Source organism: Actinomycetospora sp. CA-101289 (assembly GCF_050955895.1).
Classification (GTDB): Bacteria; Actinomycetota; Actinomycetes; order Mycobacteriales; family Pseudonocardiaceae; genus Actinomycetospora.
Map to the genome: position 1 here is coordinate 3,817,609 of NZ_CP192093.1, position 108,906 is coordinate 3,926,514.

At 75.4% G+C, this 108,906-nt stretch carries 122 protein-coding genes and 3 pseudogenes (1 of these 125 only partly in view); 53 read left to right on the plus strand and 72 right to left on the minus strand.

The genetic code is table 11. From position 1 onward, the window contains the following. Positions 1 to 101: 101 nt before the first annotated feature. Entirely contained in the window at positions 102 to 1,109 is a 1,008-nt protein-coding gene (locus ACQPX6_RS19015; protein ID WP_433781997.1) for an iron-containing redox enzyme family protein, read from the plus strand. 29 nt (positions 1,110 to 1,138) lie between these two features. Here ACQPX6_RS19015 and ACQPX6_RS19020 read toward each other — a convergent pair. The 7 genes and pseudogenes from ACQPX6_RS19020 to ACQPX6_RS19050 all read right to left on the minus strand — a co-directional run. Next, a pseudogene (locus ACQPX6_RS19020) lies at positions 1,139 to 1,327 on the minus strand (CDGSH iron-sulfur domain-containing protein); the annotation flags it as partial. Positions 1,328 to 1,405: 78 nt separating this feature from the next. Then, a complete protein-coding gene (locus ACQPX6_RS19025; RefSeq protein ID WP_433781998.1) occupies positions 1,406 to 2,143 on the minus strand; it encodes an alpha/beta fold hydrolase in 738 nt (245 codons plus the stop codon). 73 nt (positions 2,144 to 2,216) lie between these two features. Beyond that, positions 2,217 to 3,359, minus strand: coding sequence for a galactokinase (galK, locus tag ACQPX6_RS19030; RefSeq protein WP_433781999.1), 1,143 nt, complete (start codon positions 3,357 to 3,359; stop codon positions 2,217 to 2,219). After that, complete coding sequence (locus ACQPX6_RS19035; protein WP_433782000.1) at positions 3,356 to 3,715, minus strand: VOC family protein; 360 nt, start codon at positions 3,713 to 3,715, stop codon at positions 3,356 to 3,358. The genes galK and ACQPX6_RS19035 overlap by 4 nt, the downstream gene beginning before the upstream one ends. A 19-nt stretch (positions 3,716 to 3,734) precedes the next feature. After that, entirely contained in the window at positions 3,735 to 4,079 is a 345-nt protein-coding gene (locus ACQPX6_RS19040; protein WP_433782001.1) for a PadR family transcriptional regulator, read from the minus strand. Between the two features lie 85 nt (positions 4,080 to 4,164). After that, the gene (locus ACQPX6_RS19045) at positions 4,165 to 5,364 is read right to left on the minus strand and encodes a glycosyltransferase (protein WP_433782002.1); all 1,200 of its coding nucleotides are present in this window, start codon (positions 5,362 to 5,364) and stop codon (positions 4,165 to 4,167) included. Beyond that, the gene (locus ACQPX6_RS19050) at positions 5,364 to 6,344 is read right to left on the minus strand and encodes a glucosyl-3-phosphoglycerate synthase (protein WP_433782003.1); all 981 of its coding nucleotides are present in this window, start codon (positions 6,342 to 6,344) and stop codon (positions 5,364 to 5,366) included. The genes ACQPX6_RS19045 and ACQPX6_RS19050 overlap by 1 nt, the downstream gene beginning before the upstream one ends. A gap of 43 nt (positions 6,345 to 6,387) precedes the next feature. On the opposite strand from ACQPX6_RS19050, the gene ACQPX6_RS19055 reads away from it, so the two are divergent. The 4 genes from ACQPX6_RS19055 to ACQPX6_RS19070 are packed head-to-tail and all read left to right on the plus strand — an operon-like array spanning position 6,388 to position 9,854. After that, complete coding sequence (locus tag ACQPX6_RS19055; RefSeq protein ID WP_433782004.1) at positions 6,388 to 7,362, plus strand: Gfo/Idh/MocA family protein; 975 nt, start codon at positions 6,388 to 6,390, stop codon at positions 7,360 to 7,362. Then, positions 7,355 to 8,440: a zinc-dependent alcohol dehydrogenase gene (locus tag ACQPX6_RS19060; protein WP_433782005.1), complete on the plus strand. Its 1,086-nt coding sequence runs from the start codon at positions 7,355 to 7,357 to the stop codon at positions 8,438 to 8,440. Before ACQPX6_RS19055 ends, ACQPX6_RS19060 begins: the two co-directional genes overlap by 8 nt. A 19-nt stretch (positions 8,441 to 8,459) precedes the next feature. Continuing rightward, entirely contained in the window at positions 8,460 to 8,942 is a 483-nt protein-coding gene (locus ACQPX6_RS19065; RefSeq protein WP_433782006.1) for a YbaK/EbsC family protein, read from the plus strand. Between the two features lie 12 nt (positions 8,943 to 8,954). Then, positions 8,955 to 9,854: an aminoglycoside phosphotransferase family protein gene (locus ACQPX6_RS19070; protein ID WP_433782007.1), complete on the plus strand. Its 900-nt coding sequence runs from the start codon at positions 8,955 to 8,957 to the stop codon at positions 9,852 to 9,854. Here ACQPX6_RS19070 and ACQPX6_RS19075 read toward each other — a convergent pair whose 3' ends face one another. The 3 genes from ACQPX6_RS19075 to ACQPX6_RS19085 form a co-directional block, all read right to left on the minus strand. Next, positions 9,855 to 10,334 (minus strand): DUF4396 domain-containing protein, encoded by a 480-nt coding sequence (locus tag ACQPX6_RS19075; RefSeq protein ID WP_433782008.1) that lies wholly within the window; start codon positions 10,332 to 10,334, stop codon positions 9,855 to 9,857. Positions 10,335 to 10,496: 162 nt separating this feature from the next. Further along, positions 10,497 to 11,474: an L-histidine N(alpha)-methyltransferase gene (locus tag ACQPX6_RS19080; RefSeq protein WP_433782009.1), complete on the minus strand. Its 978-nt coding sequence runs from the start codon at positions 11,472 to 11,474 to the stop codon at positions 10,497 to 10,499. Then, positions 11,471 to 12,217, minus strand: a complete 747-nt coding sequence (locus tag ACQPX6_RS19085) for a 2OG-Fe dioxygenase family protein (RefSeq protein ID WP_433782010.1) — start codon at positions 12,215 to 12,217, stop codon at positions 11,471 to 11,473. Before ACQPX6_RS19085 ends, ACQPX6_RS19080 begins: the two co-directional genes overlap by 4 nt. A gap of 152 nt (positions 12,218 to 12,369) precedes the next feature. On the opposite strand from ACQPX6_RS19085, the gene ACQPX6_RS19090 reads away from it, so the two are divergent. Beyond that, positions 12,370 to 12,546 carry a hypothetical protein gene (locus ACQPX6_RS19090; protein WP_433782011.1) on the plus strand — a complete coding sequence of 59 codons (177 nt, stop codon included), beginning with the start codon at positions 12,370 to 12,372 and terminating at the stop codon, positions 12,544 to 12,546. A 79-nt stretch (positions 12,547 to 12,625) separates the two neighbouring features. Here the strand turns inward: ACQPX6_RS19090 and ACQPX6_RS19095 are convergent, their stop codons facing one another. Beyond that, positions 12,626 to 14,401, minus strand: a complete 1,776-nt coding sequence (locus tag ACQPX6_RS19095; protein WP_433782012.1) for an ABC transporter ATP-binding protein — start codon at positions 14,399 to 14,401, stop codon at positions 12,626 to 12,628. A 79-nt stretch (positions 14,402 to 14,480) separates the two neighbouring features. On the opposite strand from ACQPX6_RS19095, the gene ACQPX6_RS19100 reads away from it, so the two are divergent. Continuing rightward, positions 14,481 to 14,909 (plus strand): MarR family winged helix-turn-helix transcriptional regulator, encoded by a 429-nt coding sequence (locus ACQPX6_RS19100; RefSeq protein WP_433782013.1) that lies wholly within the window; start codon positions 14,481 to 14,483, stop codon positions 14,907 to 14,909. A 27-nt stretch (positions 14,910 to 14,936) separates the two neighbouring features. On the opposite strand, the gene ACQPX6_RS19105 is transcribed toward ACQPX6_RS19100, so the two are convergent. From ACQPX6_RS19105 to ACQPX6_RS19145, 9 genes are all read right to left on the minus strand, one after another. Beyond that, positions 14,937 to 15,986 (minus strand): anti-sigma factor RsbA family regulatory protein, encoded by a 1,050-nt coding sequence (locus ACQPX6_RS19105; RefSeq protein WP_433782014.1) that lies wholly within the window; start codon positions 15,984 to 15,986, stop codon positions 14,937 to 14,939. Positions 15,987 to 16,115: 129 nt separating this feature from the next. After that, the gene (locus tag ACQPX6_RS19110) at positions 16,116 to 16,985 is read right to left on the minus strand and encodes an alpha/beta fold hydrolase (RefSeq protein WP_433782015.1); all 870 of its coding nucleotides are present in this window, start codon (positions 16,983 to 16,985) and stop codon (positions 16,116 to 16,118) included. 78 nt (positions 16,986 to 17,063) lie between these two features. Next, a complete protein-coding gene (locus tag ACQPX6_RS19115) occupies positions 17,064 to 18,089 on the minus strand; it encodes an LLM class flavin-dependent oxidoreductase (protein WP_433782016.1) in 1,026 nt (341 codons plus the stop codon). Then, positions 18,082 to 19,482 carry an MmgE/PrpD family protein gene (locus ACQPX6_RS19120; RefSeq protein ID WP_433782017.1) on the minus strand — a complete coding sequence of 467 codons (1,401 nt, stop codon included), beginning with the start codon at positions 19,480 to 19,482 and terminating at the stop codon, positions 18,082 to 18,084. The genes ACQPX6_RS19115 and ACQPX6_RS19120 overlap by 8 nt, the downstream gene beginning before the upstream one ends. Positions 19,483 to 19,605: 123 nt before the next feature. Next, positions 19,606 to 20,658: a pyrimidine utilization protein A gene (rutA, locus tag ACQPX6_RS19125; RefSeq protein ID WP_433782018.1), complete on the minus strand. Its 1,053-nt coding sequence runs from the start codon at positions 20,656 to 20,658 to the stop codon at positions 19,606 to 19,608. Between the two features lie 95 nt (positions 20,659 to 20,753). Next, positions 20,754 to 22,421, minus strand: a complete 1,668-nt coding sequence (locus ACQPX6_RS19130; protein WP_433782019.1) for an amidase — start codon at positions 22,419 to 22,421, stop codon at positions 20,754 to 20,756. Next, entirely contained in the window at positions 22,418 to 23,593 is a 1,176-nt protein-coding gene (locus ACQPX6_RS19135; RefSeq protein WP_433782020.1) for an acyl-CoA dehydrogenase family protein, read from the minus strand. Before ACQPX6_RS19135 ends, ACQPX6_RS19130 begins: the two co-directional genes overlap by 4 nt. A 10-nt stretch (positions 23,594 to 23,603) precedes the next feature. Then, positions 23,604 to 24,806, minus strand: coding sequence for a CaiB/BaiF CoA transferase family protein (locus ACQPX6_RS19140; protein ID WP_433782021.1), 1,203 nt, complete (start codon positions 24,804 to 24,806; stop codon positions 23,604 to 23,606). Next, complete coding sequence (locus ACQPX6_RS19145; RefSeq protein ID WP_433782022.1) at positions 24,803 to 25,348, minus strand: MaoC family dehydratase; 546 nt, start codon at positions 25,346 to 25,348, stop codon at positions 24,803 to 24,805. Before ACQPX6_RS19145 ends, ACQPX6_RS19140 begins: the two co-directional genes overlap by 4 nt. 66 nt (positions 25,349 to 25,414) lie before the next feature. On the opposite strand from ACQPX6_RS19145, the gene ACQPX6_RS19150 reads away from it, so the two are divergent. After that, a complete protein-coding gene (locus ACQPX6_RS19150) occupies positions 25,415 to 26,170 on the plus strand; it encodes a FadR/GntR family transcriptional regulator (RefSeq protein ID WP_433782023.1) in 756 nt (251 codons plus the stop codon). Between the two features lie 4 nt (positions 26,171 to 26,174). On the opposite strand, the gene ACQPX6_RS19155 is transcribed toward ACQPX6_RS19150, so the two are convergent. Further along, entirely contained in the window at positions 26,175 to 26,654 is a 480-nt protein-coding gene (locus tag ACQPX6_RS19155) for a MarR family winged helix-turn-helix transcriptional regulator (RefSeq protein WP_433782024.1), read from the minus strand. Positions 26,655 to 26,717: 63 nt separating this feature from the next. Between ACQPX6_RS19155 and ACQPX6_RS19160 the strand changes: the two genes are divergently transcribed. The 3 genes from ACQPX6_RS19160 to ACQPX6_RS19170 are packed head-to-tail and all read left to right on the plus strand — an operon-like array spanning position 26,718 to position 28,593. Beyond that, the gene (locus tag ACQPX6_RS19160; RefSeq protein ID WP_433782025.1) at positions 26,718 to 27,122 is read left to right on the plus strand and encodes a DUF5313 family protein; all 405 of its coding nucleotides are present in this window, start codon (positions 26,718 to 26,720) and stop codon (positions 27,120 to 27,122) included. 35 nt (positions 27,123 to 27,157) lie between these two features. After that, a complete protein-coding gene (locus tag ACQPX6_RS19165; protein WP_433782026.1) occupies positions 27,158 to 28,114 on the plus strand; it encodes an NAD-dependent epimerase/dehydratase family protein in 957 nt (318 codons plus the stop codon). Positions 28,115 to 28,161: 47 nt separating this feature from the next. Continuing rightward, positions 28,162 to 28,593, plus strand: coding sequence for a DUF5709 domain-containing protein (locus ACQPX6_RS19170; RefSeq protein WP_433782027.1), 432 nt, complete (start codon positions 28,162 to 28,164; stop codon positions 28,591 to 28,593). Between the two features lie 6 nt (positions 28,594 to 28,599). On the opposite strand, the gene ACQPX6_RS19175 is transcribed toward ACQPX6_RS19170, so the two are convergent. Beyond that, on the minus strand, positions 28,600 to 29,553 hold the full coding sequence (locus ACQPX6_RS19175) for an NAD(P)/FAD-dependent oxidoreductase (protein ID WP_433782028.1): 954 nt from the start codon (positions 29,551 to 29,553) through the stop codon (positions 28,600 to 28,602). Continuing rightward, positions 29,550 to 30,245, minus strand: a complete 696-nt coding sequence (locus ACQPX6_RS19180; protein WP_433782029.1) for a polysaccharide deacetylase family protein — start codon at positions 30,243 to 30,245, stop codon at positions 29,550 to 29,552. The genes ACQPX6_RS19175 and ACQPX6_RS19180 overlap by 4 nt, the downstream gene beginning before the upstream one ends. Before the next feature lie 69 nt (positions 30,246 to 30,314). Between ACQPX6_RS19180 and ACQPX6_RS19185 the strand changes: the two genes are divergently transcribed. Together ACQPX6_RS19185 and ACQPX6_RS19190 are read left to right on the plus strand one after the other, a co-directional pair. Next, positions 30,315 to 30,581 (plus strand): hypothetical protein, encoded by a 267-nt coding sequence (locus ACQPX6_RS19185; protein ID WP_433782030.1) that lies wholly within the window; start codon positions 30,315 to 30,317, stop codon positions 30,579 to 30,581. A 43-nt stretch (positions 30,582 to 30,624) separates the two neighbouring features. Then, the gene (locus tag ACQPX6_RS19190) at positions 30,625 to 31,128 is read left to right on the plus strand and encodes a hypothetical protein (protein WP_433782031.1); all 504 of its coding nucleotides are present in this window, start codon (positions 30,625 to 30,627) and stop codon (positions 31,126 to 31,128) included. 25 nt (positions 31,129 to 31,153) lie between these two features. Here ACQPX6_RS19190 and ACQPX6_RS19195 read toward each other — a convergent pair whose 3' ends face one another. Together ACQPX6_RS19195 and ACQPX6_RS19200 are read right to left on the minus strand one after the other, a co-directional pair. Then, the gene (locus ACQPX6_RS19195; RefSeq protein ID WP_433782032.1) at positions 31,154 to 31,390 is read right to left on the minus strand and encodes a DUF6158 family protein; all 237 of its coding nucleotides are present in this window, start codon (positions 31,388 to 31,390) and stop codon (positions 31,154 to 31,156) included. 40 nt (positions 31,391 to 31,430) lie between these two features. Next, positions 31,431 to 32,228 carry an enoyl-CoA hydratase/isomerase family protein gene (locus ACQPX6_RS19200; protein ID WP_433782033.1) on the minus strand — a complete coding sequence of 266 codons (798 nt, stop codon included), beginning with the start codon at positions 32,226 to 32,228 and terminating at the stop codon, positions 31,431 to 31,433. 81 nt (positions 32,229 to 32,309) lie between these two features. Here ACQPX6_RS19200 and ACQPX6_RS19205 point away from each other — a divergent pair, with 81 nt between their 5' ends. Further along, positions 32,310 to 32,756 carry an SRPBCC family protein gene (locus ACQPX6_RS19205; RefSeq protein WP_433782034.1) on the plus strand — a complete coding sequence of 149 codons (447 nt, stop codon included), beginning with the start codon at positions 32,310 to 32,312 and terminating at the stop codon, positions 32,754 to 32,756. 3 nt (positions 32,757 to 32,759) lie between these two features. Here the strand turns inward: ACQPX6_RS19205 and ACQPX6_RS19210 are convergent, their stop codons facing one another. Both ACQPX6_RS19210 and ACQPX6_RS19215 read right to left on the minus strand, forming a co-directional pair. Then, entirely contained in the window at positions 32,760 to 33,056 is a 297-nt protein-coding gene (locus ACQPX6_RS19210; RefSeq protein WP_433782035.1) for a hypothetical protein, read from the minus strand. A gap of 62 nt (positions 33,057 to 33,118) precedes the next feature. After that, positions 33,119 to 33,424: pseudogene (locus tag ACQPX6_RS19215) on the minus strand (maleylpyruvate isomerase N-terminal domain-containing protein); the annotation flags it as partial. Here ACQPX6_RS19215 and ACQPX6_RS19220 point away from each other — a divergent pair. Beyond that, a complete protein-coding gene (locus ACQPX6_RS19220) occupies positions 33,410 to 33,748 on the plus strand; it encodes an MmcQ/YjbR family DNA-binding protein (protein ID WP_433782036.1) in 339 nt (112 codons plus the stop codon). The pseudogene ACQPX6_RS19215 and the gene ACQPX6_RS19220 sit on opposite strands and share 15 nt — an antisense overlap. Before the next feature lies 1 nt (position 33,749). On the opposite strand, the gene ACQPX6_RS19225 is transcribed toward ACQPX6_RS19220, so the two are convergent. The 3 genes from ACQPX6_RS19225 to ACQPX6_RS19235 form a co-directional block, all read right to left on the minus strand. Then, on the minus strand, positions 33,750 to 35,105 hold the full coding sequence (locus ACQPX6_RS19225) for a DUF222 domain-containing protein (RefSeq protein WP_433782037.1): 1,356 nt from the start codon (positions 35,103 to 35,105) through the stop codon (positions 33,750 to 33,752). Positions 35,106 to 35,261: 156 nt separating this feature from the next. Beyond that, positions 35,262 to 35,474 carry a DUF4236 domain-containing protein gene (locus ACQPX6_RS19230; protein WP_433782038.1) on the minus strand — a complete coding sequence of 71 codons (213 nt, stop codon included), beginning with the start codon at positions 35,472 to 35,474 and terminating at the stop codon, positions 35,262 to 35,264. A 77-nt stretch (positions 35,475 to 35,551) separates the two neighbouring features. Then, positions 35,552 to 35,929, minus strand: coding sequence for a DUF4406 domain-containing protein (locus ACQPX6_RS19235; protein WP_433782039.1), 378 nt, complete (start codon positions 35,927 to 35,929; stop codon positions 35,552 to 35,554). Between the two features lie 48 nt (positions 35,930 to 35,977). Between ACQPX6_RS19235 and ACQPX6_RS19240 the strand changes: the two genes are divergently transcribed. Further along, on the plus strand, positions 35,978 to 36,730 hold the full coding sequence (locus ACQPX6_RS19240; protein WP_433782040.1) for a DeoR/GlpR family DNA-binding transcription regulator: 753 nt from the start codon (positions 35,978 to 35,980) through the stop codon (positions 36,728 to 36,730). A gap of 2 nt (positions 36,731 to 36,732) precedes the next feature. On the opposite strand, the gene ACQPX6_RS19245 is transcribed toward ACQPX6_RS19240, so the two are convergent. Continuing rightward, positions 36,733 to 37,362, minus strand: coding sequence for an FMN-dependent NADH-azoreductase (locus ACQPX6_RS19245; RefSeq protein WP_433782041.1), 630 nt, complete (start codon positions 37,360 to 37,362; stop codon positions 36,733 to 36,735). 74 nt (positions 37,363 to 37,436) lie between these two features. Between ACQPX6_RS19245 and ACQPX6_RS19250 the strand changes: the two genes are divergently transcribed. Further along, positions 37,437 to 37,907 (plus strand): MarR family winged helix-turn-helix transcriptional regulator, encoded by a 471-nt coding sequence (locus tag ACQPX6_RS19250; protein ID WP_433782042.1) that lies wholly within the window; start codon positions 37,437 to 37,439, stop codon positions 37,905 to 37,907. Positions 37,908 to 37,917: 10 nt separating this feature from the next. Here ACQPX6_RS19250 and ACQPX6_RS19255 read toward each other — a convergent pair whose 3' ends face one another. Continuing rightward, the gene (locus ACQPX6_RS19255; RefSeq protein ID WP_433782043.1) at positions 37,918 to 38,751 is read right to left on the minus strand and encodes a methyltransferase domain-containing protein; all 834 of its coding nucleotides are present in this window, start codon (positions 38,749 to 38,751) and stop codon (positions 37,918 to 37,920) included. Positions 38,752 to 38,834: 83 nt separating this feature from the next. Between ACQPX6_RS19255 and ACQPX6_RS19260 the strand changes: the two genes are divergently transcribed. Continuing rightward, positions 38,835 to 39,152 (plus strand): hypothetical protein, encoded by a 318-nt coding sequence (locus tag ACQPX6_RS19260; RefSeq protein WP_433782044.1) that lies wholly within the window; start codon positions 38,835 to 38,837, stop codon positions 39,150 to 39,152. Between the two features lie 126 nt (positions 39,153 to 39,278). Here the strand turns inward: ACQPX6_RS19260 and ACQPX6_RS19265 are convergent, their stop codons facing one another. The 8 genes and pseudogenes from ACQPX6_RS19265 to ACQPX6_RS19300 form a co-directional block, all read right to left on the minus strand. Then, complete coding sequence (locus ACQPX6_RS19265; protein WP_433782045.1) at positions 39,279 to 39,482, minus strand: cold-shock protein; 204 nt, start codon at positions 39,480 to 39,482, stop codon at positions 39,279 to 39,281. A 228-nt stretch (positions 39,483 to 39,710) separates the two neighbouring features. Further along, positions 39,711 to 40,910 carry an MFS transporter gene (locus ACQPX6_RS19270; RefSeq protein ID WP_433782046.1) on the minus strand — a complete coding sequence of 400 codons (1,200 nt, stop codon included), beginning with the start codon at positions 40,908 to 40,910 and terminating at the stop codon, positions 39,711 to 39,713. Between the two features lie 60 nt (positions 40,911 to 40,970). Continuing rightward, complete coding sequence (locus ACQPX6_RS19275; RefSeq protein ID WP_433782047.1) at positions 40,971 to 41,561, minus strand: nitrile hydratase subunit alpha; 591 nt, start codon at positions 41,559 to 41,561, stop codon at positions 40,971 to 40,973. After that, on the minus strand, positions 41,558 to 41,845 hold the full coding sequence (locus ACQPX6_RS19280) for an SH3-like domain-containing protein (RefSeq protein WP_433782048.1): 288 nt from the start codon (positions 41,843 to 41,845) through the stop codon (positions 41,558 to 41,560). Before ACQPX6_RS19280 ends, ACQPX6_RS19275 begins: the two co-directional genes overlap by 4 nt. After that, positions 41,838 to 42,122, minus strand: a complete 285-nt coding sequence (locus ACQPX6_RS19285) for a hypothetical protein (RefSeq protein ID WP_433782049.1) — start codon at positions 42,120 to 42,122, stop codon at positions 41,838 to 41,840. Before ACQPX6_RS19285 ends, ACQPX6_RS19280 begins: the two co-directional genes overlap by 8 nt. Positions 42,123 to 42,132: 10 nt before the next feature. Beyond that, positions 42,133 to 42,372 (minus strand): hypothetical protein, encoded by a 240-nt coding sequence (locus ACQPX6_RS19290; protein ID WP_433788418.1) that lies wholly within the window; start codon positions 42,370 to 42,372, stop codon positions 42,133 to 42,135. Positions 42,373 to 42,393: 21 nt separating this feature from the next. Further along, a pseudogene (locus ACQPX6_RS19295) lies at positions 42,394 to 43,525 on the minus strand (pyridoxal phosphate-dependent decarboxylase family protein); the annotation flags it as partial. Continuing rightward, positions 43,507 to 44,274: a class I SAM-dependent methyltransferase gene (locus tag ACQPX6_RS19300; protein WP_433782050.1), complete on the minus strand. Its 768-nt coding sequence runs from the start codon at positions 44,272 to 44,274 to the stop codon at positions 43,507 to 43,509. The pseudogene ACQPX6_RS19295 and the gene ACQPX6_RS19300, both read right to left, overlap by 19 nt. Before the next feature lie 128 nt (positions 44,275 to 44,402). Here ACQPX6_RS19300 and ACQPX6_RS19305 point away from each other — a divergent pair, with 128 nt between their 5' ends. The 8 genes from ACQPX6_RS19305 (at position 44,403) to ACQPX6_RS19340 (ending at position 50,830) form a co-directional block, all read left to right on the plus strand. Beyond that, positions 44,403 to 44,573: a hypothetical protein gene (locus tag ACQPX6_RS19305; protein ID WP_433782051.1), complete on the plus strand. Its 171-nt coding sequence runs from the start codon at positions 44,403 to 44,405 to the stop codon at positions 44,571 to 44,573. Beyond that, entirely contained in the window at positions 44,570 to 45,247 is a 678-nt protein-coding gene (locus ACQPX6_RS19310) for a hypothetical protein (RefSeq protein ID WP_433782052.1), read from the plus strand. Before ACQPX6_RS19305 ends, ACQPX6_RS19310 begins: the two co-directional genes overlap by 4 nt. A gap of 120 nt (positions 45,248 to 45,367) precedes the next feature. After that, entirely contained in the window at positions 45,368 to 45,817 is a 450-nt protein-coding gene (locus ACQPX6_RS19315) for a DUF5994 family protein (RefSeq protein ID WP_433782053.1), read from the plus strand. A 39-nt stretch (positions 45,818 to 45,856) separates the two neighbouring features. Next, complete coding sequence (locus tag ACQPX6_RS19320) at positions 45,857 to 46,033, plus strand: RGCVC family protein (RefSeq protein WP_433782054.1); 177 nt, start codon at positions 45,857 to 45,859, stop codon at positions 46,031 to 46,033. A gap of 252 nt (positions 46,034 to 46,285) precedes the next feature. Further along, complete coding sequence (locus ACQPX6_RS19325; protein ID WP_433782055.1) at positions 46,286 to 47,314, plus strand: 3-oxoacyl-ACP synthase III; 1,029 nt, start codon at positions 46,286 to 46,288, stop codon at positions 47,312 to 47,314. Next, positions 47,311 to 48,201, plus strand: coding sequence for an alpha/beta fold hydrolase (locus ACQPX6_RS19330; RefSeq protein ID WP_433782056.1), 891 nt, complete (start codon positions 47,311 to 47,313; stop codon positions 48,199 to 48,201). Before ACQPX6_RS19325 ends, ACQPX6_RS19330 begins: the two co-directional genes overlap by 4 nt. Further along, a complete protein-coding gene (locus tag ACQPX6_RS19335) occupies positions 48,198 to 49,832 on the plus strand; it encodes a fatty acid CoA ligase family protein (RefSeq protein WP_433782057.1) in 1,635 nt (544 codons plus the stop codon). The genes ACQPX6_RS19330 and ACQPX6_RS19335 overlap by 4 nt, the downstream gene beginning before the upstream one ends. Continuing rightward, the gene (locus ACQPX6_RS19340; protein ID WP_433782058.1) at positions 49,829 to 50,830 is read left to right on the plus strand and encodes an NAD-dependent epimerase/dehydratase family protein; all 1,002 of its coding nucleotides are present in this window, start codon (positions 49,829 to 49,831) and stop codon (positions 50,828 to 50,830) included. Before ACQPX6_RS19335 ends, ACQPX6_RS19340 begins: the two co-directional genes overlap by 4 nt. On the opposite strand, the gene ACQPX6_RS19345 is transcribed toward ACQPX6_RS19340, so the two are convergent. Continuing rightward, the gene (locus tag ACQPX6_RS19345; RefSeq protein ID WP_433782059.1) at positions 50,810 to 51,760 is read right to left on the minus strand and encodes a LysR substrate-binding domain-containing protein; all 951 of its coding nucleotides are present in this window, start codon (positions 51,758 to 51,760) and stop codon (positions 50,810 to 50,812) included. The two genes, ACQPX6_RS19340 and ACQPX6_RS19345, sit on opposite strands and share 21 nt — an antisense overlap. Before the next feature lie 109 nt (positions 51,761 to 51,869). On the opposite strand from ACQPX6_RS19345, the gene ACQPX6_RS19350 reads away from it, so the two are divergent. Then, positions 51,870 to 54,233, plus strand: coding sequence for an arylsulfatase (locus ACQPX6_RS19350; protein ID WP_433782060.1), 2,364 nt, complete (start codon positions 51,870 to 51,872; stop codon positions 54,231 to 54,233). On the opposite strand, the gene ACQPX6_RS19355 is transcribed toward ACQPX6_RS19350, so the two are convergent. Together ACQPX6_RS19355 and ACQPX6_RS19360 are read right to left on the minus strand one after the other, a co-directional pair. After that, entirely contained in the window at positions 54,217 to 55,209 is a 993-nt protein-coding gene (locus tag ACQPX6_RS19355) for a formylglycine-generating enzyme family protein (RefSeq protein WP_433788303.1), read from the minus strand. The genes ACQPX6_RS19350 and ACQPX6_RS19355 overlap by 17 nt on opposite strands. Beyond that, positions 55,131 to 55,520, minus strand: a complete 390-nt coding sequence (locus ACQPX6_RS19360) for a rhodanese-like domain-containing protein (protein WP_433782061.1) — start codon at positions 55,518 to 55,520, stop codon at positions 55,131 to 55,133. The genes ACQPX6_RS19355 and ACQPX6_RS19360 overlap by 79 nt, the downstream gene beginning before the upstream one ends. 426 nt (positions 55,521 to 55,946) lie before the next feature. Here ACQPX6_RS19360 and ACQPX6_RS19365 point away from each other — a divergent pair, with 426 nt between their 5' ends. After that, a complete protein-coding gene (locus ACQPX6_RS19365) occupies positions 55,947 to 56,360 on the plus strand; it encodes an STAS domain-containing protein (RefSeq protein ID WP_433782062.1) in 414 nt (137 codons plus the stop codon). A gap of 335 nt (positions 56,361 to 56,695) precedes the next feature. Here the strand turns inward: ACQPX6_RS19365 and ACQPX6_RS19370 are convergent, their stop codons facing one another. From ACQPX6_RS19370 to ACQPX6_RS19380, 3 genes are all read right to left on the minus strand, one after another. Next, entirely contained in the window at positions 56,696 to 57,775 is a 1,080-nt protein-coding gene (locus tag ACQPX6_RS19370; protein WP_433781620.1) for an IS110 family transposase, read from the minus strand. 109 nt (positions 57,776 to 57,884) lie between these two features. Next, on the minus strand, positions 57,885 to 58,631 hold the full coding sequence (locus tag ACQPX6_RS19375) for a CDP-alcohol phosphatidyltransferase family protein (RefSeq protein WP_433782063.1): 747 nt from the start codon (positions 58,629 to 58,631) through the stop codon (positions 57,885 to 57,887). Between the two features lie 83 nt (positions 58,632 to 58,714). Next, positions 58,715 to 59,086 carry an STAS domain-containing protein gene (locus tag ACQPX6_RS19380; RefSeq protein ID WP_433782064.1) on the minus strand — a complete coding sequence of 124 codons (372 nt, stop codon included), beginning with the start codon at positions 59,084 to 59,086 and terminating at the stop codon, positions 58,715 to 58,717. A 306-nt stretch (positions 59,087 to 59,392) separates the two neighbouring features. On the opposite strand from ACQPX6_RS19380, the gene ACQPX6_RS19385 reads away from it, so the two are divergent. Beyond that, positions 59,393 to 60,412 carry a fatty acid desaturase family protein gene (locus tag ACQPX6_RS19385; protein ID WP_433782065.1) on the plus strand — a complete coding sequence of 340 codons (1,020 nt, stop codon included), beginning with the start codon at positions 59,393 to 59,395 and terminating at the stop codon, positions 60,410 to 60,412. Between the two features lie 52 nt (positions 60,413 to 60,464). Here ACQPX6_RS19385 and ACQPX6_RS19390 read toward each other — a convergent pair whose 3' ends face one another. Beyond that, positions 60,465 to 61,223 carry an MIP/aquaporin family protein gene (locus ACQPX6_RS19390; protein ID WP_433782066.1) on the minus strand — a complete coding sequence of 253 codons (759 nt, stop codon included), beginning with the start codon at positions 61,221 to 61,223 and terminating at the stop codon, positions 60,465 to 60,467. A 134-nt stretch (positions 61,224 to 61,357) separates the two neighbouring features. Between ACQPX6_RS19390 and ACQPX6_RS19395 the strand changes: the two genes are divergently transcribed. Beyond that, entirely contained in the window at positions 61,358 to 61,840 is a 483-nt protein-coding gene (locus tag ACQPX6_RS19395; protein WP_433782067.1) for a protein-tyrosine phosphatase family protein, read from the plus strand. Positions 61,841 to 61,855: 15 nt separating this feature from the next. On the opposite strand, the gene ACQPX6_RS19400 is transcribed toward ACQPX6_RS19395, so the two are convergent. Both ACQPX6_RS19400 and ACQPX6_RS19405 read right to left on the minus strand, forming a co-directional pair. After that, positions 61,856 to 62,824, minus strand: coding sequence for an aldo/keto reductase (locus ACQPX6_RS19400; protein ID WP_433782068.1), 969 nt, complete (start codon positions 62,822 to 62,824; stop codon positions 61,856 to 61,858). 17 nt (positions 62,825 to 62,841) lie between these two features. Beyond that, positions 62,842 to 65,289 carry a PEP/pyruvate-binding domain-containing protein gene (locus ACQPX6_RS19405; protein WP_433782069.1) on the minus strand — a complete coding sequence of 816 codons (2,448 nt, stop codon included), beginning with the start codon at positions 65,287 to 65,289 and terminating at the stop codon, positions 62,842 to 62,844. A gap of 77 nt (positions 65,290 to 65,366) precedes the next feature. Here ACQPX6_RS19405 and ACQPX6_RS19410 point away from each other — a divergent pair, with 77 nt between their 5' ends. The 4 genes from ACQPX6_RS19410 (at position 65,367) to ACQPX6_RS19425 (ending at position 70,108) form a co-directional block, all read left to right on the plus strand. Next, on the plus strand, positions 65,367 to 66,686 hold the full coding sequence (locus ACQPX6_RS19410; RefSeq protein WP_433782070.1) for a PP2C family protein-serine/threonine phosphatase: 1,320 nt from the start codon (positions 65,367 to 65,369) through the stop codon (positions 66,684 to 66,686). Positions 66,687 to 66,921: 235 nt separating this feature from the next. Then, the gene (locus ACQPX6_RS19415; protein ID WP_433782071.1) at positions 66,922 to 68,073 is read left to right on the plus strand and encodes an acyl-CoA dehydrogenase family protein; all 1,152 of its coding nucleotides are present in this window, start codon (positions 66,922 to 66,924) and stop codon (positions 68,071 to 68,073) included. Beyond that, positions 68,073 to 68,915 (plus strand): phosphate/phosphite/phosphonate ABC transporter substrate-binding protein, encoded by an 843-nt coding sequence (locus ACQPX6_RS19420; protein WP_433782072.1) that lies wholly within the window; start codon positions 68,073 to 68,075, stop codon positions 68,913 to 68,915. Before ACQPX6_RS19415 ends, ACQPX6_RS19420 begins: the two co-directional genes overlap by 1 nt. Next, positions 68,912 to 70,108 carry a ferritin-like domain-containing protein gene (locus tag ACQPX6_RS19425; RefSeq protein ID WP_433782073.1) on the plus strand — a complete coding sequence of 399 codons (1,197 nt, stop codon included), beginning with the start codon at positions 68,912 to 68,914 and terminating at the stop codon, positions 70,106 to 70,108. Before ACQPX6_RS19420 ends, ACQPX6_RS19425 begins: the two co-directional genes overlap by 4 nt. A 4-nt stretch (positions 70,109 to 70,112) precedes the next feature. On the opposite strand, the gene ACQPX6_RS19430 is transcribed toward ACQPX6_RS19425, so the two are convergent. After that, a complete protein-coding gene (locus ACQPX6_RS19430; RefSeq protein WP_433782074.1) occupies positions 70,113 to 70,256 on the minus strand; it encodes an alpha/beta fold hydrolase in 144 nt (47 codons plus the stop codon). Positions 70,257 to 70,653: 397 nt separating this feature from the next. Then, positions 70,654 to 71,487 (minus strand): endonuclease/exonuclease/phosphatase family protein, encoded by an 834-nt coding sequence (locus ACQPX6_RS19435; protein ID WP_433782075.1) that lies wholly within the window; start codon positions 71,485 to 71,487, stop codon positions 70,654 to 70,656. Positions 71,488 to 71,795: 308 nt separating this feature from the next. On the opposite strand from ACQPX6_RS19435, the gene ACQPX6_RS19440 reads away from it, so the two are divergent. Continuing rightward, positions 71,796 to 72,824, plus strand: a complete 1,029-nt coding sequence (locus ACQPX6_RS19440) for a beta-ketoacyl-ACP synthase 3 (protein ID WP_433782076.1) — start codon at positions 71,796 to 71,798, stop codon at positions 72,822 to 72,824. A gap of 289 nt (positions 72,825 to 73,113) precedes the next feature. Continuing rightward, entirely contained in the window at positions 73,114 to 74,466 is a 1,353-nt protein-coding gene (locus ACQPX6_RS19445) for an SGNH/GDSL hydrolase family protein (RefSeq protein WP_433782077.1), read from the plus strand. Positions 74,467 to 74,484: 18 nt separating this feature from the next. Here ACQPX6_RS19445 and ACQPX6_RS19450 read toward each other — a convergent pair whose 3' ends face one another. Together ACQPX6_RS19450 and ACQPX6_RS19455 are read right to left on the minus strand one after the other, a co-directional pair. Continuing rightward, on the minus strand, positions 74,485 to 75,183 hold the full coding sequence (locus ACQPX6_RS19450) for an NADPH-dependent F420 reductase (protein WP_433782078.1): 699 nt from the start codon (positions 75,181 to 75,183) through the stop codon (positions 74,485 to 74,487). Between the two features lie 7 nt (positions 75,184 to 75,190). Continuing rightward, entirely contained in the window at positions 75,191 to 75,622 is a 432-nt protein-coding gene (locus tag ACQPX6_RS19455; RefSeq protein WP_433782079.1) for an Lrp/AsnC family transcriptional regulator, read from the minus strand. 80 nt (positions 75,623 to 75,702) lie between these two features. On the opposite strand from ACQPX6_RS19455, the gene ACQPX6_RS19460 reads away from it, so the two are divergent. Further along, positions 75,703 to 76,401: an AzlC family ABC transporter permease gene (locus ACQPX6_RS19460; RefSeq protein ID WP_433782080.1), complete on the plus strand. Its 699-nt coding sequence runs from the start codon at positions 75,703 to 75,705 to the stop codon at positions 76,399 to 76,401. Then, entirely contained in the window at positions 76,394 to 76,723 is a 330-nt protein-coding gene (locus ACQPX6_RS19465; protein ID WP_433782081.1) for a branched-chain amino acid transporter permease, read from the plus strand. The genes ACQPX6_RS19460 and ACQPX6_RS19465 overlap by 8 nt, the downstream gene beginning before the upstream one ends. A gap of 15 nt (positions 76,724 to 76,738) precedes the next feature. On the opposite strand, the gene ACQPX6_RS19470 is transcribed toward ACQPX6_RS19465, so the two are convergent. Continuing rightward, a complete protein-coding gene (locus ACQPX6_RS19470; protein ID WP_433782082.1) occupies positions 76,739 to 77,077 on the minus strand; it encodes a bifunctional 3-phenylpropionate/cinnamic acid dioxygenase ferredoxin subunit in 339 nt (112 codons plus the stop codon). A 178-nt stretch (positions 77,078 to 77,255) separates the two neighbouring features. Here ACQPX6_RS19470 and ACQPX6_RS19475 point away from each other — a divergent pair, with 178 nt between their 5' ends. After that, positions 77,256 to 78,656, plus strand: coding sequence for an MFS transporter (locus tag ACQPX6_RS19475; RefSeq protein ID WP_433782083.1), 1,401 nt, complete (start codon positions 77,256 to 77,258; stop codon positions 78,654 to 78,656). 9 nt (positions 78,657 to 78,665) lie between these two features. On the opposite strand, the gene ACQPX6_RS19480 is transcribed toward ACQPX6_RS19475, so the two are convergent. Next, positions 78,666 to 79,859, minus strand: coding sequence for an NAD(P)/FAD-dependent oxidoreductase (locus ACQPX6_RS19480; protein ID WP_433782084.1), 1,194 nt, complete (start codon positions 79,857 to 79,859; stop codon positions 78,666 to 78,668). A gap of 301 nt (positions 79,860 to 80,160) precedes the next feature. On the opposite strand from ACQPX6_RS19480, the gene ACQPX6_RS19485 reads away from it, so the two are divergent. The 3 genes from ACQPX6_RS19485 to ACQPX6_RS19495 are packed head-to-tail and all read left to right on the plus strand — an operon-like array spanning position 80,161 to position 82,369. Further along, a complete protein-coding gene (locus tag ACQPX6_RS19485) occupies positions 80,161 to 81,306 on the plus strand; it encodes an aromatic ring-hydroxylating oxygenase subunit alpha (protein ID WP_433782085.1) in 1,146 nt (381 codons plus the stop codon). Between the two features lie 52 nt (positions 81,307 to 81,358). After that, a complete protein-coding gene (locus tag ACQPX6_RS19490) occupies positions 81,359 to 81,553 on the plus strand; it encodes a hypothetical protein (RefSeq protein ID WP_433782086.1) in 195 nt (64 codons plus the stop codon). A gap of 21 nt (positions 81,554 to 81,574) precedes the next feature. After that, entirely contained in the window at positions 81,575 to 82,369 is a 795-nt protein-coding gene (locus ACQPX6_RS19495; RefSeq protein WP_433782087.1) for an IclR family transcriptional regulator, read from the plus strand. A gap of 4 nt (positions 82,370 to 82,373) precedes the next feature. Here ACQPX6_RS19495 and purU read toward each other — a convergent pair whose 3' ends face one another. Then, complete coding sequence (gene purU / locus ACQPX6_RS19500; RefSeq protein WP_433782088.1) at positions 82,374 to 83,216, minus strand: formyltetrahydrofolate deformylase; 843 nt, start codon at positions 83,214 to 83,216, stop codon at positions 82,374 to 82,376. 10 nt (positions 83,217 to 83,226) lie between these two features. After that, positions 83,227 to 84,600 (minus strand): L-serine ammonia-lyase, encoded by a 1,374-nt coding sequence (locus tag ACQPX6_RS19505; RefSeq protein ID WP_433782089.1) that lies wholly within the window; start codon positions 84,598 to 84,600, stop codon positions 83,227 to 83,229. A 66-nt stretch (positions 84,601 to 84,666) separates the two neighbouring features. Between ACQPX6_RS19505 and ACQPX6_RS19510 the strand changes: the two genes are divergently transcribed. Beyond that, positions 84,667 to 85,332, plus strand: a complete 666-nt coding sequence (locus tag ACQPX6_RS19510) for a GntR family transcriptional regulator (RefSeq protein ID WP_433782090.1) — start codon at positions 84,667 to 84,669, stop codon at positions 85,330 to 85,332. Positions 85,333 to 85,349: 17 nt separating this feature from the next. Here ACQPX6_RS19510 and ACQPX6_RS19515 read toward each other — a convergent pair whose 3' ends face one another. The 8 genes from ACQPX6_RS19515 to ACQPX6_RS19550 all read right to left on the minus strand — a co-directional run bounded on the left by ACQPX6_RS19515 (position 85,350) and on the right by ACQPX6_RS19550 (position 94,900). Beyond that, positions 85,350 to 85,883, minus strand: coding sequence for a cyclodeaminase/cyclohydrolase family protein (locus ACQPX6_RS19515; RefSeq protein WP_433782091.1), 534 nt, complete (start codon positions 85,881 to 85,883; stop codon positions 85,350 to 85,352). A 38-nt stretch (positions 85,884 to 85,921) separates the two neighbouring features. Then, positions 85,922 to 88,390, minus strand: a complete 2,469-nt coding sequence (locus ACQPX6_RS19520; protein WP_433782092.1) for a GcvT family protein — start codon at positions 88,388 to 88,390, stop codon at positions 85,922 to 85,924. After that, complete coding sequence (locus ACQPX6_RS19525) at positions 88,387 to 89,010, minus strand: sarcosine oxidase subunit gamma (protein ID WP_433782093.1); 624 nt, start codon at positions 89,008 to 89,010, stop codon at positions 88,387 to 88,389. Before ACQPX6_RS19525 ends, ACQPX6_RS19520 begins: the two co-directional genes overlap by 4 nt. Continuing rightward, positions 89,003 to 91,771 carry an FAD-dependent oxidoreductase gene (locus tag ACQPX6_RS19530; protein ID WP_433782094.1) on the minus strand — a complete coding sequence of 923 codons (2,769 nt, stop codon included), beginning with the start codon at positions 91,769 to 91,771 and terminating at the stop codon, positions 89,003 to 89,005. Before ACQPX6_RS19530 ends, ACQPX6_RS19525 begins: the two co-directional genes overlap by 8 nt. Then, positions 91,768 to 92,067 (minus strand): sarcosine oxidase subunit delta, encoded by a 300-nt coding sequence (locus ACQPX6_RS19535; RefSeq protein WP_433782095.1) that lies wholly within the window; start codon positions 92,065 to 92,067, stop codon positions 91,768 to 91,770. Before ACQPX6_RS19535 ends, ACQPX6_RS19530 begins: the two co-directional genes overlap by 4 nt. A gap of 12 nt (positions 92,068 to 92,079) precedes the next feature. Next, complete coding sequence (locus ACQPX6_RS19540; RefSeq protein WP_433782096.1) at positions 92,080 to 93,321, minus strand: sarcosine oxidase subunit beta family protein; 1,242 nt, start codon at positions 93,319 to 93,321, stop codon at positions 92,080 to 92,082. Further along, positions 93,318 to 94,610, minus strand: a complete 1,293-nt coding sequence (glyA, locus tag ACQPX6_RS19545; protein WP_433782097.1) for a serine hydroxymethyltransferase — start codon at positions 94,608 to 94,610, stop codon at positions 93,318 to 93,320. The genes ACQPX6_RS19540 and glyA overlap by 4 nt, the downstream gene beginning before the upstream one ends. 68 nt (positions 94,611 to 94,678) lie before the next feature. After that, entirely contained in the window at positions 94,679 to 94,900 is a 222-nt protein-coding gene (locus ACQPX6_RS19550; RefSeq protein WP_433782098.1) for a hypothetical protein, read from the minus strand. Positions 94,901 to 95,054: 154 nt separating this feature from the next. Between ACQPX6_RS19550 and ACQPX6_RS19555 the strand changes: the two genes are divergently transcribed. Continuing rightward, positions 95,055 to 95,408 carry a hypothetical protein gene (locus ACQPX6_RS19555; protein ID WP_433782099.1) on the plus strand — a complete coding sequence of 118 codons (354 nt, stop codon included), beginning with the start codon at positions 95,055 to 95,057 and terminating at the stop codon, positions 95,406 to 95,408. A 131-nt stretch (positions 95,409 to 95,539) separates the two neighbouring features. Continuing rightward, the gene (locus ACQPX6_RS19560) at positions 95,540 to 96,280 is read left to right on the plus strand and encodes an ANTAR domain-containing protein (RefSeq protein ID WP_433782100.1); all 741 of its coding nucleotides are present in this window, start codon (positions 95,540 to 95,542) and stop codon (positions 96,278 to 96,280) included. A 9-nt stretch (positions 96,281 to 96,289) separates the two neighbouring features. Here ACQPX6_RS19560 and ACQPX6_RS19565 read toward each other — a convergent pair whose 3' ends face one another. Then, a complete protein-coding gene (locus ACQPX6_RS19565) occupies positions 96,290 to 96,601 on the minus strand; it encodes a DUF3040 domain-containing protein (RefSeq protein ID WP_433782101.1) in 312 nt (103 codons plus the stop codon). A gap of 68 nt (positions 96,602 to 96,669) precedes the next feature. Then, entirely contained in the window at positions 96,670 to 97,434 is a 765-nt protein-coding gene (locus tag ACQPX6_RS19570; RefSeq protein WP_433782102.1) for a CPBP family intramembrane glutamic endopeptidase, read from the minus strand. A gap of 321 nt (positions 97,435 to 97,755) precedes the next feature. Here ACQPX6_RS19570 and ACQPX6_RS19575 point away from each other — a divergent pair, with 321 nt between their 5' ends. From ACQPX6_RS19575 to ACQPX6_RS19585, 3 genes are all read left to right on the plus strand, one after another. Continuing rightward, a complete protein-coding gene (locus tag ACQPX6_RS19575) occupies positions 97,756 to 98,199 on the plus strand; it encodes an STAS domain-containing protein (protein WP_433782103.1) in 444 nt (147 codons plus the stop codon). 7 nt (positions 98,200 to 98,206) lie between these two features. After that, a complete protein-coding gene (locus ACQPX6_RS19580) occupies positions 98,207 to 98,440 on the plus strand; it encodes a hypothetical protein (protein ID WP_433782104.1) in 234 nt (77 codons plus the stop codon). Between the two features lie 92 nt (positions 98,441 to 98,532). After that, positions 98,533 to 99,516: a helix-turn-helix domain-containing protein gene (locus ACQPX6_RS19585; protein WP_433782105.1), complete on the plus strand. Its 984-nt coding sequence runs from the start codon at positions 98,533 to 98,535 to the stop codon at positions 99,514 to 99,516. Positions 99,517 to 99,565: 49 nt separating this feature from the next. On the opposite strand, the gene ACQPX6_RS19590 is transcribed toward ACQPX6_RS19585, so the two are convergent. From ACQPX6_RS19590 to ACQPX6_RS19610, 5 genes are read right to left on the minus strand one after another with little or no spacing between them, the layout of a single operon-like run. Beyond that, complete coding sequence (locus ACQPX6_RS19590; protein ID WP_433782106.1) at positions 99,566 to 100,360, minus strand: alpha/beta hydrolase; 795 nt, start codon at positions 100,358 to 100,360, stop codon at positions 99,566 to 99,568. Continuing rightward, a complete protein-coding gene (gene gap / locus ACQPX6_RS19595; RefSeq protein WP_433782107.1) occupies positions 100,357 to 101,445 on the minus strand; it encodes a type I glyceraldehyde-3-phosphate dehydrogenase in 1,089 nt (362 codons plus the stop codon). Before gap ends, ACQPX6_RS19590 begins: the two co-directional genes overlap by 4 nt. Continuing rightward, on the minus strand, positions 101,442 to 102,434 hold the full coding sequence (locus ACQPX6_RS19600) for an ROK family glucokinase (RefSeq protein WP_433782108.1): 993 nt from the start codon (positions 102,432 to 102,434) through the stop codon (positions 101,442 to 101,444). Before ACQPX6_RS19600 ends, gap begins: the two co-directional genes overlap by 4 nt. Next, on the minus strand, positions 102,431 to 102,817 hold the full coding sequence (locus ACQPX6_RS19605) for a WhiB family transcriptional regulator (RefSeq protein ID WP_433782109.1): 387 nt from the start codon (positions 102,815 to 102,817) through the stop codon (positions 102,431 to 102,433). Before ACQPX6_RS19605 ends, ACQPX6_RS19600 begins: the two co-directional genes overlap by 4 nt. 25 nt (positions 102,818 to 102,842) lie before the next feature. Next, positions 102,843 to 104,336 (minus strand): MFS transporter, encoded by a 1,494-nt coding sequence (locus ACQPX6_RS19610; RefSeq protein ID WP_433782110.1) that lies wholly within the window; start codon positions 104,334 to 104,336, stop codon positions 102,843 to 102,845. Positions 104,337 to 104,534: 198 nt separating this feature from the next. Between ACQPX6_RS19610 and ACQPX6_RS19615 the strand changes: the two genes are divergently transcribed. The 5 genes in view from ACQPX6_RS19615 to ACQPX6_RS19635 are tightly spaced (each overlapping or abutting the next) and all read left to right on the plus strand, a layout consistent with a single transcriptional unit that may run on beyond the window. After that, positions 104,535 to 105,920 carry an NAD(P)/FAD-dependent oxidoreductase gene (locus tag ACQPX6_RS19615; RefSeq protein ID WP_433782111.1) on the plus strand — a complete coding sequence of 462 codons (1,386 nt, stop codon included), beginning with the start codon at positions 104,535 to 104,537 and terminating at the stop codon, positions 105,918 to 105,920. Continuing rightward, complete coding sequence (locus ACQPX6_RS19620; RefSeq protein ID WP_433782112.1) at positions 105,917 to 106,159, plus strand: hypothetical protein; 243 nt, start codon at positions 105,917 to 105,919, stop codon at positions 106,157 to 106,159. The genes ACQPX6_RS19615 and ACQPX6_RS19620 overlap by 4 nt, the downstream gene beginning before the upstream one ends. After that, positions 106,156 to 107,592, plus strand: coding sequence for a sugar porter family MFS transporter (locus ACQPX6_RS19625; RefSeq protein ID WP_433782113.1), 1,437 nt, complete (start codon positions 106,156 to 106,158; stop codon positions 107,590 to 107,592). Before ACQPX6_RS19620 ends, ACQPX6_RS19625 begins: the two co-directional genes overlap by 4 nt. Continuing rightward, positions 107,579 to 108,472, plus strand: coding sequence for a patatin-like phospholipase family protein (locus ACQPX6_RS19630; RefSeq protein WP_433782114.1), 894 nt, complete (start codon positions 107,579 to 107,581; stop codon positions 108,470 to 108,472). Before ACQPX6_RS19625 ends, ACQPX6_RS19630 begins: the two co-directional genes overlap by 14 nt. After that, positions 108,469 to 108,906: the 5' portion of a macrolide family glycosyltransferase gene (locus ACQPX6_RS19635; RefSeq protein ID WP_433782115.1), read on the plus strand. Its footprint extends 747 nt past the window's final position; only the first 438 of its 1,185 coding nucleotides appear in the window; its start codon is at positions 108,469 to 108,471; its stop codon lies off the right edge, out of view. Before ACQPX6_RS19630 ends, ACQPX6_RS19635 begins: the two co-directional genes overlap by 4 nt.

The following is a 108,906-nucleotide window of genomic DNA, read 5'->3' on the forward strand; positions in this document are numbered from 1 at the left end:
GCCGATCAGGGGCGTCGCACATCTCACGTCGTCCGGGGGTCTCGGACGGCGGTCCTTCCGGGTACGCCCGCAGCTCGTCACACACCCGAGGAGCGACTCCCGTGCCCGTCCTGCCCCGCCCCCGCGGCCCGGTCTCGGCCGCCGTGCTCGACGTCCTCGCCGGCCGCGCCGCGGCCGCGGACCTCGCCGGCGTCGTCCCGGACCTCTCCGGGGTCGAGCCCCTCGGCGACGACCTCCAGCTGGCCCTCTACGCCTGCTACGAGTTGCACTACCGCTCGTTCGACGATGTCGCCGACGACCTCGAGTGGGACCCCGACCTGCTCGCCCTGCGCGCACGCCTCGAGGCACCGTTCCTCGAGGCCGTGCGCGCCCGGGTGGACGGCGGCGACGACGTCGAGGCCGCCGTCGAGGCCCTGCTCGTGGAGCCGACCGAGGGCTCGGGCCCGTCGTGGCACCTCGCCGCCGACGGCGAGCGCTGGCAGCTCGACGAGTACGTGGCCCTGCGCTCGCTCTACCACCTCAAGGAGGCCGACCCGCAGGCGTGGGTCATCCCGCGCCTCGACGGCGTCGCGGGCCGCGCGAAGGCCTCGCTGATGACCGTCGAGCACGACGAGTACGGCGCCGGGCGGCCCGAGCGTGTCCACGCGCGCATCTACGCCGAGATGATGGCGGGCCTCGGGCTCGACACCACCTACGGCGCCTACCTCGACGTCGCGCCCGCGCCCGTCCTCGCGACCGTCAACATCATGTCGCTGTTCGGGCTGCACCGGCGGTGGCGCGGCGCCTCGGTGGGCCAGTTCGCGCTCATCGAGATCACCTCGCCGCCCGGGGCCGCGCGCCTCGTGACCGCGATCGAGCGCCTCGGCCTGCCCGAGCGGGTCACCGAGTTCTACGCCGAGCACGTCGAGGCCGACGCGGTGCACGAGCAGCTCGTGCGCAAGGACCTGCTGGCGAGCCTGCTCGAGCGCGAGCCGGAGCTGGCCGCCGACGTCGTCCTCGGCCTGCAGGCGTCGACGGTGCTCGAGGACGCGCTGGCGGACTATGTCGTGGACTGCTGGTCGGCGGGCACGTCGGCGCTGGTGGCGGTGCCGGAGCGCTCGGCCGCCTGAGCGGTCGCAGTCCCCGTGGCCCCCGAGCGGCGCTCCTTGCGCCGGTGGCTGGTGTCGCAGAAGGGGTAGCGCTTGGTGCGCCGGCACGCGCACAGCGCCACCACCGGGCGCTCGCTGGTCACCCGCGTCCCGTCGGGCAGTTCCAGCTCCACCGGGCCCTCCACCAGCACCGGCCCGCCCTCGGTCAGCGTGACGCGGGTGGGTCGGGCTGCTGCCATGGCGGGCCTCCGGGAGTGCGCGGCGGGACGTGCCCGGCTACCCCGCCGGGAGCTCACGGCACACCGCACCGCACGGCGTCACACCCCAACGTCGTCCACCACGGTCCGGATCCAGCGGGCGACGTCCTCGGGGTGGGTCAGCGGCAGCATGTGCGCCCCGGCGGGCAGGGTGACGATCTCGACGTCGGGCCGGGTGCGGGCGAGCTCGCCCAGCCAGACCGCCGGGGCGAGGCGGTCGTGCGGCCCGCGCAGCACCAGGACCGGCACCGACGAGCCCGCGAGTGCGGCGCGCAGGTCGTGGTGGCGGGCCCGGCGCATCGTCGCGAGGAAGCCCGAGAGCCGGGTCGCCAGGTACTCGCGCACGATCTCCGGGACGCGCCGCGGGTCCTCGCGCGCCGCCGTGAGCACCCAGCGCCCGACCAGGCGCGGCCAGCGCACCGCCCGCGGGTCGGTGGTCGGGCCGACGAGGACGAGGCCGCGGACCAGCGCCGGGTGGCGGCGCGCGGTCTCGGCGACCATCTGGCAGCTCGCCGAGTGCCCGACCAGGACGACGGGCCCGCCGGCGACGAGGCCGAGCTCCTCGAGGCGCCGGGCGAGGCGGTCGCCCTCGGCGACGGGGTCGAGGGGCGCGCCGCGTCCCGGGAGCCCGGCCGCGGGCAGGGCGACCGCGGCCAGGGGCACGGGGGTGGGGCGAGGGTCACCGAGCCGGGCGGCGACCCCCCGCCAACCGTCCACGGTGAGCCCCAGCCCGGGCACCGCGACCGCGGTCGGGACGCCGGACGCGGGGAGGAGATCGGGAGCGCGGGGGGAGGGCACACGCCCCTGTACCCCGGGCCGCTCTCTCGGCCCGACCGTCGCACCACCGGCGTCGCCGGCAGCTCGGCGTCCCTCAGGGGTCCTCCCGGCGGGCCCCGCCCGCGGGGTGCACCGTGCGCGCCACGGGCTCGGGATGGCCGTCGGCGGCGGCGCGCCGGGCGACGGCCCCGGTGATCTCCCCGACGGCGTCGCCCGGGGCGAGCACGAGCACGCTGCCGCCGAAGCCGCCGCCGACCAGCCGGGCGCCGAGCGCGCCGTGCGCCAGCGCCGTCTCCACCACCGCGTCGAGCGCGGGCACCGAGACCTCGAAGTCGTCGCGCAGGGAGGCGTGCGACGCGGTGAGCTCGGGGCCGACGGCCGCGGGGTCGCCGGCGCGCAGCAGCGCGACCACCCGGTGCACGCGGCCCTCCTCGGTGACGACGTGGCGGGCGCGCTGCCGCAGCGTCCCGTCCAGGCGGGCCAGCATCTCCGGCGTCGCGTCGCGCAGGGCGCTGACGCCGAGCGCCTCGGCCGCCGCGACGCACGCCGCGCGGCGGTCGGCGTAGCCGCCGTCGGCGAGGTCGTGGCGCACCCCCGTGTCCACCACCAGCGTCTCCAGTCCCGCCGCCTCCAGCCCGAGCGCGACGTCCTCGGAGTGCAGGGTGCGGCAGTCCAGCAGCAGCGCCCCGCCCTCGCGGCACAGCAGCGACGCCGCCTGGTCCATGATCCCGACCGGCGCCCCGACCACGTCGTTCTCCGCGCGCCGCCCGGCCCGGGCGAGGGTGTGGCGGTCGAGCGCGGCGTCGGAGATCTCGCTGACCGCCAGCGCCACCGCGCACTCCAGCGCCGCCGACGACGAGAGCCCCGCGCCGAGCGGGACGTCGCCGGCCACGACGAGGTCCCAGCCCGCGCCGGGCAGCCCCGCCTCGCGCAGGGCCCACAGCGTGCCCAGCGCGTACGCCGACCAGCCCCGGGCCGTCGCCAGCGCGTCCAGCGTCGTCGTGACGGTGTCGCCGGGCTGCTGCGCCGAGCGCACGGTGACGACGTCGTCGGTGCGCCGGCCCGCGGCGACCCGGCAGCGGCGGTCGATCGCGAAGGGCAGCACGTGGCCCTCGTTGTGGTCGGTGTGCTCGCCGATGAGGTTGACCCGGCCCGGCGCCGAGAACACGCCCTCGGGCTCGCGGCCGACGGCGTCGCGGAAGGTCTGGCCCACGGCGGCCGCGCTCTCCGGGCTCACGCCGGCTCGAGGAACTCGAGCCGGTTGCCGAACGGGTCGTGGGCGTAGAACCGGCGGAAGCCCGGGAAGTCGCGGTCCCACGTGACGTCCTGCCCGGTGGCGGCGACGCGGCGAGCGACCTCGTCGAGGTCGTCGACGACGATCCCGGGGTGGGCCTTGCGCGCCGGCCGGAACCCGTCCTCCACGCCGAGGTGGACCTCCAGGCCGCCGCCGCGGAACCACGCGCCGCCCCGGGCCGCGAGCACCGGCGGCTTGTCGATCTCGGCCATGCCGAGCACGCCGACGAAGAACGCCCGCGCCGTCTCCTCCTCCCCCGCGGGCATGGCGAGCTGCACGTGGTGGAGGCCGATGAACACGGGGGTCAGTGTGCGCCCGTCACTCGCCGTCGGTGAGGTGGTGCAGCGAGGTGGCGAAGGCGTCGGCGGCCCGGACGCGGGCGGTCAGGGAGCGCGTGCCGGTGTCGGTGAGCCGGTAGCGGCGGGGGTCGCGGGACGAGCGGCTCACGAGCCGGTTGCGCGCGAGGCGGTGCAGCGTGGGCACGACCCGCGACAGCGGCAGGTCCAGCGCGTCGCCCACCCGGCGGCGCAGCACGTCCGCGATCTCGTCGTGGCGCAGCGGCCCGTCGGCCAGCGCCGCGAGGACCATCGCGTCGACCTGGCCGCGGTCACGGATGCGGGCGCGCGAGCCGGTCGCGGCGCGGCGGGGTGCCGTGGTGGTCATGGAGCACAGGATGGCCCCGCCCGACCGGCTCCCAAACGGCGCCGTGGGGCCCAGCCGACCAGCGCAGACAGCCCAGACCGAGCCCTCAGCCGGTGGACGGCTCCGCGACCGCCAGCAGCGGCGTCCGGCCGGGGTGCCCGGCCCGCGCCAGCACCTCGCGGTAGAGATCGAGGTAGCCGCGGGCCATCACCGCGGGGGTGAAGCGGTGCCGGGCCGCGGCGCGGCAGGCGGCGCGGTCGAGGCCGCGCTCGGCGCGGCCGGCGAGCAGGGCGGCGAGGGCGTCCTCGTCGTCGGGGGCGACGAGCCGCCCGGTGCGGCCCTCGTCGAGCAGCTCGGGCAGGCAGCCGCGCGCGTAGCCCACGACGGGTGTGCCGAGGGCCAGCGACTCGACGATGCCCGTGCCGCCGGGCTCCTCCCAGCGCAGCGGGCAGAGCTGCGCTGCCGCGGTCGCGACGAGCCGGTCGCGCTCGGCGCCGCGCAGCGACCCGACCCACCGGGCGCGGTCGCCGTCGAGCAGCGGGGCGACCTCGTCGAGGAACCAGGCGACGTCCGGGTGCTCGCGCGCCCGCGGGTCGGAGGCCAGCGCGGCGTCGAGCGCGGCCGCGTCGTGGTGGGGTCCGACGGGGCCGGCGAGCACCACCCGCCGACCTGTGCGGTGCGCGAGCCGCGCGGCGACGTCCTGTCCCTTGGCCGGGGTGAGGCGGGCGAGGACGACGAGGTGGTCGCCGGGCTCCGCCGCCGGCGGTGCCGTGTCGGCCAGGGGCGTGGCCAGGTGCACGTGCCCGAGCGAGTGCCGGCGCAGGGCGGGCGGCGCCCCGGCGAGCTGCGCGGCGGACACACCGTTGACGAACACCCGGCCCCGCCCGTCGAAGCGGCCGTAGAGCTCGGGGTGCTTGGCGAGGTCCCAGTGCAGCGTGTGCAGCACCGGCACGCCGGCGTCGGCGTAGGACACGAGGCCCCACGCCTCGAGGTGGGAGTGCACGAGGTCGACGTCGTCGCGGCGCCGCAGCTCCTGCAGGACGCCGTCGACGTGGGCGGCGGCGACGCCCATGACGCGGTTGTAGGGCGCGGCGATCGCGGCGAAGCGGGGCTCGGGCAACGGTGTGACCTGCTCGTCGACCTCGAGCCGGCTCGCCCCGACCGTCGCCAGCACCACCCGCACCCCGAGCCGGCGCAACTCGGGGACGAGCGTGGCCAGCACGGCCTCGATGCCCCCGTAGCCCTCGGGCGGCACGGGCAGCCAGGGCCCGGCGTCGACGAGGACAGTGAGCGGGCGCGCGCCCATCAGGCCACCGGCCGCGAGCGGGCGAGCACCTCGCGCAGCGGGGGGCGCTCGTCGACGGCGACGTCGGTCTCGACGACCTCGCGGTCGAGGCCGCCGGGCCCCGGGGCCGACGGGCGCCGGAACTGCACGAGCGTCGTCGCCGGGGGGACGCCGATGAGCACGCCCTGGCGCGCGAGCCGCGCCGAGGCCGCGAGCTGGATCTGGGCGGACATGCGCCCGAGCGCCTGCAGGTCGTGGTGGCGGTGGACCCGCACGCCGAGGTCGACCTGGGCCATCGCGTCGAGGCCCACCCGGTCGAGGACGTCGACCAGCATCGCGAGCTCCACGCCGTAGCCGGTGGCGAACGGGATGGCCTCGAGCAGGTCGCGGCGGGCGGCGAACTCGCCGGCCAGCGGCTGCACGAACCCCGCCAGCCGCGGCCAGGCGAGGTTGAGCAGCGGGCGGGCGACGAGCTCGCTGACCCGGCCGCCGCCGTCGACGTCGACGGTGCCGTCGCCGATCAGCGGGCGGTGGTAGAAGCCCTTGACGAAGGCGACGTCCTGGTCCTCGAGCAGCGGGCCCAGCAGCCCGGAGACGAAGCCGGGCGTGACGTCGCGCAGGTCGGCGTCGATCGCCGCGACGACGTCGCCCGAGCTCGCGGCGACGCCCTTCCACAGCGCCTCCCCCTTGCCGTGCGCGGGCCGCATCTCGGCGAGCACCGCGTCCTGGTGCACGACGGTGGCGCCGGCGGCCGACGCGACCGCGGCCGTGGCGTCGCGGGAGCGGGAGTCGACGACGAGGACCTCGTCCACGAGACCGGCCCGCTCGACGAGCGCCTCACGCACCACGGTGACGATCCCGCCGATCGTGGCCGCCTCGTCCCGGGCCGGGAGCACGACGCTGATCCGCCGTCCGCGCTTCTGCTCAACCATCCGGCTGAGCAGCCAATCTTCCGTTCGGCTGGTGCGGTGCGAGAGCCAGCGGCGGACCTCGGGGAGCATGCCGCGTGGTGCCCGAATCGCCCGACCGGGTACCAGCGCGCTCGTGATCGATACCGAGGTCAGGGTGGGGATCGTGGGCGCGGGCGGGGTCGCGCGCCGGCACGCGGGAGCGCTGGCCGCGATGCCGGACGTGGCGCTGGTCGGCGTCACCGATCCGGACCGCGAGCGCGCCGCGGACCTCGCGGGCACGGCCGGCACCACCCCCGCCGACGACGTCGACGACCTCCTCGCGCGGGGTCTCGACGCCGCCTGGGTGTGCGTGCCGCCGTTCGCGCACGGCGCCGTGGAGGAGCGCCTCGCCGCGGCCGGGGTGGCGCTGTTCGTCGAGAAGCCCCTGGGGCTCGACGTCGCGACCGCCGAGCGGGTGCAGGCCGCCGTGCACGCGGCCGGGGTGGCCACGTCGGTGGGCCACCACTGGCGGTCGTCCACCGTGGTGGCCCGGGCGCGCGAGGTCCTCGCCGGCCGCACCGTCCGGCTGGTCACCGCGACGTGGCTGGACAAGGTCCCGCCGGTGGCCTGGTGGGCGCACCGGGGATCGTCGGGCGGGCAGGTCGTCGAGCAGGCCGTGCACGTCCTCGACCTCGCCCGGCTGCTGGGCGGGGAGGTCACCGCGGTCCACGCCGTGGCCGACGCCGCGGCGCCCGCGGGCGGCGACGTCGACTCGGCCACGGCCGGCACGCTGCGCTTCGCCGGCGGGGCGGTGGGCACGCTCGCCGCGACCTGCCGGCTCGCGTGGAAGCACCGCGCGGGCCTCGAGGTCTACGCCGACGACCTGGCGATGAGCGTCACCGAGGAGCAGCTGACCGTCCGGGACGGTGAGGGCACCTGGACCGTCGAGGTCGACCCCGCCGAGGCCCGCACCGCCGCCGACCGCGCGTTCGTCGACCTCCTGCGCGGCCGGGAGCCGTCGGGGCCGGGGGCGGTCGTCGACCACGCCGAGGGCCTGCGCACCCACCGCCTCGCGTGCGCGCTGGCCGACTCGGTGGCCTCGGGCGAGCCGGTGGCGCTCGGTGGGTGATCTCCTCGTCGTCGACGGGCCCGGGCGGGTGCGCTTCGTGCCCGACCCGCCGGACGGCCCGGTGCCCGACGGCGGCTTCGACGTCGACACCCGCTTCTCCGGGCTCTCCGCGGGCACCGACCTGAGCTGGGTCAAGGGCACCAACGCCATGCTCACCAGCGCCTGGGACCCGGACCTCGGGCTCTTCGACGACGCCCGGCCCGGCGCCGGCTACCCCGTGCGCAAGGTGGGCTACATGCAGGTCGGCGAGGTCGTGGCCGCGGGGCCGTCGTCGGGGCGCCGGGTGGGCGAGCTCGTGGCGATGACCTACGGCCACCGCACGGCCCACCGCGCCGACCCGGCCACCGAGCGCGTCGTGCCGCTGCCCCCGGACCTCGACCCGGTGCTCGGGATCTACGCCGCCCACATGGGCCCGATCTGCGCCAACGGCGTCCTGCACGCCGCCGCCGAGGAGGGCGCGGCCGACCTGGACGCCGGCGTGCGCGACCGCACCGTGGCCGTGATCGGCGCCGGCGTGGTGGGCCTGCTGACCGGCCTGTTCGCCGCCGAGCTGGGCGCCGCCTCGGTGACCGTCCTCGACCCGACCCCCGGCCGGCGCGCCGTCGCCGAGGCGCTGGGCCTCTCCGCGCGCGACCCGGACGACCCGGGAACCGTCGCCGACCTCAAGCGCGCCTGGCGCCAAGGACCCGGCGACCACGGCGCCGACGTCGTGTTCCAGTGCCGCGGGCGGGCGTCCGCGCTGGCCACGGCGCTGCGGCTGCTGCGTCCGCAGGCCACCGTGATCGACCTGGCGTTCTACGCCGACGGCGCGGAGGCGGTCCGGCTCGGCGAGGAGTTCCACCACAACGGGCTCGGGGTGCGGTGCGCCCAGATCGGGCGGGTGCCGCGGGCCCTGCGCGGGACCTGGGACCGCGACCGGCTCTCGGCCGCCACCCTCGACCTGCTGGCCGCGCGCGGCGACGACCTCGTCGCCCACGTCGTCACCGACCGCGTCCCGCTGGCCGACGCGCCGGCCCACCTCGTCGCCCTCGCCGACGGCCGGCGCCACGCGGGAATCCAGACCGTGTTCACCGCCTGATCGCCTACCCTCCCGGCCCGTGGAGACGCAGACGGGACGGGACGCCGTGCGGCAGGCGCTCGACGCGGCCGGGGCGCCGCGGGAGATCCGCTCCTTCGACACCCCGGTGCCCTCGGCCGCCGCGGCCGCCGAGCAGCTCGGCTGCCCGGTCGGCGCGATCGCCAACAGCCTGGTCTTCACCGCCGGCGACGGGGTGGTGCTCGTGCTCGCCTCGGGCGCGCACCGCGTCGACCCCCGCCGCGTCGCCGACCACCTCGGCGTGGCCAGGCGCCGGGTCAAGCGCGCCGACCCCGAGACGGTGCTGCGCGCGACCGGCCAGCGCGTCGGTGGGGTGGCGCCGGTGGGGCACCCGGCGCCGCTGCCGTGCGTCGTGGACGTCGCCCTGGCCGGCCACGACACCGTGTGGGCCGGCGCGGGCGACGAGCACGCGATGTTCCCGACCACCGCCGACGAGCTCGTCGCCCTCACGGGCGGGACACTGCTCGAGGTCGCCGACGACTGACGGAGGTTGGCCGTGGACGTCGCGCCACCGTCGCGGGAGGTCATCCGCGCCCTGCTCCACGAGCAGTTCCCGCACTGGGCGAGCGAGCCGCTCGACCCGCACCCGCTCGGTGCCGGCTCCGACCACGTGATGAACCGGCTGGGCGACGACCTCGTCCTGCGCTTCCCGGTGCGGCGCAGCGCCGCGGACCGGCTGGGGTTCGAGCGGATGTGGCTGCGACTCGTCGCCTCGGTGCTGCCGGTGCGGGTGCCGACACCGCTGGCTTACGGCAGTCCGGGCTACGGCTACCCGTACCCGTGGTCGGTGGGCCGCTTCCTGCCCGGTGCCGACGCCACGACGGCGACGATCACCGACCACCACGCGTTCGCCCGCGACCTCGCGGCGGCCGTCGCGGCGCTGCGGACCCTCCCGACGCGCGAGGACGTCGTCCCGGAGGCGCTGCGCTCGCCGCGCGGGCGGCCGCTGTCCGATCGGGACGACGAGGTGCGCGCCGCCCTCGCCGACCTGCGCGCCGACCCCGTCGCGGGGATCGACCTCGACGCCGCGACCCGCGTGTGGGAGGACGCCCTCGCCGCCCCGGAGCACGAAGGGCCGCCGGCCTGGCTGCACGGCGATCTCCTGCCCGGCAACCTGCTGGTCCTCGACGGGCGGCTCCACGCGGTCATCGACTTCGACCTCCTCGGCGTCGGGGACCCGGCCGCCGACCTCCTGCCCGCGTGGGCCGTGCTGCCGGCGTCCGCGCGGGCGACCTACCGCGACGCGCTCGCACCCGAGGAGGCGGCCTGGCGCCGGGGCCGCGGGGCGGCGGTGGCCTTCGGGCTCGTCGCCCTGCCGTACCACCGCACCCGCACGCCGGCCCTGGCCCGCGTCGCCCACCGGACGATCACCGAGGTGGTCGCGGGCGCCGGGTGATCAGTGGCCGTGGTACGCGTGCACGACGGCGTGCCCGCGGCCCCGCCCGATCATCCAGCGGTTGACCGGCGTGGTGACGACGAACGCCACGAGCAGGGCGATCGCCAGCGCACCCCAGAACAGGGGGCTCGTCAGGCCGGCGTCCATCGCGCCGGGGACGGCGACCACGACGGCGTTGTCGACGATCTCCATGACCGCGATCGACACCGTGTCGGCGGCCAGCGCGACGCGCACCGCCTGCCGGAGGCCGACGCCCGCGCGCAACACCCCGCGCATGGTCAGCGCGTAGCCGAAGACGAACGCGAGCGCGACGGCGAGCACGACCGTGGCGAGTGTGGACAGGCCCAGCGCGGTGCCGATGACCATGCCCAGGACCTCGCCGATCGCGCAGCCGGTGAGGCAGTGCAGCGTCGCCTGCGCAGCGGTGGACCAGGGCACGGCCGCCCAGCCGGACGGGTGGTGGAGAGACGGCGTCGTCATGCGGCCCTTGATACCCCTGGGGGGTATCAAGCGCAAGCCCCTCTCCTCAGCTCGTCCGGGGCCTGCAGGCGGCGTGAGGCGCCGGTCGCGGTTCCGGCGAAGGGCGCCGACGGCCCGCCTATCCGTCCGGAGGGACCCTTCGCTCAGAACGCGGCCGGCCCCTCACCGCCGCTCGAACAGGAACAGCCCGTACTGCCAGACGGCGTCGATCCACTCGCGGTCGAGGTCGAACCCCGCCGCGTCGGCCTCGGCCACGAACTCCGGACGCCCGAACTTCACCGAGTAGCCGTGCACCAGCGAGTCGCCGCGCCGCAGGTCCAGGCTGTGGTCGAGTCCCCGGAACGTCACCGTTTGGTCCTCGGTGGCGAACAGGTGCCCGACGACCGCGGAGGTCTCCGGGTCCCAGCGCGCCCGCGGGTAGAACAGGTGCGGGCGGGCGTCGCCGTCGAAGGTCCGGTTGAAGTGGGCGAGCTGGTTGAGCCGGAACCGCGCCTGGGCCGTGGCGCCGGGCGGGTCGTTGTAGGCGGCCTCGAGGACGTCGCCGGGCTTGACCAGGTCGGCGGTGACCAGGAAGCGGTCGCCGGGCTCCAGGGTGGCGGCGACGTCGTCGAGCAGCGCCGCACGCTCGGCGGGCGTGGTGTTGCCGACCGCGCTGCCCAGCCACACGACGGTCAGCGGCCCCGGGCGGTGGGCGCGCAGGTGCGCCAGCGCCGCCTCGTAGCGGCCCCACAGCCCCTGGACGTCCAGCCCGTCGACCTCGGCGGGGAGCTCGGCGGCGCTGCGCTCGAGCATCTCGCGGGTGACGTCGATGGGCAGGTAGGTCGTGGGCCGCCGCCGCTGGCAGGCGCCGAGCAGCACGCGGGTCTTGGCCGCGCTGCCGCTGCCGAGCTCGGCGACGAACGGCCCGACGCGGTCGGCGACCTCGGCGGCGTGCCGCTCGAGCAGCGAGAACTCGGCGGGCAGCAGGTAGTACGACGGCAGGCGGGAGAGCTCGACCCACAGGTCGGCGCCGACGGCGTCGTAGCCGTACCAGGCGGGGATGCGCGGCGGCGTCTCGCCCAGGCACGCGAGCACCGAGGCGCGGTCGTCCCAGGCGGCGGCGTCCTCGATCGCCTCGACGGTCGTGACCGTGGCGGTCACCGGGCCTCCTCCGGCATGAACGTGACGACGAGGACGTCGCGGCGGGCGGGCGCCCGCGGGTCGACGGGGCGGATGGGGTCGACGCCGTGCCACGTGCGCCGGTCGTCGCCGACGAGCAGCGTCGCGGGCTCGGCGAGCGTCGTGGTGAGGATCTCGCGGCCGTCGGCGTCGACGACCTCGCTCGTCCCGCCCGTGGCGTTCTCCCGCCCGACGAGCAGCGACGACACCAGCGTCACGCCGTCCTGGTGGCGGCCCTCGGGCGTGGCGTCGCCGCGGCTGTCGGCCGAACCGAGCACGCGGAACGGGTGGACGTGCACCACCCAGCGCGGCGGGTCGTCGAGCACGCCTGCGATCCCGCCGAGCAGCTCCAGCAGGCCGTCGAGCACGGGGTCGGCGAGGAGCTCCTCGGTCAGGGGATCGAAGACGCGGCCCTCGTCGAGGAACAGCCGGTTGGAGTCGCCGGGCTGGCGGAACTCCTCGACCGGGGCCGGCTCGCGCCGGCCCTCCGGGGAGACGACGAAACGCCCGTAGCGCCGCAGCCGCTGCGTCCCCGACCGCGCTGCGTAGGGGTCGGGACGCAGGTCGTCCCAGTGCCCCGCGAACCCGGCCCACCCCTGGTCGTCGACCCCGAGCGACCGCATCACCTCGTCGCCGGGCACGACGCACGCGCCGTCCCGGCCGACCGCCTCGCGGGCGTGGGTGAGGGGTTCGACCCCCGTCCGTTGCTCACTCGTCGCACGCATGGCCTCTCGGCTACCCACCCGGACGTGCGGGGGTGCGCGGGGAATGTCCGGAGGCCTCTGGGCGTAGAGTGAGAGACGGCTCTGGATCGATCCCGTACCCGGGAGAGACCCCGCCGCCACCCGCACCTGCTCACCCCGAAGCGAAGGTCGCCGTGCCCGCACGCACCACCCCCGACACCGAGGTCGACACACTCGGCACCGAGATCGCGGAGCTCCGCCAGCTCCTCGACCGCCTGGACGGCCTCACCCACCAGGCGCGCACCCGCCTGCGGCGCATCGAACAGCACCGCAGCGGCGTCGACGCCCGCTGGCTCGACCGCTCCCACTAGTCCGTCTCCACCGGCCCGCCCCGTGTCCACGGGGCGGGCCGTTCGTGTGTCGGGCCGCGGCGTCCCAGGTGGTCGTGTCTCAGGCGGCGAGCGCGGCGTACCGGCCCTCGCGCCCGACCAGCTCGGCGTGCGTCCCGGTCTCGACGACGCGGCCGTGGTCGAGCACCGCGATGCCGTCGGCGTGGCGCACGGTCGAGAGCCGGTGCGCGATCGTCAGCGTCGTGCGGTGGCGCGCGAGGTCGTCGAGCGCGAGCTGCACGGCCCGCTCGGTGCCGGTGTCCAGCGCGCTGGTGGCCTCGTCGAGGACGAGCACGCGCGGGTCACGCAGCAGGGTGCGGGCGATGGCGAGGCGCTGCTTCTCGCCGCCGGAGAACCGGTGGCCGCGGGCGCCGACCATCGTGTCGTAGCCCTCGGACAGGCCGGCGACGACGTCGTGGATGCGCGCGGCCCGGGCGGCCGCCTCGATCTCGGTGTCGGTGGCGTCGGGCTTCGCCGCCCGCAGGTTCTCGCGCACGGTGGTGTGCAGCAGGTAGGTCTCCTGGCTGACGACGCCGACGATCCCGGCGAGGTCGGCCAGGCGCATGTCGCGCAGGTCGACGCCGTCGATGGTGATCCGGCCCGCGTCGGGGTCGTGCAGGCGCGCGACGAGCGCGCCCAGCGTCGTCTTGCCCGAGCCGGTCTCCCCCACCAGCGCGAGCGTCGTGCCGGCCGGGATCGCGAGGTCGACGCCGTCGAGCGCGGGGCGGTCGCCGCCGGGGTGGGTGAACGTGACGCCCTCGATGCGGACGTCGCCCCGGACGTCGTGCAGCTCGACCGGGTGCTCCGGGTCGGCGATCTCCACGACGAGGTCCTGGTACTCGAAGATGCGCGCGAACAGCGCCAGCGAGCTGGCCACCTGCACGCCGACGTCGAGAAGCCCCGAGAGCGGCCGGAAGACGCCGGCCTGCAGGGAGGTGAACGCGACGAGGGTGCCGATCGAGAGCGCGCCGACGGTCCAGGGCAGGCCCGCGCCGACGTAGATCAGCGCGGGGATGGCCGCGAAGACCACGCCCATGGTGGCCATGCGCCAGCGCCCGGCGAGCTGGGAGCGCAGCTCGAGCTCGGTGAGGCGCGCCGAGGACGCGGTGAAGCGCTCGACCAGCGCCGGACCGGTGCCCAGCGTGCGGTGCAGCGAGGCGGCGTCGACCGAGAGGCCCTCCTCGATGGTGACGTTGAGGTCGGCGAGCTCGCGCTGGCGTGCCGCGGTCAGTTCCCGGCGCATGCGCGCGACACGGCGGCTGACGAGCACCGCCGGCGGCAGGACGACCAGGGTGACCAGCGACAGCTGCCAGGACAGCGCGACCATGGCGACGGCGGTGGCGACGACCGTGGTCAGGTTGGCGGCGATCGACGTGGCGGTCGAGGTGACCACCGTCTGCATGCCGCCGATGTCGTTGGTGATGCGCGACTGCACCTCGCCGGTGCGGGTGCGCGTGAAGAACCCGAGCGACTGGCGCTGCAGGTGGGCGAAGACGTCGGTGCGCAGCCGGTGCATGACGCGCTGGCCGACGCCGGTGGAGATCCAGGTCTGGACGACGCCGAGCGCCGCGGTCACGGCGGCGACGGCGATCATCCCGCCGGCGAGCAGCACCAGCAGGCGCAGGTCGCGGTGCGGGAGGGCGTCGTCGATGACGGCGCGGAGCAGGAACGGCGAGGCCATCGCGACGATCGACGACGCGACGATGACCGCGACGACGACGGCCAGCGGGCGGCGGTCCTGGCGGAACAGGCGCGCGACGCGGCGCAGCGAGACCCGGCGGGCCAGTTCGGCGTCCTCGGCACGGGTCTCGCGGGAGATGTCGGGTGGGCGTGGCAAGAGGCGACTCCTCGGGAGGCAGGTTGATGAGGTTACCTCATCATGAGGCTGCAACAGCTTTTCCCGCTAGGCTGTTCCCGTGCACGGCGAGGACGACCCCGACGAGGACTCGCTGGCGACCGCGTTCTGGCTGGTCGCGCGCCGCCTGCGCCACCAGTCCCGCGAGGCCCTCGCGCCGTGGGGGGTGTCGCCGTCGCACCTGCGCGCGCTGGGCGTGCTCCTGCGCCACGGGCCGGCGCGCCCCGGCGAGCTCGCCGAGCACCTGCGGATCGCGCCCCGCTCGGCCACCGAGGTGGTCGACGCCCTCGCCGAGCGCGGTCTCGTCGAGCGCCGCCCCGACCCGGCCGACCGCCGCGCGACGCAGGTGGTGGTCACCGACGCGGGCGCCGAGCTCGGGCGCGCGGTGCGCGCCGCCCGGGCCGCGGAGGCCGACCGGGTGTTCGCCGAGCTCGACGACGCCGACCGCGCCGAGCTCGAGCGGATCCTCCGCCGCCTCGCCGCCGACTGAGTCCCGCGGGGCCCGGGCGCCGCGCCGTCAGAGGTACGCGTGCAGCCGGACCGTCGTCCCGAGGGACGGGTCGCTGTGCACCTGGACGAGGTCGCACAGCTGGTGGGCCAGGCGCAGGCCGTAGCCGCGGCCCTCGGCCGGCCCGCACCGGTGCCGGCCCACGAGGGGGTCGGCGATCCAGCCGCTGTCCTGCACCTCGCACACGACCGCGGCGGGCTCCGCCGCCTCCCACCCCGTGGCGGTGGCCGGGTCCCGCGTCCAGAGGGTGAGCAGGCCCGGCCGCCCCGTGTGCACGACCGTGTTCACGGCGACCTCGTACGCGGCGAGGCACAGGTCGGCGGTCCGGTCCTCGTCCAGACCGGCCCGCAGGGCGTGCTCGGCGACCGCCGTCCGCACCGCGCGCGGCCCGGCCGGCGCGCCGAAGACGAGCGTCTCGCCCACCTCGTCGGGCTCGGCCAGCAGCCCGCCGACGTGCTGCGCGAACAGCGTGGGGTCGGCGTACTGCGCGCTCGTCCGGGTGGCGCCCCGCTCGACGAGGACGGGGTGCGTCCGCGCCGCCTCGGCGACCGCCGCGGGGGCGAGCGCGGTCGTGTCGTACGGGCACAGGACCGTGGCGGGGCGCTCGGCCAGCGCCACGTTGATCAGCGCCTCGTGCTGCACCGCGGCCGCGTACTCCTGCGGGCTGCGGCCCGCCCAGATCGGCTCGCCGATGATGCGCACCCGGCCGTCTCCAGCGCGCTCGTCCACGAACGCCCGCAGGACGCCCGCGATGATGCGCCCGGGGTTGCGTCCCGCGACCGTCATGTCGTGCAGGACCACGTCGGAGGCGACCGGGCCGAGCGCCGCCCGGACGAGGTCGAGCTTGCTCGGCGGCGCCGCCATCATCACCGGCTCGCCGGCCTCCAGCCCCTCGCGCAGGAACGGGACCGTGCCGGCGAGGTAGGTCTCGTCGTCGGCGTAGAACAGCGCCGGGTGCACGAGGGCGCCCGCAGCCCCGAGGCGGTGCCGCCCGTGATCGCGTTCGCCGTCCACCGTGCGGGGCTCCGTGCTGTCGTCGTCCTGGGCGGGCGCCATCATGCCTGGTCAGGGCAGCACAGGACGCCGCTGGTGCGGTTCGCGCGCCGGGCGGTCCTGCTGCGGACGTTCCGCCACGGTCCCTGGTGCCGGTGCGCCGCGATCTTCCCCCGGACGCGCGCGACGCCCGGATCAGCGGCTCTCGAGCACCTCGCGCAGCGTCGCCGCGAACTCGTCGGGCTTGCCCGGCCAGCCGAACTCGCCGTCGAGGAACCCGCCGTGGTGGCTGGGGAAGACGACGGTCTGCTGGCCCAGCGCCTGCGCGGTGGCCTCGGACGTGCGGGCCGTGAAGGTGCCCGTGGTCTCCTCGGCGACGCCGATGACCACGCGGGTCGGGGCGGCGCGCAGCGCCTCGACGTCGAGGCGGTAGTCGGTGACCGCGTTCGACCGCGCCGAGAGCAGCGGGTCGTCGCGGGAGCCGTCGTCCTCGCCGGGCATGCCGAACATCGCGGGGTCGGGCGCCGGCTGGGCGAAGTACGCGTCGGTGAACTCGCCCTGCCACATGCCCAGCGCCATGAAGCCCGCCATGCCGTGGCCCCAGCCCTTGGCCTGGTAGGCCTCGCGGAACCCCTCGGCGGCCCGCCGCGTGGCCTCGGCGTCGGGCAGCACCCCGATGATCGGCGGCTCGTGGGCCACGAGCGTGACGACGTCCTCGGGGTGGGCGGTGACGAGCTGCAGGCCGGCGATCGCTCCCCCGCTGCTGCCGAACACCTCGACCGGTCCGGCGCCGAGCTCAGCGATCACCGCGTGCAGGTCCTCGGCCTGGGTGACCGGGTCGTTGTCGACGCGGCCGTCGCTGCGCGTGCTGCGCCCGAGGCCCCGGGGGTCGTAGGTGACGACGGTGCGGTCGGCGAAGCGCGCGGCGAGCGCCCGGAAGCCGCCGGCGTCCATCGGCTGGCCGATCATCAGCAGCGGCGGGCGCCCGTCGGCCGGGGGCAGCGGTCCGTGGACGTCGTAGGTGATCCGGGCGCCGGACGTCTCGAGCACGCGCGTGTCGGCCACGACTTCCCCCCTCAGGAACAGTACGAGAACACAACCAGAGAGTTGCAGCGTTGCACCGGATCCACCGCCGGTCAAGGCTCACGCCCGCAGCGCCGGCGCCACCTCGCGGGCCAGCAACTCGATGGACGCGCGGGCGTGCCCCACCGGCATGCCCGCCCAGTCGGTGCGCAGCACGAAGTGGTCGACGCCCAGCTCGTCGCGCCAGGGTCGCAGGGCCGCGACGCAGTCCTCCGGCGAGCCCACGACGAACCGGTCGCGCGCCAGGTCGTCGAAGCCCATCCGGAACGACTCCCGGTCGGGCATGACGCGGTCCTGGCCCCAGTCGGCGTAGACGTCGTACTTGGCCCCGAGGTGCGGCCGCGCGCGCTCCACGGCCTCCGCGCGGGTGGGCGCGCAGAACACCTCGCGCATCAGCGGCAGCGCGTCCGGCACCGGCGGGCGGCCGGCGGCGGCCCGCTCGTCGGCGAAGAGCGCGAGCTGGCGGCGGACCGTCGCCGCGGTCGCGTGCGGATTGATCATCCAGGTGTCGGCGAGCCGCGCCGCCCGGCGGACCGCGCCGTCGGAGTTGGCGGCCATCCAGATCGGCGGCCGGGGCCGCGCCGCGGGGCGCATCGTCGCGCGGACGCCGTCGAGGCGCGTCCAGGGCAGGTCGGCGGTGACGGCCTCGCCGGCCCAGAGCGCCTCGACGATGCGCAGGTTCTCGGTGAACCGGCGGACCTTCTCCCCCGGCGGCACGCCGAACGCGTCGTACTCCACCTGCCGGTAGCCCAGGCCCACCCCGAACACCGAGCGCCCGCGCGCGACGACGTCGAGCCCGGCGTAGGCCTCCGCGGTGTCGACGGGGTTGTGCAGCGCGAGCAGGTGGATGCCGGTGCCGACGACCATGTCGCCCGCCTCGGCGGCCAGGCGCGCCAGCCACGGCAGCGGCTGGATGTGCGCGAGCGACTCGGCGAGGTGGTGCTGGCCGGCGAAGACCGAGTCCAGCCCGAGGTCCCGCGCCGTGCGCACCAGCGAGAGCTGCTCGCCGAGCGCGACCACGGGGTCGCGGTCCGGCGGCTGCTGGTGGGTCAGGAAGACGCCGACCCGCACCCGCCCGTCACGCACGGCAGGCTTCGGCGAAGTCCCGCGCCGGGGTGTCGTCGCCGAGTCCGAGGACCGCCGCCCGCACCCGCCGCGCGGTCTCGTCGTCGGCCACCCGGCCGATGGTGTCGTGGAACTTGGCGACGATCTCGTCGTTGCCCAGCGGGCGCTCGTCGTGGCCCCGGTTGACCTGCTCGCGGTGCGACACCCGGCGCCCGTCGCGCAGCTCGAGCTCGACGAACCCGGAGTAGGCACGGGGGAACGCGCCCTCGTGGTCGGCGGTGACCTCCACCTTCCGCGCGAGGTCGAGGATCGCGCGGTCGCGCAGCGCGTCCTCCTCCAGCTCGGCCAGGGTGAAGCGGCCGCGGACCAGCGCGGCGGCCACGGTGTAGGGCAGCGAGAACTTGGCGTCGTACTCGTCGCGCGGCTCCCACTTGTTCGCCGGCGGCTCGCAGACGACCTTTCCGGGCACCGGGTGGATGGCCGCCCGCACCGCGACGACGTCCTCGGGCCGAATCCCGTGCTCCTCGCGCAGCAGCAGCGCGGCGTCGGCGAACGCGTGGTTGAAGTGGCAGATCGGGTAGGGCTTGACCGCGGTGCGCATGAGCTCCCAGCGGGTCCCGAGGCCCTCGCCGACCGCCTCGGGGTGCGCCTCGCGCCCGGACAGGTGCGTGGCGTAGAGCCCGAAGCGCCCCTCGTAGACCGCCCCCGGCCCGCTCCACCCGACGCCGGCGAAGCTCGCGGCGGTCAGGCCGGCCATCGCCGCCCAGCCCGGGTGCAGGCGCTTGGTCCACGCCCCGTCCTCGAGGAACTCCAGCAGCCCCGAGGCCATCGAGCCGACGATGCCCTGCGCCGCGGTGATCCCGCGGGCGTCGAGGCCGGCGAGCTTGCCCGCCGCCACCGCCGCGCCGAACGCCCCGGCCACCGCGGTGGGGTGGAAGCCGACGTCGTGGAAGCCCCCGGCGCCGCCGAGCCCCACCCGCGCGGACACCTCGACCCCGAGGACGTAGGCGGTCAGCAGGTCCCGGGTGGTCGCGCCCGCGGCGGTGGCCGCCGAGATCGCCGCCGGCAGGGCCGCCGCCGAGACGTGGGTGACCGCGGGGATGTGGGTGTCGTCGAAGTCCATGCCGTGCACGAGCACCCCGCCCAGCACCGCCGCGTCGCGCGCGGCGAGGCGGTCGGGCATCCCCAGCACCGGGTGGTCCCCCGCGCCCAGGCGGGCGAGCGCGTCGCGGGCCATCGCGGCGAAGGGGTACGCGGTGGAGGCGAAGGCGAGCCCGACCGCGTCGAGCACGAGGTGCCGGGCGCGGTCGAGCACCTCGTCGGGCACCGCGTCCGCGCCCGTCGCCGCGGCGAACTCCCCGACCTGTCCGGCGAGGGTGGCGAGCGCGGTCCGCGGCGGGCTGTCGGTGCTCACGGGATCTCCTCCGACGTCGGCGTCGCCAGGCAGGGCACCGCACCGGCGGGCGGCCGGGGGGATGGCCACCCGCCGGTGCGGGCGGGCCGGCGCCTGGGGGGCAGGACCGGCCCGGTCGTGCGGCTAGCCCAGGAGGGGCTTCACCTTGGTACCGAAGTCGTGGACGCCCTGCTCGAAGTCGTCGAACGTGAACATCAGCCCCTGGACGCCGGGCATCTTCGCGACCTCGTCGATCTGGCGGGCCACCGTCTCGTACGAGCCGACGAGCGTGGCCATGTTGAAGTTGACCGCGCCCTCGGGGAGGTTGATCGTCCGCGCGGTGCCCGAGCCGTCGGCGCTGGTGTCGGCGCTGCCCTCGTCGGCCATGTAGCCGAGCGCGCCGGCGTCGGCGCCCTCGTTGTAGGAGCGCCATTTCGCCTGCGCCTCCTCGTCGGTCTCGGCCATGATCGCCATGAACAGCGGCAGCGAGCGCACGTCGCGGCCGGTCTCCTTGGCGAACGACGCGAGCCGCTCGGTGGGCTGGCGGTAGACCTCGGGGTCGTTGACGCCCGGGGAGAGGATGAAGTTGTAGTCGCCGTACTCGGCGCAGAAGCGCATGCCGCGCTCGGACTGCCCGGCGCAGACGACGTCGACCTTCCCGGACGGCCGCGGCGAGAGCACGCAGTCGTCCATCTGGAAGTACTCCCCGTCGAGGTCGCAGCGCCCGGTGTCCCAGAGGTCGCGCAGGACCTTCACGTACTCGGTGGAGTAGTCGTAGCGGTAGCCGAAGTAGTCGTCGCCGGGCCAGAGGCCCATCTGCTCGTACTCGCCCTTGGCCCAGCCCGACACGATGTTGACCCCGAAGCGGCCCGGGGCGATCTGGTCGATGGTCGAGGCCATCCGCGCGACGAGGGCGGGCGGGAGCGTCAGCACCGCCGTCGACGCGTAGAGCTTGATCCGGTCGGTGACCGCGGCCAGGCCCGCCATCAGCGTGAACGACTCGAGGTTGTGGTCCCAGAACTCGGTCTTCCCGCCGAAGCCGCGCAGCTTGATCATCGAGAGCGCGAAGGCGAAGCCCTGGCGCTCGGCCTCCTGCACGACGTTCTTGTTGAGCTCCCACGTCGGCATGTACTGCGGGCTGTTCTCGGAGATGAGCCAGCCGTTGTTGCCGATCGGGATGAAGACACCGAAGTCCACGGGGAGTCGCCTTCCTGCGCGGGGAGGGGGAGCCGGCGGATCGCGACGACGACGGCGCCCGCTACATCAGCTGTGACGGAAGATACATCAGACGTTTAGGTGGGGGAAGGGCTCCGCCGGTGGTGGTCGGTGCGGTCCTGGACGACCCGCGCGACCGCCAGCAGCGTGGCCTCGTCGTGCGGGCGGCCGACGAACTGGACCGAGGTCGGGCAGCCGTCGGCGGCGAACCCGGACGGCAGCGCCAGCGCCGGCGCGCCCGTCAGGTTGGCGATCATGGTCGTCCGCGACTGCGCCGCATAGAGCGGGAACCGCTCGCCGTCGACGACCACGGTGGCGTCGGACCCGGTCTCGGGCAGCCACGGCGCCGTCGACGGGCAGGTCGGCGTGACCAGCAGGTCGACGTCGGCCAGGACGGCGTCGAGCTCGCGCTGGAGCTCGGCGCGGAACTGCAGTGCCCGCAGGTAGTCGACGGCCGGGGTGGTGATGCCCTGGCTGATCCGGCGCACGGTCACCGGGTCGTAGCGGTCCCAGCGGTCCCCGTGGTCGGGGTCGAGGCGGTGCAGGGTCGCGGCCTCGGCGAACACGATCTCGTAGCCGATCGCGAGGGCCGCAGCGCCGGAGGGCAGTTCCGCCGCGACCACGTCGGCGCCGGCCGCCGCGAGGTGCCCGACCACGGCGTCGACCCCGGCGCGCACGTCGGCGTCGCAGAACGCGGTGACCTCGCCGCCGAGGACCCCGACCCGGAGCCCGGCGAGGTCGCGGCGGTCCTCGGGCGCGAAGGGCGGCAGCTCGCCGGCGCGCGGGTCGGCGCCGTCGGGCCCGCGGAGCAGGGCGAACAGCCGCTCGGCGTCGGCGGCGCTGCGGGTCAGGGGCCCGACGGACTCCGCGGTCCAGGACAGCGGGAAGACCCCGGTGCGCGGGATCGCGCCCGCGGTGGGCTTGAGGCCGGTGAGCCCGCACCAGGCCGAGGGCAGGCGCACCGAGCCGCCGACGTCGGTGCCGAGCGCGAACGGCAGGGCGCGGGCGGCGACGGCGGCCGCCGACCCGGTGGACGAGCCGCCCGCCCACCGCCCGGCGTCCCACGGGTTGCGCACGGCCCCGAACCGTGGCGGCCGGGGCCCGCCGACCGCGAACTCCGTCGTCGCGTCCTTGCTGACCGGGATCGCGCCGGCCTCCTCGAGCCGGCGGACCACGGTCGCCGACGCCGCGGCGGGCGCGTCGCCGTGGCACCACGACCCGGCGGTGGTCGGCACACCCGCCACGTCGATGACGTCCTTGACCCCGAACGGGACGCCCTCGAGCGGGCGCGGCCGACCCTGCGCCCAGCGCCGGGTCGACTCCTCCGCGGCGCGGGTCGCGCGCTCGTCGAGGAAGCGGATCGTGCTGTTGAGCGCGGCGTGCGTGGTGCGCAGGCGCGCGAGGGCGTCGGCGACGGCCCGGTCCGGGGTGCTGCTCCCGGCGGCGAAGGCGACGAGCAGACCGCCGACGCCCTCGGGGTCACCGTCGTCGCTGGCTGCTCCCCCGCTCCCCCGCTCCCGGACCCGTACCGGCGTCCGGGGCCAGCGGTCGCCGTGCGCCGGGTCGGCGTCGCCGTCGAGGGGCACGGGGCGGGCCCGCAGCGCGGCGATCGCCGGCTCGGCCGCGACGACGGCCGCGCGCATCGCGCCGACCTGCTCGTCGTCCAGCACGTAGCCCAGCCGCGCGACCTCGCGGGCGAGGGCGGCGGGCTCGGCGACCTCGTCGGGCAAGGGGTCACCGCTCACCCGATGCTCGCCTTCCCCGCCAGCAGCGACTTGGCCACCACCGAGCGCAGCACGTCGTTGGTGCCCTCGCCGATCGACATCAGCGGCGCGTCGCGGTAGAGCCGCTCGACCTCGAACTCCGTCGAGTAGCCGTAGCCGCCGTGGATGCGCATGGCGTCGGTGGCGCACTGCAGCGCGGTCTCCGACGCGAAGATCTTCGCCATGCCCGACTCGGTGTCCATGCGCACGCCGTCGTCCATGCGCGAGGCGGCCCAGTACGTCATCAGCCGCGCGGCCTGGAGCTGCACCGCGATCTCGGCGAGGCGCAGCTGCACGGCCTGGAAGTCGCCGATGGTCTGCCCGAACGCCGTGCGGTCGCGGGCGTAGGACAGGGCCTCGTCGTAGGCGCGCTGCGCGATGCCCACCGAGCGCGCGGCGATGTTGATCCGCCCCGTCTCCAGCGACGACAGCGCCTGCTGCAGGCCGCGGCCCTCGACCCCGCCGAGCAGCGCGGACCCCGGGACGCGCACGTCGTCGAGCACCACCTCGCACGACTCGGTGCCCTTGTAGCCGAGCTTGCCCATGTCCTTGGTGACCTCGAGCCCGGGCGTGCCGGCGTCGATCAGCAGCATGCTCATGCCGCGGTGGGCCGGGCTGGCCTTCGGGTCGGTCTTGACCAGCACCGGCAGGACGTCGGCGTGGCGGGCGTTGGTGATCCACATCTTGGTGCCGCGGACCACGTAGCCCGCGTCGTCACCGGAGCCGTCGCGGGTCGCGGTGGTGGTGATGCCCTGCAGGTCGGTGCCCGCGCCGGGCTCGGTGAGCGCGATGCCCGTGCGCATCGCCCCGGTCGCGAGGTCGGGCAGGTAGCGGTCGCGCTGGGCGTCCGTGCCGTGGCGGGCGAGCATCCAGCAGGACACCGAGTGGCTGCCGAGGATGCCGGCGACGCCCATCCAGCCGCGCGCGATCTCCTCGAACGTCAGCGCGAACGACACCGTGTCGGCCTCGAGCCCGCCGTACGCCTCGGGCACCGCCAGGCCGAACAGGCCCATGCCCTTCATGCTCTCGACGATCTCGGTCGGGTACCGGCCCTCGTGCTCCCAGTCGCGGGCCACCGGGACGATCTCGCGGTCGACGAAGTCGCGCAGCGTGTCGCGGTAGAGCCGCTGCTCGTCGCTCAGGGTGAAGTCCACGGTGTCCTCCTCAGGAGCCGAAGGCGCCGGCGACGCGCAGGGCGTCCATGCGCTCCTGGTCGTAGCCGAGGCCGCGCAGGACCTCGTCGGTGTGCTCCCCCATCACCGGGCCACCACGGGGCGCCGGGGTGTCGTCGCCGGGCGGGCCGACGCGCACGGGTGAGCGCAGCGAGCGGACGGTGCCGAAGTCCGGGTGCTCGGTCTCGGCGATCAGCGCGCGGGCGACGGTGTGCGGGTCGTCCAGCGCGCCCGCGACCTCCTTGACCGGCCCGCACGGGATCGCCGCGGCGTAGAGCGGTGCGAGCCACGCGTCGACGGTGCGGGTGCGGAAAATCTCCTCGAGCAGCGGGACGAGGACGTCGCGATGCCGGTCGCGGTCGGTGAACGTCGCGAAGCGGGGGTCGTCGGCGATGTCGGCGCGCCCCATGACGGCGGTCAGCCGCTGCCAGAACTTCTCCTTGGCGCAGCCCACGACGAGCCAGCCGTCGGCGGCCTCGAACGCCTGGAACGGCACGAGGGACGGGTGCGCGGAGTGGTGGGTGCGCACGGGCTCGTAGCCGCCGGTGAGGTGCCAGGTGGCCGGGTAGGTCAGCAGGCTGATCGCGGTGTCGTAGAGCGAGAGGTCGCAGTCGGTGCCGACGCCGTCGCGGCGCGCGGCGTGGATGCCCGCGAGCAGCGCGATCGCCGCGACGAACCCGCCGCTGTAGTCCACCAGCGACAGGCCCGCCTTCTGCGGCGCGCCGCCGGGCTCCCCCGTCACCGACATCCAGCCGCCGAGGGCCTGGAGCACGTAGTCGTAGCCCGGCTCGCGCGAGCGGGGCCCCGTCATGCCGAAGCCGGTGAGCGAGCAGCAGACGATCTGCGGGTTGACGTGGGCGAGGTCGGCGTAGCGGATGCCGAGCTTCTCCGGGACGTCGCCGCGCAGGTTGGAGTAGACGGCGTCGGCGCTGCGCACGAGGTCGTGGAACACCTCGCGGCCCGCGTCGGTCCGGATGTCGAGGAGCACCGAGGACTTGTTCTTGTTGAACGACTGGAAGAACAGCGAGTCCTGGCCCTCGACGAACGGCGGGACGTAGCGCCCGACGTCGCCGCCCGAGTCCGGGTCCTCGAGCTTGATGACCTCGGCCCCGAGCTCCGCGAGGTGCATCGAACCGAACGGGCCCGCGCCGTACTGCTCGAGCGAGACGATGCGGATGTCCTCGAGCGGCCTCACCGGGGCGCTCCGGTACCGGCCTCGGTCTCCAGCGACAGCGGCGTCGCGGCCTGCGGGAACAGCGAGCGCGCGCGCTCGGCGCCGCGGCGGTGGACGTAGAACGTGCGCCGGAAGGTGAGCACCTCGACGGCGTCCTGGTTGAGCGTGCGGGTGCGGATGGTGACGATGCCGGCCTCGGGGCGGCTGCCCGAGGTGCGCGTGTCGAGCACCAGCGACTCCGACCAGATCGTGTCCCCGACGAACACCGGGGCGGTGAGCCGCAGGTCGTCGAGCCCGAGGTTGGCGAAGGCGTTCTGCGTGGTGTCGGTGACCGACTGACCCATGGCGATCGCGATCGTCAGCGGCGACGCGACGAGCCGGCGCCCGAACTCCGAGGCCTCCCCCGCCTGGGCGTTGAAGTGCGCCTGGTTGGTGTTCATCGTCAGCAGCGTGAACCAGGTGTTGTCGCTCTCGGAGATCGTGCGCCCGAGCGGGTGCTGGTAGACGTCGCCGACGGCGAAGTCCTCGTAGAACCGGCCCTGCCACCCCTGCCGCACCGTCACGGCTCGAACGTAAAGGTCAGACTTTTCGTGGACAAGGTGCTCCCGGTTGTTACGCTCGGCGGCGCCGTGGACGACCACCTCCAGCCCCCCGCGCCGACCGCCCGCCTGCGCGTGCAGCGGGTCCGCCCGGCCTACACGCAGGTCGCCGACGAGCTCCGCGCCCAGATCCTCGGCGGCGCGCTGCCCGCCGGCGAGCGGCTGCCGAACGAGGCCGAGCTCGGCACGGCGTTCGGGGTCAGCCGCAGCACGGTGCGCGAGGCGCTGCGCGTGCTCGCGAGCCAGCACCTCATCGAGACCACGCGCGGCGTGCGCGGCGGGTCGTTCGTGTCCGCGCCCGACCCCGCGCAGGTGGTCGAGGACGTCGGCAGCGCGCTGGGGGTGCTGGTGATGACCCCGCAGCTCGGCATCCACGACCTCCTCGAGGCCCGCTTGCTGCTCGAGCCGACCGCGGCGCGCCTCGCCGCGCAGCGCGCCGACGCCGAGACCGTCGCCGCCATCCGCGCCGCCGCCGTCGCGCCCCGCGACGAGCGCGACCCCAGCGGCTTCGTCGGCCACATCGACTTCCACACGACGATCCTCATGGCCACCGGCAACCTGATGATCACGATGATGGGTCAGCCGGTGAACGACGTCCTGCGCACCCGGCTGCACCGCGCCGGCGTCGAGCGCGGCGAGTGGGACAAGGTCGACGCCTGCCACCGCGACATCGCCGAGCACGTGGCCGCGGGCGACCCGGCGGCGGCCGAGGAGGCCATGCGCGACCACATCGTCACGCTGCGCGGGCTCTACGAACGAGACGGCCTGTGGACCGACGAGCCCTGATCCGTCAGCGCCCGTCCTGCTGGGCCTTGCGTGCCGCCTCGATGACCTCGGTGAGCGCGCCGTGCAGGTCCTGCAGCTCGCCCAGGTCCATCGCGAGGCGGTCGACGATCGCCGGCGGGATCCGCTCGGCCTGTGCGCGCAGCGCCGTACCCGCCGGGGTCAGCCGCACCGCGAGCGAGCGCTCGTCGTCGCGGGCGCGCTCGCGGGTGACGTAGCCGGCGGCCTCCAGGCGCTTGAGCAGCGGCGACAGGGTGCCGGGGTCGAGCTCGAGGCGGCGGCCGAGCTCGGTGACCGACAGCGGCGCCTGCTGCCAGAGGGCCAGCATCACGAGGTACTGCGGGTGGGTCAGGTGCATCGGCTCGAGCAGCGGCCTGTACACCGAGATGACCGTGCGGGCGGCCACCGCGAGCGCGAAGCAGACCTGGTTCTCGAGGGCGAGCGGGTCCACGAGGTCGGGTGCTGTGCCCTCGGCGCCCTCGGCCATCACGTGCCTCCTGTGTCGCAGGTCCTCTGGCACCACCCTACCGTTGGTGCACATACTGTTGGGGTGCAAAGCATTCGTCGACCGGACCCGCTGCGGTGGCTCTGGTACGCCTACGGCGGCGGGCTGCCCGCGCGGTTCGCGCCCTGGGTGCTCCACGACACCACCTGCCGCACGTGGTGGCTGCGCCACCTCCTGCGCGCGATCGTGCAGATCGCGCCGTTCTCGATCGCGATCATCGTGTTCGTCCCCGGGCCGCTGTGGCTGCGCCTCATGTGCGCGCTCGGCGGGGCGATCATGGGCCTGATCTTCTCGGTGGCCTACCTGCACGAGACGGCCGAGCACCGCCTGGTCAAGGCCGGCTACCCGCTGGGCACCGGTCCCGCGACCCGCGCCGAGCGCACCGCGGGCAAGGACGCCGCCGCCGCCGAGCGGTACGCGGCGCGATATAGGACACTCCCGACGTCCTGACCGTGTGGGCCGGCTGATCAAGGGCACCCGATCGGGTGACCGTCTCGCCCCTGCCCACGCCCGCCGACGACCCCGGCGCCGCCCTGCCCGACCGCCCGGTGCTCGTCACCGGCGCCTCCGGCTTCCTGGGGCGCCACCTCGTCCGGCGGCTGCAGCGCGTCGGCGCCGAGGTCCACGGGCTCACCCGCCCCGACGCGCCGGCGCGCACCGGCCCCGTCGCGTGGCACCGCGCCGACCTCGGTGACGCCGACGCGGTCCGTGCCGTGGTGCGCGAGGTCCGGCCGGCCGCGATCGTCCACCTGGCCAGCCAGGTGCGCGGCGACCGCGACGGCGACCTCGCGGTGTCGATGCTCGAGGCCAACACCCGCGCCGCGGTGACCGTGATGATCGCGGCCCGTGAGGCGCCGGGCTGCCGCGTGGTGCTCGCCGGCTCGATCGAGGAGCCGCGCGGCGACGAGCCGCCCGTCTCCCCCTACGCCGCGGCCAAGGCGGCGGCCACCGGGTACGCGCGCCTGTTCCACGCCCAGGACGACCTGCCGGTCACCGTGCTGCGCATCGCGATGGTCTACGGCCCCGACCAGCCCGACGCCCGCAAGCTCGTGCCGCACGTCTGCACGGCACTGGCCCGCGGCGTCGCGCCGTCGATCGGCAGTGGCACGCGCGGCGTCGACTGGGTGTACGTCGAGGACGTCGCCGAGGCCCTGGTGCTCGCCGCCGTGCAGCCCGACGCGCCCGGGCGGGTGCTCGACGTCGGGTCGGGGCGCGCGGTGACGATCGCCGAGGTGGTCGCGGAGCTCGCCGACCTCGCCGGTCACCACGGCCCGCTGGGGCTCGGGGCGCACGCGGACCGCCCCGACGAGCACGTGCACCTCGCCGACCCGGAGCCCGCCGCCGAGGTGCTGGGCTGGCGCGCCCACACCCCGCTGCGCGACGGTCTCGCGCGCACGCTGGCCTGGTACCGCGACCGGACCGAGGACGCCGCGGCAGGGTGACGTTCGCGGGGTGATGGGGAGGGAGGGGCGGGGCGCACACTGATCCCATGACCACCCCCACCGGCGACGACCCCGACGTCGACGACGACACCGTCTTCGAGCAGCTCGACGAGGCCGAGTCCCTCGACGACCCCGACCTCGCCGACCAGCTCGACGAGGGCGTCTCCCCCAACGAGCAGCCGTGGGGCACCGACGCCTGGGGCACCACGCCCGAGGAGGAGCGCACCGGCCAGCCGCTCGCGGGGCGTCTGCGCCGGGAGGACCGCGACGACACCGCCGGCGCCGACGACGGCGACGAGCTGGGCGACGCGAGCGACACCGACGGCGAGCTGTGGGACGACGAGGTCGGCGAGGGCCGCTCGGGCCGGCTGGTGCTGCGCGAGGGCGGCGAGGACTTCTTCGCCGACGACGTGGGCGTCGACGGCGCGGGCGCGAGCGCCGAGGAGGCCGCGATCCACCTGGTGGACGAGGACCGCTGACCCGGGTCAGCCGGCGAGGCTCGCCACGAGACCGGTGACCTCGTCGGCGACGCCCCAGGACACGGTGACCCCGACGCCGCCGTGGCCGTAGGCGTGCACGACGCCCCGGTCGTCGACCTCGGCGCGCGGCGTCGGGCGGACCGGGCGCCAGCCCACCTCGTGGCCCAGCACGCGGGCGTCGGCGAGGCGTGGTTCGACGGCGGTGGCGCGGGCGAGGATCTCCTCGGCCACCTCGGCGTCGGGGGTGTCGTCGTCCGGTGGGAGGGCGGCGCCGCCCACGACGATCCGGCCGGGGTGCGGGAAGACGTTGGTCCACCGCGGCGCGGCGGCGATCTCCATCGTGAACTCCTCGATGCATGCGTCGGTCAGCACCACGTGGACGCCGCGCACCCCGGTCACGGCCGGGTCGCCGGCGAGCTCGCCCGCCCGGCTGCCCGCCGCGTTGACCACGACCGGCCCCGTGCCGAGCTCGGCGAGGTCGGCGACGTGCCCCTGCTCGACGGCGACCCCGAGGCGCTCGGCCCGCTGCGCGAGGTGGGCGAGGTAGGTCGGCATGTCGGCGAACGGGAGCGTCACCGCCATCCCCGTGCGGAACCCCCGCAGCTCGTCCGGGCGCAGCGCGCGGAAGTCCGGGAGCACCCGGGCCCACGGAGGGATCTCGTCGGCGACGTCGACGTGGATGCGCCCGTGGCGGTGCCGGATGCCGCTGGCGGGGTCCTGCGCGAGCTCGTCGAAGACGGCGGTCGAGCGCTCCGTCCACGTCGTCAGCGGGTCGCCGGGACCCGCCCCGCTGATCCCCAGCATCGCGCCCGCGGCGACCGAGGTCGTCGCGTCGATCGGCCGGTCGGTGAGGACCCGGACGCGGTGGCCGGCCTCGGCGAGGCGGATCGCGCTCGTCAGGCCGATCACCCCCGCGCCCACCACGACGACGTCGGCACCCGGGTCGGTCTGCTCGGTCATGGTCCGACATCCTCGCCGGTCGCCCCGCGCGGCTTCTTGGAGGAATCGGAGATCCCGCGGACGAGCTCCGAGAGCGTGACCGCCGCGAGGCCGCGCCGGGCGGTCCGGGCCAGCAGGGCGTCGACGGTGCCGGCCACGGCCGGACGTCCCGGGCCCTCGTGCAGGACGACGATCGCCCCGCGCCGGGCCACCAGGGCGAGGCGCGCCGGTGTCCCCGCCGTGCCGGCTCCGGCACCGGCGATCCCGACGGCGCTGCCCAGCACGCAGCGCAGGCCCTCGGCCCCGGCGACCCCGAGGTGCGCGGCGGTGGGCCAGCCGGAGCCGGGGCGGAACCAGCGGACCGGGCCGTGCGCGGCGAGTGCGCGCTGCGTGGCGCGGAGCCGCTCGCGGAACGCCGGCACCGGCAGCGCCCAGGTCGGTTCGTCGCGCCAGGTGTGGTTGCCGAGCTCGTGCCCCTCGTCCGCGATGCGCGCCACGAGCTCGGGGTGGCGGGTGGCCTCCTCGCCGAGGAGGAAGAACGTGGCGCGGGCACCGTGGCGGGCGAGCACGTCGAGCAGCGCCGGCGTGGTCGCGGGGGACGGCCCGTCGTCGATCGTCAGCGCCCATCGGGGGGCGCGGGTCGCCACCGCGAAGAGGACCCGGCCGCCCAGGACCGAGCCGATCGCCTGCGCGAGGACCGGGGGCATCGACATGCCGTGACCCTCGCACCCCGTCGGCCGGGCGGAGGTGTCCGGCGCCCCCCGACGGGGCATCGAGCGCCCATGAGCGGAGCCGACCGGACCTGGCGGATCACGGTGGACGGGACCGAGCACGAGATCCGTGTCGCCTACAGCATGCTGACCGCCGGGATCACCGTGCACCACGACGGCGAGCTCGTCGCCCGCGACCGGTTGTTCATGTCGGCGAAGCGCTTCGACCTCGACCTCGGCAGCAGCCGCGCCACCGTGGAGGTCTACTACCCCGACGAGGACGACGTGGCGAGCCGGCTGTTCCTCGACGGCCAGGAGGTCGCGTCGCGGCCGGCGTGATCCGGGGCCTTGCGGACGGCCCCGGTCGGGCATCCCCGCGTCCATGACCATGGGGAGCACGAGCAGGGGACGCACGTTGGGCGCCGCGGCCCTCGCCGGGGCGGGCGCGGGCCTCGCCGGTGTGGCCGCGATGACGGCGCTGGAGAAGATCGAGCAGGCGGTGCTGGGCCGGCCGTCGTCCTACGTGCCGGCGCGCACGCTGAAGGCGGTCACCGGCGGGTCGCCGAGCGACGCCGAGCGCCCGCCGGCCTGGAACCACGCGATGCACTGGGGCACCGGCGCGCTCGTCGGCAGCATCCACGGGGTGTGGGCGGCGGTCGGCATGCGCGGCCCGCGCGCCTGGGCCGCGCACGCCGCCGTGCGCCTGGCCACCGACCAGACGCTGGAGAACGCCACCGGGGTCGGGGCGCCGCCGCACACCTGGCCGTGGCAGGAGCAGGCGGTCGACTTCCTCCACAAGGGCGTCTACTCGCTGGTCACCGGTCTGGTGTCCGAGCGCCTCGTGGCCCCGACGCTGGAGACCCACCGAGGCCGCACCAGCCACTGACTCTCGGTGCGGCGCCCGCGCGGCCTCACGTGTCGTGGCGGGCGCCGGACCGCGTGCGGGCCGGATCGACCTCGCGGTTCGGGTGGCGGCGCAGGTACTCGGCCTCCAGCTCCCGGGTCCGCCGGTCGTGCGCCGCGAGGGCGTCGTCGCTGCCGTGGCGGAACGTCTGGTGGCGGGTGTCGTGCAGGTGCTGCAGCTCGTCGAGCAGGGTCTCCTCGTCGAGCCCGTCCGCCTCGATGCCGTGTCCGTCTCCGTGGGTCATGGCCGTCACGTACCCGGTGACCCCGGTCGATCACCCGCGCTCACTCACCCCGGAACGTGGCCTTCCCGTGGCCCTGCTCGACGAACGACGCCATCGCGCCCCGCAGGTCGTCGGTGCCGAACAGGTCGCCGGCCACCCCCGCGGTCACCTCGTTCGCCGCCTCGAGCCCGTCCTCGGCGAGCCGCCGCAGGATCTCCTTCGTCGCCGCGTGCGCCCGCGTCGGACCGGCGGCGAGGCTCGCGGCCAGCTCGCGGGCCTTCTCGTCGAAGCCGTCCTCGGGCACGAGCCGGTCGACGACGCCCCAGCGCTCCAGCTCCTCGGCGCCGAACCGCCCGGCCGTCATCACCAGCAGCCGCGCCCGCCCCGCGCCCGCGCGCTCGGCGAGGCGCTGCGTGCCGCCCATCGCCGGGGTCAGGCCCACCGTGGCCTCGATCAGCCCGAACGACGCGGCGGGCGTCGCGACGATGAGGTCGCAGGCCAGCGCGACCTCGAACGCCCAGGTCAGCGTCAGCCCGTGCGCGGCGAACACCGTGGGGCACGGCAGGTGGTGCAGGCGGCGGCCGGTGTCGACGAGCTCGGCGAAGTAGGCGGTACCCCTCTCGACGTCCCCGGCCTGCGCCATCGGGTGGAACACCTGCTTGACGTCGACGCCGCCGCTGACCACCTTGCCCTCGGCGCGCACCAGCACCGCGCGCGGGCGGGCGCGCTCGAGCTCGGCGACCGCGTCGCGCAGGGCGCCGTGCAGCGCCTCGTCGTAGAGGTTCAGCGGCGGGTGGTCGATCGTCACGACGGCGAGGCCGGCCGCGTCCACGTCGACGGTCACGGGAGGAGTCGTCACCCGACCGATCCTGCCGCGCCCGCGGCGGTGGGCGCGCGCCGGAAAGCGGGTACGAGGATCCGTCGACCCAGGAGGTGACCCGTGAGCTCCCCCGAGAAGAGCATCGACGTGTCGGTCAGCGCCGACGCGGTGTGGGCAGTGCTGGCCGACGGCTGGCTCTACCCCCTGTGGGTCGTGGGTGCGACCCACATGCGCGCCGTGGACGACGACTGGCCGGCGGTCGGGTCGCAGCTGCACCACAGCGTCGGGGTGTGGCCGTTCCAGCTCTCGGACTCCACGACCGTGCTCGACGTCGCTCCCGGCCGGATGCTCACGCTGCAGGCCAAGGCGTGGCCGGCGGGCACCGCGCGCGTCGAGATCCGGCTCGAGCCGACCCCCGAGGGCTGCCGCATCCACATGGCCGAGGAGGCCGACCGCGGCATCGGGTGGCTGGTGCCGAGCGTCGTGCAGGCGCCCGGGATCCGGCTGCGCAACAGCGAGGCGCTCGCCCGCCTGCGCGACGTCGCCGAGCACCGCCACCACCGGTAACGGTCAGCCGACCCGGCGCCCCAGCCGCGCCAGCAGCTCGTCGCGCGACGCGGGACTCGCCGCGGCCACCGGCTCGCCGAACAGGCCCGGGCCGGTGAGCATGACCGGGTCGCCGCGCAGGTAGTCCAGCGCGCGGTCGACCCCGGCGGGGTCGAGGTCCTCGGCGAGCCCGGCGCCCCGCGCCAGGTCCCACTCGTGCACGGTGAGGTCGAGCAGCATCTGCTCGGCGTACTCGGCGACCGCGAGCGGCCCGAACGAGTGTGCACCGGGTCGGCGTGCGTCGCGGTCGCCGTCCAGCACGGCCGGGAGCCGGCGGCGGCGCGGCGCCAGGTGCCGATCGGGTCGTCCCGGAAGCGGTCGCCGGAGTACCGATCGCCGACCGCTTCCAACGGCTCGCCCGCCAGCACGTGCGGCGCCCAGAGGTGCTCGGAGCACAGGTGGGCGACGAGGTCGCGGACCGGCCAGTCGGTGCACGGCGTCGGGGCGTCCCAGGCGTGCGAGTCCACCGCCCGGACGCGGGCGGTGAAGCGGTCGATGGCGTCGGGCAGCAGCGCGCGGGCGTCGGCGGGGTGGGTCACGAGCAGGAGCCTGGCACGCCCCGCCACCGGCCTGAGCAGCGGCGGAGCGTCCCGACCGGCTGCTAGCGTCCTCGCGTGGCCGACGTGCACGACGTCCGCCGGTTCGCGCTCGGTCTCGCCGACGTCGAGGAGCGCGACTGCGACGGCTTCGACTTCCGGGTCCGCGGGCAGGGCTTCATCTGGTCCTACCCGGACCGCAGCGGCGGGCGCCGCGTCCTGCGCACCGACGTCGCCGTGCTGTTCGTCGGCGACGAGGCCGAGCGGCAGGCGCTGCTGCTCGGCGAGCCGGACCTCTTCTTCTCCACCCCGTCGTACGAGGGCCTGCCGCTGGTGCTGCTGCGGCTGCCCGAGGTGGACGTCGCCCGGCTCGGCGAGCTGGTCACCGACGCGTGGCGGATGCGCGTCGAGGGGTGAGTCAGGTGGGGACGCGTGGTCGTCCGCCGAGGCGTGGTGTCTGGTCGGGGTCGATCCAGGGTGGGGGTGTGAACCAGGGCAGGCCGTCGATCATCTCGAGCTGCCAGTGGTCGTGGTGGATGACGAGGTGGTGGTGCTGGCAGAGCAGCACCATGTTGTGCAGCTCGGTGTCGCCGCCGTCGAGCCAGTGGTGGATGTGGTGGGCGTGGCAGCGGCGGGGTGGTCGGGTGCAGCCGGGGAAGGCGCAGCCGCCGTCTCTGATGTTCAGCGCGCGGCGGATGGCGTCGGTGGCGGTGCGGGCCAGGCGCCCCACGTCGAGGGGTTCGGACTTCGACCCGAGAACCATGGGGATGATCTCGGCGTCGCAGGCCCAGCGGCGGACGGTGGCGGCGTCGGCGAGGTGCTCGGAGTCCAGCGTGCCGTGACCGACGGCCGCCTGGAGCCAGCGGTGATCCATCGTGATGGTCAGCAGCGGCCGCCCCATCGACCGCGGCGCCCGGCGCCGCAGCGCGGCCGGCGGCTCGGGCGTGCGCGGGGCGGGGATCAGCGCGTCCTCGACCTCCGGCTCGGAGTCGGCGGCCTCGGGCTGCGGCTCGGTGGGGTCTGCGGTGGTGTCGTCGTCGGCGAGGATGCCGCCGGCACCTTGCGCGCCGAGCACGAACTCGACCAGCGCTCCGGCCTGCCGGTTGCCCAGCGACCGGTCGTCGTCCGGCCCGGCCGGGGTGGAGGCGGCGTCGAAGCCCGCGCGGACGATCTCGGCGTTCACCGCCCCGCGGAAGGTGGCGGTCATCCGCAGCGTCCCGTCGCGCCGCGAGGAGATCAGCAGCTCATCGTCCCGCTCGTCGCGCGGGTCCGGGGCGGCCCCGTCGCGATCCAGATACGCCAGCATCCGCGCCGCCGCCTTCGCCAGCGCGTCGGGCGACAACTGGGTCGCCTTTTCGGCCAGCGTGGCCTCCGCCCACACCCAGTCCGCCGGATCGAGATCCTCGACCTTGTCCAACCGCGCCATGGTCCGCCGGATCACCGCCACATGACCCGACCCGATCTCCCCACCCGCGTAGACGGTGGCCGTACACGGCAGCCGCGGCGGCAAGGGCTCACCGGACAGGGCGAGCTGCGGAACGAGGTCCGCGGTCTCGTCGACCAGCCGGTCCGCGTCGCGCCGGTCGAGCCGGCCCAGATCCTGGAGCAGGCGCTCGGTGAACCGGTCCCCGGTCTGCTGCGCCACCCCGAGCCGCTGCAGGTCGGCGACGTCCTCCAACAACCGGTACTGCCCGCGGCGCAGGGCGACGTAGCGCTCCCGGACCCGGTCGAGCGCCTCCCGCTCGACCTGCCCCAGAACCCCACCTTCGCTCATGTGTTCGAAGCTAGACCACACCCCCGACAGTCCCACTGAGCTTCCGGGAGCAGGCCAGCCCCGACTGCCCATGGCTCGCCGAAGGGCGCCCGCCGCCCGTCCATCCGAGCGAAGGTGCCCTTCGCTCAGATCACCGCGACCCCGCCCCGACCACCGCTACGGTCGCGGCTCGCGGCCCTTGCTCTGCCAGTACCCGGGGCCGGGGGTGTCGACGGTGTGGCGCCCGCTCTTCGCGTTCCACGACCAGCGGCCGGCGCCGAGGCCCCAGCTGACGCCCTCCGGACCGAGGTGCAGCCGCACCGGGCCGAAGCGGTAGGTCTTGCGCAGGTGGTGGCGCGGGTGGACCCGGGGCAGCAGACGGAATCCCATGGGGAACCTCCTTCGTCGTCTCGACAACGGCTGCCCGGAGGCCGAGGTTCCCGAACGGGGCCGACCGGACGAATCGGTCAGGCCACCGGGACCTGCGCGGCGGGGATCTCGTCGAGCGAGGTGTAGACGGGCAGGCCGCGCTCGCGGGCGATCGCGACGTCCTGGTCGGCCCCGCGGGACTCCCCGGGCAGGCGGAGCACCGCGTCGGCGTGCTGGAGCAGGCGGTGGGCCGTCGGGTACATGACCTGCTCGGCGAGCGGGTCCGCGACGCCGCCGGCGCCTGCGCTCGCCAGCACGGGAAGGGCCACCCACTCGCCGATCATCGGCACGTGTCCCTTGGCGAAGATCGGCCACGCGGCCTCCTCGAGGCGGCGGAGGTTGCGGGCGAGGAGGGCGGGGTCGTCGCCGGTGCCGGAGCGGTAGGGGCCGGCGATGAGGATGAGGAGACTGTTCACGAACGAGGACGCTAGTATGGATGAACGCGCATAAACAAGGAGGACTACGTGCTGAGTGCACAGCGTCGCGATCTGTTGCTCGACCGGCTCCGCCGCGACGGCCGGGTCGTCGCCCGCGACGTCGCCGCCGAGCTGGGGGTCACCCACGACATGGTCCGGCGCGACCTCCGGGAGCTCGCGGCGGCCGGGCTCGTCCAGCGCGTGTACGGCGGCGCGCTGCCCGTCTCCCCCGCGGTGGCCGACTACGCCGCCCGCCGGTCGGTCGCCGAGGACAGCAAGCAGCGCGTCGCCGCGGCCGCGGCCGAACTGGTCGCCCCGGGTGCCGTCGTCGTGCTCGACGGCGGGACGACCGCGCTGGCGGTGGTCGGCGCGCTCCCCCGCGACCTGCGCGCCACCGTCGTCACCCACAGCCCGACGATCGCGGTCGCGCTCGCCGACCACCCGGGCGTCGAGGTCGAGATCCTCGGCGGCCGGCTCTTCCGGCACTCGATGGTGACGTGCGGCGCCGCGGCCGTGGAGGCCGTCGCGGGCGTGCGCGCCGACCTCTTCCTCCTCGGCGTCACCGGCGTCCACGCCGAGGCGGGGCTGACCACCGGCGACCGCGACGAGGCGGCGATGAAGCGCGCGCTGGCCGCCCACGCCGGCGACACCTGGGTGCTCGCCAGCTCGGAGAAGATCGGCGCGGCCTCGCCGTTCGCGGTGCTCCCCCTCGACGCCGTCAGCGGCGTGGTCACCGACGCCGCCGACGGCCCCGCCCTCGACGCCCTGGTGGAGGCCGGGGTGACGCTCGTGCGGGCGTGAGCTCAGAAGGTCGCCGCGACGTCGCGGGCCACGGCGTGGGCCTTGGTGCGCGCCTCGTCGGCGTCGCCCACCAGCGTCGGGTGGAAGCGGATCTCGCTGATGTCGTCGATGCCGGTCCACGTCAGCCAGTCCTCGAGGTAGGTGGACTGGAAGTCGCGCCCGAACGCCGGCCCGAGGGCCGGGCCCCAGACCGCGCTCGTGTAGACCGCGGCCGCCCGCTTGCCGCGGCCCGCCAGCAGGTGCGAGTAGCCCGTCACCGGGTCGACCCCGAACACCATCCCGGGCTGGGACACGACGTCGATGAACTGCTTGAGGACGTACGGGATGCCGCCGTTCCACATCGGGACGCTGAGCAGGAGGCGGTCGGCCGCGTCGTAGCGCTCGAAGGCCGCGCGGGCCGCCCGCCACGCGACGGCCTGCTCCCCCGCCGGCTCGGCGCCGCCGAACACGGTCATCTTGGCGCCGACCGCCGCGGGCCCGAACGACGGCAGCGTTCCGTCCCACAGGTCCCAGGTCTCGACGGTGTCGTCCGGGTGGTGCTCCCGGTACGTGTCCAGGAACGTCCCGGCGATCGCGAGCGACTCGCTGGCGGCGCCCCGGGGACTGGCGGCGAGGTGCAGCAGGTGGGCCATGATTCCTCCTCCAATAGGTGCGTACGCACGCAACATAATTAGGTGCGTGCGCACGCGTCAAGTACGGTCGCCCCGTGTCCCCCGCCGCTGCCGCCCCGCCGGACCCCGACGACCCCGGGGTGCGGGCCTGGTCATTGCTGCTGCGCACGCACGCCGCGCTCGTGCCCGTCGTGGGACGCGAGGTCGAGCGCGGCGCGCACCTGCCCCTGAGCTGGTACGACGTGCTCCTCGAGCTCAACGCGGCGCCGGAGCGACGCCTGCGCATCCAGGAGCTCGGGTCGCGCGTCGTGCTCTCCCGCTCGCGGATCAGCCGGCTCGTCGACGAGATGGCCGTCGAGGGCCTCGTCCGCCGCGACCCCGACGCGCAGGACCGGCGCGCGTCCTTCGCCGTCCTCACCGACGAGGGACGAGCCGGCCTGCGTCGCGCGGCGCCGATCTACCTCGACGCCGTCCGGCGCCACTTCACCGAGCACGTCCACCCCGACGAGCTCGCCGCGCTCCGCGACGCCCTCACCCGCGTGCTCGCCCCGCACGAGGGGCACTGACGCGGGTCCGTCAGCCCGGGACGGTCGCCGTGAACAGGTAGTAGCCGACGGCGCCGAACAGGTCGCCGCGGCGGTGCCGGTCCTCGACGATCGCGCGCCACCGCTCCCCCGCCGCGGCGTCGACCACGCCGTCGCGGGCGGCCGCAGCGCCGAGGCCGCCGAAGTACTGCGCCGCGAGCTCGATATCGAACACCACCATCCGGCTCGCGATCTCCACGTCGACCAGGCCGAGTCCGGCGAGCCGCGCGGTCAGGTCGCGCACGAGCCGCGCGTTCACCACCGCCGTGTCCGCCTCGTGGGCCAGGACGGCACGGGCCAGCGCCACGTCGGGGACGTTGACGGTGTTGGTGTCGAAGTCGGGCTCGATGATCGCGATCCGGCCGCCGGGACGCGTGGCCCGCACCATCTCGGCGAGCGCCCGGTCCGGGTGGTCGAGGTAGATCAGCACGCGTTCGGCGCGCGTCACGTCGGCGGTGTCGTCACCGACCGGCAGCCGCTGCGCGTCGCCCTGCTCGAAGACGACGTCCAGCCCGGCCGCGGTCGCGCGCCGGCGGCCCTCGTCGAGGAACTCGGCGGAGAGGTCGACCCCGGTCACCGTCCCGCCGGGCGCCACGAGCGGGGCGAGGCGCAGCGTCTCCAGCCCGAAGCCGCAGCCGACGTCGAGCACCCGGCGCCCCGGGCCCGTCGCGGTGCGCTCGACGGCCAGGGCCTTGAGCTCGCGCAGCAGCGGGAGCCGGTCGAACGCCTCGAGGGCGGCGACGTAGGTCGGCTCGACGGCGTGGTCGATGTCGGTGAAGTCGTGCAGCGAGATCGCCGGCTCGCCGGACGGGGACGGCTGCTCCACGGCGTCGATCGTGGCCGATCGGCGGGCGGGGGACCAGTAGTGGTCCGGACGCCCCTGTCGGCCGTGCCCCGTACGGTCGCGGCATGGACCCCGACGACGACGTGACGTCCGGCCTGCGCGAGGCGATCGAGGCGGCCCACGCGCCGCGGGCGCAGGTGCCCGCGCCCGAGTTCTCCGACGACGGGGGCGTGACGGTGTTCGACGAGTGGGGGCGTTCGGCCCGCCTCCAGCCGCTCGGGCAGCGGGTGCGCGTCACCCTCGTCGAGGGGGAGCACCTGGTCGCCGAGGGCGAGGTGGACAGCCCGGGACTCGTCGCGGGCATCGAGGCCCGCGGGTCGACCTACGAGGCCGTCGCCGCGTCACTCGACCTCGAGAACGGGCCCGGCCACAGGTCGGGATGAGAGGGGAAGGCTGTGGTCCCACGGGTATGAGGCGCGGGACCACAGCCCGGCAGACCGAGCGCGCACCCTGACGGCGGCGCTCCGGTCAAGCTCCTCCGTACGAAGCGGTGGAGATCAGTGCCGAGATCAGATGGCGCGCACCGAGTCCGCCTGGGGGCCCTTGGCGCCCTGGCTCGACTCGAAGCTGACCCGCTGGTTCTCCTCGAGCGAGCGGAAACCGCCGCCCTCGATGGCGGAGTAGTGGACGAAGATGTCCTTGCCCCCGTCATCAGGAGCGATGAAGCCGAAACCCTTTTCGGCGTTGAACCACTTGACCGTGCCGTCGGACATGCATCCTCATTCGTGTCGGGATCGAACGGGCCTTGGCCCGCCCCATGCAGTTGCCCGAACCCACGGCGACACGCGTCGGCGACGCGCTGTGCGAGCGGGGTCGATGTCACATGATCCACACAGCTCTGACACAGCGAGGAAGACGAGACGCAACTGACGTGACCGTAGCAGAGACACCGCGCCCCTCCCCCGGACGTACCCCGACGGAGGGCCGGGCGGACGAACGGTTCACCGGGCCGGCGCAGGCACGGCCGCGCGGTCGTCGACGGCCGCCCGGTGACGCAGCAGCAGGCGCCGCCCGACGAGCACGCCGGCGCCGGCGATGACCATGGCGATCGCGGCGACCACCCAGGCCGTGGCGAACGAGATGTGGGTGGCCAGGAGCCCGAAGCCGAGCGGGCCCAGGCAGCCACCCGCGTACACGCCGACCTGCACGATCGCCGTGGCTGCCGCCGGAGCCGCCGGGTTGAGGCGCACCACGGCGAACTGCAGCAGGCCTGGCCAGGACCACCCGAGCCCGAAGCCCAGGACGGTCCCGACGATCAGCGCGACCGATCCCGGGACGGCGAGCAGGACGACCCCGGCGCCGCCCAGGATCAGCGATCCGGCGACCACCGCGACGTGCCCACCGGAGCGCCGGTCGGCCAGCCAGCCGTGCAGCATCCGCACGAGCACCGCGACGACGCTGCCCAGCGTCAGCACGAGCCCGGCGAGCCCCGGCGCGACGCCCTGGTCGACCGCGGAGGCGACGAGGAAGATGCTCAGCCCGGTGGAGCTCGCCGCGCCGAGCCCCGCCGCGACGCCGATCACGGCCAGCGCCGTCGTCGCCCGGTCCGCGGTGCGGTCGGTGGCGCGGGACTCGGGGCCGGCGCCCCGCGGCGCCGCGGCCAGCGCCGCCAGCGCCAGCACGGCCGCGATCACGTAGGCCCAGCGCCACCCGACGGTCAGACCGACGGCGGGCACCGCGAGCCCCGCGAGGAGCGTCGCCAGCGGGACGCAGGCCTGCTTGACCCCGAACGAGAGCCCGAGGCGTTCCGCCGGCATCGCCCGGGCCAGCGTGAGGTTGGTGCTGAGCTGGCCCATGACGTTGGTCCACGCCCCGGCGAGCACGATCGCGACGACGGCGGCGTAGCTGCGGGCGACCACGGCGGTGAGCAGCATGGCGATCGCGGCGCCGACCAGCGCGATCCGGCTGGTGGTACGCGAACCGAGGCGCTCCACCAGCTTGCCGACGGGCAGCGACACCAGCGCCGACACGCCGAAGTAGGCGGAGACCACGAGGCCCAGCGCCGCCGGGTCGAACCCGAGCTCGTCGCCGACCTGCACTGAGAGCGCCCCGAGCAGGAACACCGGCAGCACCGTCGCGGTGGTGATCGCGACGGCGCCCGTGCCCACGCGCAGCGCCGACTGTCCCGACTGCTCCGTCATCGTGAGCAACGCTAAACGACTGTCGGGCGCCCGCGGGCCGGGCGCGACACACGCCACGGCTCAGACCAGGGCGGTACCGATCAGCCCCTTGCGCGTCACGAGCCCGGCGAGCGCCGCCTCGTCCAGGTCCTCGGTACCGGGCGGGCGCCGCGGCAGCACCATGTACCGCGACTCGGCGCTGGCGTCCCAGACGGTGATCCGCGTGGTGCCGGGCAGCTCGACCCCGAAGTCGCGCAGGACCGCGCGCGGCTCCCGGACGACGCGCGAGCGGTAGGCCTCGCTCTTGTACCAGCCCGGCGACGGCCCGAGCAGCGCGATCGGGTAGCAGGAGCACAGGGTGCACACGACGACGTGGTGCTCGTCCTCCTCGTTGGCGACCACGGTCAGCTGCTGCTCCTGGAGCCCGCCCGCCATCGAGTACCCGAGCTCGCCGATCGCGGTGTTCGCGTCGGCCAGCAGCTGCGCGCGGAACCCCGCGGCGAGCCAGGCCCGCGCGGCGATGGCCGCCCCGTGCGCGGGCGACCCGCCGGCGGCGAGGGCGTCGATGCGCTCGTCGATCTCGCCGGCCGCGAGCCAGCCGCGCTGCTCGAGCAGGGCCTCGACGTGGCGCACGCGCGCGGCCACCGGCGCGTCGTCGTGGGTGGCGCTCATCGTCGTGGCCCCTCCCCCACCGGCTCCAGGTAGTCCTCCCAGAGCTCGAGGACGACGGCGTGGTCGCCCGCGCCGAAGAGGTCGGTCGCGCGGAACCGCACGTGGTAGACGGCCCGCGGCGTCGAGGCGAGCCCGCGGGCGCGCTCGTCGGCCAGCGGGTGGTGTCCCGCCGTGCCGAGCACCTCGCCGTGCGCGCCGCGGGCGTAGCGGGGCAGGCGGGTGTGGTGCGGCGGGTCGGCGATGCGGGTGCGCACGCGGTCGCCCGGCGCGAAGCGGTCAGCCACCGGCGAGCTCCTCAGGTGTGGCGATCCCCTTCTCGGCGAGCAGCGACGTGATCGCCCGGAACCACTTCTCGTAGTACGAGGCCGCGAGGTACTCCTGCGGCGGGATGCGCTCGATCGCGTCGCGGAACTCGTCGAGGTCGTAGACGCCCCGGCGCAGCAGCGCGGCGTTGAGCGCGACGACGTGGGCCTCCCAGTCGGCGTGGAACACCGGCTCGTCGGGCTCCTCGACGACCGCGGGGAAGCCGACCATCCCGCCCACGTCGTTGATGCGGCTCACGAGGGCGTTCCTACCCCCGCCGGGCAGCCTCGACCAGGGCCAGCACGCGGTCCGTGGAGCGGGTGACGTCCTGCGGGGTCGTCGACCAGTTCGACACCGACAGGCGCAGGGCCGGGCGGCCGTCCCAGACGCTGGTGCCGATCCAGCAGGTGCCGTCGCGCTGGACGGCGGCCGCGAGATCGCGGGCGTCAGGACCGGCAGGGTGGCGCGGGCGGAACAGGACCTGGTTGAGCTCGACGGCGTTGAGCACCTCGATCCCCGGGTGCCGCCCGAGCTCGTCGGCGGCCTGGCGGGCCAGGGCGCAGCAGCGCTCGACGAGGTCGGCGACGCCCCGGCGGCCGAGGCTGCGCAGCGCCGCGTACACCGGCGTCGCCCGTGCCCGCCGGGAGCTCTCGGGGACCCGGCTCGAGGGGTCGAGCTCGGAGAACCCGATGTAGGCCGCCGATGTCGTCAGCGCGCCGGCCAGCGCCGTCCGGTCGCGGACGACGGCCATGCCGCAGTCGTAGGGGACGTTGAGCCACTTGTGCGCGTCGACCGCCCACGAGTCGGCGCGCGACGCCCGCGACGAGGTGCCGCCGGGCCGGCGCGGCGGCGGCCCACAGGCCGAAGGCGCCGTCGACGTGGAGCCAGGCGTCGTCCCGGTCCGCGAGGGCGTCGGCGATCGCGGCGAAGGGGTCGCTCGCCCCGGTGTCGACGTTGCCCGCCTGCGCGCACACGAGCACCGGGCCCGCGAGGTCGTCGAGCCGCGCCCGCAGCGCGTCGGCGCGCATCCGCCCCTGGTCGTCCGCCGGCACCCGCACCGCGCGGCGAGCGCCGAGGCCGAGCAGGCGCAGCGCCTGGAGCAGCGTCGCGTGCGCCTGCTCGCCGATCACCACGGTCGGCACGGGCGCGCCCGCGAGCCCGTCCTCCTCGCCGTCCCAGCCCTGACCGAGCAGCAGCGCGCGGCGAGCCGCCGCGAGGCACGACACGTTGGCCATCTGGGCGCCGGTGACGAACCCGACCGCCGCGTCGCCCGGCAGCCCGAGCAGGTCGAGCACCCACCGCCCGGCGATCTCCTCGACCACCGCGGCGGCCGGCGACATCACGTGGACGGCGGCGTTCTGGTCGGCGGCGGAGACCATCCAGTCCGCGCCCAGTGCCGCGGGCAGCGACCCGCCGGTGACGAAGCCGAAGTAGCGCGGGCCGGCGCTCGCCACCAGGCCGGGCTCGAGCGTGGTGGCGAGGTCGTCGAGCACCTGCGTCGCCGGGACGCCGTCCTCGGGGAGCTCGGCGTCGATCCGCACCGCGCCCGGAGCCACGGGCACGCCGACGGGCCGCTCCCCGAGCCCCGCGAGCCAGGCGCCGGCCCACCGCCGCGCCCGGTCCAGGACCTCGTCGAACGCGCTCAACGCGGCCGGACCCACCCCGTGACGAAGGCGAAGTGGTCGTCGAAGCGGATGACGGGGTCGTCGCGGTAGGCGTGGCGGAACTGCGCGATGCCCGCCTGGAGCTCGTCCTCGGAGAACTCGTCGAGCACCGAGAGGTACCGCGACTCGAGCAGGTGGACGTAGCGCTCGCGGTCGACGGTGGTGTGGAAGGTGCGGTGGCTGACCGACGTCCGCAGGCCGGCCTCGGCCAGCACGTCGACGATCTCCTGGGGCTCGGGCTGCAGCGCGCGGAACCGCTCGTGGGCCTCCTGGAACAGGGGGTGGCGCAGCGTCCGCGGCAGCATCACGACCAGCAGCCGCCCGTGGGGCGAGAGCAGCCCCACCAGCCCCCGGAGGGTGGCGCGCCGGTCGGCGAGGTGGTGGATCGACTCCTTGAGGACGATCGCGTCGAGCGGGACGTCGTCGGGCAGCGCGATGCGCCCGGAGGCGAGGTCCTCCGCGCCCGCGAGCAGCGGGCGGAGGCCGGGCAGGCGCGGGAGCTGGTCGAGCATCGCCGGCACGGGGTCGACGCACAGGATGGGGCGCTCCGGGCGGACCTCCTCGCAGAGCCGGCGCGTGTAGAGGCCGGTGCCGCAGCCGATGTCGGCGATGGCGTCCGAACCCCCGAGCCGCAGCGCGCCGACGATGGCCTGCGCGAACCCGCGGACGTACTCGGGGTCGTAGTTCCACTGGTCGTCGTAGTCGACGGCGACGCGCTCGTAGTGCTCGGCGATCCGATCGGTCATGACGGCTCCCTGGCGCGGGGCAGACGGGCAGACGGGCCGAGGGCCCGGGGCGGGGGCAGGGTGGCAGATCGGGAGCAGGTCGGGCGAGATCCTGGTGCCGGGACGGCCGACGTGGCAGCGTTCCCGGTGTGGACATCGGACCCGTCCGTCGACGCTTCACCGCCGAACCCGTCAGCTCGCCCGTGCCCGGCGAGAAGCCGTCGGTGCACGAGCCCTCCGCCGAGGAGCGCAGCGGGTCGGCGCCCGGGCCGACGCAGCGCGACGCCGCCACGAGCACCGGGACCCTGCGCGCCCCGTGAGCCTCCCGCTCGACCCGCCTCGCCGGGACCGGGCCCCGGAGCAGCTGCCCGTCAGCGACGCCCCCGACCTGCCGCACCCCGTGCTCGGCTGGCGCACGTGGCGGGTGGGCCGGCGGGCCCGTCAGCGGACCGACCTCGTCGCGCCCCTCGCGGGCGTCACCTGGCCGTCGCGGCAGCCGATGGTCGCGTCGTGCGGGTCGGCGCGGCACACGCCGCCCGGTGACGGCTGCGCCTGCGGTCTCTACGCGGTCGCCGAGCCGGGCGCGCTGCAGTGGGGCATCTCGGACCACGAGGTGCTCGGGGTCGTCGCGCTCTGGGGGCAGATCGTCGAGGGCGGGCGCGGCTGGCGCGCCTCGCACGCCTACCCCCGGTTCGTGCTCACCGGGCCGGCCATCGCCGGTGAGCAGCGCGCCGCGATCTCCCGGCGGTACGGCGTGCCCGTGCACCGCAGCGAGGTGCCCCCGCGCGACCTCGCCGCCCTCCTGGGCGCCGAGCCCGCGGTGGCCGACCGGCTCCGGCGCGGCGACGAGGCCGAGATCGAGGCGGTCCTGACCGAACGGATGCCGGGGTGGACGCAGCGCTGGCACGAGCGGCGCGCGCAGGCCGAGGCCGCTGCGGCCGCGGCGTCGCGGGGGCCGCGCGCCGTGCTCGCCGGGCTGTGGCGACGGGGCTGACGGCCCCGCCGGGGAGTATCGTCAGCTACACCGAGGATCTCCTGCACGACGGTGGACGAACCGTCGTCGTCGTCGGCGCAGTCCTCGCCCGGTCACCGCACCGGAGACGGGAGTGCCGGCATGAGCCCGGCTCCCTCCACCACCGATGTCGCCACCGTTCCTGCGGGCTCCGCCGACGGCGCGGCGCGCCTGCGCCTCAAGCCCGCCGCCCCGCCCTCGGGTGCCGTCGACGGCGGCTGGTGGCCGCGCTCGCGCGACCTGGCCGCCGAGCTGCCCGCACTGCTCGACGGGCTCGGCGACCGGTCCGGGCCGGTGGCGCGGGTCGCCTACCACCTCGACGGCTGGGATCCCGCGCCCCGGCGCCTGCCGAAGGGCGCCCGGCTCGAGGGGTTCCGCACGACCGACCCCCGCATCCTCACCGTCGCCGGCCGCGACGGGAAGCGGCTCGTCCTGCTCGTGGTGCCGTCCTCGACCGAGGACGCCCCCGCGGAGGCCGCCCTCGACGCGGCAGCGCACACGGGCGACGCGGGCGACACGCGCACCACCGCCGACCTGCTCGCCGGCTCCTGAGCCCACCGCCGGCGACCCCACCGCTCCACGGAGGACCCCATGAACACCCCCGCCCCGGCCACGACCGACGACGCCCAGGCCATGGACACCGACCCGTCGTGCACCGTCTGCCCGCACACCTGGTCGGAGCACGACGCGCTCGGCCGCCGCTTCTGCACCGCCACCCGCGACGTGGGGTGGTCGCGGGGCTGCATCTGCCCCGCCGGCACGACCTGACACGGCCTGACACGGCCCGACACCGCTCGGCGATCCCGAGAAATGTCGCGGACGGCCGGCGGCCGTACCGCGGGGTAGTGCCGTACGGTGCGCCGCCGCCGTTCCCGCGCGCCGAAGTCGGTCGCGTACGACCAACCGGCCCAACAATGGACGACCTGTTCCCGTTACCGCAGTTCGTGTGAACTGCGGTAGCGCTTCTGTTCTCCTTTTTTCGGTCTGGCGGGAATGGCGGACGGCACGCATTCTCGGGACATGAGAGCGGCACAGCGGTACGACGACGTGGTGATCACCGGACTGGCGCACGTCGACGCGCCGCACGTGGTCACGTCCACCGAGCTGGAGGACCGGCTCGCCGGGACGCTGGCGCGGCTGCGCATCACCCCCGGCCTGCTGGAGAAGCTGTCCGGCATCGCCGAGCGCCGCGTGTGGGACGAGGGCACGATGCCCAGCGAGGTCGCCGCCCAGGCTGGCGAGCGGGCCCTGGCGCGGAGCGGCGTGGCGCGCGACGACATCGGCGCGCTGATCAACACCTCGGTGAGCCGGGACCACCTCGAACCGTCGACGGCGAGCATCGTCCACGGCCGGATGGAACTGTCGCCGGAGGCCGTGAACTTCGACCTCGGCAACGCGTGCCTCGGATTCCTCAACGGCATGAACACCGTGTCCACCATGATCTCGGCCGGCGAGATCGACCACGGACTCGTGGTGGCCGGCGAGACCAGCCGATTCGCGATGGAATCGACGATCGCACGCCTCGCGGGCGACGACGCGACCCGCGCGATGTTCCACGAGCAGTTCGCCACCCTGACCGTCGGCTCGGGCGCCGTCGGCATGGTGCTCAGCCGCGCCGACGGCCCCGGCGGCCACCGCTACCTCGGCGGGCTCGGGCGCGCCAGCACCATGGGCAACGCCGAGCTCTGCGTGGGGCAGGCCGACGAGATGCGCACCGACTCGAAGGGCCTGCTCATGGCGGGCATGGAGCTCGCCGGGCGCGCCTGGAAGGACGCCGTCGCCGCGTTCGACTGGGACACCGAGAGCTACGACGTCTACTGCCTGCACCAGGTCAGCAAGGTGCACACCCGCGCGGTGTCCGCCCAGCTCGGGCTCGACCACGACCGCTTCCCGTCGCTCTACCCCCGCTTCGGCAACACCGGCCCGGCCGGCGTGCCCACCGTGCTGTCCAAGGCGGTGGACGACGGCACCGTCGTCGAGGGCTCACGCGTGATGCTCATGGGCGTCGGCAGCGGGATCAACGCCGCCGCCGCCGAGGTGATCTGGTGACCGCGCCCGTGCTGCCCGGCTTCGACGTCGAGCAGAAGACGGTCGAGATCGGCGGCCACACGATGGCCTACGTGGACGAGGGTTCCGGGCCGCCCGTCCTGCACGTCCACGGCAACCCGACCTGGTCGTTCTACTTCCGCTCGCTGCTCTCGACGCTGCCCGGCGACGGCTTCCGTGCGATCGCCCCCGACCACATCGGGATGGGCCGCTCGGAGAAGCCCGCCCTCGCCGACTACCCGCACACGCTGGGCCGCCGCGTCGCCGACCTCACCGCGTTCGTCGACGCCCTCGACCTTCGCGAGCCGATCTCGCTGGTGGTGCACGACTGGGGCGGACCGATCGGGCTCTCGTGGGCGGTGGAGAACCTCGACCGCGTCGACAAGGTCGTCGTGCTCAACACCGGCGCCTTCCCGCTGCCCGCCGACAAGCGCATCCCCTGGACGCTGGCGGCCGCCCGGCTGCCCGTCATCGGCGACGTCGCCGTGCGCCGCCTCAACGCGTTCTCCCTCGGGGCGCTCTCGCTGGGCAGCGGGCGCTGGCTGCTCGGCGCGGAGGCCCGCCGCGGTCTGCTCGCCCCCTACGACAGCCCCGCGCACCGCGTCGCCGTGCACGCGTTCGTCCAGGACATCCCCACCGGCCCGGACGACCCCGCCCAGCCGGTGCTCGAGCACCTCGCCGAGCGGCTGCCGCTGCTCGACACCCGCCCGGTGCAGGTGCACTGGGGGATGAAGGACCCGGTGTTCGACGGCACGATCCTGCGCCACCTCGAGGGCCGGCTGCCGCACGCCGAGGTGCACCGCTACGCCGACGCCGGGCACTACGTCCTCGAGGACGCCGCGGACCGGATCGTCCCGCGCGTCCGCGCGTTCCTGGCGGAGGGCCGGTGAGCACGGCCGCCCCCGCGACCACGCTCGACGGCATGCTCGCCGCGCACGCCGCGGAGCGTCCCGACGACCCGGCCCTCGTGCTGCCCGCCCCGGTGCTGTCGCTCGTCGGCCCCGCCACGCGCACGGTGACCTTCGGGGCGCTGCAGCGCCGGGTCGAGGCCGCCGCCGCGGGCCTGCTGGCCGCCGGCGTCGGGCCGGGCACGCGCACCGCGCTGCTCGTCCCGCCGACGGCCGACTTCTTCGTGCTGGCCTACGCCCTGCTGCGCGTCCGCGCGGTGCCCGTGGTCGTCGACCCCGGCATCGGCCTGGACCGGGTCCGCTCGTGCCTCGGCGAGGTCGCGCCGGAGGCGTTCGTCGGGGTCGCGAAGGCCCACGTCGCGCGCCGGGTGCTGGGCTGGTGCCCGAGCGCGTGGATCGCCGTCACCGCCGGCCCCGTCCCCGTGCCGGGGACGACGTCGCTGCGCCGCCTCGAGCGCGAGGGCGCCCGGGGTCCCATCCCCTCCCCGGGGCCGCGCCGCGACGGCACCCCCGCCGCCATCCTGTTCACCAGCGGCAGCACCGGACCGCCCAAGGGCGTCGAGCACCACGAGGACGGGCTGCTCGCGCAGGCCGGCCTCGTCCGCGACCTCTACGGGCTCGGCCCCGGCGACGTCAGCCTCGCCACCTTCCCGCCCTTCGCGCTGTTCGGCCCCGCGCTGGGCATGACGACCGTCGTGCCGCGCATGGACCCGACGCGGCCGGCGAAGGTCCTGCCGTCGCGGCTGGTCGCGGCCGCGCGGCGCACCGGAGCCACGGTCATGTTCGGCTCCCCCGCCGTGCTCGACCGGCTGGGCCGCGGCGCCCCCGCCGGGACGCACCTGCCGGCGCTGCGCCAGGTCATCTCGGCCGGCGCGCCCGTGCCTCGCGATACGCAGCGCCGGGTGCTCGCCCTGCTCGGGCCCGACGCGCAGGTCCACACGCCCTACGGCGCCACCGAGGCCCTGCCCGTCGCGTCCATCGGCAGCGACGAGCTGCTCGCCCTGCCCGAGGACGGCATCTGCGTCGGGCGCCCGGTGCCCGGCGTCGACGTGGCCCTGATGCGCGTCGCCGACGGGCCGGTGGACGCCCTCACCCCCGACCGGCACGTCGCGCCGGGCGAGATCGGCGAGGTGGTCGTGCGCGGCCCCGTCGTGAGCCCCGCCTACGCCGACCGCCCGGACGCCACCGCCGCGGCCAAGGTGACGTGGGACGGCGAGCTCGCGCACCGCACCGGCGACCTGGCGAGCACCGACGACGAGGGCCGGCTGTGGTTCGCCGGCCGCGTCGCGCACGTCGTCCACACCGCCGCCGGCCCGCTCCACAGCGTGCCGTGCGAGGTGGTGATCGACCGCCACCCGGCCGTGCGCCGCAGCGCCCTGGTCGGCGTCGGGCCCGACGGCGACCGCACACCCGTGGTCGTCGTGGAGATGCTCCCCGGCGCCCGGCTGACCGCCGCCGTCGTCGGGGAACTGCGCGCGCTCGCCGCCGCGGACCCCCGCACGCGCGCGATCACGACGTTCCTCGAGCACCGGTCGCTGCCCGTCGACCCGCGGCACAACTCGAAGATCGACCGCGAGGCGCTGGGCCACTGGGCCGCGCGGGAGCTGGCGTGAAGGCGCTGGTCACCGGGGGTGGCGGGTTCCTCGGCGGCGCCGTGGTCGACGCCCTGCTCGCCCGCGGCGACGACGTGGTGAGCCTGGCCCGCGGCGACTACCCGGCGCTGCGCGAGCGGGGCGTGGCGACGCTGCGCGGCGACCTCGCCGAACCGGCGAGCGCCCGCGCCGCCGTCGCCGGCGTCGACGTCGTCTTCCACGTCGCCGCGAAGGCCGGCGTCTGGGGCAGCACCGCGGACTTCCGGCGCAGCAACGTCGACGGCACCCGCGTGCTGCTCAACGCCTGCCGCGACGCCGGCGTCCGGCGGTTCGTCTTCACCAGCACGCCCAGCGTGGTGCACACCGGGCACGACATCGCCGGCGGCGACGAGTCGCTGCCCTACGCGACGCACTTCGACTCCGCCTACCCGGAGACGAAGGCCGAGGCCGAGCGGATGGTGCTCGCCGCGGACGGGCCCGAGCTGGCGACGGTGGCGCTGCGCCCCCACCTGGTGTGGGGCCCGGGCGACACCCAGCTCGTCCCGCGCATCCTCGACCGCGCCCGCCGCGGCCGGCTGCGCTTCGTCGGCGACGGCTCGGCGGTCATCGACACCACCTACGTCGACGACGCCGCCCGGGCCCACCTCGACGCCGCCGACCGGCTCGGTCCGGGCTCGGCGTGCGCCGGCCGGCCGTACTTCGTCACCTCCGGCGACCCGCGCCCGGTGCGCGAGCTGGTCAACGGGATCGTCGTCGCCGGCGGGCTGGAGCCCGTCGACGGCACGGTCCCGCTACCCGTGGCCGTCGCCGCCGGCGCCGCGGTGGAGACGGTGTGGCGGGTGCTGGAGCGGTTCGTGCCGGTCGGCGACCCGCCCATGACCCGCTTCCTCGCCCGCCAGCTCGCCACCGCGCACTGGTTCGACATCGGCGCCGCGCGCCGCGACCTGGGCTACGTGCCGCGGGTGCCGCTGGACGAGGGGTTCGCCCGGCTCGCGGCGTCACTGCGGGTCGGCACCTGACCCACCGCGCGCCGCCCCGACCGGGGCCAGCCCCGCCGCCCCCGCGGCGCGCGCGAACGCGTCGAGGACGGCCCGGGCGGTCGGCCGCTCACCGGTGTGGGGCAGGTGGGCGATCGAGATCGTGCGCGACAGGGGCCGCGCCAGCGGCACGACGGCGACCCCGCGGGGCGGGCAGAAGACCCGGCCGAGGTCGCTGACCAGCGCGACGCCGAGCCCGGCCGCGACCATGGCCAGCGCCGTGGCCGAGCTGTCGACGTGGTGGCGCACGCGCGGGTCGAAGCCCGCTCGCCGGCATGCGGTGCGCACCGCGCGGCCCCAGTAGGTGTGCGCGCCGGAGAGGATCCAGTCCTCGTCGGCCAGGGCCTCGAGGTGGGTGCCGGGGCCGTGGGCGGAGCCCTCGGGGACGGCGAGGTGGATCTCGTCCTGGCCCAGCGGGACGACCCGCAGGTCGGCCTTCCACGGCTCGGGGGCGTCGGGGTAGTCCAGCAGCAACGCCAGGTCGAGGTGGCCGTCGCGGACGTCGGTGACCACGCTCTCGCCGTCGCCCTCGACGCTGTCCAGCGTGATCCCGGGGTGGCGCGCGGCGAGGTCGGCGATCACCGCGGGCAGCACGCCGGCCCCCGCGGCGGGGAAGACGCCCACCGTGAGGTGCGCGGACAGGGTCTGCCGCGCGCCCTCCACCGCGGCGCACGCCCGGCGCTCGGCGGCGAGCAGGATCTCGGCGTGCTCGACGAGCACCCGCCCGACCTCGCTGAGCCGCACCCCGCGCCCCACCCGCTCGAGCACCGGGGCGCCGGCCTCGGCGCTCAGCGCCTCGAGCTGCTGGGACACCGCCGACGGTGAGTAGTGCAGGGTCGCCGCGGCCGCGTTGACCCCGCCCTGGCGCGCGACCTCCCGCAGCGTGCGCAGGCGCCGCAGGGAGAGCTCCATGAAGCGGAGCTTGACACCCGTGTCAACAAGTGTCCGCTGGACCTGAACGATCATCCCGGGCGAGACTGCATCGGTCGAGGTCGTCGCCAGGAGGGAACGTGGGGAGCGGATGAGCGAGTTCACCGGTGGCCGGTACGTGCTGCCCGAGCCGGAGCGGCCGGCGGGCGTGGTCACCGCAGTCGGGTTCGACGAGCAGACCGAGCCGTTCCCGCCGGTCCGCCCCACCGCCGCCCCCGCCGACGCCCCGAACGTCGTGGTGGTCGTCCTCGACGACCTCGGCTTCGGCACGTCCAGCGCCTTCGGCGGGCCCTGCCGGATGCCGACAGCCGACCGGCTCGCCCACGACGGGCTGCGCTACACCCGCTTCCACGTGACCGCGCTGTGCTCGCCGACCCGCCAGGCGCTGATGACCGGCCGCAACCACCACTCGGTGGGCATGGGCGGCACCACCGAGATGGCCACCTCGGCCCCGGGCTACACCGGCTTCCGCCCGCGCAGCGCGGCGACGATGGCCCGCACGCTGCAGGCCAACGGGTACTCGACCGCGGCGTTCGGCAAGTGGCACCAGACCCCGCCGTCGGAGATCAGCCCGGTCGGCCCGTTCGACCGCTGGCCCACCGGCGAGGGCTTCGACCACTTCTACGGCTTCATGGGCGCCGAGATGAACCACTGGTCGCCGCTGCTCTACGAGGGCACCCGGCCCGTCGAGCCCGCGCGCGGCCCCGGCTACCACCTCACCGAGGACCTCGTCGACCACGCCGTGGACTGGGTGCGCACCCAGCGGACGATGACGCCCGACCGCCCGTTCTTCACCTACCTGGCCTTCGGGGCCTCGCACGCGCCGCTGCACGTCGCGCCCGAGTGGCCGGAGCGCTACCGCGGCGCGTTCGACGACGGCTGGGACCGCCAGCGCGAGCGGACGCTCGCCCGGCAGCGGGAGCTGGGCGTCGTCCCCGAGCACACCGAGCTCGCGCCGTGGGCGCAGGACGTGCCCCACTGGGACGAGCTCGGCGACGACCAGCGGGCCCTGGGCGCGCGGTTCATGGAGACCTTCGCGGGGTTCACCGAGCACGCCGACACCCAGCTCGGGCGCTTCGTCGCCGCGCTGGAGGAGCTCGGCGAGCTCGACGACACGCTGTTCGTCTACCTGCTCGGCGACAACGGCGCCTCGGGCGAGGGCGGGCTCGAGGGCACGCTGGTCGAGCACCGTCTCGGGCACGGCATCGTCGACGACCCCGCGGAGATGATCACGCACCTCGACGGGCTGGGCGGGCCGGAGAGCTACCCCATCGCCCCGGTCGGCTGGGCCCTGGCGATGAACACCCCGTACCAGTGGACCAAGCAGGTGGCCTCGCACTTCGGGGGCACCCGCGACGGGCTGGTCGTGCACTGGCCGCGGGGCATCACCGACCGCGGCGGCCTGCGCCACCAGTTCCACCACGTCATCGACGTGCTCCCGACCGTCCTGGAGTGCGCCGGGCTCCCCCGGCCCACCAGCGTCGACGGCGTCGCGCAGCAGCCCATCGAGGGCGTGAGCATGCGCTACACGTTCGACGCCCCCGACGCGCCCGACCGGCGCCGCACCCAGTACTTCGAGATGTGCGGCAACCGCGGCGTGTACCACGAGGGTTGGACCGCGGTGACCCGCCACGGCGTCCCCTGGGAGATGGTCGGGACCGGCGGGAAGTCCTTCCGCGACGACGTCTGGGAGCTCTACGACACCCGCACCGACCCGAGCCAGGCGCACGACGTCGCCGCGGAGCATCCCGCGCGGCTCGCGGCCCTGCGGGAGCTGTTCCTCGTCGAGGCCGCGAAGCACCAGGTGTTCCCGCTCGACGACCGTGTGACCGAGCGGGAGAACCCGGAGGTCGCCGGCCGCCTCGACCTGCTCGGCGGGCGTCGCTCGGTGACCTTCCACGGCCGGACGCGGCGCCTGATCGAGGAGGCGACGCCGAACGTCAAGAACACCTCGCACACCGTGGTGGCCGACATCGAGGTCGGCGGGGAGGTCGGCGGGGAGGCCGGCGACGCGGAGGGCGTGGTCGTCGCCCAGGGCGGGCGCTTCGGGGGCTGGGCGCTCTACTGCCGCGAGGGGCGGGCCTGCTACGTCTACAACTTCTTCGGGCTGCGCGTGCACACCGTGCGCGCCGAGGAGCCGCTGACGCCCGGACGCCACGAGGTCCGGATGGACTTCTGCTACGACGGCGGCGGCCTCGGCCGGGGCGGCACGGCCGTGCTGTCGGTGGACGGCGCGAAGGTCGCCAGCGGCGTCGTCGACGCCACCGTCCCCTACTACTTCTCGTTCGACGAGACGTTCGACGTGGGCGTCGACCTGGGCACGCCGGTGAGCGACGACTACCCGGCCGTGGGCAACGAGTTCTCGGGCACGGTCCACACGGTGCGGATCGATCTGTGCGAGGACCCCGAGCCGGACGACGGGGGCCGGTTCCGGCGGGTCATGGCCTCGCAGTAGCCGCCGACGACGCGCACCGGAACCCGAGGTTGCCCGAGCTGGACTCGGGGGTGTTCGACGACCGTGCGGCGACCCGGTAGCGGTAGCAGTAGGAGTCGTGGCAGAGGTACGACCCGCCGCGCATGACCCGCGCGTCCCCCACCGCCGGGTCCTCCTCGGGGCCGGTCGGGTCGACGGCCTCGCCGCGGCGGTAGGTGTCCGGGGAGAACCGGTCGGAGCACCACTCCCAGACGTTGCCGACCATCTGCCACAGGCCGTAGGCGTTGGGGCGGTAGGACTTCACGGGCGCGGTGGTGAGGTGGCCGTCCTCGCCGGTGTTGTGCGTCGGGAAGCGGCCCTGCCAGACGTTCAGCGCCCAGCGGCCCCCGGGCCGCAGCTCGTCACCCCAGGGGAACCGCGCACCCTCGAGCCCGCCGCGCGCGGCGTACTCCCACTCCGCCTCGGTGGGCAGCCGCTTCCCGGCCCACGCGGCGTAGGCCTGCGCGTCGTGCCACGACACGTGGACGACGGGGTGGTTCGCGCGGTCGCCGACCGACGAGCCCGGTCCCTCGGGCCGCCGCCAGCAGGCGCCGCGCACGCCGAGCCACCAGCCCGCGCCGTCGACGCTGGTCAGGACGTCGGAGCGGTCGCCGGTGAACGCGAGGTGGAACACCGCCGACGACCCCCACCGCTCGGCGTCGGTGACGTGGCCGGTGTCCTTGACGAACGTCGCGAACGCCGCGTTGGTCACCGCGGTGGCGTCGAGCCCGAACGGCGACAGCGTCACCGGGTGGACCGGGTGCTCACCGTCGGCGGCGTAGCCCTCGCCGAGGTGGTCGCCCATGGCGAACCGCCCGCCGGGGATCGCGACCTGCCCCCGCGTGCGGCGGACGCCGGAGCGCCCGGTGGTGGTGCCGGTCAGTGCGAGTCCCCCGCGGTGACGGTCTCGCGGTGCGGACCGAAGGCGCGGTTGACGGGGCGGCCGGAGCGCCGCCAGGCGCGCACGCCGTCGCGCAGCGTGGCGACGTCGGTGAGACCCACCTCGGCGAGCAGGGCCGTCGCGGCCGCGGCCTCCTCGTCGGTGTCGGCCACGACGCAGACGCGCCGGGCCCGACCCGAGAACAGGGCGGCGAACAGGGCGTCGTCGCTGTCGCGCAGCCGCCGCACCAGCACGCTCGGGGTGGCCGACCAGCTGCCGGGGATGTGCGCCCCGGCGAACACCTCGGCGTCACGGGGGTCGAGCGCGATCAGTGCGCGGGTCTCGAGCCCACGAGCGAGCTCCGCGACGGTGATCGCCGGCACATCCACCTCCCGTCCCCGCTGGTCAAGCCTCCACCCGGGCACGATCCTAACCACGGACGGCGCTCGGACACGCCCACCGCGGGCGTGGAACACACCGGGTTGGGCCAACGGCCACCGGGGTGTGCGGCGGGTGGTCGCTCCTCCGCCACCGTGTGGGCGCTCCCGCGCCGGCGGGACCGTGGCGGAGTTGGTGGGCGCGCGGGCACCCGATACGGTTGGCCGCGACCGATCCGCGGCGGACGCTCCTGCGCCCGCGCGACGGTCTCCCCGGTGGGTCCAGACGCGGGCTCGCCCCGCGACCACGTCGTCGCGGGCCCCGGCACCGCCGGCCCCGCCCCGGCCGAACCGGCCCGCACCTCCTGGTCGAACCCCCGTGCGCCCCGGCGCACCCCGCCCGTGTGTCCCGGTCCAGGAAGGAACGAGCCCATCAGCGTGCGGCGCGCGGACCCGGACGACCCGGACGAGGACAGCGGCTTCCGGGTCGAGCTGCGCGATCTCCCCGGCGAGGAGGTCCTCGTGGTCGAGGGTCGCGGCGAGCTCGACCTCGCCACGAAGGACGAACTGCGCGAGGCGATCGCGGGCGTCCGCGGGACGCGCCGGCGCGCGGGCGTCCCCGTCGCGGCCGAGCACCGCATCGTCATCGACCTGAGCCGCGCGACCTACCTCGGCGCGACGATCATCGCCGCGCTCGTCGAGGAGGCCCGCAGCACGCCCGGCCCCGCCCGGCTGGTGGTCGGCGGGCACGGGCTCGTGAGCCGGGTCGCCGCGGTGCTCGAGCTCGGCGAGGTCTTCGAGATCGTGGACAGCCTCCCCGCCGCGCTCGCGGGGTCCGCCGACGCGGGCTGAGCCGGCCTCCTAGCTGATATGGAGGGCACTTCTGTCAAGTGGGCAGGGGTGATGGGCCCTCGATGCGGTGCATCGTGGCTGGTCAGGGCGTTGTGGGTCCGGCGGGGCCGGGTGGGGTGGAGGCGTGCCGGCTCGACGCGCGGTCAGGCTGATATGCGCGGGTTGGTTACCGCATGACCGGGTGTTCGTCGGGAGCGTTCCGCGGATCTAGGGGCGAGCGTCGCCCTGCTCGATGAGGGTCGGGCGGAGCTGCTCATAGCTAACTCGCGGGTCGCTCCTCGCGCTGCCTGCATCCGCACCCGGCACCCGCCGGGGCTTGTGGGGGCGGCCGCGTGTCAGGCGGCCGCGTGATGCTGGTGCTCGTCGAGCACCGCGAGGCTCCAGCACCAGCCGGCGAGCTCGCGGGCCACGGCCACCACCGACACCGTCGGGCGCTTGCGGCGCTGCTCGAGACGGCACCAGCGTTGGTGTAGGCGGCGGTTGCCGGCCTCGGCGCGCGCCCGCACCGCGGCGGGCTGACCGTCGGCGCGCCGGGCCCGTTCCCGGCTGGGGCGCAGCGGGCGACGGTGATGCCAGGCGGCTTCGACCAGCAACCGGCGGGCGTGCGCGTTGCCGGTCTTGGTGATCCCGCCCTGGACCCGCCGAGCTCCCGAGGAGAACTCCGAGGGCACCAGCCCGAGGTAGGAACCGATGGTCGAGCCGGTGAAGCGGTGCCAGTCGGCGACCTCGACGCAGAGCCCGACCGCGGTCAGCGTGGAGACCCCGCGCAAGCAGCGCAGCCGTCCCACCGGCCCGGCCAGCGACGTCGTCTGGGCCATCTCCTCGATCGCGGTGTCGAGCCGGTCGCGGCGGGCGTGCACGCTGAACACCGCATCGAGGGCTTCGTCGAAGGCCAGCTGCACCCCGCGCCGGTCGAAGCGCTGGCGGCGCAACCAGTCGGTGTGCTCGCCGGTCCACGCGCTGCGGTCCCACACGATGCCCTGGCGCAGCAGCAGCTTGGAGAGCCGATGCCGGGCACGCATCAGGTCTCCCCGCGCGTCTTCACGGGCCCGCACCAGATCCCGGGCGGCTTCCTCGGCCTCGCTGGGGACCCGCACCGCGGGCAGTTCCCCGATGCGCAGCAGCCGCGCCAGGCGCTCAGCGTCCCGACGATCGGTCTTGACCTTGTCCCCGGCCGGACGCTCGAGCTTCGAGGGCGCGACCACCTCGCAACGGACCCCGGCCGCGGCCAACGCCCGCGCGAGTCCGAAACCGGTCGGCCCGGCCTCATAGGTCACCGCCACCGGCCCCGGCAGCGCGAGAACCCAGGCCACGATCGCGGCGGTCTGCGGCGCCACCCGCTGGGTGCGGATCTCGCACGCCTCGTCATCGATCGCGCACCCCACGACCGAACGAGCATGAACGTCCAGACCCACCCACGTACGCTCTGCCAACACCCGGCGCCTCCCGTAATTGCGGCACCGTCACCGAGTGCGACGGCGACCCGCGCCAACTTACGAGCGAGGCGCCGGGCCTCCATACGGTCTAGGCCGGTTCCTCCCGCTCGCCCGGCTCGTCGGCGTGCTCGGCGTGCTCGCCGCTCTCGGCGGCCAGCGCCACGTTCCGCTTCCGCCCGTGTAGGCGACGCCGGACGTTGACCACCAGCTGCACGGCGGCGACGAGGGCCAGCACCGCCCACAGCGCGGCGCCGCCGGTGACCACGTACACGCCGACGGACGGGACGACCCCGGCCGCGGCCAGCGAGAGGCCCCCGATCAGCAGCCGGGCGGGGCGCTCGGCGATGGTCACGAGGCCGACCTCGGCCATGCCCTCCGCGGCCGCGCTCGCCCGCACGGACTCGTCGAGGACGGTGAGCACCGCGGCCGCCGCGCACACCGGTCCGGGGGCGCCCAGCGCCCACAGGGCGACGATCATGGCGAGGTCGCTGACCCGGTCGACGAGCTGGTCGAGGATCCGCCCCCAGGCGGTGGCGGAGTCGGTCAGCTCCGCGAGCGCGCCGTCGACGCCGTCGAGCAGCGCCACGACCACGACGAGGACCGCCGCGAGCAGCGCCCACCGGCCGCCCAGCCACGCGACACCGCTGATCGCGACCGCCCCGACGCCGCCGAGCACCGTCACGCGGCCCGGCGGGACACGCCGGCGGGCCAGCGGCGCGGCGAGGCGGTGCGCGACGCGCAGCCACAGGAGCGTCGCCGGGGAGGACCGGACGTCGTAGTCGCCGTGGGCCCGCGACCAGCGGTCGAGGTAGCCGTCGAGGTCGTCGAAGTCCACACGCCACCCCCGCTGCCCCGTCCGGCCGACGCCGACATCGTAGAGGGGGCGCCCGTCCGCCACCGGACGATGCGACGCCGGGCTCAGGAGGTCGCGACGCCCTCGCGGGCGCCGCGCCGGTCGCGGCGCGCGTCCCACACGAGCTGGCGGACCTGCTGGCGCACCCACCCGACGTCCTGCAGCGGGGCCTCGACGAGCAGGCCGAAGAACTGGCTCCAGCGGACGCCGTGGAGGACCACGCCCGGCCCCGCGTCGCCGGAGTACAGCGCCAGCAGCACCCTGAGGCCGTCGGCGTCGCAGGTGCGCACGGCGCCCACGTCCACCACGACCTCCGCGGCCGGCTCCGGGTCCCGGCGGCGGCAGTGCTCCAGGAGATCCGCGGCAGCCCGGGCGTCCAGGTCCCCGTCGAGCACGATCCGGGTGCTCCCCCGTCGCGTGGCGTCGTCCGTCTCCAAGCCCGCCCACCCCCACACAGACCGCGCCCACGCGCGGGCGCACCGGGGTCCGGGGTACGTCCACTACCGACCGGGATCACCGTAGCCCCGGACGGGCGCTCCTCCACGCCCCCGAACGGAGGTACCGGCAGGGGCACCGATCTCGCGCTCGGTGTTCCCCGCCCGGTCGTGGGACGATCGGGAGGTCGCGGCACCGCTTCGGTGCCCGGCGTCGTCTCTGCCCCGGACCCGGTGGACGTCCCGCACCTCGCGCCGAGGCCTCCCGTGCGGCCTCGGCGATCTCCCGGCACCCGAGAGGCACCGCCCGTGACCCGACCCGTCCCCCGCCGCACCGAGTTCGCCGAACTGACCCACACGCTGCGGGCCGCGGGCCTGCTCGAACGCCGTCGTGGCTGGTACGCCGCCCTCATCGCGGTCACCCTGGCGGTGCTCGCCGCGAGCGCGGTCGCGTTCGTCGCGATCGGCGACTCGTGGTGGGCGGTGGCCCTCGCGCCCGTGTTCGCGCTGGTCGCCGGGCAGTGCGGCTTCATCGGCCACGACGCGGGCCACCGCCAGATCTTCGACAGCTCGCGCGCGAACGACGCGGTGGGCTACGTGGCCGGCAACCTCGCGATCGGGCTCGGCTTCAACCGGTGGGTGGCCGACCACAACGCCCACCACGCCAACCCCAACCACGAGGACCGCGACCCCGACGTCCAGATCCCGGTGCTCGCCTTCAGCCCCGACCAGGCGGTCGGGCGGCGTGGGGTGGCCGGGTTCATCACCCGCCACCAGGCCTTCCTGTTCTTCCCGTTGCTGCTGCTCGAGGGGCTGAGCCTGCACCTCACCAGCGTTCGGGCCCTCGTCAGCGGCCGGATCCGCGCCCGCGGTCTCGAGGCCGGTCTGCTCGTCGTCCACGCGGTGCTCTACCTCGGCGCGGTGTTCCTCGTGCTCTCCCCCGGCCCGGCCGTCGTGTTCATCGCCGTGCAGCAGGGCCTCTTCGGCCTGTACCTGGGCGCGGTGTTCGCCCCGAACCACAAGGGCATGCCGATGGTGTCGGCGGCCGACCAGCTCGATCCGATCCGCAAGCAGGTGCTGACCTCGCGGAACATCCGCGGCAACCCCGTCGTCGATCACGCCATGGGCGGGCTGAACTACCAGATCGAGCACCACCTGTTCGCGCGGATGCCCCGGCCGAACCTGAGGCGCGCCCAGCCCCTCGTCGCCGCCTTCTGCGCCCGCCAGGGCATCTCCTACCTCGAGACCGGGCTGGTCGACTCCTACGCGCAGACCCTGCGCCACCTCCACGAGGTCCGCGGCGGACCGGTGCCTGCCCACACGGCGTGAGCCGGACGCGCGGCCGGGCCCGCGATCTCCCGAGGGCCCGGCCGGTCACGCCTCAGGGGTTGTCGGCCTTGCGGACGAAGCGGTCGTAGACCACCGCGGCCACGACGCCGCCGACGACCGGCCCGACGAGGTAGATCCACCAATCCGCGAACGAGCCCGAGACGATCATCGGGCCCAGCGCGCGCACCGGGTTGACCGCGCCGCCGGTGACCGGACCCGCCACGAACACCCCGACGGTCAGGGCCGCGCCGACCGCGATCGGGGCCACCGCGTCGGCGACCCGCTCGTCGGTGGCCACCGAGATGACCACGAAGACCAGCACGAACGTCACCACGGCCTCGACCACGAGCGCCTGCAGCGGACCGACGCCGGCCGCCGGGGCCGTCGCCGCCAGCGACGCGCGGTCGCGGCCGGGTGCCCCGAAGGCCACCCAGGTGCCGAGCGCCCCGACGACCGCCCCGGCGAGCTGCGCCACGAGGTAGGCCGGCACGTAGCGCCACGGGAACTTCCCCGTCACCGCCAGGCCCAGCGTCACCGCCGGGTTCACGTGCGCGCCCGACACGTGGCCGATCGCCGCCACCACCGCGAGCAGCGCCACCCCGAACGCCAGGGGCGTCGCCAGGGAGTCGTAGCCCGCACCCGCCACCGGCTGCGCCAGCGTCGCCGCCGTCGCGACCCCCGTCCCGGCGAACACCAGGATCGCCGTCCCGATCAGCTCGGCCGCGCCGGCGGCCGCCATGTTGGTCCCGACACTGCTGCCGTAGAGCCCCGCCGAGGCCCGCTCCCGGGTCTCGCGCTGCGAGGTGTCCATCCGTCCCCCCTGTGTCTCGTCCCGCTCCCGTCGCGGGCTGAGGGCGCGGCTACCCCGCCGCGAGCCGCACTACCCCGTTCGCCGACGATCACCCGACGCGCCGCGGCATCGGGGGTCCGGGCACAGTGACTTCCATGGCTCCCCAAAGCACGGCTCCCCGCGACACGGCTCCCCGGGACGCGGACGTCGACGGGTGGCGCGGGACGCTCGTCCTGCCCGGCCGGACCGTGGTGCGGGGACGCGGCGTGCAGTTCCCGCTGCCCGCCGGCCGCGAGCCCGACTTCGGGCTCTACCTCGGCGTCGAGTACCACCCGTCGTGGGAGCACGATCGCCTCGAGTGGCCCGACTTCGGCGTCCCCGCGGACCCGGCGGTCGCCGTGGCGGCGATCACGGCGCTGCACCGGCGGGCCCGCGCCGGCGAGCACGTCGAGACCGCGTGCCGGGCGGGCAAGGGGCGCACGGGCACCGTCATCGCCTGCCTGGCGATCCTCGACGGGCTCCCCGCCGACCACGCGGTGGCCTGGACCCGGCGCCACCACCACCACCGCGCGGTGGAGACCCCGTGGCAGCGGCGCTGGGTCCGGCGCTTCCCCGAGCTCCTGGGATCCTCGGGCTGAACGTCGGGCTGGCGCTCAGCGCTCGATGAGCCGCATCTGGTCGGCGGTGTGGTGCTCGCCCTCGGGCGCGGGGAGCTCGTCGAGACGGCGCAGCTGGTACGCGGTCAGTTCGACGGCGTCGGCGCCGACGTTCTCCTCGAGCCGCGCGACGCGCTTGGTGCCCGGGATCGGGGCGACGTCCGGGCCCTTCGACAGCACCCACGCGAGCGCGACCTGGGCCGCGGTGGCGCCGGCCTCCGCGGCGACCGCCTGCACCTCGTCAGCGAGGGCGAGGTTGCGGGCGAAGGCCTCGCCGACGAAGCGGGGGTTGCTCTTGCGCATGTCGTCGTCGGCGAAGTCCTCGACTGACCGGATCTGCCCGGTGAGGAAGCCCCGGCCCAGCGGCGAGTAGGGCACCAGCCCGATCCCGAGCCCGCGGAGCAGCGGCAGGATCTCCTCCTGGTCCCGGGTGAACAGCGAGTACTCCGACTGCAGCGCCGTGATCGGGTGGGTGGCGTGCGCCCGGCGGATCGTGTCGGTCCAGGCCTCGGAGAGCCCGATGTGGCGGACCTTGCCGGCCGCCACGAGGTCGGCGACGGCACCGATCGTCTCCTCGATCGGCGTCCCCGGGTCGACGCGGTGCTGGTAGTACAGGTCGATGTGGTCGACGCCGAGGCGGCGCAGCGACCCCTCGACGGCGGTCCGGACGCTCTCCGGAGCCGAGTCGGCGCCCTCGCGCCCGGTGTGCGAGATCAGGCCGAACTTCGTGGTCAGCACGACCTCGTCACGGCGGCCCCGGATCGCCCTGCCGATCAGCTCCTCGTTGACGTAGGGGCCGTAGACCTCGGCGGTGTCGATCAGGGTGACGCCGAGGTCGAGGGCGCGCTGGACGGTGCGGATCGACTCGTCGTCGTCGCTGCCGTGGCCGGTGTAGGCCATCGACATGCCCATCGCGCCGAGGCCGATGCAGCCCACCTCGAGGTCACCGAGCTTCGCGGTCTTCAATGATCAGCCTCTCGTCGTCACGCGTCGTCCCCCAGCACCCGCACCGTGCCCGCGTCGCCGTCGACGCGCACCCGGTCGCCGGTGTGGACCCGGTCGGTGGCCGAGCCCGTGCCCAGGACGGCGGGGATCCCGTACTCGCGGGCGACGATCGAGCTGTGGCTCAGGGGCCCGCCGATGTCGGTGACCACCGCCGCGGCGCGGGCGAACAGCGGCGTCCAGGCCGGGGTGGTCATGCGGGCGACCAGCACCTCGCCGGGCTGCATGGCCGCGAAGTCCTCCGGGCCCCGCAGCACCCGCGCCGTCGCGGTGACCGTGCCCGTCGAGCCCGGCACGCCGGTGAGCTCCTCGCCCGCCGGGGTGTCGGCGCCGGGCATGAACGGGCCGGCGATCGCGCTGAGCCACCGGCTGCGCGGCAGCATCTGCGGTGGCGACACGAGCGCGCGGCCGCGGCGCAGGGCCCGGCGCTCGGCGACCGGCGCGTCCACCGGCTCGCCGCGGATCGCGGCGCGCAGCTCGGCCTCGGTGAGCCAGAAGACGTCGTCGGGACCCACCGGGAGCCGCCCGCCGAGCTCGCGCAGCATCCGGTGCATCGGCGGCCACGCGAGCCCGACGTCGGCCAGCGCGTCCTCGCGCACCGGGCCCAGGGTGCGGGCGCGGGCCAGCAGCGCATCGAAGATCCGGCGGCGCACCGGGCCGAGTCGCGACCGGATCGCCCGCACGGCCGCGTCGCGCCCGGCGCGCAGGCGGTCGCCGCGCACGTCGGGGTCGGTGGCCTGGTCGGCCATCTGGAAGCGGATCGCGTCGAGCAGCGTGCTCGGGTCGTCGGCCGGGGTGGGCACCGCGAAGTCCAGGTCGAACACGGTGTGCCCGTAGCGGTCGAGGTGCTCCCGGAAGTCGCGGCGCCACCCCGGGTCGTCCATCCCGGTGGTCTTCGCCTCGACCGCCAGGGCGTGCAGCGAGCGCTCGGCCCGCAGCGGCTCGCTGTCCTCGCCGAGGAGCAGCACGTGCGCGGCGGGATCGCCGTCCCGTCGCACGAGGCGTGCGTAGAACTGGGCGAAGACGGTCTCGGCGGTCGCCGCGAGCGGGATCACCGACTGCACGGCGGTGTAGTACGTCGCGCCCGCCCGCAGCAGGGTGACGACGCCGTCGAGCAGCTCCTCGGCCGACAGCGCCGCGAGGTCCTTCGCCGCCCACGCCGCGACGGTCGCGACGTACTCCGGGTGGCCCCGCTCCCGCCAGCCGCGCACCCCGCCCCGGACCTCCGGGCGGCGCAGGCCGACGATCGCCACGGGCGTGCGCAGCGTCAGCGAGATCAGCGCGCGGGTGCGGTAGAAGTAGTACGCGTAGCCGTTGACCGTCGGGAAGGCGATGTCGCCCTCGGGCACCGGGCGACCCATGGCCTGCGCCAGCAGCTCCCGGATCGACCCCGTCACCGCGGGCCCGACGAGGTCGGCGAACAGCGGGGTGAGCGGGCTCGGCATCTGCTCGACGATGCTGGCGCGGAAGTAGACGCCGCCCGGGTACGGCACCGGCCAGGTCTGCGGCGGCGGAGCGGTGGGGGCGGGCAGCGCGGTGATCGGGCGGGACTGGACCAGCGCGAACCGGCCGCCCGCCCGCACCCACTCGATGTCCTGCGGCACCCCGAAGTGCTCCTCGGCGCGCACGCCCAGGCGCGCGAGCTGCCCCACCGCGCCCGCGTCGAGCACCGGCGCGCGCCGCCGGACCGCGGGCACGGGGACCTGGGTGGTGCCGCCGCCGGTGGACACGGTCATCTCGGCCTTGTCGGCCACGGTGCGCCCGACCTCGGCGAGCGTCGCCCGGTCGACGACGAGCTCGTCGGTGGCGGCGAGGCCGCCCACCACCGACTCCCCCAGCCCCCAGGCCGCGCTGACCACGACCCGGTCGCGCCGGCCCGTCGTCGGCTCCGCGGTGAACAGCACCCCGGAGGCCTCGGCGTCGACCATCTCCTGGATGACCACGGCGAGGCGCACGTCGTCGGGGGCGACACCCTGCCGGTCGCGGTAGTCGATCGCCCGCGCGCCCCACAGCGAGGCCCAGCACCGCACGACGGCGTCGAGCAGCGCGTCCTCGCCCCGGACGTCGAGGAAGGTCTCCTGCTGGCCCGCGAAGCTGGCGTCCGCGAGGTCCTCGGCGGTGGCCGACGAGCGGACCGCGACCGGGGGCGCGCCGAGGTCGGCGTAGGCGGCGCGGACCTCGGCGGCGACGGCGTCGGGCACCGGCGCGGACCGGAACGCGGCCTGCACCACCTCGGCGCCGCGGGCGGCCAGCGCGGGGACGTCCAGGCCCGCCGCCGCCACGAACGCGGCGTAGGCGTCGGTGGTCAGGACGACGCCCGGCGGCACCGGGAGCCCGGCGGCCACCAGCTCGCCGAGGTTGGCTCCCTTGCCCCCGGCGAGGGCGACGTCAGCGGCGCTGACCTGCGCGAACGTCCGCACGAAGTCCACGGGGGCCAGTATGCGCGCGCCCGCGCCGGGCGCCGGGCGGCATCGCCGGACGGTCCCCCCGACGTAGTGTCGCGGGCGTGACGACGGCGGGGCGGACCTGGGGCGACGTGTTCACCGCGCTCACCGACCGGTCGCACCTCGTCGTGGGCGAGGGGCTGTCGGCCATGGTCGACGAGGTCGTGGCGCCCCTGGGCCTGCGCGCCGACGTGTTCCTGGTCGACCTGGGCCAGCGGGTGCTGACCTCGCTGCGGCGCGACCCCCCGACGCCGCTGTCGGTCGACGGGACGCTCGCCGGCCGCGCCTTCCAGCACGGCGAGTTCGTCGCCGGGCTCGACCAGCAGGGCCGTCGCCTGCTGTGGATCCCCATGCTCGACGGCACCGAGCGCGCCGGCGTCCTGCGCCTCGAGCTCGACGCCGACGTCGTCGACGACCTGGAGTTCCGGCGGCGCTGCTGGACGCTGTCGGGGCTGATGGGCCACATCGCCATCGCCAAGCTGCCCTACAGCGACCGCGTCCGCCGCATCCGCGCGCCCCGCCCGCTGTCGGTGGCCGCCGAGCTGCTCTGGCAGCTGGTGCCGCCCCGGACCTTCGCCACCGAGAACGTCGTCGTCACCGCGCTGCTCGAGCCCTACGACCGGGTCGCGGGCGACGCCTACGACTACGCCGTCGACACCGACACCGCCTACGTCGCGGTGTTCGACGGCGTCGGGCACGACCTCGCCGCCGGCAGCGCCACCGCGCTGGCGGTCAGCGCGATCCGCAACGCCCGCCGGCGCGGGGTGGACGACCTCGTGGCGCTCGCCGCCGAGGCCGACGTCCAGATGCAGGCCGCGGGCACCCGGCCGCGGTTCGTCACCGCCGTCCTCGCCCGCCTCGACCTGCGCACCGGCGAGCTGCGCTACCTCGTCGCCGGCCACCCGCGCCCGCTGCTGCTGCGCCGCGGGCACCTCGTCGACGGGTTTCGCGCGGCACCCCGGCTGCCGCTGGGGCTCGGGCCGCACCTCACCGGCCAGCGGGAGGTGCCCGTCGAGGTGTCGGTGGAGTGGCTCGAGCCCGACGACCGCGTCGTCTTCTACACCGACGGGATCACCGAGGCCCGCGACCCCGACGGGGTGCTGTTCGGCGAGCGCCGCCTGGTCGACCTCAGCGAGCGCGCCGAGCTCGACGACGTCTCCGCGCCCGAGAGGCTGCGCCGCCTCGCCGCCGCCGTGCTCGACCACCAGGGCGGACTGCTCCAGGACGACGCGACGCTGCTGGTGCTCGACTGGTCGGCCACCGGGCACGAGCGCCTGCTGCCCTCGGTCGCCCGCGCCGCCTCCGCGGCCGCGTCCCCGACGCTGCGTCCCGAGCAGGTCTCGGCCACCACGGCCGGCGGCTTCCGGACGCCCGCTCCCTGAGGCGCTCCCCGCGGTTGTCCGGATCGCGCCCGGGCCACAGGATGGGCCCGGCTCCGCCACCGCGGGCCGCCCCGGACCGGGAGAGGAGGCCGTCGTGTTCCACCGTCGTTGAGCCGCCGTCCTGCCGCCCGGTCGGGCGGCGTCCGCACGGTCACGGCGGCCGACCGCGTCCACCTGAGGGCGCGCCCGGGTCCCGCCGTGATCGTCCCTGCGCGATCCGTGTGGAGGAGCCCCCGTGGCGATCACCGCTGTCCCCGCCCTGTCCGAGATCGTCGACGCCGTCGGCGCCGTCGTCGACGAGACCGTCGCCCCGGCCGCCGCCGAGGTCGACCGCACCGGCGCCTACCCGCGCACCGACGTCGAGGCGCTCGCCGCCGCCGGCGCGCTGAGCCTGCTCAGCGCCCCCGAGGTGGGCGGCGCCGGCGGCACCCTCGCCGACGTCGCCGCCGTCCTGGAGCGCATCGCCCGCGCCGACGCGTCCACCGCGATGGTGGTGCTGATGCACTACGCCGCGACCTCGGTGATCGAGCCGCACGGGCCCGAGGAGGTCCGCCGGGAGATCGCCGCCGGCCGCCACCTGTCCACCCTCGCGTTCTCCGAGCGCGGCTCCCGCAGCCACTTCTGGGCGCCGGTGAGCAGCGCGGCCGCGGTCGACGACGGCGTCCGCCTCGACGCGGCGAAGAGCTGGGTCACCTCGGCCGGCGAGGCCGACAGCTACGTCTGGTCCAGCCGCCCGGTGTCCGCCGAGGGGCCGATGACGCTGTGGCTCGTGCCCGGCGCGACGCCCGGCATCGCGGTCGCGGGCACGTTCGACGGCTTCGGCCTGCGCGGCAACGGCTCGTCGCCGATGACCGCCGACGGGGCCGTCGTCCCCGCGTCGGCGCGCCTCGCCGACGACGGCGCGGGCCTCGACGTGGCCCTCGGGTCCGCGCTGCCGACGTTCCTCGTCGGGAACGCCGCGGTGTCGCTGGGGCTCATGGAGGCGCTGGTGGAGGAGGCCGCGGGCCACCTCACGGCCTCCCGCCTCGAGCACCTCGGCCAGAGCCTCGCCGAGCAGGCGCCGACACGGCTCGCCTTCGCCGCCCTGCGCACCCGCGTCGACACCACCCGCGCGTTCCTCGCCGACACGCTCGCCGCACTCGGCTCGGGGCGCGCGGACGCGACGCTGCGGGTCCTGCAGGTCAAGGCGGTGGCCGCCGAGGCCGCCGCGGACGTCGCCGACGGGGTGATGCGCCTCTGCGGCGGCGCCGCGTTCCGCAAGGAGCTGGGCATCGAGCGCCGCTACCGCGACGCGGTGGCCGCGCGGGTGATGGCGCCGACCACCGACGCGCTGCACGACTTCGTCGGCCGGGCCACCCTCGGCCTGCCGCTGTTCGGGGGTGCCTGATGACGCTGCTCATGGGCGGGGTCGCCTACGACCCCAAGGTCGTCACCATCTGGGACGGGTTCCGCCGCTGGCTGCGCGCGCAGGGCCTCGACTTCGACTACGTCCTGTACTCCCACTACGAGCGCCAGGTCGACGACCTCGTCGCCGGGCACGTCCACGCCGCCTGGAACTCCCCGCTGGCGTGGATCCGCAGCGAGCGGCTCGCGGCCGCGCGGGGCCGCCGCGTCGAGTCCGCGATCATGCGCGACACCGACCAGGACCTGACCTCGGTGGTCGTGGTGCGCGCCGACTCCCCGGCCCGCACCGTCGCCGACCTCGCCGGCGCGACGGTGGCGGTGGGGGCGGTCGACTCGCCGCAGTCGACGCTCATCCCGCTGTCGTTCCTGCGGGGCGAGGGGCTCACCGACCTGCGCGTGCGCCGCTTCGACGTCGGCGTCGGCCTGCACGGCGACCACATCGGCGGCGAGCGGGACGCCGCGCGGGCGCTCGTCGCCGGCGAGGTCGACGCCGCCGCCATGATCGACGGCAACCACCTGCTGTTCGGCCAGGAGGGGACCCTGCCCGCCGGCGCGACGCGGGTGCTCGCCCAGACCCCGGTCTACGACCACTGCACGATGGCGATCGTCGACACCGCGCCCGCCGACGAGGCCGCGGAGTTCGTGCGGTTGCTGGCGTCGATGTCCTACGCCGACCCCGAGGTGCGCCCGCTGCTCGACCTCGAGGGCCTCAAGCAGTGGGTGCCGGGGCGCATCGGCGGCTTCGGGCCGCTGAACCGGGCGGTCGACGAGACGGGGTTCTACGACGCGGACGGCGCGGTGACCGCCGCGGAGTACCGACCTTGACGGGCCCGCTCGACCTCGCCTTCCTCGGGTTCGAGCAGGGCGCCCACCTGCTCGTCGCGCGCGCCCTGCGCGGCGTGCCGGTGGGCGGCCGGGTCGTCGTCACCGGCGGCGACCCGGCCCTGGGCGTGCACCTGCGCGCCTGGGCCCGGCGCCAGGGCCACGGCTTCGCCGTCCTCACCGACCGGGCGGCGAGCTGGGAGCTCGTGCGCGGCCCCGCCGAGCTCCAGCGTTGGCAGGGCGCCGAGCGGGCCGGCGGCCCCGGGGTCGACGGCATCGTCGAGCGCCCGCCGGCCCGCTGGGGCCTCGCCGCGCGGGGCGCGCTGGTCGAGCCCGGCGCCACCGAGCCCGGGTTCGACATCGACCGCCGCGAGGTGGTCTGGGCCGACCTCGCCCCGCGGCTCTACGCCCACGCCGCCGCCGCGCAGTGGGACCCGGCGACCGCCGTCGACTGGGCGGCCACCCCCGCCGACCCGGTGCCCGACGACGTCGAGGCGGCCGTCGTGCAGGTGATGACCTACCTCGTGGAGAACGAGCAGGCCGCGCTCGTCGTGCCCGCGGCGCTGCTCGCCCGCGTGCACCCGCACTTCCGCGAGGTCCAGCAGCTGCTCGCGGTGCAGGCGGCCGACGAGGCCCGGCACGTCGAGGTGTTCAGCCGCCGGGCGATGCTGCACGGCGGGCCGATGGGCACGTCGTCGGCCGGCGGGCGCTCGTCGCTGGCGACGCTGCTCGCCGAGCCCGACTTCTCGCTCGCCTCGTTCCTGCTCTCCGTGCTCGGCGAGGGCAGCTTCCTGGCGCTGCTGGGCTTCCTCGAGCAGCACGCCCCCGACCCGGTCACCGCCCGGATCACCCACCTCGCCCGGGTCGACGAGGCCCGCCACGTCGCGTTCGGCGTGGCGCACCTCGAGCACCAGAGCGCGCTCGACCCGACGCTCCGCGGCGCGCTGCGGGCGGCGATCGAGCGGCGGCACGACGCCCTGGTGGACACCGCGGGGCTCAACGCCGACGTCTTCGACGCCCTGGTCCTGCTGGCCGCGGGCGGCTGGACGCCGGAGGCGATCGCCCGCGGGCACGCCGCGGTGCAGCAGCTCCACCGGACCATGGACGACGGGCGCCGCCAGCGCCTGGCCCGGCTGGGTTTCCCGCCCGACGAGGCGGCCGAGCTCTCGGCGCTGCACACGCGGAACTTCATGTGAGGCGTCAGGCCGCGGCGACGAACCCGTCGATCACCGCGGCGAGCTCGGCGGGCCGGTCCACGGGGACCAGGGTGCGGCTGTCGGGGATCTCCACCAGCCGCCCGTCGGGGTAGAGGTCGGCGAGCCGCGGGCCGTGCGCCCGCGGCATGACCCGGTCCTCGGGGGCCCAGACCACGAGGACCGGGCGGTCGAACGCCGCCTGCCGCTCGCTCCAGGGGGAGCCCGGGCGGGTAGTTGTCGAACGCCTCGCAGGCCACGAGCACCAGCCGGGCGAGGCGGGCGTCGTCGCCGTGCACGGTCAGCAGCTGGGCGCCGCCCCAGTCGTTGCCGACCAGGGTCACGTCGTGGAGGTCGAGGGCGTCGAGGAACTCGCCGATCAGCCGGACCATCGCGGGCAGGGACAGTCGGCGTCCGGGTAGGTCGGGCGGCGGTGCGAGCCCAGGGGCAGCGTCGGGGTGAGGCAGCGGTGGCGCGGGGCGAGGCGCTCGACGACCGGCGGGCGAGGACGGCGAGCTTCGGCGGGCTCACGAGCAGGTGGACGGTGGTCACCGGCCCGCCCGCAGATCGACGACGACGCCGGCGTGGTCCGACGGCCACGGGCCCGCCTCCGGCGCCCGGTCGGCGAACAGCCCGACGCGCCCGACCGCGACGGGCACCGTGCCGCGCCCCAGCCCGAGCAGCACGTAGTCGACCCGCGACGGCGGTTCGCCGCGGGCGGCGACGTGGGGGTTCTCGGGTCGCCAGGTGGCGCCGTCGAGGCGGTCCGGCCCGGTCGCCCAGCGCCAGGTGTCGGCGAGGAGCAGGCCCGGCTCGGCCGGCGCGGTGAGGTGGCCCTCGAGCAGCCGCACCTCGTCCGACCCGGGCTCGGCGTTGAGGTCGCCGACGACCACCGGCGGCAGGTCGGTCTCCCCCGCCGTGGCGACGTGGTGCGCGACCCCCCGGACCTGGGGTACCCGCAGCGCCGAGGCGGTCAGGGCCGACGCCAGGTGGGTCACCACGACGCGCAGCGATCCCGCGGGCGTGTCGGCCACGGCGCTGAGCAGCACCTGCGCGGCCGGCCCGTCCCCGCACGGCAGGGTCTCGGCGTGGACGTCGCGCAGGGGCCACCGGCTGAGCACCGCGTTGCCCAGGCCCCAGGAGTCGTCGCCGAGGCGCCCGGTCCACGGCGACGCGTCGGGCACCCCGGCGAACGCGACGTGCCGGCCGAGCTCCTCGGCGAGCCCCGCGGCGAGGTGCTCGTCGCCAAGCGACCAGATCTCCTGCAGCCCGACGACGTCGGCGTCCAGCGCGCGCAGGGCCGCGAGGACCGCCGGGCGACGGGCGTCGGGGTCGCCGAAGCGCCACCACAGGTTCCAGGTGGCGACCCGCACGGCGGTCACCGGGCCGCCCGGGCGAACAGCCACCACAGCGCGCGCTGGAGGCCGTCGGGCAGGCCGGCGAGCTCGATCGCGGTCACGCCGTCACCTCCGGGTCTCGCTCCTGCGGGTCCACCCCCTCGACGACGCGGGGCACCCCAGCGTGACGGGATCGGGAGTGCCGTGGGTCACACCACGCATGGCCGACGGCCTGTGACCAGCGCCATCGCCGTACCGGATAGTAGGACTTCCGAGTAACCACGGACCGCCCGCACTGTGGAGGTCGGCGTCGTCGACCACGGCGTGACCGCACCACCGTGGAGGGTCCTGAAGTGCCCCGAATCCCGATCGCCGACCGCCCCACCACCGCGCGGGGGGCACGGCTGCTCGGGGCGGGGGCGTACCGGCCGCGGCGGGTCGTCGACAACGCCGAGGTCTGCGCGCCGATCGAGGGCGCCGACGCCGACTGGGTGTTCGCCCGCTCCGGCATCCGCACCCGCCGCTTCGCCGGCCCCGACGAGACCGTCGTGGCCATGTCCGCCGCTGCGGCCGGCGACGCCCTCACCGCCGCCGGGCTGACCGTCGCCGCCGTCGACGTCGTGCTCGTGGCGACGATGTCGGCCGACACCGCGTGCCCCCAGGTCGCGCCCCGCGTCGCCGCCGAGCTCGGCACGACCGCGCCGGCGTTCGACCTCGGCGCCGCGTGCTCGGGGTTCTGCTACGGGCTCGAGACCGCCGCCGCGCTGGTGGTCGCGGGCACCGCCCGCCACGTCCTGGTCGTCGGCGTCGAGCGCATGAGCGACCTGCTCGACCCCCGCGACCGCGGCACCGCCTTCCTGTTCGGCGACGGCGCGGGCGCGGTCGTCGTGGGCGCGGGCGAGTCGTCGGGCATCGGCCCCGTGGTGTGGGGCAGCGACGGCGCGCAGTCCGACCTGATCGTCCACTCCCCCGCCCCGCCCGACCCCGTGGACGGGCCGGCGGGCGAGGGCGTGCCCGGCCTGCGGATGCAGGGTCCCGCGGTGTTCCGCTGGGCGAGCACCGAGATCGCCCCGGTCGCCGGCAAGGCCCTCGCCGCCGCGGGGGTCGGCGTCGGTGACCTCGGCGCCTTCGTGCCGCACCAGGCCAACAACCGGATCACCGACGCCCTCGTGCGCGCGCTCGACATCCCCGACCACGTCGCGGTCGCCCGTGACGTCACCGGCACCGGCAACACCTCGGCGGCCTCGGTCCCCCTCGCCCTGCACGCGCTCCTGAGCGACGGCGACGCCCAGCCCGGCGACCTCGCCCTGCTCTGTGGCTTCGGTGCGGGCCTGACCTACGCGGCGCAGGTGGTCGAGCTGCCGCCGGTCTCGCCCCTCTGACCCCGGATCAGGCCAGCCCGGGAGCACGCCGGGTGCGCTGACCCGGTCACCCGCCGTGTCCGTTCCTGTGCGAGCCGCGAGCCCCTCGCCCAGCGGTAACCGATGCCGCGCCGCGCGCGATGCAGGCAGCGGTGATCCGCCACGGACCAGGGGGCAGACGACGGTGATGTCGAGCGACAGCACGGGTGGCGGTGCTCGGCGACGGCGCGGTGACGGCCACCTCCGGTACGCCCCGAGGCCACGGCGTCAGCTCACCTCCTTGTCCTCTGCGGCCTCCGTGCTGGCCGTCGTGCTCGCCGTCGTCGTCGCCCTGAGCCCGACGGCGACAGCCTCCGCCGCGCCGGACGCGAACGCTTCCGCGTGCACCGCAGGCAGCCGGGACGCCGCGGCAGAGATCGCCGACAGCACGGTCGTCACCGACCCCGTCGCCGCCGTGACCCACGACCTCTTCGGCGCCGCCACGATCAAGCTGCGGTACTCCGCCGAGGCGGGCTGCGTCTGGCCCTGGATCGGTGACGGCCCGCCGGTCGTGGGAGCCGAGGTCTGGATCGACCACAAACGGTTCGACCGACCCGACCTGCGTCCCGAGGTCGTGCTCGGAGGAACGCACGCGGTCCAGCTCGGCAACGGGAACACCTACGGCCCCGCGTATCCACTGCAGCCCGGCGTCGACGCCTACCGCGCCTGCGGCCGCAACGACGGCGAGCCGGTCTGCACGTTGTGGTTCGACGGAAACCGCCTGTTCGCCGACGACGGCGGGGCGGGACCGACGTTCGTCGCGCTCGGTGATTCCTTTTCCTCGGGGGAGGGCGCACCCACGGCAGGGGAAGGCTATGAGCCCCAGACGGACACGTCTTTCAACCTGTGCCACCGCTCGAGCAGCGCCTTCGGAGCACGGGTCGCCCGAGACCTCGGGGCGCCCTTCACGTCCGTCGCCTGCAGCGGCGCCACGACGGACGACTACTGGTCGCCACAGGACGAGCGTGAGGGGCAGCCGGCGCAGCGCGATCTGCTCAACGTCAATACGCAGACGGTGACGCTCTCGATGGGTGGCAACGACATCGGTTTCGCCGACGTCGCCGCCAACTGCGCCATCCAGAAGCAGCTCCGGCTGCCGATCACGTGGGACGACGGACCGGACGTGCAGTGGGCCGCGAACTGCATGGAGGAGATCGGGGGAGCCTCGGGACGCATCCACGGCCTCCTCGACGACACCAACCCGCACATGACCGTCACGGCCATGCTCCGCGACATCAAGGCGCGGGCGCCCGGGGCGCGCGTGCTGGTCATGGGATATCCCCGCATGTTCCCGGAGACCCTCTCCGACCAGTGCGCGACGGGCTTCCCCGGCGTCTCTTTCCAGCGCAAGGAGATGCGCGCCATGAACGACCTGGTGCGCGACCTCAACAACACTCTGAGACTCGGTGTGCAGCAGGCGAACACAGGCGCCCAGTTCGTGGACGTCACCACCGCGTTCACCGGGCACGACGGCTGCGCCGAGCCGGACGCGAACCGCTGGATCAACAGGGTCCACGACCTCCGCCAGGCGAGCACGCGGCACGAGAGCTTCCACCCAACGGTTGCCGGACAGGAGGCGTTCGCGGCGCGGGTGCTCGAGTGCCACCGTGACGGCCGGTGCTGATACGGCGCCGCCGTGCGATCAGGCCGCGCGGAACTCCGCAGGCCGCTCCGGCGGGGCCTCGGCCAGCGCCGCCCGCGCGCCCTCGGCGTCGAGGTCCTTCCCGTAGACCGGCGTGCCCGGCTGCTGGCGCCAGGACTCCTCGAGGGTCCCGCCGTCGACGGGGTCGAACCCCAGCTCGTCGACCAGCGCGAACACGGTGTCCTTGGCCGGGCCGTCCGCCCCCGCGACCGGGAGGGCGATGCGCCCGGCGGCGCCGCGCGGCACGCCGCGCTCGAGCAGGTGCTTCCACCAGATCCCGTTGAACACCTTGTACACCGGCGCACCCAGGAGCCCGGCGACCCACACGCTCTCGGGGGTGCCGTCCTCGATCGCCGCGATGCGGCCGTCGCGCTGCTGCGGGTAGTAGTTGTTCGTCTCGATCACCGGGGCGCCTGGGCGGGCCGCGGCGACGATGCCCGGCTCGAGGTCCGGGGTGTCCTTCTGCGGGATGCTCACGATCACGACGTCGGCGTCGACCGCGGCCTCGCGCGCCCACACGGCCGTCGCCCCGGTCTCCGCGGCGAGGTCGGCCAGCGTCTCGGGCGCCCGGGAGTTCGCGACACGGACCTCGTGACCGAGCGCCGTCAGGCGCCGCGTCAACGTGCCGCCGATCATGCCTGCACCGATGATCCCGATCCTCATGGTCGGGCAACCGCGCGCCGCGCGCGGCTGTTCCACCCGCCGCTCACTTGATCCGCTTCATCGTCAGGTGCGAGTCGATGCGGGCCAGGCCCGAGGCGGCGCCGAGCCGGTCGGTCACGAACGCCTCGTAGGCCTCGAGGTCGCGGACGGCGACCCGCACGAAGTAGTCGGGCAGCCCGAACATGCGCCGGAGCTCGACCACCTCGTCGAACGCGGCCACCTGCTCCTCGAAGGCGAGGAAGGCGTCGCGGTCCTTGCTGACGAGATCGACGTTGACCAGCACCTCGAAGCCGCGCCCGTCGACCGCGGGGTCGATCTCCGCGCGGTAGCCGGTGATCACCCCCTCGTCCTCGAGGCGGCGCACCCGGCGCAGGCACGGGGCCGGGGTGAGCCCCACGCGCTCGGCCAGGTCGACGTTCGAGACCCGGGCGTCGGCGCGCAGCACGTCGATGATGGCGCGATCGATAGGGTCCACGCACGAATCGTGCCACCGCTGCGCCCCGGACGACCGAGAACGCCATCGCGTGGCGCCGCGACCGCCCTAGCATTGCCGACGTGACGGAGAGGCCGGGCCGGAGCGACCTGCGGGCCGCCGTGGCGGACGTCGCCGGCATCGGGGCCGGGATGTTCCTGCTCGGCACCAGCCTCGGGCTGCTCGTGGTCGGGTCCGGCCTGGCCTGGTGGTGGGCACCGGTCCTCGGCGGCGTGGTCTTCGCCGGGTCGATGGAGTTCCTGCTCGTCGCCCTCGCGGTCGCCGGGACGCCCCTGGCCGCGATCGCGGTCACGACGCTGCTCGTCAACGGCCGCCACGTGTTCTACGGCCTGTCGTTCCCGCTGCACCGCATCCCGGGCCGGCTCGGCCGCGCCTACGCGGTGTTCGCGCTCATCGACGAGGCCTACGCCCTCGCCACCACCCGCCCGGACGTCGCGCTGTCCGGCCGCCGCATCCTGTGGAGCCAGGTCCTCCTGCAGGTCTGCTGGGTCAGCGGCAGCACCCTCGGCGCGCTCGCCGGCGACACGTTCTCGCTGCGGGTGCCGGCGCTGGACTTCGTGTTCACCGCGCTGTTCGTGGTGCTCGCGACCGAGGCCGTGGTCGCCGGTCGCGAGGCGACCGGCCCGCTGCTCGCCGTCGCCTGCGCGCTGGTCGCCCGGGTCGTCGCCCCGGGCGAGATGCTGCTGGTGGCGATGGGCCTGTTCGTCGCGGCGCTGCTGGTGCGGTACCGCCTCACACCCCGGGAGCCCGCCGGTGCCTAGCCCGCTCTACCTGGCCGCCGTCGTCGCGGTGGCGGCCACCATCACCCTCGCCCTGCGCGCCGCGCCCTTCGCGATGACCTCGACGCTGCGCGCGTCCCCGCTGGTGTCCTACCTCGGCCGCCACCTGCCGGCCGGCGTCATGATCATCCTGGTCGTCCACCTGCTGCGCGATCTCCCCGTCGACCGGCCCCTGCTCTCGCTGCGGGAGCTCGTGCCGGTGCTGGTGACGGTCGCGGTGCACCTGTGGCGCCGCGACGCGCTGCTCAGCATGGCGACCGGGACCGCGGTGTACGCCCTGGCCCTGGCCGTCGTGCCGGCCTGACCGGTCACCCGGCGGTCACTCGGCGGTGGCCAGCTCCCGGTCCCCGGCGCGCACCGACTCGTCGACGTAGACGACGCCCTCGGTGACGGTCACCTGGTGGGTCCGCACCGGCTTCTTGGCCGGCGGCCCGCTCGGCCGGCCCGTGCGCAGATCGAAGCACGCGGCGTGCAGCGGGCACTCGACCGCGCACCCCTCGAGCCAGCCGTCGGACAGCGACGCGTCCTGGTGGGTGCACGTGTCGTCGATGGCGAAGAGCTCGCCGTCGGCGTTGAAGACCGCGATGGCCGCCACCGAACCCTGGATCCGGACCGATGCCCCGACGGGGATGTCAGCGATCTCGCCCACGTAGATCATGCTTGCTCCTGTTGCGCTCTGCGCATCGAGTCTTGCTATCCGCAACACCAATCGTGAGGCTCGGAGATGCCCCCGTCAAGACGACGGGCCGAGAACGAGGCTTGACTCTTCGGCGTCGCGCCGTGTTACTGGTACGACACTGATATTTCATCCGTGTGCAGGAGTTTCGAGGTGACCAGTGCCGGGACGGGCCATCGAGGGCGAGCACACCCTGCGCCGGGCCACGGCCGCGGCGGCGATCGGCAACGTCGCGGAGTGGTACGACTTCGGGATCTACTCCTACCTGGCCGGAGCGGTGCTCAGCCGGGTGTTCTTCCCCGACGCCGGGCCGTGGGCCACCGTCTACACGCTCGGCGCCTTCGCCGCGGCGTTCGTCGTGCGCCCCCTGGGCGGTCTGTTCTTCGGCCCCCTGGGCGACCGCATCGGCCGCACCAAGGTCCTCTCGGCGACCGTGGTGCTGATGGCGACGGCCACCGTGCTGCTCGGGCTCATCCCCGACCACGGCGCGATCGGCGCCGCCGCCCCGGTCCTGGTGCTGGTCATGCGCCTGCTGCAGGGTTTCTCCGCCGGCGGCGAGTACACGGGCGCCCTGACCCTCGTCGCGGAGTACGCGCCGGACCGGCGGCGGGGCCTGTTCGGGAGCTGGCTGGAGTTCGGCACCCTCACCGGCTACACCCTCGGCGCGGCCGTCAGCGCGGCCGTCATCGGCCTGCTGCCCGACGAGGCCCTCCTGGCCTGGGGGTGGCGGCTGCCGTTCATGCTGGCGCTGCCCCTGGGCGTCGCCGGCATCTACCTGCGCCTGCGCCTCGAGGACACCCCCGCGTTCCGCCAGCTCATGGCGCGCTCCCCCGCGCTGGCGACGATGCCGCTGCGGCGGGCGCTCCACATCCTCGGGGTCCGCCACCGGCGCGCGCTGGTGGTGGCGGGCGGCCTCGTCCTCGCCTGGAACATCACCAACTACGTGCTGACCAACTACGTCCCCGTCTACCTCACCAGCACGCTCGCCGACCACGGCGGCACGGGCACCGGGGAGGCGACGTCGACGCTGCTGCAGGTCGTCGTGATGCTGGCGATGCTGCTCGTCGTCACGTCGCTCGGGCGCCTGTCCGACCGCGTCGGGCGCCGGCCGATCCTGATGGCCGGGAGCCTCTCGCTCATGGTGCTCGGGCTGCCCGCGGTGTGGCTCCTGCGCCAGGGCGTGCTCGGCCAGCTCGGCGGCCTCGCGCTCCTGGGCGCGAGCCTGGTGTGCTTCGCCGCGGTCGCCCCCTCGACGCTGCCGGCGATGTTCCCCACCGTCGTGCGCTACGGGGGACTCGCGCTCACCGTCAACGTCGCGATCTCCCTGTTCGCGGGCACGGCGCCGACCGTGATCGCCGCCGCCACGACGGCGACCGGCAACCTCGACTGGCCGGGCTACTACCTCGTCGCCGCCGGCGTCGTCGGCGTGGTGAGCGTCCTGTTCCTCACCGAGTCCGCGGGCCTCCCCCTGGCCGGGGCCGCCCCGCTGACCTCGAGCGCCGACCTCCCACCCCCCACGCTCTCGCCCGAGGGGGTCCCCCTGGAGCGTCCCGCCGGGTGACGGCGCCGCTCAGGCGGCCGCGGCCGGACGACGGAGCTCGCTGCGGCGGAACCGCCCGAACGCCCGCGGGTCGCCCATCGCGAAGACCCCGGTCGTGGTGCCCTCGCCGTCGACGTAGCGCGCGACGAACCGCCCGTCGCCCACCTCCCCGTCGACGATCTCGACCCGGTCGTGCGCCGACGGGTGCCCGGCGAGCTGCAGCATCCGCCCGTACTGCTCGGACCAGACGTAGCCGCTGGGCCGGAAGGTCGCACCCGGCCCGGACCCGAGCAGGTTGGCCGCCGCGACGGCGGCCTGCTCCCCCGCGCTGGTCCAGTGCTCGTGGCGCCGCGCGCTCACGCCGTGCGTCCAGCGGGCGACGTCGCCGACCGCCACGACATGAGGCAGGTCGGTGACCATGCCGGCGTCGGTGCGCACGCCGTTGTCGACGGTCAGGCCGGAGCCGTCGAGCCAGGCGGTGTTCGGGACGATCCCGATGCCCACGATGACGACGTCGGCCGGGACGGTGGTGCCGTCGCCCAGCTCCACGCCCACCACGCGGCGGGCACCATCGCCCGACGGCACGGTCGCGAGCCCGGACACGCTGGTGCCCGGCCGCAGGTCCGTGCCGTGCACGGCGTGCAGGTCGACGCAGCTGCGGGCGATCCGCGGGCCGAGCACGGGGGCCAGGGGCAGCGGCAGCCCGTCGAGCACGGTGACCGGCAGGCCCATCGCCCGGCACGTGGACGCCACCTCGGCGCCGATGAAGCCGCCGCCCACGATCACGACGCGGGGCGAGCCGTCCCGCAGCTCCCGCCGCAGGGCGACCGCGTCGTCGAGGGTCCGCAGGGTGTGCACGCCCTCGACGTCCTCGGTGCCCGGCAGCCGCCGGGCCCGCCCGCCCGTGGCGACGACGACCCCGTCCGTGGCCACCTCGGTGCCGTCGGCGAGCACGACGCGGCGCCCGGCGGGGTCCAGGCGTGCGGCGGTGGCGCCGAGGCGCAGCTCGAGCGCGAGCTCGACCTCGTCCTCGTCGTCCACCAGCCCGATCGCGTCCTCGTCGACGCTGCCGGCGAGGAACGCCTTGGACAGCGGCGGCCGGTCGTAGGGCCGGTGCGCCTCGTCGCCGACCAGGACCAGGCGGCCGTCGAAGCCGGCCCCCCGCAGCGCCTCGGCGGAACGGATCCCGGCGACGGACCCGCCGACGATCGTGATGGTCTTCATGCGGTCTCCTCGTGAGCCTCTGCAGGCGGGACCGGTGGAGACGACACCCCGAGGTCTGGAGTGGCGAGTTGCGCGATGAGAGACAAGATGCTTCATACGCAACACGAGACCGTCCGCGAGCAGGTGCCCGCTTGTCAAGGGGCGATCCAGGTGGACCGGTACCGGGATCGTGACGACCTCGTCCCTCCGGACCCTTGACACGCGCTTCTCGCTCCCGGACCGTTCTTGTTGCGCAGAGCGAATCAAGTTTCTCTCAGCGCAACAGCAGGGCCAGCCGGAGCCAGACCCCAGGAGCAGGACCATGACCACCGGAGAGATCGCACCGGCGGCCGCGCCGTCGGGGCTGCCGCCGAGCCTGCGCACGACGCTCCCGGGCCGGTACTACACGGACCCGACGATCTTCGCGGCCGAGCAGGCCTTCGTCTTCGAGACCGGCTGGTTCTGCGCCGTGCTCGCCGCCGACATCCCCGCGCCCGGCGCCTTCGAGACCGTCCAGGTCGGCCGGGAGAGCGTCATCGTCGCCCGCGGGCGCGACGGCGCGGTCAACGCCTACCTCAACGTCTGCCGCCACCGCGGGGCCCGGATCTGCACCGAGGACAAGGGCGCCGTGCGCCGGTCCTTCCAGTGCCCGTACCACGCCTGGACCTACGGGCTCGACGGCAAGCTCATCGCCGCGCCGAACATCGGCGAGATGCCCGACGTCGACCGGGTCGAGTACGGGCTGCACCGCGTCCACGTGCGCGAGTGGCTCGGCTACGTGTGGCTGTGCCTGGCCGAGGAGCCGCCGTCGTTCGAGGCCACGGTGGTCGGCGACGTCGACGCCCGCCTGGGCTCCCCCGACGCGATCGTCGGGTACCAGGTGGCCGACCTGAAGCTGGGCCGGCGGATCGAGTACGACGTGGCGGCGAACTGGAAGCAGATCGTCGAGAACTTCATGGAGTGCTACCACTGCGCGACGATCCACCCCGAGCTCACCGAGGTCCTGCCCGAGTTCGCCGACGGGCTCGCCGCGCAGTACTTCGTGGGGCACGGTGCCGCCTTCGGCGACGACGTCGCGGGCTTCACCGTCGACGGCTCGGCGGGCCTCGAGCGCATCCCCGGGGTGGGCGAGGACCAGGACCGGCGCTACTACGCCATCACGGTCCGGCCCCAGGTGTTCATCAACCTCGTGCCCGACCACGTCGTGTTCCACCGCATGTTCCCGCTCTCGGCGTCACGGACCCTCGTGCGCTGCGACTGGCTCTACCTCCCCGAGGTCGTCGACTCGGGGGCCGACATCGACCGGTCCGTCGAGCTGTTCCACCGCGTCAACCGGCAGGACTTCGACGCCTGCGAGCGCTGCCAGGTGTCGATGGACTCCCGCTCCTACGCGCGCGGCGGGGTGCTCGTCCCGAGCGAGCACCACATCGGCGAGTTCCACGACTGGGTCCGGCAGAAGGTCGGCTGACCAGGCACTCCACCCACCGAAGATCCCACCCACGAGCACCAGGAACCGCCCCATGTCCTCCCTGTCCCCCGAGAGCTCCGACCCCTCCGCGGCCACCACGTCGCCCGAGCGCTACCGCGACGCCTTCCGCGTCGCCGACGAGCTGGCCGTGCACGGCAGCGACTGCGTCTGCCCGCCGTGCGCCGGCCGCCTCACCGGCCTCCTGGCCGAGCTGTCCCGCGCCATCGAGCGGGACACCCCTCGGTGATCGCCCCGTAGGATCACGGAGATGCCGGGGACGAAGAGGTCCGACGACACCGCGGAGAGGACGTCCTCGGTCCAGTCCGTCGACCGCGCGATCTCCATCCTGGAGCTGGTCGCCGCGCGCGGCGAGGTCGGCATCACCGAGATCGCCGAGGAGCTGGACGTCCACAAGTCCACGGCGTTCCGCCTCGTCGCGGCGCTCCAGAACCGCAACCTCCTCGAGCAGCTCGGGGAGCGCGGGAAGTACACGCTGAGCTTCGCCATCGTGCGGCTCGCGGCCGCCTCGACGGCCCGCCTCGACGTGGCCCGGCTGGGTCAGCCGATCTGCCAGCGCCTGGCGGAGAGCCTGGGCGAGACCGTGAACATCGCCGTCACCGACGGCGAGGCCGGCATCACCGTCGCGCAGGAGGACGGCACGGCGACGATCACCTCGCAGAACTGGGTGGGACGCCGGACCCCCTTGCACGCCACGTCGGCGGGCAAGGTGCTGCTCGCGTGGATGGACGAGGCGGATCGTCGCCCGATCCTGCGCAAGCGGCTCAAGCAGTTCACCGAGGACACCATCACCTCGGCCACCGAGCTGCGCACGGAGCTGGCGCGCGTGCTCGACGAGGGCCACGCCCGCTCGTTCGAGGAGCTCGAGGTCGGGATGCACGCCGTCGGCGTGCCCGTGTTCTCCGCCGACGGCTCGGTGGGCTCGGCGCTCAGCGCCACGGGCCCCTCGTACCGGCTGCCGCGGCGCCGGGCCCGCGCCATCGTCGGCGACCTGCGCGAGGCCGCCGCGGAGCTGTCGGCCAAGCTCGGCTACACCGGCACCTGACGTCTCAGCGGAAGACCACCGTGCGGTGGCCGTCGAGCAGCACGCGGCGCTGGCAGTGCCAGCGCACGGCCCGCGACAGGGCCATCGCCTCGGCGTCGCGGCCGACCTCCTGCAGCGCCTCGGGGTCGTACGAGTGGTCGATGCGCACGACCTCCTGCTCGATGATCGGCCCCTCGTCGAGGTCGGGCGTCACGTAGTGCGCGGTCGCGCCCACCAGCTTCACCCCGCGGTCGTGGGCCTGGTGATAGGGCTTGGCGCCCACGAACCCGGGCAGGAACGAGTGGTGGATGTTGATCGCCCGCCCCCGCAGCGCCGTGCAGGTCCGGTCGGAGAGGATCTGCATGTAGCGGGCGAGGACGACGAGCTCGGCGTCGAGGTCGTCGACGATCGCGAGCAGGCGCGCCTCGGCCTCGTCCTTCGTCGCCGGCGTGACGGGCACGTGGAGGAACGGGAGCCCGGCGGCCTCGGCCATCGGGCGCAGGTCCTCGTGGTTGGACACGACGCCGACGAGCTCGCCGCCGAGGCTGCCCGAGCGCCAGCGGAAGACCAGGTCGTTGAGGCAGTGCCCCGACCGCGACACCATGACGAGCACCCGGGCGGGGCGCTGCGGGTGGAACGCGTAGTCCATGCCGAACGCGGCCGCGACCGGCGCGAAGCCCGCGGCGACGGCCTCGACGTCGGCCTCCGTGGTGGCCCGCGTGCGCATGAACAGCCGCCCGCTGCGGGGGTCGTCGAACTGCTGGTGCTCGACGATGTCGCCGCCGTGCGCGGTGAGGTGGCTGCTGACCGCCCGCACGATGCCCGCGCGGTTCGGGCAGCTCAGGGTCAGGGTGAAGACGTCGGTCACGGGGTCCTCTTCAGCACTCGACGACGGTGAGAGCCAGCCCGCCGCGGGCCGTCTCCTTGTACTTGACCTTCATGTCGGCGCCGGTCTCGCGCATCGTCCTGATCGCCTTGTCCAGCGAGACGTGGTGGACGCCGTCGCCGCGCACGGCCATGCGGGCCGCGGTGATGGCCTTGACCGAGGCGACGGCGTTGCGCTCGATGCAGGGGATCTGCACGAGCCCGCCGACGGGGTCGCACGTCAGCCCGAGGTTGTGCTCGATGCCGATCTCGGCGGCGTTCTCGACCTGCTCGGGCGACCCGCCGAGCAGCTCCGCGAGCCCGGCGGCGGCCATCGAGCACGCCGAGCCGACCTCGCCCTGGCAGCCGACGTCCGCGCCCGAGATCGAGGCGTTGCGCTTGAACAGCAGCCCGACCGCGCCGGCGGTGAGCAGGAAGCGCACGACGGCGTCGTCGTCGAACCCCCGCACCGACGCCGCGGCGTGGAGCAGGACCGCGGGCACGATCCCCGCCGCGCCGTTGGTGGGGGCGGTGACCACCCGGCCGCCGGCGGCGTTCTCCTCGTTGACGGCCAGCGCGTGCAGCGTGACCCGGTCCATGGCCTGGGCGGCGACCCCCGCCCCGTCCTCCTCGTCGAGGCGGCGCCGCAGGTCGGCGGCGCGGCGGCGGACCCGCAGCCCCCCGGGCAGCACGCCCGGCGTGGTCGACCCGCGCTCGACGCACTCGCGCATGACCGACCAGAGGTGCAGCAGGCCGGCCCGGGTCTCCTGCTCGGGGCGCCACACCGCCTCGTTGGCGAGCATGACGTCGCTGATCCGCAGCCCGTGGGCACGGGCGATCGCGACGAGCTCGTCGCCGGAGGTGAAGGGGTGGCGCGCGGGCGTCGGGTCCTCGCGCAGCACCGGCTCGCCCGTCTCGTCCTCGTCGACGACGAAGCCCCCGCCGACCGAGTAGTACTCGCGGCGCTCGACGAGGTGCCCGTGCTCGTCGTGGGCGGTGAAGACCATGCCGTTGCTGTGGAACGACAGGCGCGCGCGGCGGTGGAGCACCACGTCGTCGTCGACCGAGAACGGGACGGTGTGCTTGCCGGCGAGGGCGATGCGCCCGCCGGCCCGGACGGCCGCGGCGATCGGCTCCGCCTCCACGGGGTCGACGAGGTGGGGCTGCTCGCCGGACAGGCCCAGCACCACCGCGCGCACGCTGCCGTGCCCGTGCCCGGTGGCGCCGAGCGAGCCGAAGAGCTCGCAGCGCACAGCGGCGACGCGGTGCAGCAGATCGGCGTCGTGCAGCCGCGAGACGAACAGGAAGGCGGCGCGCATCGGACCCACGGTGTGGGAGCTGGACGGGCCGATCCCGACCTTGAAGAGGTCGAACACCGAGATGGCCATAGAACTAGTATATCAGTCGTAGCCACCTGTTAGAAGAGACGAGATCGCTACGGTAAGGTCATCGCCGTGAGCCTCACGGACGAGCAGGTGTCGAGTCCCCCGCTGTCGCTCTCGGAGCGCGCCTACGCGGCCATCCAGGACAAGCTGATCATGTTGGAGATCCCCCCGATGGCCCCGATCGACGAGGTCGGCCTGGTGGAGTCGCTGGGGGTGGGGCGCACGCCGGTGCGCGAGGCCCTCAAGCGGCTCGAGGTCGACCGGCTGGTCGTGTCCTACGCGCGGCGCGGGACGTTCGCCACGGCCGTCGAGATCTCCGACCTCGCCTACATCTCCGAGATCCGCGTGCAGCTCGAGCCGCTGGCGGCCCGCCGCGCGGCCGAGAACGCCGGCCCGGCGATGCGCGAGGACCTGGCGGAGCTGGCCGACGCCACCGACGCCCTCGAGGTGCCGTCCCTGACGCGCGACGAGCTGATGCGCTGGGACCTGCGGGTGCACCGCGCCGTGTACCGGGCGTCGGGCAACCCGCACCTCGAGGACACCCTCGTGCGCTACGACAACCTGGCCACGCGGATCTTCTGCATCTTCCTCGACCGCATGACCGACTTCGTCTCGCACGTCGAGGAGCACGCGGGCCTGCTGCGCACGATCGCCGAGGGCGACGCCGACGGCGCGGCCCGGCGCGCGCGCCAGCACGTGCTCGGGTTCGAGAAGGCGATCCGCGCGGTCATCTGACGCGCGTCCCGCGCGCCTCAGCGCAGGATGCGCTCGCGGACGAAGGCCGTGATCTTCGCGGCGCGCAGGACGAGGTCGTCGACGGGCTCGACCGCGGTGAGGAGCCGCTCGCGCTCGCCGGGGTCCGCCACGTCCGCGAGGTCGACCTCGACGTCGACGCGCGCCGTCCCCGCCGCCGCGCGGACCGCCTCGGCGGCCGCCGCGAGGTCGACGGCGGCGGCGCGGGGCGCGAGCGGGCGCAGGGCCTCCACGAGGGCCAGGACGCGCTCGGCCAGGTCGATGACCTGCACCGACGAGCCGCCCGGCCCGCGAGGAGGGCCCTCGTCGACGGCGAGGCGCAGCGCGTCGGCGCGGAGCTCGTCCGCGCCGTCCCGCGTCCGCGCCAGGGTGTCGGCGTGCTCGGCGGCCACCCGGGGCTCGGCGTCCCGGGCGGCCTTCGCGACGAGCGCCGCCCCGTGGGCGGCGTGCAGCGCGGCACCGGCCCGGCCCCCCGGCCCGGGGCTCCGGGACGCGAGGGACTCCAGGAAGTGCTCGACCGTCTCGCTGCGCACTCAGGACCCCTTTCGCGGGGCTCGCGGAGGCTCGGAGATCAGCGCCGGATGCGCGTCATCTCCGGGTCGACGAGTGGTTCGGCGGCCACCGTGGCTCGGATGGGCCGACCGAAGTAGGAGATCTCGACGGCCGTGCCGACCGCGAGACCGGCCGGGAGCCACGCGTACGCCACCGGCCGACCGACGGTGTACCCGAACGCGGCCGATGTCACGTAGCCCGCGGGGACCCCGTCGACGAGCACCGGCTCGTGGCCGAGGACGATGTCGCCCGGGTCGTCCACGGTCAGGCACGTCAGCGAGCGCGCCACGTCCCGGTCGGCGCGCGCGGCGAGGGCGGCCCGCCCCACGAAGTCGCCCTTGGTGTCCGGGCGCACCGCGAAGCCCAGCCCGGCCTCGTACGGGTCGTGCTCGGTGGTCATGTCCGCGCCCCAGCTGCGGTAGCCCTTCTCCAGCCGCAGGCTGTTGAACGCGGCCCGGCCCGCGGCCACGACGCCCAGGGGCTGCCCGGCGCGCCACAGGGCGTCCCAGAGCCGCTGCCCGTACTCGGCCGTCGTGTAGATCTCCCAGCCGAGCTCGCCGACGTAGGACAGCCGCATCGCCGTCACGGGGACGCCGGCGATCCGGCCCTGCACGCAGCGGAAGTACTTCAGGCCCTCGTGCGAGAGGTCGAGCGCGGTCAGGGGCGCGACGAGGTCGCGGGCGAGCGGGCCCCAGACGCCGACGCAGCAGGTGCCACCGGTGGTCTCGCGCACCGTGACGTCGTCCCGGCCGGCCGCCTCCCGCTGCAGGTGGTGGACGTCGAGGGGGCCGTTGGCGCCGACCTGGAACAGCTCCGGCCCGAGGCGGGCGACGGTGAGGTCGCTGCGGATGCCGCCGGCCTCGTCGAGCATCAGCGTGTACTTCACCGTGCCCACCGAGGTGTCCATCTTCCCGGTGGTGAGCCGGTCGAGGAACGTCACCGCGCCGGGCCCGGACACCTCGACGCGGGTCAGCGGGGTCATGTCGTACATCGCCACCGCGGTGCGCGTCCTCCACGCCTCCACCGCGGCGACCGGCGAGTGGAACGCGCCCGACCACGCGTCGCGGGGCGGCGGCGTCCACTCGGGCGGCAGGTCGGCCACGAGCGGGGCGTTGGCCTCGTACCAGTGCGGGCGCTCCCAGCCGTGGGACTCGAGGAACACCGCGCCCAGCTCGACCTGCCGGGCGTGGAACGGGCTGACCCGGACGTCGCGGGGCGCGAGCCGGGGCTGCAGGGGGTGCACGATGTCGTAGATCTCGACGAAGTTCTGGGCCGAGGTCTGCGCGACGTAGTCGTCGTCGGTCTGGAACTCCTCGAAGCGGTGCACCGAGCAGCCGTGCAGGTCGAGCTCGCTGCGGCCGTCGACGAGGAGCTGGGCGACGCTGCGGGCGACGCCGGCGGAGTGGGTGACCCACACCGCCTCGGCGATCCAGAAGCCGGCGACGTCCGCCGACTCCCCGATCAGCGGGCCGCCGTCGGGCGTGAACGAGAAGACGCCGTTGAAGCCGGTGTCGATCTTGGAGTCGCGCAGCGACGGCAGCAGCAGCCGGCTCTGCTCCCAGGAGGGCGCGAAGTCCTCCTCGGTGAACGGCAGCATCGAGGGCTGGCGCGCGGCCGAGACGTCGTCGACCTCGGGGAGCTCGGCCAGCGACACCGGCATCGGGCGGTGGGCGTAGGAGCCGATGCCGATGCGGTCGTGGTGCTCGCGGTAGTAGAGGTCATGGTCCTGGTGCCGCAGGATCGGCAGCTGGGCCTCGACGTGCTCGTCCTTGCGCCCGACGAGGTCGGGCACCTGGTCGGTGACCACGTACTGGTGGGCCAGGGGCAGCAGCGGCACCCGCATCCCGACCATGTCGCCGATGGCCTGGCCCCAGAAGCCGGCGCAGGAGACGACGACGTCGGCGGCGACCTCGCCCTGGTCGGTCTGCACGCCGGTGACCCGGCCGTCATGGGTGGAGATGCCGGTGACCCGCGTCGAGCCGCGGAACGCCGCGCCGCGCGCCGTGGCCCGCCGCCTCAGCGCGGTGACCGCCCGGGCGGCCTTGGCCAGGCCGTCGGTGGGCGTGTGCAGGCCGCCGAGGACGCGCTCGCGGTCGACCAGCGGGTGGAGCCGGACGCACTCGTCGACGTCGACGACCCGCGCCGGGATGCCGCGCGCGGTGGCCCAGCCCTGCTTGCGGTGCAGGTCGGCGAGGCGCTCCGGGGTGGTGGCGACCTCGAGTCCGCCGACCTGGTCGAAGCACGCGGCGCCGTCGACCTCGAGGTCGAGGAACTTCTCCACGGTGTAGGTGGCGAACGCGCTCATCGTGCGCGACGCGTTGGTCTGGAACACCAGGCCCGGGGCGTGGGAGGTCGACCCGCCGGCCAGCGGCAGGGGCCCCTGGTCCAGGACGGTGACGTCGGTCCAGCCGCGGGCGGTGAGCTCGTCGGCGAGGTTGGCGCCGACGATGCCGGCCCCGATGACGACGACGCGGGGGGTGGTGCTCATGGCGTCTCCCAGGGAACGGAGTCGGAGCGGTACTCGGTGGCGGCGTCGACGAGCCGGTCGACGACGTGGGCGGCGATGGACGGGCGCACGAGGACCTGCAGGTCGTCGTCGCCGTGGGCGACCAGGAGGACCGCGGCCTGGCCGAGGAGGGTCTGGGCGCACCGGCCGGCGGGGAAGGACCGGGGGCGCAGGTCGAGCGCGCACCCGGTGGCCAGCAGCTCGCGGGCCGCGGTGCCCCGGACCCACAGGGCCGTGCGCTGCGCGGACACGTCGACGGCCATGCCGCCGTGGGCGGCCGCGGCCTCGTCGACCGCGAACTCCCAGTCCTCGGGGCGGGCCGCGGCGCTGGTCAGCAGCCACTCGTCGGGCCCGAGGCGCAGGGCCTGGCCTGCGGGCAGCGCGGTCCACGTGTCGGGGCGCGCCGGCAGCGGACCGCCGACGACCTGCTCGACGGCGGCCGGTCCCCCGCCGGCGGGGTCGACGCGCAGGTCGACGGCCGCGACGAGGCCCCCGAGCTCGAGGACCAGGGCCGGGGCGAGCTCGGCCGAGAGCGCCGCGAGCAGGTCGCGGTACCCCTCGAGGGGGTGGCGGGCGGTGAGGGTCGCGGTCGGCTCAGCCATCGCGGCGCGCTCCTTCGGGGTCGACGAGGACGGTGTCGCCGATCTGCGCGGCCACGAGCTCGCCGCCGACGGGGACCCCCACGACCTCGCCGATGCGCTCGCGGCCGCCCTTGACCAGGGCGAGCGCGAACGGCCGGGCGAGGGCCGCGCTGTGGTAGCTGGAGGTGACGTGGCCGAGCATCGGGACCGGCGGCGCCGGCAGGCGCCCGTCCTCGGCGAGGTGCACGATCTGGGAGCCCTCGGGCAGCTTCGTCGCCGCGTCGACGGGCAGCAGCGACACCAGCTGCTTGCGCCGCGGGTCCTGGTTCTGCGGGCGGGCGAAGGAGCGCTTGCCCAGGAAGTCGGGCTTCTTGCGCGACACCGCCCAGCCCAGGCCGAGGTCGTGCGGCGAGACGGTGCCGTCGGTGTCCTGCCCGATGATCGGGTAGCCCTTCTCGGCCCGCAGGACGTGCATCGTCTCGGTGCCGTAGGGCGTGATCCCGTACGGCCGGCCGGCCGCCACCAGCCGGTCCCACACCGCCGCGGCGTACCAGGAGCCGACGCTCACCTCGAAGGCGAGCTCGCCGGAGAACGAGATGCGCGCGAGGCGCACGGGCACGCCGTCGAGGGCGGTGTCCTGCCAGCTCATGAAGCCGAAGGCGTCGTTGGCGACATCGACCTCGGCGAAGACCGCGCCGACGACGTCGCGGGAGCGCGGTCCCGCCACCGCGAAGATCGAGAGCTGCTCGGTGACCGAGGTCAGCCGCACCCGCAGGTCCGGCCACTCGGTCTGGAGCCACTCCTCCATCCAGTCGAGGACGGGCGCGGCGTTGCCGGTGGTCGTGGTGACGAGGAAGCGGTCCTCAGCCAGGCGCAGCACGGTGCCGTCGTCGAAGACCATGCCGTCGTTGCCGCACATGACGCCGTAGCGCACGCGCCCGACCTTCAGGCTCGACATCGTGTTCGTGTAGAGCCGGTCGAGCAGCACCGCGGCGTCCGGCCCGCGGACGTCGATCTTGCCCAGGGTCGAGCCGTCCATGATGCCGACCGACGTGCGCACGGCGGCGCACTCGCGCAGCACCGCCGCCGTCATGTCCTCGCCGGCGTGCGGGTAGTGGCGGGCGCGCTTCCACTGCCCGACGTCCTCGAACTCCGCGCCCGCGGCCACGTGGCGGTCGTGGACCGCCGTCGTCCGCACGGGGTCGTAGAGGTCGCCGCGCGCCCGGCCGGCCAGCGCGGCGAACGCGACGGGCGTGTACGGCGGGCGGAAGGTGGTCGTGCCGAGGTCCTCGACCGGCCGGCCCAGCAGCTCGGCGGTGATCCCCGACGCGACGACCCCGGACGTCTTGCCCTGGTCGTGCGCGGTGCCGATCGTCGTGTAGCGCTTGACGTGCTCCACCGAGCGCATCCCGGCGCCCACGGCGCGGGCGATGTCGGCGACGGTGGCGTCGCGCTGGAGGTCGACGAACTGGCGGGCGGGGTCGCCCGCAGTGCGCCAGAGCACCCTCGTCGGCTCGCGCGGCTCCTCGTCGGCGTGCGGCGCGTCCGGCCCGCCGGCCTGGCGCAGACACCCGGCGAGGTCGAGCACGCCGTCGGCGGCGCCGACCACCTCGACGCCGGGCAGCGGCGTGCCGGGACGGAACGCGCCCAGCGCCGGGTCCCAGGTCAGGCGGCCGCCGACGTGGGTGAACAGGTGCACCGTCGGGTTCCAGCCGCCGCTGACCAGCAGCAGGTCGCAGGGCACCTCGCGGCGCTCCTCCCCCACCAGCGCGGCGGTGACGCGGTCATCCCCGCGCGTGCCGTGCACCTGCGTGTCGGCGGAGACCGCGATGCCGCGCCCGGCGCAGCGCCGGGCCCAGTCCTCGGGGACCCGGGACCGGGCGTCGAACACCCGGACCGCGGCACCCGCGTCGTGCAGGTCGACGGCGGCGGCGTACGCGGCGTCGTCGCTGGTGAACACGACGACCTCACGGCCGGCGAGCACGCCGTGGCGGTGCAGGAAGTCGCGCGCCGACGCGGCGAGCATGATCCCGGGGCGGTCGTCGTCCTCGAACACGATCGGTCGCTCGATCGCGCCGGCGGCGATCACCACGCGCGCGGCACGGATGCGGTGCACGCGCTGGCGCGAGCGCCGGCCGCCCGGGGCGTCGACGTGGTCGGTCCGCCGCTCCAGGGCGAGCACGAGGCCGTCGTCGTAGTGCCCGAACGCCGTCGTGCGCTGCAGGTGCGTCACGGTCGGCAGGGCGGCGAGCTCGGCGACGGTGTCGGCGACGAACTCCCGCGACGGGCGGCCGTCGACGGTCTCGGTGCCGGTGAGCGTGCCGCCGGGCTCGGGGCGGTCGTCGACGAGGACGACGTCGAGCCCCTCGCGGGCGGCGCGCCGGGCGGCGGTCAGCCCGGCGGGCCCGGCGCCGACGACCAGCACGTCGCAGTGGACGTGGCGGTGGTCGTGGCGGGCGACGTCGGCGACCTGGGAGAGCCGGCCCTGCCCGTTCACGCCGCGGGCGACGAGGCCGTCGGTGATCTCGACCGTGGACGCGAGCACCATCGGCTCGGGGAACGGCTCCTCGATCTGGACCAGGCCCGTCGGGTCCTCGACCCACGCGGCGCCGATGCCGCGGGGGCGCCCGAACTTGACGCTGGTGTCCAGCGGGCGCGCGTCGTGGGCCAGCAGCACCGAGGCGAGCGTGTCGCCGGGGTGCCCGGTGTAGGTGGTGCCGTCGACGGTGACGGTCACCGTGCGGCCGCGGTCGACACGGCCGTACCCCTCGACCCGGCTCACGAGGTCGCCCCCGATCCGGCAGTCGATCCGGCGGTCGGGGCCGCGAGGGGGCCGACGCTCAGGAACGCGTGGGTGCGGGTGTCGCGGACCGCGGTGAACCAGCGGCGGCAGCCCGCGCTGTGGGCCCAGCGCTCGGCGAAGGGCCCCTTGGGGTTGTCGCGGAAGAACACGAAGCGAGCCCACTGCTCGTCGGTCAGGGCGGCGGGATCGGACGGGTAGGCGACGTGGGCCTGGCCGCCGTAGGAGAACTCGAGCTCCTCGCGGGGGCCGCACCAGGGGCAGGCGATGAGTTGCACGGCGATCTCCACTCAGTGGGCCACGGCGGCGGCGCCGTGCTCGTCGACGAGGGCCCCGGTGACGAACCGGTCGAGGCCGAAGGGGGCGACCAGCGGGTGCGGGCGGCCGTGGGCCACGGTGTCGGCGAACGCCCAGCCGATCCCCGGGGTGGCCTTGAACCCGCCGGTCCCCCAGCCGCAGTTGAGGAACACGTTGTCGTAGGGGGTGCGCCCGACGATCGGGCTGGCGTCCGGCGTGACGTCGACGACGCCGGCCCAGCTGCGCAGCAGGTGCGCGCGGGCGAACACCGGGAAGAGCTCGACGGCGGCCGCCATCTGGCGCTCGATGATGTGGAAGGCGCCGCGCTGGGCGTAGCCGGTGGCGGCGTCCACGCCCGCGCCCATCACCAGCTCGCCCTTGTGCGCCTGCGAGACGTACACGTGCACGGCGTTGGACATGACGATCGTCGGGTGCACGGGCTCGAGGAGCTCCGAGACCAGCGCCTGCAGCGGGTGCGACTGCAAGGGCGCGGGGACGCCGAGCATGTCGAGCAGCACCGAGGTGTGGCCCGCGGCGCAGAGGGCGACGGTGCCGCAGCCGATGTCCCCGCGGGTCGTGCGGACGCCCGTCACGCGGTCGCCGTCGGTGACGAAGCCCGTGACCTCGCAGTCCTGGATGATGTCGATGCCCGCGTCGCTGGCGCGGCGGGCGAAGCCCCAGGCCACGTAGTCGTGCTTCGCGATCCCGGCCCGCGGCTGGAACGTCGCGCCCTGCACCGGGTAGCGGATGTCGGCGGAGACGTTGACGATCGGGCAGACCTTCGCCACCTCGTCGGGGGCGAGCCACTCGGCGTCGATCCCGTTGAGCTTGTTGGCCTCGACCCGGCGCACCGAGTCGCGGACGTCCTGCTCGGTGTGGGCGAGGTTGAGCACGCCGCGCTGGCTGAACAGGATCGGGTAGCCGAGGTCCTCCTCGAGCCCCTCCCAGAGCTTGAGCGCGTGCTCGTAGATGCCCGCCGACTCGTCCCAGAGGTAGTTCGAGCGGATCAGCGTGGTGTTGCGGGCCATGTTCCCGCCGGCCAGCCAGCCCTTCTCGAGCACGGCGACGTCGGTGATGCCGAGCTTGGCCAGGTAGTGCGCCGTGGCCAGGCCGTGCCCGCCGCCGCCGACGATGACGACGTCGTAGGACCTCTTGGGCTCGGCGTCGCGCCAGAGGGCATCGGGGTGCTCGGGCAGCGCGGCGCCCGGCGGGGTCGCGGATGGTGCGGTGCTCATGCCTGCAGCTCCGGGTAGAGGGGGTGGCGGTCGGCGAGGGCAGCGACGCGCTGTGCCAGGGCGTCCAGCTCGGCGTCGGTCACGGACGGGCGCAGCGCGCGGGCGACCACGTCGGCGACGACGCGGAAGTCCTCGGCGTCGAACCCGCGGGTGGCCAGGGCGGCGGTGCCGATGCGGACGCCGGAGCTGACCATCGGCGGGCGGGGGTCGAAGGGCACCGCGTTGCGGTTGACGGTGATCCCCACGCGGTGCAGGCGGTCCTCGGCCTGCTTCCCGTCGAGCTCGGCGTCGCGCAGGTCGACCAGGACGAGGTGGACGTCGGTGCCGCCGGACACGACGCCGACGCCCGGCTCCTCGAGCAGCCGCTCGGCGAGGATGCGGGCACCCGCGAGCGTGCGCTCCTGGCGCTCGCGGAACCCGGGCGTCGCGGCCAGCCCGAACGCCACCGCCTTGGCGGCGATCACGTGCTCGAGCGGGCCGCCCTGCTGGCCCGGGAAGACGCTCGAGTTCAGCTTCTTCGCGAGCTCCCGGGTGCCGGCGAGGATCACGCCGCCGCGCGGCCCACCGAGCGTCTTGTGCGTCGTCGAGGTGACGACGTGGGCGTGGGGCACCGGCGAGGGGTGCAGCCCGGCCGCGACCAGCCCGGCGAAGTGCGCCATGTCGACCATCAGCCAGGCGCCCACCGCGTCGGCGATGCGGCGGAACGCCGCGAAGTCCTGCTGGCGCGGGTAGGCCGACCAGCCGGCGATGATCAGCTTCGGCCGGTGGGAGTGCGCCAGGCGCTCGACCTCGTCCATGTCGACGCGGTGGTCGTCGGCGCGCACGTGGTAGGCGGCGACCTCGTAGAGGCGGCCCGAGAAGTTCAGGTGCATGCCGTGGGTGAGGTGGCCGCCGTGGGCCAGCGCGAGCCCGAGGATGGTGTCGCCGGGCTCGAGCAGGGCGGCCATGACCGCGGCGTTCGCCTGGGCGCCGGAGTGCGGCTGGACGTTGGCGTACTCGGCGCCGAACAGGGCCTTCAGCCGGTCGATCGCGAGCTGCTCGACGACGTCGACGTGCTCGCAGCCGCCGTAGTAGCGCCGGCCGGGGTAGCCCTCGGCGTACTTGTTGGTCAGGGCCGAGCCCTGGGCCTCCATGACCGCCTGCGGCGCGAAGTTCTCGCTCGCGATCATCTCGAGCGTCCGGTCCTGCCGGCGGAGCTCGGCCACGACCTGGGCGTGGACCTCCGGATCGGTGTCGGCGAGCGACCGGCCGAGCACCGCGGCGGCCTGGTCGGGAGCTGTGATCGACATTCGCGTACCTCTTGCTCGCCAACTGATATATCTACCGCTGCGGACTGTAGACACGGCCGTCGGCATCGTCAATGCTCGTCCGGGCAGGAGCCATCGACGGCGAGGGAGGTCGCGAGATGACGGACCAGGTGACCGACCTGTGGACCGCGGGGTTCGAGATGGGGCGGCTGGACCAGCAGCTCGCCGCGCGGGTCCTGCGCGACCAGAAGGTGGGCCTGACGATCCGGCGCCTCAACCGCGACGAGGCCGCGGCGATGGCCCGCCGCCACGGCTACGCGCTGCACGTCCACGACGTCGACGAGCCCGGGTACGTGTGGGCGGAGTTCTGGCCGGAGGCCGCGACCGGCTCCAGAGCGCTTGTGGCTCCCCGGTGGGCGGATCTAGCCTGGTCACGAGCATCCGAGCCCCCGATGCCGATCCCGGGATCGAGCGAGGGGCCTCGTCGTGCACCGTCCGGAGACCGCCGACCTCTCGTACACGCTGGTGCACACCGGCGAGGACCCCGACGCGTTCCCCGAGCTCGCGCGACGGCACGCCGGCCTGGGGCTGTGCGGGCCGGGGTGGAGCGTGCTCGCGGCCCGGGGCAGCCGCTGGAGCTGGTCGATCGGCCTCGACGTCCACGGCGCCGCCTTCGGCGCGCCGCCCCTGGTCGCGCAGACCATCGCGGTGCGCGTCCTCGCCGACCGCGCGGTCCACGTCGCGGGCTGGGACCCGCCCGACCCGGACGCCCGTGCCTACCTCGCCGTCACCGGCCCGGGGGTCCCACCCACCCGCCGACTGGTCCGGTGGCTGCGGTGACCGTGCGCTGAGGGTCGCCGATGTCCGTCACGTCTGGCGGTCGCCGTGCCGAGGTGCTCGACTGGACGCGACACCGCCGCACCTGCCCGCCCGCACCACCGGTTCAGCCCGCAGCCGGAGAGCGAGAGACCATGATCACCACGTCCACCCACCCGTCGAGGGGCCGAGAGCAGGACCTGGTGCGGGCGTTCGTCCGCCTCGCCGACACCCTCGTCGCCGACTTCGACGTCATCGAGCTCTTCCACGAACTGTGCGCCGACGGCGTCGACCTCGTCGGCGCGCACGCGGCGGGCCTGCTGCTCTCCGACCAGGGCGGCACCCTGCGGGTGGTGTCCGCCTCCAGCGAGGCCGCCCACCTCGTCGAGCTCTTCGCGCTCCAGACCGACGAAGGGCCCTGCCTCGACGCGTTCCGCGGGTCGGTGCAGGTCGTCAGCGAGGCGCTGGCCCGGGAGACCCGCTGGCCGCGGTTCACCGCCCGCGCCGCCGAGCACGGGTTCGCGGCCGTGCACGCCCTCCCGATGCACCTGCGCGGGACCACGATCGGCGCGCTCAACCTGTTCCACCGCGAGCCGCGCGTCCTGCCCGCCGGGGAGCTCGCCGTCGCCCAGGCCCTGGCCGACGTGGCCACCATCGCGATCCTCTCCGACCGCGGCACCCGGGAGCGCGAGGCACTCACCGAGCAGCTCCAGACCGCCCTGACCAGCCGGGTCATCATCGAGCAGGCCAAGGGCGTGCTGGCCGAGCGCGGTCACATCGGGCTCGACGAGGCCTTCGCCCGGCTGCGCGCCCACGCCCGGACCACCCGGACGCGGATGACCGACCTGGCCCGCGGCGTCGTCGACGGCACCCACGACACGGGCCACCTGGTCTGACCGGCGCGCCTACTCCGTGGTGCCGGGGCCGGGCGGGCGGGTGCGCTCGGCGCCGGGACGCAGCCAGCGGTGCAACAGCCACGGAGCCGCGGCGACGGCCAGCAGCACGACGGCGTGGCCGACCAGGCCGAGCAGCACGAGGCACACGGCGACGACGACACCGAGGCCCGCGGCCGCGGCCCGCCACGACGGCATCCAGCGCCGGGCCGGGTCGAGCCTCCCCCGGAGATCGGGGTCGTCCTGGTCGAGGCCCTGCTCGATCGCGCTCAGGATGCGTCGTTCCCGCTCGTTCAGCACCGCGGCCTCCCCGGCCTGTCCCACCGCGTCCGCGACGGGACGCGCCGGCGATCGGCGCGCCCATCAGGACCAGGACGCCGGGGACCGGGGCGTCAGGGCCACCGAGCGTATGACCCCGTGGCGCCGACCCACAAGGAGCCGACGCGGTGGCCGTGGGGCAGGCACGCGGGGTCGCGGGCGCGTCCGAGGAACTCCCTGCGTGTCGCCACCACCACCGCCGCGGCGATCACCCACTCGAGGACGAGCGCGAGCACCTGCAGCGCGGGCCGGCCCGCGCTCGACGCCGCGAGCGGGATCGAGAAGACGTTCAGGCTCGCGTGGAAGAGCACGGCGAGCAGCACGCTGCCCCGGGTGTGCAGGAAGACCCAGGTGAAGAGGATCGCCTTGGCCGTGACGTCGAGGACCAGCAGCCAGGGCGGCTGCTGGTGGAGGGCGGCGCCGGACGTCCAGAGCAGCGGCAGGTGCCACGCCGCCCAGACCACGCCCAGCACGAGGCTCGCCGCCAGCGGCGTGTACCGCGCCAGCAGCTGGGGCAGGGCGAAGCCGCGCCACCCGAGCTCCTCGCCGAGACCGTCGGTGAGCGCTGCGATCAGGAGCACCACGGACAGCAGGGCCCAGTCGGTGGCCGTGGACGCGAGGGGGCCGTCCTCCCAGATCCCGCCGAGCGCCGCGAACAGGCCCGTCGTGAGCACCCAGAACGCGGCCGGCCCGAGGAGGACCACCGCGTACCAGCGCAGGCCCACCCGCCAGCGCACCAGGCGGGAGAGCAGCTCCCGCACCGCACCTCGCCCACCGGTCAGCAGGGCCGCGAGGACCGCCGCGACGGCGACGGTCCACGTCCAGAGCTGGCCGACCACCCCACCGGGACACCGAGGGCCCGGGGGATCCACACCGCCCAGGTCGCACCCATGGCGAGGACCACGAAGGTGGCGAGCGGGTGCCGGCGGATCACGACCGGGAGCCTCCACCGGGAGCCGTGGCTCGACCAGCAGGCCAGCCCTCGACGTCCACCAGGGTTGTCCCGGTAGCGGCCGGTCCACGAGATCGGGGGCGTGGACACGGAGCGCCACCAGGACTGCTCCGGTTGTGACTCGGGTCTCCGCCGTGCATACTTCCGGACCAGTCGTGACGCCCCGGCCCCCGGCGTCCGCCACCATCCGAGTGGTCCGGGGGGACCGATGACCGCCTTCGACGTCCAGCACGAGCACGACGCGCCTCCTGTCGTCCAGGTCGAGGCCACGATCCGGCTCGCGGGCCGCGCCGACGAGGTCGCGATCACCGAGATCACGGCGACGATCCGTCGGCTCGTCGCCCTCGGGGTCCGGCACGTCGTCGTCGACGTGTCCGAGGCGGGCGTGCTGCCCGGCGCGCTGCTCTCGGTGCTGGCCCGGACCCACGTCCGGCTGAGCGCGGAGGAGCCTGCCGGGTCGCTGCGCCTCGCCGGCGTGCACCAGCCCCACGTCGCGGCGGCACTGGAGACCGCCGGCCTCGACGAGGTGTTCCTGGTCTACGACGCGGTGCGGCGCTCCGGGTCCCGGACCGCGCCCCACGTGGCGATCCCGGCGCCCCGGTCACCCGGGGAGCGGAGGACCGGGCGCCACAGCCGCGACTCCCGGCCCTGAGGAAGGCATGACACACCACCCCAGCCCCGTCGTCCCGTCGGGGCCGCAGGCCCACGCGCTCCGCGCGGTCGCGGACGTCCTCGACCTGGTGGGCGAGGCGGTCGCGGCGACGACCATCTGTCTGGGCGCCGCCCTCGGCGCCGCGCTCCCCCCGGCGCGCCGGGTCCGGGTGGTCGCCCGCGGCGCCGTCCCGCTGCGCGTGCTCGAGGGCGGGGCGCGGGGAGTCGGTCCCGCCCGTTGAGTCGAACGACTCTAGTCCGCCCCGCCCACCGCGGTTGACGCTCCGTGCGCGGCGCCGTCGTCCCGGGCGGCCGCGCGGAGCGAGGGGGTGTGGTGGACGTGGTGCTGCTGCTCGACACGGACACGGTGCCGGCCGAGGACCGGGCGGAGGCGTTCCAGAGCGCGGTGAGCGCCAACTGCTCGACCAGCATGGCGACGTTCGAGGACCCCGACCGCCTGCGCGCCGCGGTGCACCTCGTCGACCTCGGGCCCGCGAAGGTGCTCACGATCGACGCGTCGGGCACCACACTGCGCCGGACCCCGCGCATGGCGCGGCAGATGAACGAGTGCCCCATCGCCCTCGCGCTCCCGCTGCGCGCCAGCAACCAGATGCTGTGGGACCGGGAGAACCGCGAGTTCGGGCCCCGCGACCTCATCCTGGTGGACCTCTCGAGCCCCTACGTCTACCGCTGGCCCGACGACGGCGCCTCGTACGCCTTCCACGTCGACTTCGACCACCTCGGCCTGCCCATGGACACGATCCGGCGCGCGACCCGGGACCTGCGCAGCAGCCCGCTCTACCCGATGGTGCGCGACCACATCGTCCGCGTGACCACCGAGGCGCACCTGGTCGAGGGCAGCACGGCCCGGGAGCACGTCGGCGCCGCGTCGGCCGAGCTGATGCACGCGCTGATCGTCTCGGCCGCCGGCGACGTCCGGCGCACCCGCGAGACGCTGCACACCTCGGCCACGGCGCGGGTCCAGGCCTACGTCCGCCAGCACCTCCACGACCACGAACTGGGTCCGGCGCGCGTCGCCGCCGCCAACGGCCTGTCGGTCCGCGCGCTGTACAAGCTCTACGAGGGCCTGGGGACGAGCCTCGAGCAGTCGATCATCGACCAGCGCCTGCAGGGGGCGAAGGCCGACCTGGTGCGCCCCGAGCGCAGCGCCGACGCCGTCGCGGCCGTCGCCCGCGCCTGGGGGTTCACCAACCCGAGCCACTTCTCGCAGCGGTTCCGGGCGGCGTTCGGCGTGACGCCACGCCAGTGGCGGCGCGAGGTGCTGCGCAGCGACACGACCGACCTCGCCGCGGTGTAGCCGCGGCCGGCCCGGCCGACACAGGCGCCGGGCCGGTCGCGTCCGCGGATCAGCGCGGGAAGCCCTGCTGCTCCAGCCACGTCAGGGCGTCGCGGGCGACCTCGGGCCACCCGTGGTCGATCGTGAGCGAGTGGGAGCGGTCCGGGAACTCGTGCAGGTCGGTGATCGCGCCCGAGTCCCGGTACTTCTTGTACTCGGCCTTCGTGATGGCCTCGGGCACCGTCTTGTCCTGGCCGCCCATGACCAGCAGCAGCGGCCCGCGGTCGGGGTTGCGGGTGGCGACGGTCGCCGACGAGCCCGGCGCGAAGTTCGCCGACGCCGCCTCGAAGAGCGGCTTGCCCGGGGACGGGATCGTCCACGCCTCGTGGAGCTCCTGCGACTCCCCCTCCGACACCGCGCCGGCGAAGGCGTAGCGGAACTGCTCGGCGGTCAGGCTCACGGCGTGGTGCTTGTTCGAGGGGTTGCGGAAGACCGGGAAGGTCGCGTGCAGCGACGACAGCGGCAGCGGCAGCACGCCCTTGAACTGCGCCGCGTCGATGGCCACCGCGGCGGCGGCCAGCTCCATCCCGAGGAGCTTCTGGGCGAACATCCCGCCGAAGGAGTGCCCGACGAGGACCGGCCTCTCGGGGAGCTCGGCGATGCGCTTCGCGAGGTGCTCGACGACGTCGTCGATCCCGACGTCGGCGACCGCCTCCGGGTGGGCGCGGGCCGCCGCGACGGTGTCCGGCTCGCCGGGCCAGCCCGCGGCGTGGGGCTCGTAGCCCCGGGCGGCGAACATGTCCATCCAGGGCGCCCAGGAACTCTGGTGCAGCCACAGGCCGTGGATGAAGAGCACAGGGGTCATGACGGTCTTCCTTCCGGTGGGGCGGTGCACGCCGGCGCACGGGTCCGTGCGGTGGCGGGGTTCTTCGGACACGGCCGGCTCAGCAGGCCCGCGAGGTCGACGACGCGCTGGGAGTAGCCCCACTCGTTGTCGTACCAGCCGAGGATCTTCACGGTCCGCGGGCCCATGGTCTTGGTCATGGCCGCGTCGAAGGTGCAGGACGCCGGCGAGCCGACGACGTCGGTGGAGACGATCGGGTCCTCCGTGTACTCGAGGACCCGCCCGAGGGGGCCGCCGGCGGCCGCCCGGAACGCCTCGTTGACCGCCGCGACGGTGACGTCGGACGCGAGCGTCGCGGTGAGGTCGGTGACCGAGCCGTCGACCACGGGCACGCGGATCGCGATCCCGTCGAGGCGGCCCGCGAGCTCCGGCAGGGCGAGGGTCGCGGCGCGGGCGGCCCCGGTGGTCGTGGGGATGATGTTGACCGCGGCCGCCCGGGCCCGCCGGGGGTCCTTGTGGGGCGCGTCGTGCAGGCGCTGATCGCCGGTGTAGGCGTGGACGGTGGTCATGAAGCCGGTGACCAGCCCGAACGCGTCGTGCAGGACCTTGGCCATGGGCGCGACGCAGTTGGTGGTGCACGACGCCCCGGACACCACCTCCTGGGTGCCGTCGTCGGCGTCGTCGTTGACCCCCACGACGAGGGTGAGGTCGGCGTCGGCGGCGGGCGCGGTCACGAGGACCCGGCGCGCGCCGGCGTCGAGGTGCCCGCGGGCGTCGGCGGCGGCGGTGAACCGGCCGGTGGCCTCGACGACGATGTCCACGCCGAGGTCGGCCCACGGGAGCTCGCCGGGCACGCGGCCGGCCGTGACGGTGACCGGACGGCCGTCCACGAGCAGCTGCCCGTCGCCGGCCTCGACCTCACCGGGGTAGCGCCCGCGCACCGAGTCGCGGCGCAGCAGGTGGGCGAGCGTGGCGGCGTCGGTGACGTCGTTGACGGCGACGATCTCGATGTCGGTGTCGCCGTCGCTGGTCCGGCGCTCCTGCGCCGCGCGGAAGACGGTGCGGCCGATGCGGCCGAACCCGTTGATGCCGACCCGGACGCTCACGGCGTCGCCTCCTGGGTGAGGGGGGCGGTGACGGGGGTGGTGACGGGGGCGGCGGCCAGGTCGGCGGCGCCCACGAGGCCGGCGTCGGTCCCGAGCTCGGCGAGCACGACGCGGGCGGTGGGCCGGTGCCCGCGGCCGGTGAGGTGGGTCGTGTAGGCGGTGCGGAGCGGCCCGAGGAGCAGGTCGCCGGCGGCGGCGACCCCGCCGCCGATGACGACGACGCCGGGGTCGAGCACCGCGGCGAGCTGGGCGACGCCGCGGCCGAGCCACGCGCCGACCTCGTCGAGGACCTCGAGGGCGGCGACGTCGCCCGCCCGGGCCGCGGCGGTGACCATCGGGCCCTCGATCGCCTCGGCCCGTCCCCCGGCCCGGTCGAGCAGGTCGTGGGCCAGCACCGGCGCCTGCTCCGCCACCTCGCGGGCGCGGCGCACCAGGGCGGTCCCGCTGGCGTAGCGCTCGAGGCAGCCGTACAGCCCGCACGGGCACGGTCGCCCGCCCGGGACCATGATCACGTGGCCGACCTCTGCAGCCGCGCCGGACTCGCCCCGCAGGACCCGCCCGTCCTGGACCGCGCCGCCGCCCAGCCCGGTGCCGACGGTCAGCGCCAGGACGTGGCGGACACCGCGCCCCGCGCCGAACCGGGCCTCGGCCCAGGCGGCGGCGTTCGCGTCGTTCTCCACGACCACCGGCAGCCCCGTCCGCGCCTCGAGCTCCTCGCGCAGCGGCTCGTCGCGCCAGGCCAGGTTGGGCGCGAACATCACGGTGGACCGCGCGGCGTCGACGAAGCCGGCCGCGGCGACGCCCACGGCGGCGACCTCGCGCCCCGCGCGCAGCTCGCGGACGGCGTCGGTGACCGCGTCCCGGACCTGATCGGCGTGCTGGGCGGGCGTCTCGCGCCGGGTCCGGGCGAGCACGCGCCCGTCGGTGTCCACCAGACCGGCGGCGATCTTGGTCCCGCCGACGTCGACCCCGATGCGCAGCGCGCTCACGACGACGCCCCGAGCGGTGCGGCGTGCAGGCCGTGACGGTGGTGGCGCTCGGCGGCCGACAGCCCGCCGACGACGCCGTGCCTGTGGGCGGGCGACTCGTAGGTCATCACGTCCTCGAGGCACACCGCGCGCACCGGGCAGCGCCGGCAGACGTCCTTCGCCGCGCGCACGGTCGCGGCGCGGGGCCGGGCCCCGTCGGTGTCGGGGAAGAACAGGGCGCGGGGCCGGCTCGCGCAGGCCGCGTCGTCGTGCCAGGCCGGCACCGATGCCCCGCGGAACAGCAGGGTGCGCAGCACGACCCGGACGCCCTCGGCGTCGAGCGCCGGGCGGGTCACCCGCCGCCGGGCGGGGGGTGGCGGGGTGGTCTCGAGGGACGCGGACACGTCGTTCTCCGTTCGTCGGTGGAGGTCAGGGCCGGGAGGGGACGGGGGTCGCCGGCGGGGCCGGCGGGGTGCACGGCTGGAGCAGGGCCGCGGGACCGGGCAGGCCGGGCGCCCGGGACGTCGCCGCGCTGCCGACGGTCAGGGCGGCGATCACGCCGCCGGCGGCGCACAGGCCGGCGCAGATCTCCATCGCGGTCACGAAGCCGGGGCCGAGCGGCCCGTCGACGCCCGTGTCGAGGCCCGCGACCAGCGGCAGCACGGCCACCGCGAGCAGGCTCGCGACCCGCGACACCGCGTTGTTCGCCCCCGAGGCGGCGCCGACGTGCTGCTCGTCGACCGAGGCGAGCACGGTGGCCGTGAGGGGCGCGACGGTGATCGCCATGCCGAGGCCGAAGACGAGCACGCCGGGCAGGACGCCGGAGACGTAGTCGGCGCCGGGCACCGCCCGGGTCAGCAGCAGGAAACCGGCGGCGGTGACCAGCGGTCCGAAGGTCATCGGTGTCCGCGGCCCCGTGCGCTGGCTGACCCCGCCCATGAGCCGGGACAGCAGGAGCATGAGCACCGTGAACGGCAGCAGGGACACGCCGGCCTGCAGCGCCGTCCAGCCCAGGCTCTGCTGCAGCTGCAGGGCGAGCAGGAACAGCGCGCCACCCAGGGCCGTGTAGACGAGGAAGGTGACCGCGTTCGTCCCGGCGAAGCGCCGCGAACGGAACATGCTCAGCGGGGTCAGGGGCTCCTCGGCCCGGCGCTCCGCCCACGGGAACGCGGCGAGCCCCAGCACCCCGACGACGGCGGACGCGACGGTCGTCGACGACCAGCCCCCGCCCGGCACCTCGATGAGGGCGTAGACCACCCCGGTGAGCCCCACCGTGATCGCGGCGGCGCCGGAGAGGTCGAGGCGCGCGCCGCCGGCGGGCTCCCGGCTCTCGGGGACGTGGCGCAGGGTCACCGCCACCGCGACCGCCGCGATCGGGACGTTGATGAAGAAGACCCAGCGCCAGGACGCGGCGTCGACGAGCCACCCGCCGAGGAACGGGCCGATCGCCGCCGCGATCCCCGCGAGGCCGGCCCAGGTGCCCACGGCGCGGCCCCGGTCCTCGCGCCGGACGACGGCGTCGATCAGCGCGAGGCTCCCCGGCACCAGCAGCGCGCCGCCGAGGCCCTGGACCAGCCGCGCCGCGATCAGCGTCGCCCCGCCCGGCGCCAGCCCGCAGACCAGCGAGGCGACCGTGAACAGCACGAGCCCGGCCACGAACACCCGGCGCCGGCCGTAGCGGTCACCGAGCGCCCCGCCGAGCAGGAGCAGCGCGGACAGCGTGAGCAGGTAGCCGTCGAGCACCCACTGCAGCGTCGTCAGCCCGCCGCCGAGGTCGCGGCCGATCGCCGGGAGGGCGACGTTGACGACCGACCCGTCGAGGAACGCGATGCCCGAGCCCAGGGCCGTGGCGACGATCAGCCAGCGGCCCGCGCCCGACGTCAGCGTGACGGAGCGGGGGTCGGTGGCGGCGGCACGGCTCATGGGGTCCTCCGGATCGGGTGCGACGGCACGAGCGTCGCCCCGCGGACCCCTCCCCCGATTCGGTCACCTGACTGCCTCGTCGACCGCCCGCCACGCCGGGATCGGGCCGCCACCAGAGGCAGTCGATCGACCGAAGCCGTCGCGTCCCCGTCGCCGTCCACTGGTCCCCGAGCCGGGCACCGGCACGAGGAGGAGACGATGGATCGCGATCGGCCCACCGGGGAGATCGGCGCCCCCACCCGCGTGGTGGTCGTCGGCGCGGGCTTCGCCGGCTTCACGGCGCTGCGCCGCCTCGAGCGTCTCCTCGCCCGCCGGGGTGCCGAGGGCGACATCGAGCTGGTGCTCGTCTCGCCCCAGGACTACATGCTCTACACGCCGCTGCTGCCCGAGGTGGCCTCCGGCGTGCTCCAGCCCCGCAGCGTCGCGGTCCCGCTGCGCCCGACCCTGCCGGGCACCACCGTCGTGCCGGGCTGGGCGACCGCCGTGGACGTCGCGGGCCGCACGGTCACCGTCGACCCCGGCGACGCGGACGGCCACGTGGTGCACGTGCCGTGGGACCGCCTGGTGCTCGTGCCCGGCTCGGTCACCCGCCAGTTCGCCGTCCCCGGCGTCGAGGCGGTCGCGCACGGCGTGAAGACGGTGAACGAGGCCCTGTTCCTGCGCGACCACCTCCTGGCCCAGCTCGACCGCGCCGACGCGCTCCCCGACACCGCCGAGGGGCGCGCCGAGCGCGAGGGCCGCCTGACGGTGGTGGCCGTCGGCGCCGGCTACACGAGTACGGAGCTGGTCGGCCAGCTGCAGCGGTGGCTGCACGCGATCGCGTCGCGGTGGGAGCGCATCCGCCCCGCCGACGTGCGCTGGCTCCTGCTCGACGTCAGCCACACCGTGCTCCCCGAGCTCGGGCCGGTGCTCGGGGCGGTCGCCACCCAGGTGCTGCGCCGCCGCGGGGTCGACGTCCGCCTCGGCACCACCGTGGCCTCGGCGACCGACCGCGCGGTCGTGCTCACCGACGGCACCACGGTCCCCACCCGGACGCTGATCTGGGGCGCCGGCGTCGTCGCCAGCCCGCTGGTCGCCACGGTGGGCGCGCCGACCGTGCGCGGCCGCCTGGTGGTGGACGCGCAGCTGCGGGTCGACGGCCTCGACCACGTCTGGGCGGCGGGCGACGCGGCCGCGGTGCCCGACCTGACGAAGGACGACGGCGCCGTGATGCCGCCGACCGCGCAGCACGCCCAGCGCCAGGGCGTCGTGCTGGCCGACAACGTGGCCGCGAGCCTGGGCCTCGGTCACCCGCGGCGCTACGCGCACCGGGACCTCGGGCTGGTCGCGGACCTCGGCGGCCGCGACGCCGTCGCCAACCCCCTCGGGATCCCCCTCACCGGGCTGCCGGCGAAGGTCGTCACCCGCGGCTACCACCTGCTGGCGGTCCCGGGCGCCGGCAACCGCGTCCGCCTCGCCGTGGACTGGGCCCTCGGCGCGCTGCTGGCCCCGCATACCGTGCGGCTCGCGGGCGTGCGGCCCGACGACGCCCTCATCCCGGCGGCGCAGCACACCGCCATCTACGACACGGCCGGGTCCTCGTGACCCCCGACGAGCGCGCGCTGCTGGAGCGCGCCGTCGAGGACCTGCGCCGCGTCGTCGAGACACCACCCGCGGGGACGCTGCACTTCGGCCTCTTCGCCCTCTCCCGGCTGCTCGAGGAGATCGCCCGCGCCGACCGCCGGCCCCGCGCCGTGCCCGACGCGGTCGGCGAGGCCGCCCTCGAGATCGCCCGCCACGTCGTGGACCACGGCGTGCACACCACACCCCAGGAGGAGTCATGAGCACCACAGCCGGCCCGGTCCCCGGGCACCGCCGGGCGGTCGGGATCGCGTCCGCCGCCGCGGTCGGGGGCTTCCTGTTCGGCTTCGACACCGCCGTCATCAACGGCGCCGTCGACGCCCTGACCGACCGGTTCGCCCTGAGCTCGGTGCTCTCCGGCCTGGCCGTGGCCTGCGCCCTGCTGGGGTCGGCGGTCGGCGCCTGGTTCGCCGGCCCGTTCGCCGACCGCTGGGGCCGGGTGCGGGTCATGCTCGTCGCCGCCCTGCTGTTCGGGGTGAGCTCGGTGGGCTCCGGGCTCGCGGTCTCGGTGTGGGATCTCGTCGCCTGGCGGGTCCTCGCCGGCATCGGCATCGGCATCGCCTCGGTGATCGCCCCGGCGTACATCGCCGAGATCTCGCCGGCCGCGATCCGCGGACGCCTCGGCTCGCTGCAGCAGCTGGCCATCGTCACCGGCATCTTCGTCGCGCTGCTCTCCGACGCGTTCCTCGCCACCCGGGCCGGCAGCGCCGCGGACACGCTGTGGTTCGGCCTCGCCGCGTGGCGCTGGATGTTCCTCGTCGGCGTCGTGCCCGCCGTGGTCTACGCCGCGCTCGCCCTCGGGATCCCCGAGTCGCCCCGCTACCTCGTGCAGCGCGGCCGCACCGACGAGGCCGCGAAGGTGCTCACCCGTCTCGGCGCCGCCGGGACCGAGGGCGCCGCCGCCAAGGTCGCCGAGATCGCGGTGAGCCTGGAGCGCGAGGACGCGCCGAGCCTGCGGGACCTGCGCGGCTCCGCCGCCGGCCTCCGCCCGATCGTCTGGGTCGGGATCCTGCTCTCGGTGTTCCAGCAGTTCGTCGGGATCAACGTGATCTTCTACTACTCGACCAGCCTGTGGCGCTCGGTCGGGTTCTCCGAGTCCGACTCGCTGACGATCACCGTGATCACCTCGGTGACCAACATCGTCGTCACGCTCGTCGCGATCGCCGTCGTCGACCGCATCGGGCGCAAGCCCCTGCTGCTGGGCGGCTCGATCGGCATGACCCTCACGCTCGGGACGATGGCCGTCTGCTTCTCGCAGTCCGTCGGGTCGGGCGACGACCTGGCGCTGCCCGGGGCGTGGGGCTCGGTGGCCCTCGTCGCGGCCAACCTGTTCGTCGTGTCCTTCGGCGTCTCGTGGGGGCCGGTCGTGTGGGTGCTGCTGGGCGAGATGTTCCCGAACACCATCCGGGCCGCCGCCCTGTCGGTCGCGGCCGCGGCGCAGTGGATCGCGAACTTCGTGGTCTCGACGACGTTCCCGGTGCTCGCCGCCGCCGGGCTCAGCCTGGCCTACGGGCTCTACGCGCTGTTCGCGCTGCTGTCGGGCTGGTTCGTCGCCCGCGCGGTGCGCGAGACCAAGGGGCGGGAGCTGGAGGACATGCAGGGCGCGACCTCGGGACCCCGCCGTGTCGCCTCGTGACCTCGGGCCCGGCCTCGCCGGCCTCCCCCGGCCGCTCGCCCTCGTGGTGGGCGGCGGGGGGTGCCTGGGCGCGGCGCACGTCGGGGTCGGGCTGGCGCTCGAGGCCCACGGGTTCCGGCCCGACCTGGTGGTCGGCACCTCGGCCGGCGCGCTGAACGGGGCGCTCGTGGCGGCCCACCCCGGCGAGGCCGCGCCGTGGCTGCGCAACGTGTGGACGCAGATGGAGCGCCGTCGCGTGCTGGGCGTGCCGCGGCCCTGGCAGGCGGGGGGCGTGTTCCCCACCGACGGGCTGCGCCGGCTCATCGACCGCGCCGGGCTCCCGGCCCGGGTGGAGGAGCTCCCCGTCCCGTTCCGCGCCGTGGCCACCGACGTCGTCACCGGCGAGGAGGTCGTCATGGGCGACGGGGACCTGGTGACGGCGCTGCTGGCCAGCGCCGCGGTGCCCGGCGTGCTCCCGCCGGTGGAGCGGGACGGGCGGCTCCTCGTGGACGGCGGCGTCGTCGCCTACGTGCCGGTGCTCGCCGCGCTGCGGGCCGGGGCCGCGAGCATCGTGGCGCTGTCGTCGGGGCCGGAGAGCTGGCCGATGCGCCCGACGGCGCCCCGGCGCCGGGCCGCGGCCGTCGCCGCACGCGCCGGGCTCTTCGCGCTCCACCACCAGATCGAGCGCGACCTGTGGCAGGTCGCCGCGAGCGTGCCCACGGTCGTGCTGCCCACCGGCGTCGAGGCGTGGCCCTCGCCCTGGGACTTCTCCCAGGCCGACCGGCTGATCACCACGGCCCGCGATGCCGCGGAACGCTTCCTGCAGGAGACGGCGATCTCGGCCGCGCCGGGGCTCTACCGGGTCCCCGGCTACGGGCCGCCCCCGCCGGGTGCGCCGTGAGCGCCGTCGCGTTCTTCGCCACCGGGATGCACGGGCACGTCAACCCGCTCCTGCCCGTCGTCACGCGCCTCGCGGCGCAGGGCCACGACGTCACCTTCCACGCCGAGCGCGCCTTCGCCGACGAGATCGAGGCCGCGGGCGCGCGGGTGCGGCCCTACCCCGACGGCGCCGCCGAGGAGTCCCGGCCGCCCGAGCCCGTCACCTACATCGCGCGGATCTCCGGGCGGGCGGTGCAGGTCCTGCCCGGCGTGCTCGCCCACGTCGGCCGCGATCGCCCCGACCTCGTCGTGCACGACGCCGCCTGCCTCTGGGCGCCGGTCGCCGCTCGGGCCGTGGGCGCCCCGACGGTCGCGGCGTTCACGACCTTCGCCTACGACCGGCGGGTCCCGAGCCCCACGGCCACCTCGCCGGCCCTGGCGGCGGCGGCCCTCACA

Coding starts and splice junctions, on each gene's coding strand:
- ACQPX6_RS19040 (WP_433782001.1), bottom strand. CDS start 4,079: ATGACCACCACGGCACCCCGCCGCGCCGCGACCGGCTCGCGCGCCCGC.
- ACQPX6_RS19045 (WP_433782002.1), bottom strand. CDS start 5,364: ATGGGCGCGCGCCCGCTCACTGTCCTCGTCGACGCCGGGCCCTGGCTG.
- ACQPX6_RS19050 (WP_433782003.1), bottom strand. CDS start 6,344: ATGCTCCCCGAGGTCCGCCGCTGGCTCTCGCACCGCACCAGCCGAACG.
- ACQPX6_RS19075 (WP_433782008.1), bottom strand. CDS start 10,334: ATGACGACGCCGTCTCTCCACCACCCGTCCGGCTGGGCGGCCGTGCCC.
- ACQPX6_RS19085 (WP_433782010.1), bottom strand. CDS start 12,217: ATGCGTGCGACGAGTGAGCAACGGACGGGGGTCGAACCCCTCACCCAC.
- ACQPX6_RS19105 (WP_433782014.1), bottom strand. CDS start 15,986: ATGATGGCGCCCGCCCAGGACGACGACAGCACGGAGCCCCGCACGGTG.
- ACQPX6_RS19155 (WP_433782024.1), bottom strand. CDS start 26,654: ATGGCCGAGGGCGCCGAGGGCACAGCACCCGACCTCGTGGACCCGCTC.
- ACQPX6_RS19170 (WP_433782027.1), top strand. CDS start 28,162: ATGACCACCCCCACCGGCGACGACCCCGACGTCGACGACGACACCGTC.
- ACQPX6_RS19175 (WP_433782028.1), bottom strand. CDS start 29,553: ATGACCGAGCAGACCGACCCGGGTGCCGACGTCGTCGTGGTGGGCGCG.
- ACQPX6_RS19180 (WP_433782029.1), bottom strand. CDS start 30,245: ATGTCGATGCCCCCGGTCCTCGCGCAGGCGATCGGCTCGGTCCTGGGC.
- ACQPX6_RS19185 (WP_433782030.1), top strand. CDS start 30,315: ATGAGCGGAGCCGACCGGACCTGGCGGATCACGGTGGACGGGACCGAG.
- ACQPX6_RS19190 (WP_433782031.1), top strand. CDS start 30,625: ATGACCATGGGGAGCACGAGCAGGGGACGCACGTTGGGCGCCGCGGCC.
- ACQPX6_RS19195 (WP_433782032.1), bottom strand. CDS start 31,390: ATGACCCACGGAGACGGACACGGCATCGAGGCGGACGGGCTCGACGAG.
- ACQPX6_RS19225 (WP_433782037.1), bottom strand. CDS start 35,105: ATGAGCGAAGGTGGGGTTCTGGGGCAGGTCGAGCGGGAGGCGCTCGAC.
- ACQPX6_RS19230 (WP_433782038.1), bottom strand. CDS start 35,474: ATGGGATTCCGTCTGCTGCCCCGGGTCCACCCGCGCCACCACCTGCGC.
- ACQPX6_RS19245 (WP_433782041.1), bottom strand. CDS start 37,362: ATGGCCCACCTGCTGCACCTCGCCGCCAGTCCCCGGGGCGCCGCCAGC.
- ACQPX6_RS19260 (WP_433782044.1), top strand. CDS start 38,835: ATGGACCCCGACGACGACGTGACGTCCGGCCTGCGCGAGGCGATCGAG.
- ACQPX6_RS19265 (WP_433782045.1), bottom strand. CDS start 39,482: ATGTCCGACGGCACGGTCAAGTGGTTCAACGCCGAAAAGGGTTTCGGC.
- ACQPX6_RS19270 (WP_433782046.1), bottom strand. CDS start 40,910: ATGACGGAGCAGTCGGGACAGTCGGCGCTGCGCGTGGGCACGGGCGCC.
- ACQPX6_RS19275 (WP_433782047.1), bottom strand. CDS start 41,561: ATGAGCGCCACCCACGACGACGCGCCGGTGGCCGCGCGCGTGCGCCAC.
- ACQPX6_RS19300 (WP_433782050.1), bottom strand. CDS start 44,274: ATGACCGATCGGATCGCCGAGCACTACGAGCGCGTCGCCGTCGACTAC.
- ACQPX6_RS19315 (WP_433782053.1), top strand. CDS start 45,368: ATGAGCCCGGCTCCCTCCACCACCGATGTCGCCACCGTTCCTGCGGGC.
- ACQPX6_RS19320 (WP_433782054.1), top strand. CDS start 45,857: ATGAACACCCCCGCCCCGGCCACGACCGACGACGCCCAGGCCATGGAC.
- ACQPX6_RS19325 (WP_433782055.1), top strand. CDS start 46,286: ATGAGAGCGGCACAGCGGTACGACGACGTGGTGATCACCGGACTGGCG.
- ACQPX6_RS19345 (WP_433782059.1), bottom strand. CDS start 51,760: ATGGAGCTCTCCCTGCGGCGCCTGCGCACGCTGCGGGAGGTCGCGCGC.
- ACQPX6_RS19350 (WP_433782060.1), top strand. CDS start 51,870: ATGAGCGAGTTCACCGGTGGCCGGTACGTGCTGCCCGAGCCGGAGCGG.
- ACQPX6_RS19390 (WP_433782066.1), bottom strand. CDS start 61,223: ATGGACACCTCGCAGCGCGAGACCCGGGAGCGGGCCTCGGCGGGGCTC.
- ACQPX6_RS19395 (WP_433782067.1), top strand. CDS start 61,358: ATGGCTCCCCAAAGCACGGCTCCCCGCGACACGGCTCCCCGGGACGCG.
- ACQPX6_RS19420 (WP_433782072.1), top strand. CDS start 68,073: ATGACGCTGCTCATGGGCGGGGTCGCCTACGACCCCAAGGTCGTCACC.
- ACQPX6_RS19430 (WP_433782074.1), bottom strand. CDS start 70,256: ATGCCGCGGGCGCACGGCCCGCGGCTCGCCGACCTCTACCCCGACGGG.
- ACQPX6_RS19470 (WP_433782082.1), bottom strand. CDS start 77,077: ATGATCTACGTGGGCGAGATCGCTGACATCCCCGTCGGGGCATCGGTC.
- ACQPX6_RS19480 (WP_433782084.1), bottom strand. CDS start 79,859: ATGAAGACCATCACGATCGTCGGCGGGTCCGTCGCCGGGATCCGTTCC.
- ACQPX6_RS19485 (WP_433782085.1), top strand. CDS start 80,161: ATGACCACCGGAGAGATCGCACCGGCGGCCGCGCCGTCGGGGCTGCCG.
- ACQPX6_RS19490 (WP_433782086.1), top strand. CDS start 81,359: ATGTCCTCCCTGTCCCCCGAGAGCTCCGACCCCTCCGCGGCCACCACG.
- ACQPX6_RS19495 (WP_433782087.1), top strand. CDS start 81,575: ATGCCGGGGACGAAGAGGTCCGACGACACCGCGGAGAGGACGTCCTCG.
- ACQPX6_RS19505 (WP_433782089.1), bottom strand. CDS start 84,600: ATGGCCATCTCGGTGTTCGACCTCTTCAAGGTCGGGATCGGCCCGTCC.
- ACQPX6_RS19520 (WP_433782092.1), bottom strand. CDS start 88,390: ATGAGCACCACCCCCCGCGTCGTCGTCATCGGGGCCGGCATCGTCGGC.
- ACQPX6_RS19525 (WP_433782093.1), bottom strand. CDS start 89,010: ATGGCTGAGCCGACCGCGACCCTCACCGCCCGCCACCCCCTCGAGGGG.
- ACQPX6_RS19540 (WP_433782096.1), bottom strand. CDS start 93,321: ATGAGCACCGCACCATCCGCGACCCCGCCGGGCGCCGCGCTGCCCGAG.
- glyA (WP_433782097.1), bottom strand. CDS start 94,610: ATGTCGATCACAGCTCCCGACCAGGCCGCCGCGGTGCTCGGCCGGTCG.
- ACQPX6_RS19560 (WP_433782100.1), top strand. CDS start 95,540: ATGATCACCACGTCCACCCACCCGTCGAGGGGCCGAGAGCAGGACCTG.
- ACQPX6_RS19575 (WP_433782103.1), top strand. CDS start 97,756: ATGACCGCCTTCGACGTCCAGCACGAGCACGACGCGCCTCCTGTCGTC.
- ACQPX6_RS19580 (WP_433782104.1), top strand. CDS start 98,207: ATGACACACCACCCCAGCCCCGTCGTCCCGTCGGGGCCGCAGGCCCAC.
- ACQPX6_RS19590 (WP_433782106.1), bottom strand. CDS start 100,360: ATGACCCCTGTGCTCTTCATCCACGGCCTGTGGCTGCACCAGAGTTCC.
- ACQPX6_RS19610 (WP_433782110.1), bottom strand. CDS start 104,336: ATGAGCCGTGCCGCCGCCACCGACCCCCGCTCCGTCACGCTGACGTCG.
- ACQPX6_RS19615 (WP_433782111.1), top strand. CDS start 104,535: ATGGATCGCGATCGGCCCACCGGGGAGATCGGCGCCCCCACCCGCGTG.
- ACQPX6_RS19625 (WP_433782113.1), top strand. CDS start 106,156: ATGAGCACCACAGCCGGCCCGGTCCCCGGGCACCGCCGGGCGGTCGGG.